The organism is Gracilibacillus massiliensis (assembly GCF_001458115.1).
GTDB lineage: Bacteria > Bacillota > Bacilli > Bacillales > Amphibacillaceae > Gracilibacillus > Gracilibacillus massiliensis.
Genome location: NZ_CZRP01000012.1, coordinates 115,344 through 230,686, shown reverse-complemented (window position 1 = coordinate 230,686; position 115,343 = coordinate 115,344). Strand labels below are relative to the sequence as shown.

At 35.8% G+C, this 115,343-nt stretch carries 113 protein-coding genes, 2 tRNA genes, 1 pseudogene, 1 riboswitch and 2 other annotated features (2 of these 119 cut by a window edge); of the genes and pseudogenes, 23 read left to right on the top strand and 93 right to left on the bottom strand.

Annotated elements, in window-relative coordinates; translation table 11 throughout:
* From BN3107_RS08730 to BN3107_RS20005, 26 genes are all read right to left on the bottom strand, one after another.
* A protein-coding gene (locus BN3107_RS08730; RefSeq protein ID WP_058307249.1) for a site-2 protease family protein crosses the window boundary here: on the bottom strand, nucleotides 1-762 show its 5' portion. 93 nt of this gene lie to the left of the window's left edge; only the first 762 of its 855 coding nucleotides appear in the window; the start codon lies at nucleotides 760-762; its stop codon lies off the left edge, out of view.
* On the bottom strand, nucleotides 749-1,528 hold the full coding sequence (locus BN3107_RS08725) for a M23 family metallopeptidase (RefSeq protein WP_058307248.1): 780 nt from the start codon (nucleotides 1,526-1,528) through the stop codon (nucleotides 749-751). The genes BN3107_RS08730 and BN3107_RS08725 overlap by 14 nt, the downstream gene beginning before the upstream one ends.
* Nucleotides 1,529-2,166: 638 nt before the next feature.
* Complete coding sequence (gene minD, locus BN3107_RS08720) at nucleotides 2,167-2,964, bottom strand: septum site-determining protein MinD (RefSeq protein WP_058307247.1); 798 nt, start codon at nucleotides 2,962-2,964, stop codon at nucleotides 2,167-2,169.
* Entirely contained in the window at nucleotides 2,957-3,640 is a 684-nt protein-coding gene (minC, locus tag BN3107_RS08715) for a septum site-determining protein MinC (protein ID WP_077065084.1), read from the bottom strand. Before minC ends, minD begins: the two co-directional genes overlap by 8 nt.
* A gap of 36 nt (nucleotides 3,641-3,676) precedes the next feature.
* On the bottom strand, nucleotides 3,677-4,216 hold the full coding sequence (mreD, locus tag BN3107_RS08710; protein WP_058307246.1) for a rod shape-determining protein MreD: 540 nt from the start codon (nucleotides 4,214-4,216) through the stop codon (nucleotides 3,677-3,679).
* Nucleotides 4,213-5,091: a rod shape-determining protein MreC gene (mreC, locus tag BN3107_RS08705; RefSeq protein WP_058307245.1), complete on the bottom strand. Its 879-nt coding sequence runs from the start codon at nucleotides 5,089-5,091 to the stop codon at nucleotides 4,213-4,215. Before mreC ends, mreD begins: the two co-directional genes overlap by 4 nt.
* A gap of 21 nt (nucleotides 5,092-5,112) precedes the next feature.
* Nucleotides 5,113-6,144: a rod shape-determining protein gene (locus BN3107_RS08700; protein ID WP_058307244.1), complete on the bottom strand. Its 1,032-nt coding sequence runs from the start codon at nucleotides 6,142-6,144 to the stop codon at nucleotides 5,113-5,115.
* A 312-nt stretch (nucleotides 6,145-6,456) separates the two neighbouring features.
* Nucleotides 6,457-7,125 carry a RadC family protein gene (radC, locus tag BN3107_RS08695; RefSeq protein ID WP_058307942.1) on the bottom strand — a complete coding sequence of 223 codons (669 nt, stop codon included), beginning with the start codon at nucleotides 7,123-7,125 and terminating at the stop codon, nucleotides 6,457-6,459.
* Nucleotides 7,126-7,903: 778 nt separating this feature from the next.
* Nucleotides 7,904-8,791, bottom strand: coding sequence for an SPOR domain-containing protein (locus BN3107_RS08690; protein WP_058307243.1), 888 nt, complete (start codon nucleotides 8,789-8,791; stop codon nucleotides 7,904-7,906).
* Nucleotides 8,792-8,989: 198 nt separating this feature from the next.
* A complete protein-coding gene (pilO, locus tag BN3107_RS08685) occupies nucleotides 8,990-9,559 on the bottom strand; it encodes a type 4a pilus biogenesis protein PilO (RefSeq protein ID WP_058307242.1) in 570 nt (189 codons plus the stop codon).
* Entirely contained in the window at nucleotides 9,549-10,085 is a 537-nt protein-coding gene (locus BN3107_RS08680) for a hypothetical protein (RefSeq protein WP_058307241.1), read from the bottom strand. Before BN3107_RS08680 ends, pilO begins: the two co-directional genes overlap by 11 nt.
* Nucleotides 10,086-10,098: 13 nt before the next feature.
* A complete protein-coding gene (gene pilM, locus BN3107_RS08675; protein ID WP_058307240.1) occupies nucleotides 10,099-11,058 on the bottom strand; it encodes a type IV pilus biogenesis protein PilM in 960 nt (319 codons plus the stop codon).
* A gap of 30 nt (nucleotides 11,059-11,088) precedes the next feature.
* Complete coding sequence (locus BN3107_RS08670) at nucleotides 11,089-11,847, bottom strand: prepilin peptidase (RefSeq protein WP_316245027.1); 759 nt, start codon at nucleotides 11,845-11,847, stop codon at nucleotides 11,089-11,091.
* Between the two features lie 55 nt (nucleotides 11,848-11,902).
* The gene (locus tag BN3107_RS19355; protein WP_077065083.1) at nucleotides 11,903-12,277 is read right to left on the bottom strand and encodes a prepilin-type N-terminal cleavage/methylation domain-containing protein; all 375 of its coding nucleotides are present in this window, start codon (nucleotides 12,275-12,277) and stop codon (nucleotides 11,903-11,905) included.
* A gap of 139 nt (nucleotides 12,278-12,416) precedes the next feature.
* Nucleotides 12,417-13,619, bottom strand: a complete 1,203-nt coding sequence (locus BN3107_RS08660; RefSeq protein WP_058307238.1) for a type II secretion system F family protein — start codon at nucleotides 13,617-13,619, stop codon at nucleotides 12,417-12,419.
* A 16-nt stretch (nucleotides 13,620-13,635) separates the two neighbouring features.
* Nucleotides 13,636-14,676 (bottom strand): type IV pilus twitching motility protein PilT, encoded by a 1,041-nt coding sequence (locus tag BN3107_RS08655; protein WP_058307237.1) that lies wholly within the window; start codon nucleotides 14,674-14,676, stop codon nucleotides 13,636-13,638.
* Between the two features lie 15 nt (nucleotides 14,677-14,691).
* Nucleotides 14,692-16,323, bottom strand: coding sequence for a GspE/PulE family protein (locus BN3107_RS08650; protein WP_058307236.1), 1,632 nt, complete (start codon nucleotides 16,321-16,323; stop codon nucleotides 14,692-14,694).
* A gap of 15 nt (nucleotides 16,324-16,338) precedes the next feature.
* Nucleotides 16,339-17,859: a pilus assembly PilX N-terminal domain-containing protein gene (locus BN3107_RS08645; protein WP_058307235.1), complete on the bottom strand. Its 1,521-nt coding sequence runs from the start codon at nucleotides 17,857-17,859 to the stop codon at nucleotides 16,339-16,341.
* 9 nt (nucleotides 17,860-17,868) lie between these two features.
* Nucleotides 17,869-18,288: a PilW family protein gene (locus BN3107_RS08640; RefSeq protein WP_058307234.1), complete on the bottom strand. Its 420-nt coding sequence runs from the start codon at nucleotides 18,286-18,288 to the stop codon at nucleotides 17,869-17,871.
* Nucleotides 18,289-18,306: 18 nt separating this feature from the next.
* A complete protein-coding gene (locus tag BN3107_RS08635; protein ID WP_058307233.1) occupies nucleotides 18,307-18,744 on the bottom strand; it encodes a type IV pilus modification PilV family protein in 438 nt (145 codons plus the stop codon).
* Nucleotides 18,745-18,815: 71 nt separating this feature from the next.
* Nucleotides 18,816-20,075 (bottom strand): bifunctional folylpolyglutamate synthase/dihydrofolate synthase, encoded by a 1,260-nt coding sequence (locus tag BN3107_RS08630; RefSeq protein WP_058307232.1) that lies wholly within the window; start codon nucleotides 20,073-20,075, stop codon nucleotides 18,816-18,818.
* 95 nt (nucleotides 20,076-20,170) lie between these two features.
* On the bottom strand, nucleotides 20,171-22,822 hold the full coding sequence (locus BN3107_RS08625) for a valine--tRNA ligase (protein ID WP_058307231.1): 2,652 nt from the start codon (nucleotides 22,820-22,822) through the stop codon (nucleotides 20,171-20,173).
* A 399-nt stretch (nucleotides 22,823-23,221) separates the two neighbouring features.
* Nucleotides 23,222-23,455, bottom strand: a binding site (T-box leader).
* 59 nt (nucleotides 23,456-23,514) lie between these two features.
* Complete coding sequence (locus tag BN3107_RS08620; RefSeq protein WP_058307230.1) at nucleotides 23,515-24,294, bottom strand: ABC transporter permease; 780 nt, start codon at nucleotides 24,292-24,294, stop codon at nucleotides 23,515-23,517.
* The gene (locus BN3107_RS08615) at nucleotides 24,287-24,928 is read right to left on the bottom strand and encodes an ABC transporter ATP-binding protein (protein WP_058307229.1); all 642 of its coding nucleotides are present in this window, start codon (nucleotides 24,926-24,928) and stop codon (nucleotides 24,287-24,289) included. Before BN3107_RS08615 ends, BN3107_RS08620 begins: the two co-directional genes overlap by 8 nt.
* Nucleotides 24,929-25,176: 248 nt before the next feature.
* Nucleotides 25,177-26,391 carry an NAD(P)/FAD-dependent oxidoreductase gene (locus BN3107_RS08610; RefSeq protein WP_058307228.1) on the bottom strand — a complete coding sequence of 405 codons (1,215 nt, stop codon included), beginning with the start codon at nucleotides 26,389-26,391 and terminating at the stop codon, nucleotides 25,177-25,179.
* Between the two features lie 187 nt (nucleotides 26,392-26,578).
* Nucleotides 26,579-26,707 carry an anti-repressor SinI family protein gene (locus tag BN3107_RS20005; protein WP_187371013.1) on the bottom strand — a complete coding sequence of 43 codons (129 nt, stop codon included), beginning with the start codon at nucleotides 26,705-26,707 and terminating at the stop codon, nucleotides 26,579-26,581.
* Between the two features lie 35 nt (nucleotides 26,708-26,742).
* Nucleotides 26,743-26,829, bottom strand: a riboswitch (cyclic di-GMP riboswitch).
* 281 nt (nucleotides 26,830-27,110) lie between these two features.
* On the opposite strand from BN3107_RS20005, the gene BN3107_RS08605 reads away from it, so the two are divergent.
* Nucleotides 27,111-27,299, top strand: coding sequence for a hypothetical protein (locus tag BN3107_RS08605; protein WP_058307227.1), 189 nt, complete (start codon nucleotides 27,111-27,113; stop codon nucleotides 27,297-27,299).
* A 1-nt stretch (nucleotide 27,300) separates the two neighbouring features.
* Here the strand turns inward: BN3107_RS08605 and BN3107_RS08600 are convergent, their stop codons facing one another.
* The 8 genes from BN3107_RS08600 to hemA form a co-directional block, all read right to left on the bottom strand.
* Nucleotides 27,301-28,317: a protein kinase family protein gene (locus tag BN3107_RS08600; RefSeq protein ID WP_058307226.1), complete on the bottom strand. Its 1,017-nt coding sequence runs from the start codon at nucleotides 28,315-28,317 to the stop codon at nucleotides 27,301-27,303.
* A gap of 557 nt (nucleotides 28,318-28,874) precedes the next feature.
* Nucleotides 28,875-29,810: a LysM peptidoglycan-binding domain-containing protein gene (locus tag BN3107_RS08595; RefSeq protein WP_058307225.1), complete on the bottom strand. Its 936-nt coding sequence runs from the start codon at nucleotides 29,808-29,810 to the stop codon at nucleotides 28,875-28,877.
* A gap of 191 nt (nucleotides 29,811-30,001) precedes the next feature.
* The gene (gene hemL, locus BN3107_RS08590) at nucleotides 30,002-31,291 is read right to left on the bottom strand and encodes a glutamate-1-semialdehyde 2,1-aminomutase (RefSeq protein WP_058307224.1); all 1,290 of its coding nucleotides are present in this window, start codon (nucleotides 31,289-31,291) and stop codon (nucleotides 30,002-30,004) included.
* Nucleotides 31,292-31,305: 14 nt separating this feature from the next.
* A complete protein-coding gene (gene hemB, locus BN3107_RS08585) occupies nucleotides 31,306-32,286 on the bottom strand; it encodes a porphobilinogen synthase (protein ID WP_077065082.1) in 981 nt (326 codons plus the stop codon).
* A 6-nt stretch (nucleotides 32,287-32,292) separates the two neighbouring features.
* Nucleotides 32,293-33,054, bottom strand: coding sequence for a uroporphyrinogen-III synthase (locus BN3107_RS08580; RefSeq protein WP_058307223.1), 762 nt, complete (start codon nucleotides 33,052-33,054; stop codon nucleotides 32,293-32,295).
* Nucleotides 33,051-33,983, bottom strand: a complete 933-nt coding sequence (hemC, locus tag BN3107_RS08575) for a hydroxymethylbilane synthase (protein WP_058307222.1) — start codon at nucleotides 33,981-33,983, stop codon at nucleotides 33,051-33,053. The genes BN3107_RS08580 and hemC overlap by 4 nt, the downstream gene beginning before the upstream one ends.
* 24 nt (nucleotides 33,984-34,007) lie before the next feature.
* Nucleotides 34,008-34,826, bottom strand: coding sequence for a cytochrome C assembly family protein (locus BN3107_RS08570; protein ID WP_058307221.1), 819 nt, complete (start codon nucleotides 34,824-34,826; stop codon nucleotides 34,008-34,010).
* An 18-nt stretch (nucleotides 34,827-34,844) separates the two neighbouring features.
* Complete coding sequence (gene hemA, locus BN3107_RS08565) at nucleotides 34,845-36,212, bottom strand: glutamyl-tRNA reductase (protein WP_058307220.1); 1,368 nt, start codon at nucleotides 36,210-36,212, stop codon at nucleotides 34,845-34,847.
* A gap of 220 nt (nucleotides 36,213-36,432) precedes the next feature.
* On the opposite strand from hemA, the gene BN3107_RS08560 reads away from it, so the two are divergent.
* Both BN3107_RS08560 and BN3107_RS08555 read left to right on the top strand, forming a co-directional pair.
* A complete protein-coding gene (locus tag BN3107_RS08560; protein WP_316245026.1) occupies nucleotides 36,433-36,921 on the top strand; it encodes a LiaI-LiaF-like domain-containing protein in 489 nt (162 codons plus the stop codon).
* A gap of 72 nt (nucleotides 36,922-36,993) precedes the next feature.
* Entirely contained in the window at nucleotides 36,994-37,245 is a 252-nt protein-coding gene (locus BN3107_RS08555) for an EamA family transporter (protein ID WP_058307218.1), read from the top strand.
* Nucleotides 37,246-37,548: 303 nt separating this feature from the next.
* Here the strand turns inward: BN3107_RS08555 and yihA are convergent, their stop codons facing one another.
* The 7 genes from yihA to pulA form a co-directional block, all read right to left on the bottom strand.
* Complete coding sequence (gene yihA / locus BN3107_RS08550) at nucleotides 37,549-38,133, bottom strand: ribosome biogenesis GTP-binding protein YihA/YsxC (RefSeq protein ID WP_058307217.1); 585 nt, start codon at nucleotides 38,131-38,133, stop codon at nucleotides 37,549-37,551.
* Nucleotides 38,120-40,453, bottom strand: coding sequence for an endopeptidase La (gene lon / locus BN3107_RS08545; RefSeq protein ID WP_058307216.1), 2,334 nt, complete (start codon nucleotides 40,451-40,453; stop codon nucleotides 38,120-38,122). The genes yihA and lon overlap by 14 nt, the downstream gene beginning before the upstream one ends.
* Nucleotides 40,454-40,691: 238 nt before the next feature.
* A complete protein-coding gene (gene clpX, locus BN3107_RS08540; protein ID WP_058307215.1) occupies nucleotides 40,692-41,963 on the bottom strand; it encodes an ATP-dependent protease ATP-binding subunit ClpX in 1,272 nt (423 codons plus the stop codon).
* Nucleotides 41,964-42,300: 337 nt separating this feature from the next.
* Nucleotides 42,301-43,587, bottom strand: coding sequence for a trigger factor (tig, locus tag BN3107_RS08535; RefSeq protein ID WP_058307214.1), 1,287 nt, complete (start codon nucleotides 43,585-43,587; stop codon nucleotides 42,301-42,303).
* A gap of 309 nt (nucleotides 43,588-43,896) precedes the next feature.
* Nucleotides 43,897-44,883 carry a hypothetical protein gene (locus tag BN3107_RS08530; RefSeq protein WP_058307213.1) on the bottom strand — a complete coding sequence of 329 codons (987 nt, stop codon included), beginning with the start codon at nucleotides 44,881-44,883 and terminating at the stop codon, nucleotides 43,897-43,899.
* A gap of 86 nt (nucleotides 44,884-44,969) precedes the next feature.
* Complete coding sequence (locus BN3107_RS08525; protein WP_058307212.1) at nucleotides 44,970-45,920, bottom strand: D-2-hydroxyacid dehydrogenase; 951 nt, start codon at nucleotides 45,918-45,920, stop codon at nucleotides 44,970-44,972.
* Nucleotides 45,921-46,057: 137 nt separating this feature from the next.
* Entirely contained in the window at nucleotides 46,058-48,157 is a 2,100-nt protein-coding gene (gene pulA, locus BN3107_RS08520) for a type I pullulanase (RefSeq protein ID WP_058307211.1), read from the bottom strand.
* Nucleotides 48,158-48,292: 135 nt separating this feature from the next.
* On the opposite strand from pulA, the gene glgB reads away from it, so the two are divergent.
* From glgB to BN3107_RS08495, 5 genes are read left to right on the top strand one after another with little or no spacing between them, the layout of a single operon-like run.
* Entirely contained in the window at nucleotides 48,293-50,197 is a 1,905-nt protein-coding gene (glgB, locus tag BN3107_RS08515) for a 1,4-alpha-glucan branching protein GlgB (RefSeq protein WP_058307210.1), read from the top strand.
* Nucleotides 50,194-51,330, top strand: coding sequence for a glucose-1-phosphate adenylyltransferase (locus BN3107_RS08510; protein ID WP_148434697.1), 1,137 nt, complete (start codon nucleotides 50,194-50,196; stop codon nucleotides 51,328-51,330). The genes glgB and BN3107_RS08510 overlap by 4 nt, the downstream gene beginning before the upstream one ends.
* Nucleotides 51,331-51,345: 15 nt before the next feature.
* On the top strand, nucleotides 51,346-52,449 hold the full coding sequence (glgD, locus tag BN3107_RS08505) for a glucose-1-phosphate adenylyltransferase subunit GlgD (protein WP_058307208.1): 1,104 nt from the start codon (nucleotides 51,346-51,348) through the stop codon (nucleotides 52,447-52,449).
* Between the two features lie 18 nt (nucleotides 52,450-52,467).
* Nucleotides 52,468-53,919 carry a glycogen synthase gene (locus BN3107_RS08500; protein WP_058307207.1) on the top strand — a complete coding sequence of 484 codons (1,452 nt, stop codon included), beginning with the start codon at nucleotides 52,468-52,470 and terminating at the stop codon, nucleotides 53,917-53,919.
* Nucleotides 53,920-53,942: 23 nt separating this feature from the next.
* Entirely contained in the window at nucleotides 53,943-56,318 is a 2,376-nt protein-coding gene (locus BN3107_RS08495) for a glycogen/starch/alpha-glucan phosphorylase (RefSeq protein WP_058307940.1), read from the top strand.
* Between the two features lie 382 nt (nucleotides 56,319-56,700).
* Here BN3107_RS08495 and BN3107_RS08490 read toward each other — a convergent pair whose 3' ends face one another.
* From BN3107_RS08490 to BN3107_RS19800, 11 genes are all read right to left on the bottom strand, one after another.
* Complete coding sequence (locus tag BN3107_RS08490; RefSeq protein ID WP_058307206.1) at nucleotides 56,701-57,390, bottom strand: Ltp family lipoprotein; 690 nt, start codon at nucleotides 57,388-57,390, stop codon at nucleotides 56,701-56,703.
* A gap of 154 nt (nucleotides 57,391-57,544) precedes the next feature.
* Nucleotides 57,545-57,618: transfer RNA gene (locus tag BN3107_RS08485), tRNA-Arg, on the bottom strand.
* Between the two features lies 1 nt (nucleotide 57,619).
* Nucleotides 57,620-57,693: transfer RNA gene (locus BN3107_RS08480), tRNA-Gly, on the bottom strand.
* A 337-nt stretch (nucleotides 57,694-58,030) separates the two neighbouring features.
* The gene (locus BN3107_RS08475) at nucleotides 58,031-58,552 is read right to left on the bottom strand and encodes a metallophosphoesterase (protein ID WP_058307205.1); all 522 of its coding nucleotides are present in this window, start codon (nucleotides 58,550-58,552) and stop codon (nucleotides 58,031-58,033) included.
* A 25-nt stretch (nucleotides 58,553-58,577) separates the two neighbouring features.
* Nucleotides 58,578-59,171 (bottom strand): XTP/dITP diphosphatase, encoded by a 594-nt coding sequence (locus BN3107_RS08470; protein ID WP_058307204.1) that lies wholly within the window; start codon nucleotides 59,169-59,171, stop codon nucleotides 58,578-58,580.
* 24 nt (nucleotides 59,172-59,195) lie between these two features.
* The gene (gene rph / locus BN3107_RS08465) at nucleotides 59,196-59,930 is read right to left on the bottom strand and encodes a ribonuclease PH (RefSeq protein WP_058307203.1); all 735 of its coding nucleotides are present in this window, start codon (nucleotides 59,928-59,930) and stop codon (nucleotides 59,196-59,198) included.
* 113 nt (nucleotides 59,931-60,043) lie between these two features.
* Entirely contained in the window at nucleotides 60,044-61,171 is a 1,128-nt protein-coding gene (locus tag BN3107_RS08460; protein ID WP_058307202.1) for a GerMN domain-containing protein, read from the bottom strand.
* Between the two features lie 96 nt (nucleotides 61,172-61,267).
* Complete coding sequence (gene racE, locus BN3107_RS08455) at nucleotides 61,268-62,092, bottom strand: glutamate racemase (protein WP_058307201.1); 825 nt, start codon at nucleotides 62,090-62,092, stop codon at nucleotides 61,268-61,270.
* A gap of 13 nt (nucleotides 62,093-62,105) precedes the next feature.
* Nucleotides 62,106-62,567 (bottom strand): MarR family winged helix-turn-helix transcriptional regulator, encoded by a 462-nt coding sequence (locus BN3107_RS08450; RefSeq protein ID WP_058307939.1) that lies wholly within the window; start codon nucleotides 62,565-62,567, stop codon nucleotides 62,106-62,108.
* Between the two features lie 106 nt (nucleotides 62,568-62,673).
* Nucleotides 62,674-63,402, bottom strand: coding sequence for a hypothetical protein (locus BN3107_RS08445; protein WP_058307200.1), 729 nt, complete (start codon nucleotides 63,400-63,402; stop codon nucleotides 62,674-62,676).
* Nucleotides 63,399-63,536 carry a hypothetical protein gene (locus BN3107_RS19800; protein WP_156416111.1) on the bottom strand — a complete coding sequence of 46 codons (138 nt, stop codon included), beginning with the start codon at nucleotides 63,534-63,536 and terminating at the stop codon, nucleotides 63,399-63,401. The genes BN3107_RS08445 and BN3107_RS19800 overlap by 4 nt, the downstream gene beginning before the upstream one ends.
* Before the next feature lie 39 nt (nucleotides 63,537-63,575).
* Between BN3107_RS19800 and BN3107_RS08440 the strand changes: the two genes are divergently transcribed.
* Nucleotides 63,576-64,352 carry an alpha/beta fold hydrolase gene (locus BN3107_RS08440; RefSeq protein ID WP_058307199.1) on the top strand — a complete coding sequence of 259 codons (777 nt, stop codon included), beginning with the start codon at nucleotides 63,576-63,578 and terminating at the stop codon, nucleotides 64,350-64,352.
* On the opposite strand, the gene BN3107_RS08435 is transcribed toward BN3107_RS08440, so the two are convergent.
* The 12 genes from BN3107_RS08435 to BN3107_RS08380 form a co-directional block, all read right to left on the bottom strand.
* Nucleotides 64,347-64,541, bottom strand: a complete 195-nt coding sequence (locus BN3107_RS08435) for a hypothetical protein (RefSeq protein ID WP_058307198.1) — start codon at nucleotides 64,539-64,541, stop codon at nucleotides 64,347-64,349. The genes BN3107_RS08440 and BN3107_RS08435 overlap by 6 nt on opposite strands.
* 127 nt (nucleotides 64,542-64,668) lie before the next feature.
* Nucleotides 64,669-65,721 (bottom strand): pseudaminic acid synthase, encoded by a 1,053-nt coding sequence (gene pseI / locus BN3107_RS08430; protein ID WP_187371011.1) that lies wholly within the window; start codon nucleotides 65,719-65,721, stop codon nucleotides 64,669-64,671.
* On the bottom strand, nucleotides 65,696-66,238 hold the full coding sequence (pseH, locus tag BN3107_RS08425) for a UDP-4-amino-4,6-dideoxy-N-acetyl-beta-L-altrosamine N-acetyltransferase (RefSeq protein WP_058307197.1): 543 nt from the start codon (nucleotides 66,236-66,238) through the stop codon (nucleotides 65,696-65,698). Before pseH ends, pseI begins: the two co-directional genes overlap by 26 nt.
* A complete protein-coding gene (pseG, locus tag BN3107_RS08420) occupies nucleotides 66,235-67,302 on the bottom strand; it encodes a UDP-2,4-diacetamido-2,4,6-trideoxy-beta-L-altropyranose hydrolase (RefSeq protein WP_058307196.1) in 1,068 nt (355 codons plus the stop codon). The genes pseH and pseG overlap by 4 nt, the downstream gene beginning before the upstream one ends.
* Before the next feature lie 7 nt (nucleotides 67,303-67,309).
* The gene (locus tag BN3107_RS08415; RefSeq protein ID WP_058307195.1) at nucleotides 67,310-68,035 is read right to left on the bottom strand and encodes a cytidylyltransferase domain-containing protein; all 726 of its coding nucleotides are present in this window, start codon (nucleotides 68,033-68,035) and stop codon (nucleotides 67,310-67,312) included.
* Nucleotides 68,032-69,234: a UDP-4-amino-4,6-dideoxy-N-acetyl-beta-L-altrosamine transaminase gene (gene pseC, locus BN3107_RS08410; RefSeq protein ID WP_058307194.1), complete on the bottom strand. Its 1,203-nt coding sequence runs from the start codon at nucleotides 69,232-69,234 to the stop codon at nucleotides 68,032-68,034. The genes BN3107_RS08415 and pseC overlap by 4 nt, the downstream gene beginning before the upstream one ends.
* A 15-nt stretch (nucleotides 69,235-69,249) precedes the next feature.
* Nucleotides 69,250-70,194: a dTDP-glucose 4,6-dehydratase gene (locus BN3107_RS08405; RefSeq protein ID WP_058307193.1), complete on the bottom strand. Its 945-nt coding sequence runs from the start codon at nucleotides 70,192-70,194 to the stop codon at nucleotides 69,250-69,252.
* Nucleotides 70,191-70,784, bottom strand: a complete 594-nt coding sequence (locus BN3107_RS08400; RefSeq protein WP_058307192.1) for a class I SAM-dependent methyltransferase — start codon at nucleotides 70,782-70,784, stop codon at nucleotides 70,191-70,193. Before BN3107_RS08400 ends, BN3107_RS08405 begins: the two co-directional genes overlap by 4 nt.
* Entirely contained in the window at nucleotides 70,781-72,178 is a 1,398-nt protein-coding gene (locus BN3107_RS08395) for a glycosyltransferase (RefSeq protein ID WP_058307191.1), read from the bottom strand. The genes BN3107_RS08400 and BN3107_RS08395 overlap by 4 nt, the downstream gene beginning before the upstream one ends.
* A 13-nt stretch (nucleotides 72,179-72,191) precedes the next feature.
* Nucleotides 72,192-73,667, bottom strand: a complete 1,476-nt coding sequence (locus tag BN3107_RS08390) for a glycosyltransferase family protein (RefSeq protein ID WP_058307190.1) — start codon at nucleotides 73,665-73,667, stop codon at nucleotides 72,192-72,194.
* A gap of 12 nt (nucleotides 73,668-73,679) precedes the next feature.
* Nucleotides 73,680-74,654, bottom strand: a complete 975-nt coding sequence (locus BN3107_RS08385; protein ID WP_058307189.1) for an SDR family NAD(P)-dependent oxidoreductase — start codon at nucleotides 74,652-74,654, stop codon at nucleotides 73,680-73,682.
* Between the two features lie 167 nt (nucleotides 74,655-74,821).
* Nucleotides 74,822-75,607 carry a BMQ_0737 family morphogenetic spore coat protein gene (locus BN3107_RS08380; RefSeq protein WP_077065081.1) on the bottom strand — a complete coding sequence of 262 codons (786 nt, stop codon included), beginning with the start codon at nucleotides 75,605-75,607 and terminating at the stop codon, nucleotides 74,822-74,824.
* A gap of 150 nt (nucleotides 75,608-75,757) precedes the next feature.
* Between BN3107_RS08380 and BN3107_RS08375 the strand changes: the two genes are divergently transcribed.
* Together BN3107_RS08375 and BN3107_RS20220 are read left to right on the top strand one after the other, a co-directional pair.
* A complete protein-coding gene (locus BN3107_RS08375) occupies nucleotides 75,758-76,153 on the top strand; it encodes a hypothetical protein (protein WP_058307188.1) in 396 nt (131 codons plus the stop codon).
* Nucleotides 76,154-76,252: 99 nt separating this feature from the next.
* Nucleotides 76,253-76,381, top strand: coding sequence for a hypothetical protein (locus BN3107_RS20220; protein WP_262359943.1), 129 nt, complete (start codon nucleotides 76,253-76,255; stop codon nucleotides 76,379-76,381).
* Nucleotides 76,382-76,385: 4 nt separating this feature from the next.
* Here the strand turns inward: BN3107_RS20220 and BN3107_RS08370 are convergent, their stop codons facing one another.
* From BN3107_RS08370 to BN3107_RS08355, 4 genes are all read right to left on the bottom strand, one after another.
* Nucleotides 76,386-77,603 carry a surface carbohydrate biosynthesis protein gene (locus BN3107_RS08370; protein WP_058307187.1) on the bottom strand — a complete coding sequence of 406 codons (1,218 nt, stop codon included), beginning with the start codon at nucleotides 77,601-77,603 and terminating at the stop codon, nucleotides 76,386-76,388.
* Nucleotides 77,596-77,916: a hypothetical protein gene (locus tag BN3107_RS08365; RefSeq protein ID WP_058307186.1), complete on the bottom strand. Its 321-nt coding sequence runs from the start codon at nucleotides 77,914-77,916 to the stop codon at nucleotides 77,596-77,598. The genes BN3107_RS08370 and BN3107_RS08365 overlap by 8 nt, the downstream gene beginning before the upstream one ends.
* A complete protein-coding gene (locus tag BN3107_RS08360) occupies nucleotides 77,903-78,487 on the bottom strand; it encodes a hypothetical protein (protein ID WP_058307185.1) in 585 nt (194 codons plus the stop codon). Before BN3107_RS08360 ends, BN3107_RS08365 begins: the two co-directional genes overlap by 14 nt.
* A gap of 79 nt (nucleotides 78,488-78,566) precedes the next feature.
* Complete coding sequence (locus tag BN3107_RS08355; RefSeq protein WP_058307184.1) at nucleotides 78,567-79,241, bottom strand: BMQ_0737 family morphogenetic spore coat protein; 675 nt, start codon at nucleotides 79,239-79,241, stop codon at nucleotides 78,567-78,569.
* Nucleotides 79,242-79,495: 254 nt separating this feature from the next.
* Between BN3107_RS08355 and BN3107_RS08350 the strand changes: the two genes are divergently transcribed.
* Genes BN3107_RS08350 through BN3107_RS08340 form a run of 3 tightly spaced genes read left to right on the top strand, consistent with a single transcriptional unit; the run spans nucleotide 79,496 to nucleotide 81,565 of the window.
* On the top strand, nucleotides 79,496-80,443 hold the full coding sequence (locus BN3107_RS08350; protein WP_058307183.1) for a coiled-coil domain-containing protein: 948 nt from the start codon (nucleotides 79,496-79,498) through the stop codon (nucleotides 80,441-80,443).
* The gene (locus tag BN3107_RS08345; protein ID WP_058307182.1) at nucleotides 80,431-80,838 is read left to right on the top strand and encodes a Mov34/MPN/PAD-1 family protein; all 408 of its coding nucleotides are present in this window, start codon (nucleotides 80,431-80,433) and stop codon (nucleotides 80,836-80,838) included. Before BN3107_RS08350 ends, BN3107_RS08345 begins: the two co-directional genes overlap by 13 nt.
* Before the next feature lie 13 nt (nucleotides 80,839-80,851).
* Nucleotides 80,852-81,565 (top strand): sulfotransferase family 2 domain-containing protein, encoded by a 714-nt coding sequence (locus BN3107_RS08340; RefSeq protein WP_058307181.1) that lies wholly within the window; start codon nucleotides 80,852-80,854, stop codon nucleotides 81,563-81,565.
* Nucleotides 81,566-81,597: 32 nt separating this feature from the next.
* Here BN3107_RS08340 and BN3107_RS08335 read toward each other — a convergent pair whose 3' ends face one another.
* From BN3107_RS08335 to BN3107_RS08310, 6 genes are all read right to left on the bottom strand, one after another.
* Nucleotides 81,598-82,530: an acetamidase/formamidase family protein gene (locus BN3107_RS08335; RefSeq protein WP_058307180.1), complete on the bottom strand. Its 933-nt coding sequence runs from the start codon at nucleotides 82,528-82,530 to the stop codon at nucleotides 81,598-81,600.
* A 76-nt stretch (nucleotides 82,531-82,606) separates the two neighbouring features.
* On the bottom strand, nucleotides 82,607-82,906 hold the full coding sequence (locus BN3107_RS08330) for a TIGR04104 family putative zinc finger protein (protein WP_058307179.1): 300 nt from the start codon (nucleotides 82,904-82,906) through the stop codon (nucleotides 82,607-82,609).
* 350 nt (nucleotides 82,907-83,256) lie between these two features.
* Entirely contained in the window at nucleotides 83,257-83,706 is a 450-nt protein-coding gene (locus tag BN3107_RS08320; RefSeq protein WP_058307177.1) for a hypothetical protein, read from the bottom strand.
* A 309-nt stretch (nucleotides 83,707-84,015) separates the two neighbouring features.
* A complete protein-coding gene (locus BN3107_RS20000; RefSeq protein ID WP_187371010.1) occupies nucleotides 84,016-84,159 on the bottom strand; it encodes a hypothetical protein in 144 nt (47 codons plus the stop codon).
* A 23-nt stretch (nucleotides 84,160-84,182) separates the two neighbouring features.
* Entirely contained in the window at nucleotides 84,183-84,875 is a 693-nt protein-coding gene (locus tag BN3107_RS08315) for an aspartate/glutamate racemase family protein (protein WP_058307176.1), read from the bottom strand.
* A 214-nt stretch (nucleotides 84,876-85,089) separates the two neighbouring features.
* Nucleotides 85,090-85,425, bottom strand: coding sequence for a hypothetical protein (locus BN3107_RS08310; protein ID WP_058307175.1), 336 nt, complete (start codon nucleotides 85,423-85,425; stop codon nucleotides 85,090-85,092).
* 335 nt (nucleotides 85,426-85,760) lie between these two features.
* Between BN3107_RS08310 and BN3107_RS08305 the strand changes: the two genes are divergently transcribed.
* Nucleotides 85,761-86,837 (top strand): C45 family autoproteolytic acyltransferase/hydolase, encoded by a 1,077-nt coding sequence (locus BN3107_RS08305; protein WP_058307174.1) that lies wholly within the window; start codon nucleotides 85,761-85,763, stop codon nucleotides 86,835-86,837.
* Nucleotides 86,838-86,856: 19 nt separating this feature from the next.
* Here BN3107_RS08305 and BN3107_RS08300 read toward each other — a convergent pair whose 3' ends face one another.
* The gene (locus BN3107_RS08300) at nucleotides 86,857-87,675 is read right to left on the bottom strand and encodes an STAS domain-containing protein (RefSeq protein ID WP_058307173.1); all 819 of its coding nucleotides are present in this window, start codon (nucleotides 87,673-87,675) and stop codon (nucleotides 86,857-86,859) included.
* A 279-nt stretch (nucleotides 87,676-87,954) separates the two neighbouring features.
* Here BN3107_RS08300 and BN3107_RS08295 point away from each other — a divergent pair, with 279 nt between their 5' ends.
* Genes BN3107_RS08295 through BN3107_RS08285 form a run of 3 tightly spaced genes read left to right on the top strand, consistent with a single transcriptional unit; the run spans nucleotide 87,955 to nucleotide 89,928 of the window.
* Nucleotides 87,955-88,722, top strand: coding sequence for a DUF1295 domain-containing protein (locus tag BN3107_RS08295; RefSeq protein WP_058307172.1), 768 nt, complete (start codon nucleotides 87,955-87,957; stop codon nucleotides 88,720-88,722).
* Nucleotides 88,709-89,110, top strand: a complete 402-nt coding sequence (locus BN3107_RS08290; protein WP_058307171.1) for a DUF2177 family protein — start codon at nucleotides 88,709-88,711, stop codon at nucleotides 89,108-89,110. Before BN3107_RS08295 ends, BN3107_RS08290 begins: the two co-directional genes overlap by 14 nt.
* The gene (locus BN3107_RS08285) at nucleotides 89,107-89,928 is read left to right on the top strand and encodes a DegV family protein (RefSeq protein WP_058307170.1); all 822 of its coding nucleotides are present in this window, start codon (nucleotides 89,107-89,109) and stop codon (nucleotides 89,926-89,928) included. The genes BN3107_RS08290 and BN3107_RS08285 overlap by 4 nt, the downstream gene beginning before the upstream one ends.
* A 496-nt stretch (nucleotides 89,929-90,424) precedes the next feature.
* Here the strand turns inward: BN3107_RS08285 and BN3107_RS08280 are convergent, their stop codons facing one another.
* The 5 genes and pseudogenes from BN3107_RS08280 to BN3107_RS08260 all read right to left on the bottom strand — a co-directional run bounded on the left by BN3107_RS08280 (nucleotide 90,425) and on the right by BN3107_RS08260 (nucleotide 94,766).
* Nucleotides 90,425-91,372 (bottom strand): HEPN domain-containing protein, encoded by a 948-nt coding sequence (locus tag BN3107_RS08280; protein ID WP_058307169.1) that lies wholly within the window; start codon nucleotides 91,370-91,372, stop codon nucleotides 90,425-90,427.
* 1 nt (nucleotide 91,373) lies between these two features.
* The gene (locus BN3107_RS08275) at nucleotides 91,374-92,591 is read right to left on the bottom strand and encodes a DUF262 domain-containing protein (protein ID WP_058307168.1); all 1,218 of its coding nucleotides are present in this window, start codon (nucleotides 92,589-92,591) and stop codon (nucleotides 91,374-91,376) included.
* A gap of 268 nt (nucleotides 92,592-92,859) precedes the next feature.
* Nucleotides 92,860-93,377, bottom strand: a pseudogene (locus tag BN3107_RS08270) (recombinase family protein).
* 150 nt (nucleotides 93,378-93,527) lie between these two features.
* On the bottom strand, nucleotides 93,528-94,361 hold the full coding sequence (locus BN3107_RS08265; protein WP_058307167.1) for a nuclease-related domain-containing protein: 834 nt from the start codon (nucleotides 94,359-94,361) through the stop codon (nucleotides 93,528-93,530).
* A 180-nt stretch (nucleotides 94,362-94,541) separates the two neighbouring features.
* Nucleotides 94,542-94,766 carry a helix-turn-helix domain-containing protein gene (locus BN3107_RS08260; protein ID WP_054859055.1) on the bottom strand — a complete coding sequence of 75 codons (225 nt, stop codon included), beginning with the start codon at nucleotides 94,764-94,766 and terminating at the stop codon, nucleotides 94,542-94,544.
* Nucleotides 94,767-94,968: 202 nt separating this feature from the next.
* Between BN3107_RS08260 and BN3107_RS08255 the strand changes: the two genes are divergently transcribed.
* The gene (locus BN3107_RS08255) at nucleotides 94,969-95,379 is read left to right on the top strand and encodes an RDD family protein (RefSeq protein WP_058307166.1); all 411 of its coding nucleotides are present in this window, start codon (nucleotides 94,969-94,971) and stop codon (nucleotides 95,377-95,379) included.
* 192 nt (nucleotides 95,380-95,571) lie between these two features.
* On the opposite strand, the gene sdhB is transcribed toward BN3107_RS08255, so the two are convergent.
* Genes sdhB through BN3107_RS08240 form a run of 3 tightly spaced genes read right to left on the bottom strand, consistent with a single transcriptional unit; the run spans nucleotide 95,572 to nucleotide 98,742 of the window.
* Nucleotides 95,572-96,333, bottom strand: coding sequence for a succinate dehydrogenase iron-sulfur subunit (sdhB, locus tag BN3107_RS08250; protein WP_058307165.1), 762 nt, complete (start codon nucleotides 96,331-96,333; stop codon nucleotides 95,572-95,574).
* A gap of 16 nt (nucleotides 96,334-96,349) precedes the next feature.
* Complete coding sequence (gene sdhA, locus BN3107_RS08245; RefSeq protein WP_058307164.1) at nucleotides 96,350-98,101, bottom strand: succinate dehydrogenase flavoprotein subunit; 1,752 nt, start codon at nucleotides 98,099-98,101, stop codon at nucleotides 96,350-96,352.
* 32 nt (nucleotides 98,102-98,133) lie between these two features.
* A complete protein-coding gene (locus BN3107_RS08240) occupies nucleotides 98,134-98,742 on the bottom strand; it encodes a succinate dehydrogenase cytochrome b558 subunit (protein WP_058307163.1) in 609 nt (202 codons plus the stop codon).
* A gap of 355 nt (nucleotides 98,743-99,097) precedes the next feature.
* On the opposite strand from BN3107_RS08240, the gene BN3107_RS08235 reads away from it, so the two are divergent.
* Nucleotides 99,098-99,523, top strand: coding sequence for a DUF2507 domain-containing protein (locus tag BN3107_RS08235; protein ID WP_058307162.1), 426 nt, complete (start codon nucleotides 99,098-99,100; stop codon nucleotides 99,521-99,523).
* Between the two features lie 28 nt (nucleotides 99,524-99,551).
* Here the strand turns inward: BN3107_RS08235 and uvrC are convergent, their stop codons facing one another.
* The 7 genes from uvrC to zapA all read right to left on the bottom strand — a co-directional run bounded on the left by uvrC (nucleotide 99,552) and on the right by zapA (nucleotide 107,725).
* The gene (uvrC, locus tag BN3107_RS08230; protein WP_058307161.1) at nucleotides 99,552-101,330 is read right to left on the bottom strand and encodes an excinuclease ABC subunit UvrC; all 1,779 of its coding nucleotides are present in this window, start codon (nucleotides 101,328-101,330) and stop codon (nucleotides 99,552-99,554) included.
* A gap of 475 nt (nucleotides 101,331-101,805) precedes the next feature.
* Nucleotides 101,806-102,120, bottom strand: a complete 315-nt coding sequence (trxA, locus tag BN3107_RS08225; protein ID WP_058307160.1) for a thioredoxin — start codon at nucleotides 102,118-102,120, stop codon at nucleotides 101,806-101,808.
* Between the two features lie 200 nt (nucleotides 102,121-102,320).
* Entirely contained in the window at nucleotides 102,321-102,728 is a 408-nt protein-coding gene (locus BN3107_RS08220; RefSeq protein ID WP_058307159.1) for a DUF350 domain-containing protein, read from the bottom strand.
* Nucleotides 102,729-102,743: 15 nt separating this feature from the next.
* On the bottom strand, nucleotides 102,744-105,092 hold the full coding sequence (locus BN3107_RS08215) for an endonuclease MutS2 (protein ID WP_058307158.1): 2,349 nt from the start codon (nucleotides 105,090-105,092) through the stop codon (nucleotides 102,744-102,746).
* Nucleotides 105,093-105,119: 27 nt separating this feature from the next.
* Nucleotides 105,120-106,835, bottom strand: coding sequence for a DNA polymerase/3'-5' exonuclease PolX (gene polX, locus BN3107_RS08210; protein ID WP_058307157.1), 1,716 nt, complete (start codon nucleotides 106,833-106,835; stop codon nucleotides 105,120-105,122).
* A gap of 73 nt (nucleotides 106,836-106,908) precedes the next feature.
* Nucleotides 106,909-107,457: a CvpA family protein gene (locus tag BN3107_RS08205; protein WP_058307156.1), complete on the bottom strand. Its 549-nt coding sequence runs from the start codon at nucleotides 107,455-107,457 to the stop codon at nucleotides 106,909-106,911.
* 7 nt (nucleotides 107,458-107,464) lie between these two features.
* The gene (gene zapA / locus BN3107_RS08200; protein WP_058307155.1) at nucleotides 107,465-107,725 is read right to left on the bottom strand and encodes a cell division protein ZapA; all 261 of its coding nucleotides are present in this window, start codon (nucleotides 107,723-107,725) and stop codon (nucleotides 107,465-107,467) included.
* Nucleotides 107,726-107,853: 128 nt separating this feature from the next.
* On the opposite strand from zapA, the gene rnhC reads away from it, so the two are divergent.
* Nucleotides 107,854-108,789, top strand: coding sequence for a ribonuclease HIII (gene rnhC, locus BN3107_RS08195; RefSeq protein ID WP_058307154.1), 936 nt, complete (start codon nucleotides 107,854-107,856; stop codon nucleotides 108,787-108,789).
* Between the two features lie 692 nt (nucleotides 108,790-109,481).
* Here the strand turns inward: rnhC and pheT are convergent.
* From pheT to BN3107_RS08175, 3 genes are all read right to left on the bottom strand, one after another.
* Nucleotides 109,482-111,908: a phenylalanine--tRNA ligase subunit beta gene (gene pheT / locus BN3107_RS08190; protein WP_058307153.1), complete on the bottom strand. Its 2,427-nt coding sequence runs from the start codon at nucleotides 111,906-111,908 to the stop codon at nucleotides 109,482-109,484.
* A 15-nt stretch (nucleotides 111,909-111,923) separates the two neighbouring features.
* A complete protein-coding gene (gene pheS / locus BN3107_RS08185; RefSeq protein WP_058307152.1) occupies nucleotides 111,924-112,958 on the bottom strand; it encodes a phenylalanine--tRNA ligase subunit alpha in 1,035 nt (344 codons plus the stop codon).
* Nucleotides 112,959-113,009: 51 nt separating this feature from the next.
* Nucleotides 113,010-113,250 (bottom strand) — a binding site (T-box leader).
* A 56-nt stretch (nucleotides 113,251-113,306) separates the two neighbouring features.
* Entirely contained in the window at nucleotides 113,307-114,047 is a 741-nt protein-coding gene (locus BN3107_RS08175) for a TrmH family RNA methyltransferase (protein WP_058307150.1), read from the bottom strand.
* 417 nt (nucleotides 114,048-114,464) lie between these two features.
* On the opposite strand from BN3107_RS08175, the gene sspI reads away from it, so the two are divergent.
* Both sspI and BN3107_RS08165 read left to right on the top strand, forming a co-directional pair.
* Nucleotides 114,465-114,677, top strand: coding sequence for a small acid-soluble spore protein SspI (sspI, locus tag BN3107_RS08170; RefSeq protein ID WP_058307149.1), 213 nt, complete (start codon nucleotides 114,465-114,467; stop codon nucleotides 114,675-114,677).
* 103 nt (nucleotides 114,678-114,780) lie between these two features.
* Nucleotides 114,781-115,343, top strand: the 5' portion of a protein-coding gene (locus BN3107_RS08165) for a lytic transglycosylase domain-containing protein (protein WP_077065079.1). Its footprint extends 70 nt past the window's final position; 563 of the gene's 633 nt are visible here — the first part of the coding sequence; it begins with the start codon at nucleotides 114,781-114,783; its stop codon lies beyond the right edge, outside the window.

Here is a 115,343-nt window from a genome sequence, read left to right as displayed (position 1 = left end):
CCCGTTTTTGTCATACATTTTAATTTCATGAAAGGTATCCCTTTTAAACAAACGGAACAAATCAATTAAACGAATATCTGTTGATACTTCTAATATTTTCACTTTTGGAAAATAAGTCACCTCACTATAACGATTCCATAAAAAGCGCCACCATTTATAATATCGTTGTTTCCATTCTAATCGATTTTCCAAAATAAAAAAAATCATAAGTAAACAAAAACTTAAAGAAAACCAATCTAACAAATAAACGCCTATACTCACACCTACAATACTAACCATAGATATCGAAATCATCCATTGATGAGATATCTGGTAAGAAAAAAAAGAATCCAAGCATAGCTGGACAAGCTTTCCACCGTCAAGAGGCCATATCGGTAGCAGATTTCCAATAAGTATAAACGTATTGTAGTGATAGGCTAAGGTTATCGTTGAATCAGGTAATAGGTTCGTCTGTTCCATTCCATATAGTATAATAAAGATAAAAATATGTTGCATAGGCCCTGCAATGGTAACAAGCCATTCTTCTTTTAGCGGTCTTGTTCCGTATTCATCGGTTTCCATAACCCCTCCAAAAACCCACAAAAAAATGCGCCGAATTCGCCAATTAAAAAACCGCGCACAACTATAATGCCCCATTTCATGTATGAGAACGATAATAAAGATAACCAGTAATTCAACTAACATTCCTGTCGCAATCGAAAGAAAGATAAAGAAAAATAAAATAGGGTGAATATGAATCGGTGGTAATCTAAGGTTGTTCATCAACTTGTATCACCTGAATTGGATCTAAGAATTCATTATTTTTTTCGATTGCAAAATACATTGCGACTTCTGTTTCTTCCGGTTGATAGCTTCCGATTTGCTGATTGGCCCGTATCGATTGATAAGAGTGGACATTGACATCCGTTAAGTTGCCATAAATGGACTTACTTTGATCAGGGTGCTGCACTACCACAGTTTTTCCTGTTTCTCGATCGTTACCGGCAAATAGTACCGTTCCTGCATCGACAGCAATAACCTCTGTTTCATCATTAGAAGAGATCATTATACCTTCCCCGTTTTCTTGGAAGGTCTGACTTATTTGACCTGACACGGGTAGCGCTGTTGGCTGATGATCTTCTCTTCCTCCCAGATCTGCTTCAAGTGCGAACGGTGCACCAAACCTTGCTTGATACCACTGATTCACGGTAGCAAAAGGAAATTCTTCGGTCATTGCATAGGTTGTCCAATTCTTTGGTTGCTCAAGTAACTTGTGATCTGTTGACATGGAAACCATTGTAATAAAAAATATAATGGCAGCAATCACACTTTTCACTAAAAAAGGTCGTAAGTAGGCAGATTCATCCTTCCCTCCTTGATATTGACTCATAGTAGGCGAGAATCCATGACGCTCTTCGTCTTCCATCGAATTTTGGTTAAAAAAAGACGTGTTTTTCATTTGTGATAATCGAGTAGCAGAAATTTTCTTTTTCGATAGCTTCCGTCTTGAAATATTTTGGCGAATTTGTGAAAGATTATTCTTTTTCATCAGCATCCATTCCTTTACCAACGTTTGTACAAGTATATGTGGACAACTATAGTAATATGAATAGATGCAACGATTTAACAAAAAACACATTAAAACTAAACTGTAAAGTACCTGATAGGATTATTGGCAAAAGTATTGAGATGAGTGCTAATCCAACGCTACGGAAAAACACTCCCTTTCCGGGGGCACGGCTGAAGCTAACTTGGTAAAGAAAAACATTTTACCAAGTGGATCTTCAGCTCGTGCTGTTCCCCCAGGAGTGTCGCATTTTTCCTCTGCTTTGTTAGATGTCTGTTCAAGTACGAGGAAAATTGCAGTAATATCAACATTCTAGCTGTTTCTTAATTTGTAGAACACTATTGAAGCGTAGTCCATTTACGTAGACTCCGCACGTGTTAAGCGTCTTCCGAAGACCCCACAGGCAGTGATTTTCTGCCGAGGAGGCTGAGGTGACGCCCGGCGGCATAGAAAACACTACGAAAGCTTTGCTTGAGTAGATGTTGCACTTGTGCCCTTGGGTGAAAGCGAAGTAAATGGACGGAGCTTTTGCCTTGCACTCATCATACTTTCAAAATTGTCACTACTCTGCAGTTTGTGTCTAATATAAATAAAACTGGGCTTTGGTTGCCCAGTTTTGGTTATTTCTGTATGCCGAATGCTTTTTTGACTTTATCGATAAATGTTTCTTTCTTTTCTAAAGATAATAATGGAACAGACTCGCCTAGAATTCTTCTTGCGATATTTCGATATGCAATCGATGCTCTTGTATTTGGTTGGAAGGCGACCGGCTCCCCATGATTGGATGCTTTAATTACATCATCATCATCCGCAACAATACCCAATAAATCTATCGACAATACTTGAACAATTTCATCTACATCAAGCATATCGCCGTTTTTCACCATATGGTTTCGAATGCGATTCACCACTAAGTGAGGTGGTTCGATATCCTCTTGTTCCAGTAATCCAATAATTCGATCCGCATCTCGTACACTTGATTTTTCTGGTGTAGTGACGACAATTGCTTTATCAGCACCAGCAACTGCATTTTTATAACCTTGCTCTATCCCTGCTGGACAATCTATTAATATGTAATCGTAATCTGGTTTTAATTCGTCTATTATTTCTACCATACCTTCGGGTGTTAGTGCTGACTTATCACTCGTTTGTGCAGCTGGAAGTAAATATAAACAATCAAAACGCTTGTCTTTAATTAAGGCTTGTGAAATTTTACATCGCTTCTCTAAAACGTCCACAATATCATATATAATACGATTCTCTAAACCCATTATAACGTCTAAATTTCTCAAACCAATATCTGTGTCAATTAAACATACCTTCTTGTCTAGTAATGCTAATGAAGTTCCTAGATTTGCAGTAGTAGTCGTTTTACCGACACCACCTTTGCCTGAAGTAATAACTATTGCTTCACCCATTCATAATTCTCCTTTCAAAAGCATTTAATTCTGGACGAGATTTTACTAAAGAACTGATTCGATCCATTATAATTTGTTCACCATCTTTTTCAATAAAACCACATTCCATTGGGACTCCTTCTTTATCTGAATCTGGAGATCTACTAATAATTTCTGCTATTCTTAGTTGACTTGGAGCCATATAAGAAGCAGCAATGACAGCTTCTCTGTTTCCTTTAGCCCCAGCATGTGCAATTCCTCTTAAATTACCCAAAACGAATATGTTTCCAGTTGCAATGATTTTTCCTCCTGGATTGACGTCACCGATTAACAATACATCACCGTTAACTTCAAGTACTTGTCCAGAACGAACCATTTTATTATGTAATTTTACATCTGTTTCTTCTTTCCAATTCAATGCTTCTTCCTTAAGAAGAACATTCGAAACAATTTGATCTACAACTAGTTTATTATGTTTACGTATAATGTCACGTAATGATTGCTCTTGCTCATGGGTAATGTAACGATTACCGAGTTTAATTTTCACTGTGATTAGTGGTTCATCAACTGCCATGTGTTTGGTAGAAAGAATTTCATCTAATTCCATTAGAAGATCTTCCCACGAGCAGTTATCATTCATAAAAAGGGTCAGACCGTCTCTTGTTCCCTTGATTGTAATCCATTTATTTGTTGCCACAACTTTTCAACCCCTTAAAACGATCACTACCGATAATCAATCTGCCCGTTCAAATCTAATGAACGACCATTTCTGTAATCTTTTTGCAAATCCGATATATATAATTAAACCAGCGATTAAATTCCATATACCAGTTGGAATCAATCTATTTTGCCAATAAGCTTCCCAACTTAATTGGTGTATTTGTATAATATTATATAGGAAAAAGATCAAAATGTCTGTAGTTACTATCCCAAATATTGTGATAAGTATCGCTATTATAAAATTGGATTGTAGCACTTTCATAAAGACCCTAATCACATACAATACCAATGTATACGCAAATACATAAACACCAATCACATCTGTATAGACGATATCTACTATAAAAGAAAAGATGATGGAGAAAGCAATTGCGTAAAAAGTAGTTGTTTTTTCAAAATAAATAGTGACATAAATTAAAAACAAAAACATAAAATGTGAGACAATCATCCAATCATCAGCGAATAAAGTCATATTCAATAAGGATAATGTACCTTCCAATATAACGAAAACAAAACAAATAATAGCAATTAGAAAGGGGATCATGTTTTTCATGATTCGCCCTCCTCTTCTTGCTCATCAAGGGTTGTCATGTTTCGATCAATTACAATCACATGATTTAATTGTTCTAAATCTGCTGAAGGTTTTACATAAGCAATACTAGTTAATTCATAGCGATCCGCTTCTACTTCTACAATTTCACCAATTTCAAGTCCTTTAGGAAATACACCACCTAATCCGGAAGAAAAAACATACTGACCTTCCGCTAAATTTTGGTTGTTATCATTTAATTCTAATAACAAATTATCGGTTTCCTCTTCATAACCCACTATAAATCCAGCAATATCCGTTTCTGCGTCTTCCACATCTACATTTACAGAAATTCTGTTAGACCGGTCAAAACCATTTAGTAACAAAACAGTTGACGTAAATGGAGAACTATTTTGCACCTTACCTATCATACCTTTACCGGTAATCACAGCCATATTAGGTTCTACACCATTTTGTGTACCTTTATTAATGGTAATTTGTTTAAACCATTGATCTTTACTTTTAGCTATAACAGATGCCTGTATTGAATTAAAACTTTGTAAAAAATCAGAATCGGTTTTCTCTAAAGTTTCCTTAAGTTCATTCATTTCCTTTGTTAATTCTTGGTTTTCATATTCTAATTGACGCATCTCTTCTAAACTAGATTTGAGCTTTTGGTTTTCCCGATACACATTTCTTATCTCTTTAACATTATTAGCAAAAGTTGTTGTGAAAGTTATTGGTTTGTTTACAACTTCTTGTATCCACCCGACTGTGTCATGAATAAAATCTTCCATTATCGTTAAATTCGATCTTTCTCTTAACGAAAAACCAATTAATCCTACAATAATAATTAAGGAAATTAAAAATATAAACAAACGCTTTTTTTTATAAAACATGATAACACCTTCTTAATCCGATTAGCGTTGCACCCCAACATTTGGTTGGGACCGGAAATGTTCAATATACTCGAGAGATTGTCCTGTTCCTATAGCTACACTGTCTAAAGGTTCATCTGCAACAAAAACTGGCATTTTTGTTGCATCACTTATTACTGTATCTAATTCTTTTAAAAGTGCTCCACCACCAGAAAGTACAATACCTCGATCCATAATGTCAGCAGCTAGTTCTGGCGGCGTACGTTCAAGTGTAACTTTGACAGCTTCTATTATCGAATCTACAGTATCTTTTAAAGCGGAAGCAACTTCAGACGCTGAAATACTGATCGTTTTCGGCAGTCCTGTAAGTAAATCACGCCCGCGGATATCCATTTCCACTTTTTCTGAAGAAGGCTTTGCTGAAGCTATGTCCATTTTGATAGATTCTGCTGAACGTTCACCAATCATTAAGTTATAGGTTCTTTTCACATATTGAATGATTGCCTCATCCATATCATCACCGGCAGTACGAATAGACTCACTCGTAACAATCCCGCCAAGTGAAATAACTGCTACTTCGGTTGTTCCTCCTCCAATATCAACAATCATGCTTCCTGTTGGTTCCCAAACAGGTAATCCTGCTCCAATCGCTGCTGCAAAAGGTTCAGCTATTGGAAAAGCATCTTTCGCTCCAGCAGCTTTGGTCGCATCTATCACTGCTCTTTCTTCTACCATTGTAATTCCAGATGGAACACATACCATTACATTTGGTTTTTTAGCAAAACTTGAACGATTCTTTTGTGCTAATTTTATATAATACTTCATCATAGAAGCAGTTGTATCATAATCTGCTATAACTCCATCCTTCATTGGACGAATTACCGAAATATTTCCTGGTGTTCGACCAATCATATTTCTAGCGTCGCCACCTACTGCTTCGATTGCTCCTGTTGAATTATTGATAGCAACAACGGAAGGTTCACGTACAACAACTCCTTTTCCTTTAATAAATACCAACGTGTTTGCTGTACCTAAATCAATTCCTAAATCTTGCGAAAAACTAAATAATCCCAATCTTTTTCTTCCTCTCACCCATAATTATACAAATAGTTACTACCGTATTTTATGCTTTTATTTTGTTTCTATCAAGAATTTTATATGTATTCATTAGAAAAACTCGGCATTCGCCTCGTCTTTTAGCAAGTGCCGAAGTTTTTATTATACTTTGTACATTCAAAAATTACCCTTCCTCGAACTACTTCATTGCTAAAATGTTATGCTTTCCTAACGTACAATAATAAGCGCCACTATACAAGCAATCTTGTATATGGCGCTATTAAAGCTTGTTGCTTCTATTATACTTAACTTTGTAAAAAATAGATAGGGCTATAAGTACCCTTTTTCTTTTAATGAGATAAATTTATGATCTCCTATAATCAAATGATCCAGTAGTTCAATTCCAATCATTTTACCACTTTCTAACAAACGCTTTGTGACATGGATGTCTTCTTGGGATGGGGAGGGGTCTCCGCTAGGGTGATTATGGGCACATATTATCGAGGCTGCTGACCTTCTAACGGCTTCGCGAAATACTTCACGAGGGTGGACAATGGAGGCATTTAAGCTGCCTATGAAAATGGTTTGGCGGTGTAACACCTGATTCTTGGTATTCAAAAAAAGAACGACAAAATGTTCTTGTTTTAAACTGCACAGCTCTTCCATTACATATTCTGCTCCATCTTCGGGGCTTCTGATGACGTATTTTTCTTTTTCCTTATATTGTTGAATTCTTTTTCCAAATTCAACTGCTGCCAATATATTTACACCTTTGGCCTGACCGATTCCCTTTATTTCAGTCAATTCTTCAATTGTTACCTCTCTTAGCATGCGCAATCCTTCAAAGTGACGTAGTACTTTTTCAGCTAATTGATGAACATTTTCCCGCGGTGTCCCTGATCCTAAAAGTATAGCTAATAATTCTTGATTAGAGAGAGAGCTTGGGCCATACTCCAATAACCTCTCTCTTGGTCGGTCTTCTTTTGGAACATCTTTCATTTTGATCGTGGCAACATCCAACTTTTTCAGCCTCCTTCAATTATACTATTTCATTGTAATGAGTAGGCCTATCTTCGGCAAACCACGAAATATAGATTATCTAACATAATAAATGGCACATTATCTTTTTTTAACATGAGAAAAAACATATACTTTCATATGTATAATTCATAATAATACGAAATTATAAAGTGAGACTTCAATCGTCTACCGAATAACTATCATTCTTCACTCAAAACGAAATTTGCTATTAATCTAGAAGTACAAACGAAGGTAAGTGCGACGTATCCTTAAGGTAATTATGAGATTATATAACTGCGAAACAACCACTCCGGCTTGTCCGCTTCCCTTTCCGCGGGAGTAGAAGCGGACGCCTGCGCTTTTCTAAGCTCTACAACTAAAGCAAGAGGATGCATTTTTGCTTTAAATCACTATCTTTTGTGGTAATTTTTTGTAGAAATAAATACCAATCTTAGCGCATTTGCAAAAATTGTTGAATCTCATTGAGCGTAGGCGGCCACTCCAACTCCTATGGGACTCGTTTTTCCTGAAGATCCACTTTTCCATGCGGTTTTTGCTTGGAAAAGTTAGCTGAAGAAAAAACCCCATGGAAAGGGGAGTGGCCAAGCCGAAGCGGTTAATACGCACATATATCATTTCAAAATTACTACATATCTAATTGCACAACTTTCCTTCTTTTATGCATAAAAATATTTATTAGTGTTCCTTTCTTGATTTCTTTGCATATTCTAGATTGGTATTACGAACGGTTACACGATTATAAATTTTCATATTTAGATAATATTGATAATAGTTGAACTTGAATCGCTTGCTCGTCTTCTAAGTCTTTTAAAACCTCGATATCATTTACCATTGCTTTTGACGAATCTGTTAGCTCTTCAGGTATAGCATCCAACCACTTTCCCTCTTCAACTAATTCTGTAGTATTTGAAAGTTGTTCTTCTATCTTTATCTCTATAGTTTGTAGCCATTCTATCTCTTGTTCTGAAACATTTATTTCATTTGAGTTTGTTTGCCATTCTTTACCTGCATAGAACTCGTTTTCAGTTGAGAAATTCGTACTCGCAAATTGTTTCGATCCTTCATGTGTTGAGTGAAGACCCACAAATACATGAAAGCTACCATCACGATGCCATACCATCCCTTTAATTCCATCGGCACTTAACTCTTGAACTAGTTCTTCTGCTCCACCTTCTGTAGAAAAGACTCCTGCCTGAGTTACAAAAAAATTAAACGCACGACCTTGATAACTTTCTGTATCAGAATTGGCCGGCTTACTCTCTTCATCTTCTCCTTCAGATGACGCTGTTACCGCTTGATTATTTGTAGAATTCGAATCAAATGCCACCTCTTCTGGATCCATATCAACGAAGATTTTTAACATCAAAAAACCTAAGAAAGAACCGATTAAGATGGCTGTTAAAGCTGACAAAATCAATGATTTATATCTAGTCCAAAACGTTTGTTTTTTCGGAGAATAAAATGGATCCGAACCCGGGGTATAATTACGTTTAAATGTTTGATCCTCATCCATTACAGGATGGTGGTTTTCTCTAATATATTCTTCCAAACTTGTCGCATTAGCTTTTTCTTTTTCAGACGATGGTTGATTCAGTTGGATCGATATTTGCTTTTTATTATTCACGAAAAATCCCTCGTTTCAAATCCTTTTCTATCACCCTATCATATCTAATCTGAAATGTAAGACGACTTTTGTCATCTCTACTAAAAAAGCTTTCATCAAAAAAAGACATAAAGTTTCACTAACAATCAAAGGCTATTATACGCTCAATTCAGCTGTTATAAAGTAAGGTTTTATTTCATTTCAAAAAAAAGCACACCGTCATGGCATGCTGTCACTAGTAACATTCGAATGTAATAAGTCCAAACCAGGAGTATAGAAGGCATCAAAATGAAGTAGAAACTTTACTTCTTTTTCATCTTTGAGCATATCTATTTTTATTTCATGAGATTCTATTAATCGTTTATCCGCTTCTATGTTTGTAACAAATTGTTGAAAGTGATCATAAGTTGGTGCAGTACCTTCTAATTGGTAGGATAGCTGCTCAAACACACCACTTTCTTCATTTGGCGGTTGTTCTTCCACTAATACTCTGTCTATATTTATACCACTTTCTTTCTTTGCCCTGTCAATTAACCTAATCATACTTTCATTGTTTTTCTCAATAGGTAATGCATTTAAGGATTCTTCAGAAATGGTTGAAATTGTTTGTTGCCACGATTGGCTCTTCTCAATATAGTTGATTTGCATATCCAGTTCCTTTTTAAGATTACCATTTTCTTCTTCAAGAGGGTCTAACACATATAATTTTGCTATGAAATAGAATCCAACTATACATACGAGAATAAAGACAAACCAAAATAATGTGGAGCGATTCCATTTAAATACCATCCTGCTCCACCTCTTTCCATTTCTCTTCATCAAATATTATCCGGTACGTCGCTTGATAATCATTTTCGTCCTGTCGTTCTATATAATCTAGGTGAACATCTATTATATACGCTTCAAATAGCAATGCCTCATTATAAGAAGCTACATCAGCAAATCTTTCTGTTACAATGGTTACTTCCAACAATTGATCTCTTACATAATGCAAATTTTGCACACCACTATTACTTGGGAGGAGTCCTCTTAATTGATCAATTAACTCTATTTGATTAGATATACGTTCTTCTATGTCTGCAGTTGCGCTTTGGTGCTGTTGAGCCTGTTCTGCTATTTTTTTAATTTGTAAAGAATTTACTTGAGCTTTACTATTTGTTTCTATTTGTTGTTCCATAGTAACTATTTCACGATTCGTGGTTAAATACGGAACGGTAACAAACCATGCCACAATAATAAACGCTATAGCGGCTACTAACACGATAAAGTAAGGGACTAGATTAATTGGTTTATGTTCAATAAAGTTTATTTGCATGTGATCACCCTAATTATTTTGAATTACCTCTAATAACAAGACCAGCAAGATCGCTATATTTAGCAGGAAGAAAATCTGGAAAATAGTCTTTTACATCTTTCACTTCCATATCGGTTTGTTCTTTTAATAATTGAATAGCTTTATCTTGAAATGGGAAATCTCCTGCCACAACCGTTTTTTCAATACCCTTTTCCCCATTTCGGACGGAATATCTGTAAAAATCAATAAATCTTTCTATCGTCAATAGATTTGAATCAATTAATTCTTGCAAATCCTGATCCGAACCGCTCCATTGTAATTCTTCGACCTCAAAACTCCATGACCACATTCGGTTTTCCGTCGGAGCAGTAACATTCCTGGAAAACACTAATAAGCCCTTTTCGAATGCTGCTAATACTAGGTTTTCTTTCCCCCATTGCACTACTAAGGTGTCTTGCTCTGGATTAATGTCTGACTCAAAATGCTCGTACATTCGCCAAATTGATAGTGAAGAAACATCGGCAACAACCGGATGTAAGGAAATAGCTTCCATGATTTTAATAAACTGTTCCAGTAAGTCTCTAGGATAAGCGATAACGAGCAGTTCATTAGAAGTTTCTGATTTTCTAATCGTTTTAAAGTCAATTCTGGGATTTTTAAATGGAAGACGTAGCTTATCGTCTGCTTCTCTTAATAAAAAAGTTTTTACTTCGTCCTCTTTTAAACCCGCTGGGACTTGGTGGTGTCTAATGGACACAAAACCATCAGAAACACAAAAAGATACGTTAGCCCTTTTCCACTTTTTTTGTTTTACAACTCGCTCTAACTGATATTTGAAACCATTTTTATCAACTAGTTTTCCATCCTCAATCAAGCCGTCTTTTATTAAAATTTCACCATAATCGATCACATCTTCTAATCGATTTCTTTTTGAAACCATATAACGTATGTATCGATCATAGATAACTAAATGCACGTGTTTTTTTGCAAACAAGATGTCACCTTCTTTCAGGTACGGTCGCTTCTACCAAAATAAGTTTATATATGCTTGAACCATGTTTTCTCCAAAATAAAAAGTAGTTAGAGCACCTAGCATAATTGCAGGTCCAAATGGTACTTCTTTTTTTTTCTTAAATCCATTTTTAAATAGTACAATAGTACTTAACAATAAACCATACAACGTAGCAATAAAAAAGCAAAGCAGGATATAAGGAAATCCAAGTACAATACCTAATAATCCTAATAATTTCATGTCTCCAGCACCCATGCCCCCTTTACTCAGCAAAATAATAAGGGCTAGTAAGCCAAAGCCTATTGCGCTTCCGATTATACTAGACCACCATGGTTCAAGTGGATGAATGATGCGGAGTAAAACAAAAACAGGTAAAAAAAACAGTAATATTTTATTTGGAATAAGCATATAGCTGTAATCTGTCACTATGATAATAGCCAACAAACTAACGAGAAAAAGAGCAAGAATGAAGTCAATACTTAAGCCTAACATAAGATAACTAAGCATAAAGCCAAGCCCTGTAATTAGCTCCACTATCGGATAAAGAAGAGAAATTTTTTGCTGACAATGCCTGCATTTTCCTTGCTGTAATAAGAATGAAAAGACTGGTATTAATTCGAACCAATGCAATGTTTGCTGACATGAGGCACAAGCAGATCGTGATGAGGATAAAAATGTATTCTGCGGGATTCTTAAACCAACTACATTAAAAAAGGATCCAAAAATCAAGCCAAAAACAAATATAAACAAAGCTATTAACATATCCATCATCAGTTAACTCCTATTTTTTAAAAGACCCCTTACTAAAAGGGATCTTTTTTATTTATTAATTATGAGTAAATTCAAATGAGCCATCTGTATAATTTAGTGTACCATCTGGTAAAGTATCCGATTCTAAATAATCATTGGTTCTTAATTCTTCTACAGTAATGTTTGGCGTACTTTCATCACCACCATCAAATACCCAAGACGCTTCGTTAGTACCTTCAGTATCTGCTTGTGCTGCAACGTGGGCTAACCTTGCAGCATTTTCCACTAATTCTGCTTCTGCTTCTTCCGCTCCTGTTTCTGCTCTTTCTATAATATTACCAATTGCAGGAATAGCAATCGCCACGATGATACCTAAAATAACGATAACAGCTAACAGTTCAACCAATGTAAAACCTTTTTCTTTTTTTAATTCTCTCCAAATCTTTCTCATAATTGATCTTCCTTTCGTATTTATTGTTTTAATTACGTTAATTTCTATTGGTGTCTTTTAAACAACAAACTCATACAACTAGAGACTATTATACTATAATATTTGACATAACACACTATATTATTGTGACTTTAGTAATTTATAATAATTCAAATATTGTAAACATAGGTATAACTATTGCCAGTACAATTGCACCTACTACTATCGCTAGTATTATAATCAATAATGGTTCGATTAGAGCCTTTAATTTATCCGAAGCTTCATCTAAATCTTTTTCATAAAAATCTGCTATTTTATGAAGCATTTTATCTAACGATCCTGTTCGTTCTCCTACCGCGATCATTTGAACCACCATCGGAGGAATAACCGAATGTGGTTTCATCGCTTCTGCCATTGACTGTCCTCTTTCTAAAGCATCACGACTCAGGTTGAGTACTTGAGCGATTAATCGATTATCGACAATATTTTCGGTAATTTTTACAGATTGAAGTATCGGTACCGAACTGTTTAATAAGGTGCTCAATGTTTGAGTCATTCTCGTTAACTGTGATTTCTGAATAAAAGAGCCAATTATCGGTATTCGTAATTTAAAAGCATCGATTTTGTATGCAGTTTTCTCAGATTTAACTAAAAAGCTAGCTACAAGTACTAAGAAAAGAATAAATGCTAACAGTAACCACCAAGTATTCTGAATAAATGTACTCAGCTTTAAAATAAACACGGTATAAATAGGCAATGTCTCTCCAAAGGAGGCAAACAGATCGGTGAAAATTGGAACAATATAAACTAGTAAAAATATTGTAATCATAATTGCAAAAACACTTACCATTAGTGGATAGGCTAAGGCCGTTTTAATTTTTTGTTTTAAGGCATACTGCTTTTCGTAATAATTTGCCATATTATCTAGTATCTCATCCAAATTACCGCTTATTTCTCCAGCATGAACCATACGTGTTAACAATTCAGGAAAATACTTACGATGTTCTCGCATTGCATCAGACAAACTCTGCCCCTCTTGAAGATTTTCTTTTATTTTATCCAAAACAAACGCAAATGCTTTATTAGATGTTTGTTTCGCCAAAATGTCAACCGATTCATTAATAGGTATACCTGCTTCGATCAAAGTTGAAAATTGCCTTAGGAAAATTACAAAATCACGAAGTTTAATAGGTTTACCAATCGCGATATCTTTATAAAGAAAAGAATCTAATGCCTTTATTTCAAAAACTGTAACACCTTGTTGTTCTAAATGACGAACTGCTTCCATTTCTGTTTCTGCCTTAAGTTTACCTTTTTTTAACTTCCCTTGCAGACTACGGCCTTTATATCGATAGTACAGCATACAAACACCTCAATTTTTAATGAAAATCCACTTGTGAAATATACGATTTTACAACATCCCTTGATAATAAACCTTGTGATACTAAGCGTTTTATGTCCTGTTCAAAACTATGCATGCCACCCTCACGTGAAGTTTGAACAATATTGGGGATTTGGTGCATTTTTTCATTGCGAATTAAGTTTTGAATCGCTGAATTATTAATCAATACTTCAGTAGCCGCTATACGTCTTTTATTATCCACCGTTGGAAATAGTCTTTGTGAAATAACTGCTTGAAGAACACTAGCTAATTGAATACGAATCTGTTGTTTTTGGGTAGGTGGAAATACATCTATCATTCTATTTACCGACGAGGTAACATCCGTTGTATGTAAGGTACCTAGCACTAAATGACCTGTCTCAGCAGCTGTTATTGCAATCGAAATCGTCTCTAAGTCACGCATTTCCCCTACTAAAATAACATCAGGATCTTGTCGTAAACACGCTCTTAAACCACTTTTGAAATTTTTAGCATCAAAGCCTATTTCCCTCTGATCAATAATAGACTGATTATGAGAATGTAAATATTCAATCGGATCCTCGAGCGTTATAATATGTCGTTTCATCGATTGATTCATGTGATTAACTAACGCAGCTAATGTGCTGGTCTTGCCACTTCCGGTTGGACCAGTTACCAGTATCAACCCATTCTCTTTTTCGACTAACTTTTTCAGAGAAGTTGGTAACTCTAAACTATCAATCGTCGGCACTTCTCTAGGAATTGTTCTAAAAGCAATAGAAATACAGCCTCGTTGAAAGTAGACATTCACCCTAAAGCGTGATACACCACTAATACTATACGATAGATCGATTTCTTTATCATGATGAAATTTATCCCATAATTCTTCTGTTAATATCTCTCTTGCAATTGTTTCTGTATCTTCAGGCTTCATAATAAAGTCATGGTAACTTTGAAGCATTCCATTTATTCGATATATCGGTTTAGAACCAACCGTTACATGTAAATCAGATGCATGACGTTCATGAGCACCAATCAAAAGTTCTTCTAATAATGTCATAGCTACCTCCCTAATCTAATCTTCTGCAACCACTCTTAATACTTCCTCAAGTGTTGTTTTTCCTTTTTTAACCTTTTCCAGACCATCATCCAGTAAAAACAGCATGCCGTTATCCCTAGCATGATCTTTAATGGTTGTCATCGTTTGTTGGTTCATCATCAATTGACGGATCTTGTCATCAATCACTAATAATTCATGAATCGCCATACGACCTTTGTATCCTGTACCACGACAAGTATTACAACCTTTTCCTTCCGTAACATTTTCTATTTGAATCCGGCGTTTACGGAATATCTCTTTTTCCATGGCTGTTACAGGTCTTTTGGTTTTACAATCGGGACAAATAACTTTCACGAGACGTTGAGCCATAATTGCTGCCAAAGACGACACTACTAAATAGGGTTCAATATCCATATCAAACAAACGTGGAATTGCTGCAATTGAACTGTTTGTATGTAAGGTACTAAAAACTAAGTGTCCTGTAAGAGCAGACCGAATTGCAATTTCAGCCGTTTCTTTATCTCGAATCTCTCCGACCATAATAATATTTGGATCTTGTCTTAAAATAGATCGTAAACCTGTGGCAAATGTTAAACCAACCGCACTATTTACTTGCACTTGATTGACACCATCAATCTGGTATTCGACTGGATCTTCAACAGTAATAATATTAACATCATCTTTGTTTAATTCGTTGATGGATGCGTATAATGTAGTCGTTTTTCCAGATCCTGTTGGTCCTGTCAATAGAATAAGACCTGATGGTTTTTTTAATACATTCTGATAGTTTTTCTGGTTATTCGATAAAAAGTCTAGTTCTGATAAATGTTTAAAAGCATTGGAAAGATCGAGAATTCGGATAACAATTTTTTCTCCGAATACCGTTGGTAGAATCGATACACGTAAATCGATCGGACGCTCATCTATTAATGTTCGAACCCTGCCATCCTGTGGTAATCTGGACTCTGTAATATTTAAATTTGCTAGTATTTTTGTTCTAGCAGTAACAGCGTTTTGCAATGACTTTTTTAACGTTTTTTCTGTTCTAAGCACACCATCAACCCGGTATCGAATATTTATTTGATGTTCATTAGGATCAATGTGGATATCACTTGCTTTCAGAGTAACACCCGTTTGCAAAATTTGATCGAGGATCCGGATCGCAGGTGCATCTTCTTCTACGGTTAGATTCGGATCTCCAGGAGCATCATTTTGGTCATAGTATTTATTAATCGCTTGTAAAATATCGTCTCTTGATGCGATAACAGGTTTTACCTTAAAGCCTGTCGCCAACTCTAAATCATCAATTGCGTAATAATCCATGGGATCGTTCATTGCAATCGTTAATTGATTTTCTTCCTGGTGAATTGGAATTAATATATGATCACGCGCAAAATCCTTTGAAACGAAATCTAACACATATTCTTGGATTGGATATCGATACAATGAAACAGAAGTTATTCCCAGTTGTTCTTCTAATACATTTAATAACTGTTGTTCTGTAATATAACTTTGTTCGAGTAAAGCGTCCCCTAATTTTTGCCCTGCTTTCTTATTATCTAAGACGTATAGAATTTCTTGTTCGGTAATGACGTTCGCTTTTTTTAGTAAATCACCTAATTTTTGCTTTTTGAATGGAATGGCCACAGTAACACCTTCTTTCTATTTGTTCTTTTCTAATGTTTGTTCTTTTAAAAAGGCATCATTTGGTATTTCATTATTAGAAGATCCATCTGAAATTGGAAGGTCATCTGTACTTATCTCTTGAAAACTAAAGTACGTACCACCTGATAAATTCAGCGTATCTGAAATGACAGTGCCATTTAGCTTTGCTCCAGCTGTTCCATATAAATCGGCAAATGGAGCAAGTATAAATGTTTCATTATAAGTTCCACCACTCAATTCTACTCGGTTACCACCTGAAATAATAGAACCATCAAACCCACCACTAGCAGTCAACGTGACATCGGCATCTTCAGCAAATAGATGTCCATTTACTTTTTGTGAACCAGCTAATGAAAATTGCTTATTGTTTCCAGCAAGAAATAAATCTAATTTATTTACACTTCCATCTCGATTAATCGTACTACCAGAACCAAACGTGATAGCACCATTAATATAAATCGATAACGAACCATCGCCAATTAGATGAATATGTCCATTATTCATATTTAAATTTTCTACAGTGATTTCTCGGTCCTCTCCATTGGTATCAATATACAAATCACGATTACCAGTAAGTGTGATATCACGAAATGATCTGTTACGATCTAGCTGCAATGTATAACCGTTTGCTTGATAATTAGTAATGTTTACGTTTCCGTTATCCACGACAGGGTGAGAATTATACTGATCACCAACAGTTTCATCCTCAGGAACTGTATAAGTAGGTATCGAAGGATAATTGTCAAATATCTTTTGAATAGCATCGGCATCTAGTAGATCATCTTTTTTCACAAAAGGAGGTATCTCTTTATCGTAGTTTGCTGCTTTATTAAGTATTGCTTCATCACCCGCTAACGGTATGTATAATGCATCTCCATCTAAAGTTGCCCCGCCACTAATCTCAACGGCCCCTGGTGCAACACATGCTGTACCATAATTCCCTTCTAATAAGGCACCTCCAACAAATCTCGCTTGTGGCACATTACAATTCGTTGAACTAAATAATCCAGTATATGCAACCAGATTATCTGGAAGATTTATAGAGGTTCCTTGTTGCCACTTCACAAAAAGGTTAGTTGTAACAGTTCGGTTACTATTATTGACCGAGCCTATTGATTCAATACGATAGGACCTTGGATTAGCGTCAGACGTTTTGTACACGGAAACAATTGCTTTTGGGGTTGCTTGATATTGCTCTGAAAAAACATTGTCGATTACATAGTCTTCTTTTATTATCTCTTCTTCCAACTGTTGAAAAAAGGTCGCCTCATTATTAGCGGTACGATACAGCGATTCAACCGCTGTTTGTATTTCCATTGCTGTGATGTTAGTACCTGCTTCAGCAATATAGTAACTGGATTGAAACGTACGGTCTTTCGTCGTTTGCGATAAATGGCCAGCAGAAACAGTTAAGATGGTGATGCCAAGTAAGGATAAAATGACTAGTACCATCATCACCATCACTAATGCAATACCCTTTTGATTCATGTAATAATCACGATAATTATGATTCTGCAAACCATTCACCTACTTTCTCAAGGAAAATTTCGTCTGTATGGTTGTTTGTTCTTGCAGTGACGCTTGATCACTTGTCATATCTATTACTACTTGGTCATCCACTATTGTTACACGAAATGACGCAATATCGTCTGCTATGACGGTATCGTTTTTCATCAACAGATTGGATGAATAGTAATATTGATCCATGTCTATATGTAAAACATTACCTTGGACCGATATTTTGTCACTTGGTGTTGTACGAATAGCTCTGGACATAGAAGATAAGGCATTTCTTACATCTGATTGTTGTTCAACTTGTTCTGACTGATTCACAAACTGTTTTTGAGCATATAGATGAATCGATCCTACTAAGACAATAATGAGACTAAGTAGTGTGATCGCCGTTAAAAGTTCTACAAGTGTCATACCTTTTTGATTGCGAAGCATCCAACTCACCCTTTTCCTCTATTGCCATTGATAAACCGATTCTATTTTTGCTAATAAAGAGCTACTACCTCGTTCATCTGTCACAGTAACGGTCACTCTCCAAAGTGACGGTTGTTGATCATTATGTAAAAAATGAATATCTACTGAATAGTCATCGTTTTTTTGTCGTAATTGGTAGAAATCGTCACCACTGTTTGTTAAATGATATGCGTTACTTTCCATATTTGAAATCGTTTCGGTTATTGTCGTTTCTGTACTATATTGATAGATATCTTCTATCTCTGTCTGTGCAATATAATTACCATCTAATATATTTTCAGATAAAATATTTGACTTAGATGCATGTGTAAATAGGGCTAAAAAACCAAAGGAGATAAGTGAAAGGATGACAACAGAAGCTAAAATTTCAATTAATGTAAAGCCACTATTGTTTGTGAAATGATCTTTTTTAATCAATTATCTCCCTCTTTTCCTATGATATATTATTTTTTATTATACTCGTTTCATTTTCAATGAACAATACATTCTTATAACGAACCACTAATATTTGCTTTTATATAATCGACAAAATGGAGTGATCCGGTAATAATAACCATGTCTTTTGATTCACAATTAGAAAGAATCTCATTAATAGCTTGTAATGGATTTTTTTTATAATTAATATGATCGTTTATTAATTCCGAGGTTAATGCTCGTTGGTGTGGAAAGGTTGTGACTGTAATTTGATCTGTTAATTTTGATATAATTCCCAACATTTCGCTAATTTCTTTATCTCGAAAAGCGCTAAACAGCACTTTTATTTCCCCTGCGACTTTTTCATTCTTTAAAGTATCTATTAATTTCGTAACACTTTGTACGTTATGAGCGCCGTCGATAATTACCTTCGGATGCTTAGAAATCATTTCAATTCGATTAGGTACCTTTGTGCTCCATAATCCTGTTTTAATAGCTTTTTCTGTAATTTGAAACCCTTTCTTTTTTAATAATTCAATAGCTTGAATCGCTAACATAGCATTGTGAATCTGGTGATCTCCTAGCATGGATAATTTAACCTGATACGCTTGATCTTGACTATGCCATGTAAAAGTCTGTGATGCATGAATGGTAGACCAGAAATCAGTATTATAGCAGAAGATAGGTGCGTTTCGTCGATTTGCTTCATCTTTTACGACTTTGATGGAAATAGCATCTAAATCACCTATAATAACTGGCACTTGCTCTTTTATGATTCCCGCCTTGTGGGAGGCGATTTGTTCTAACGAATTACCCAGAAATTTGAAGTGATCCATGCCGATCGTAGTAATAATCGTTACTAATGGATCTACACGATTAGTCACATCTTCTCTTCCACCCATAGCTGCTTCTATGATAGCGACATCAATACTATCCTTAAAATATACAAGTGTAATTACCATTAAAATTTCATATTCAGATGGGGAGAAGCCAAGGTCATCCATCTCTTCAATAATCGGCAAAACTTCATTTAATATAGCTAAAAATTCTTCTAGAGTAATCGAGTGATTGTTAATTGCCATATGATTAAAGACAGTTGGCAAACCTGGTGATTGGAAGGTACCAACTCGATAATCACTTTCAATTAAGATTTCTTTTAAATATGCAAGAGTTGAACCTTTACCATTTGTACCAGCAATATGGATAGTGGGGATTGACTTCTGTGGATGACCTACTCTTTGTAATAAATAATCAAGTCGCTCTAAGCCAGGTTTAATTCCTAATTGGCGTCTGTCTTCCATAAACTTATTTAATTCTGCTTCTGATCGTAACATCTTTCACCCATCCTTCATTAAAAAACGCTTTAAAGAGCTAATCCCCGTTTCTCAATGTATGAAAACGGGGACTCCTCTGTACAGTCTAGTTATTTTTAATTTTGTAATTCATTTATTCGTGCTTGGACTTTCTCACGTTTGTCCATATAGTCTTTTTGTTTTTCTTTCTCAGCATCTACTACATTTGCCGGTGCTTTACTTATAAAACCTTGATTAGAAAGTTTTTTATCCACACGTTCAACTTCTTTATTAAGCTTAGCTAATTCACCCTGTAAACGAGTTAATTCTTTCTCTACATCAATTAAGCCCTCGAGTGGTAAAAAGATCTCTGCCCCGGTTACTACTGCTGACATTGCTTTATCAGGTACATTAAAACTCGTATCAATCGTTAATTGATTTGGATTACAGAAACGATCTATATAAACACGATTTTCTTCCAGTTGTATTTTTACTTCTTCATTACTTGCTAGCACCATAATTGGAATTTCTTTAGACGTAGGTGTGTCTACTTCAGCGCGAATGTTACGTACAGATCGAATAATCGCAACAAGTTGCTTCATCACTTCTGATGCTTCGTTATCGGATAATTTGTCATTAACAGTTGGCCATGATGCTCTAACGATAGAGTCACCTTTGTGTGGTAGCTGCTGCCAAATCTCTTCGGTGACAAACGGCATAAATGGATGAAGCATTCGCATAATATTATCTAATACATATGCCAATATAGACCGAGTTGTTAATTTAGCATCCTCATCTTCTCCATATAGTGGTAATTTAGCCATTTCAATATACCAATCACAGAAGTCATCCCAAATAAAATTGTATAAGTAACGACCCGCTTCACCAAAGTCATATTTATCGACATGACGGGTTACTTGTTCAATCGTCTCATTCATGCGAGTTAAAATCCACTGATCTGCTACTGATTTTTTACCCGTTAAATCAATTTCTTCATATTTTAAACCATCCATGTTCATAAGGGCAAAACGGGATGCGTTCCAAATTTTATTGACGAAATTCCAAGTTGATTCTACTTTTTCCCACTGGAAACGTAAATCTTGACCTGGACTAGACCCAGTGGATAAGAAATAACGTAAAGAGTCAGCACCATACTTCTCAATTACTTCCATTGGATCTACACCATTCCCAAGTGATTTACTCATTTTACGTCCTTCTGCATCACGTACTAAACCATGAATCAATACATCTTTAAATGGACGTTCATCATTAAATTGTTTCGATTGAAAAATCATACGAGCTACCCAGAAGAAGATGATATCATAGCCTGTTACTAATACATTGGTCGGGAAGAAATGTTTAAAATCTTCATCTTCTGTATTTGGCCAATTTAAGGTTGAAAATGGCCATAATGCGGAGGAAAACCATGTATCAAGAACATCCTGATCTTGTTCCCAATTTTCGATGTCTTTTGGTGCCTCTTTTCCTACATACATTTCGCCTGTTTCTTTATGGTACCAAGCTGGGATTCGGTGCCCCCACCACAGTTGACGAGAGATACACCAATCACGAATATTTTCCATCCAGCGTAAATATGTTTTTTCGAAACGATCAGGAACAAAATGAACTTTTTCATTATCATCCCCTTGCTGTAATTCTACAGCTGCATCTGCTAATGGCTGCATATCAACAAACCATTGTGTCGATAAATATGGTTCGACTACTGCTCCACTTCGCTCCGAATGACCAACAGAATGCATGTGATCTTCTATTTTGAAAAGAATGCCTTCACTTTGAAGATCTTTAACAATTTGCTTACGACAATCAAAACGGTCCATATCTTTATATTTACCAGCATTGTCGTTCATTGTACCATCTTCATTCATCACCAGTACCCGTTCTAAGTTATGACGGTTACCAATTTCAAAATCATTTGGGTCATGTGCTGGTGTAATTTTAACAGCACCTGAACCAAACTCCATATCTACGTAATCATCTGCAACGATTTCTATTTCACGACCAACGATTGGTAGTTTTACTTTTTTACCAATTAAATTTTTGTAGCGATCGTCCTCAGGATGAACTGCCACAGCCGTATCTCCTAGCATTGTCTCTGGTCGAGTTGTTGCTACTTCAATGTGCCCTGACCCGTCAGCTAATGGATATTTCATGTGATAGAAATGACCTTGAACATCTTTGTATATAACTTCGATATCCGATAAAGCTGTCTTAGTTGCCGGATCCCAGTTGATGATGTACTCACCACGATAAATAAGACCTTTTTCATATAATTTCACAAATACTTCTTTTACAGCATCTGACAAACCCTCGTCTAATGTAAATCGTTCACGAGAATAATCGAGTCCTAAACCTAGTTTCGACCACTGTTCACGAATAAACCCAGCATATTCTTCTTTCCAATCCCATGCTTTTTCGAGGAACTTTTCGCGACCTAGATCATATCGTGAAATGCCTTCTTCGCGAAGTTTTCCTTCTACTTTTGCTTGGGTTGCAATACCTGCATGATCCATACCTGGGAGGTAAAGCACATCATAGCCTTGCATTCTTTTGATCCTTGTGACAATATCTTGTAACGTAGTATCCCATGCATGACCAATGTGAAGTTTTCCGGTCACGTTCGGTGGTGGAATTACGATCGTGAACGGTTCCTTATCTTTGTTTTGTTCTGCTTCAAAAAACTTTCCGTTTACCCAATAATCATAACGACCTTTTTCTACTGCGGTCGGATCATATTTAGGTGGTAAATTCACTTCATTATTTTCAGACATCTATATTTCCTCCTTCTTGTATCACCAATAAAACAATTTTTTAACAACTAAAGTAAAAGTAAACATAAATTGCTGCGAAGTATTGATACTTTTGTAAGTTTGTTTAACGTGGATAAGTTACTTCTGATCTTCTTCGCGGGAATTAGTCTTCTCTTCGCGGGAAAAGTTCTGCTGTAGACGGGAATTATACTGCTCTTCACGGGAATTATCGTTTATTCCTGTGAAGAAGCAAACAATTCCCGTCTACAGAAAGGTATTTCCCGTGAAGAGATTGACAATTCCCGTTAACAGCACTTGAATTCCCGTAAAGAGACTCTACAATCTGGTACTTCGCAGTTTAGTTTTTTTGCTTTTTAGGTGTTGTGTGTGATGCAATATAAAAACCCTTTTCGGCCTTGTATAAAGGACGAAAAGGGTTTGATTCCGCGGTACCACCTTTGTTTATAAGTATCGCTACTTATACACTTGATTAAATAAAGATAACGGGTTCACCGGCTATTGCCTACTTTTTTGTTCAGCAAAGCTGCATCAGAGACTACATTCCTTCATCTTTTTTCGAGAAAATCTTTCAGCCTACAGGATTTTCCTCTCTAACGAACAGTGTGAAGTACTCCTTCTCATCATCGCATTTTAAAATTTGTCATTCATTATATGTTATTTTATCTAAATAGTAAGGATCAAGTCAAGTTTAATTATAACTTTAATTGAGCGTATTTATTAAAAAAGGTCTTATATCCTAAATATAAAAATAAAATGACAGACAAAGAAACACTTCCCGTAATACCCAACATAATCGCTATTTGGTATTTTATCGCATCAAGAGGACCCGCGCCTGATAAAATCACACCTGTCATCATTCCCGGTAAGAACACGATACCCATCCCTACCATACTATTGATTGTGGGCAAGATAGCGGAATCAAATGCATGATTGACGATTCCTTGTGACGCTTTATTTGGTGTAGCTCCTAACATTAGAGCTGCTTCCACTTCCTTCTTTCTTGAGGTAAAACCTTCCACTAGGGCACTCACCCCTAATGTGATACCAGTCATGGAATTACCTATCAACATTCCAGCAATAGGTATAAAATAGCGTGGGTCATACCAAGGTGAGAATTGTACTACAACAAAATCAAAATAAATAAAAGCGAATAATGTACCTGATACCATTGCAAAGGCAATGATTTTCTTTAAGTCTTTACTCAACCTTTGCTTTGTCCTCTTGAATATATTATAAACTGCAAATGTTTCCATTATTACTAGTACGATTAAGGAATAAATCATTTTTTCATTTTCAAAAATGTACATTAACACGTAGCCGACTAGCACAAGTTGTATCGTCATCCTTAATGTTGCAATCACAATTTCTTTTTCTCTCGGAATTTTTCGCCAACGTACAATCGCTAACAGAATAACAATAAAAATGTATGCTGATACAAGCTGCCAAATTGTAATTTCTAACATTTCATTCATGATAGCCACCCGCCTTTGATAAAATCTCATCCATATAAATGATTCGATCGCTGTATCTTTCAGCAATTTCTTTTGAATGGGTCACCATGATCACTGTTTTTCCTTTTCTTTTTATCATTTCGGTAAAATAATCCATTACCGCTTTTTCTGTATCTTCATCTAGTGCAGAAGTTGGTTCATCCATTAAATATACAGTTGCGTTCATTAACAATACACGACCAAATGCCAGCCTCTGTTGCTCTCCACCTGATAAATTACCTGCATCATCATTTAAGTCCTTGTTTAAATGCAATTCTTTCAGTAATGTTTTCAATTCCTGATCTGCTGCTTCCTCTTTACCTGAAAAACGTAATCCTGCCAAGAAATTATCACGAACTGTTCCTTCGAATACTACAGGATCTTGACCTAACATAACCACTTCTTTTCTCAACTCGACAGGATCCAAAGCAGTAATTTTTTCTTTTTTAAAAAGTACTTCTCCATCATCAGGTGTTAACATACCATTAAACATTTTAAGTAAGGTAGACTTACCACTACCACTTTCACCAAATAGGCAATAAATCCTGGCTGAATCAAGTTCCAGTTCATTTATATCAAGAATATCTTTATATTTTAAATGTTTTATTTGAAACATAACGAACCTCCTATCTTGTTATCCTTAGTATGTCAGTTATGTAATGAATTAGTACGATGCCGCCTTCAATACCTGTATCTCTCCATTAAAAAAGCAGATACATTAAGAAGTACCTGCTTTTTTTCTTATCGAAAATCTCGTTTATCTTCCATTTTTCTTGAGACTAATACGTAGGCAACTGTTGCAGCTACGGTTAAAAATGTATAAAATAATGTATTTTTCATGCCACTTCCTCCTCATATTTTGTATTAAAATGGACGGAATTTTCCTTTTCTTAATACTAATTTTGGTCCACCTAATAAAAATAGATATCGATCATCGATTACATTTTTCATTACTTTAGCCTGCATACCATAGATCTTATTTCCATCAAAAACTGTACCCATGGCATCACTACCTCCTAATGAAGCGACGGTACCTTTATCATCAAACTGAAACTCTTTTAATGTACCACCGTAGATCATCGTTTTTACGTTATGAGCACAAACATCTGCTTCTTGAATGGCGATTTGAGCTGTTGGTGGGTAAGGTTTACCTGTTTCATTATTCATTACCCAAGCGCAATCACCTAATATAAATACTTCATCATGACCTGGTGCTCGTAACGTTGCATCAACATTCACTTTGCCTTTTGTTAATTCGAACCCAGCTTCACCTACAAGGCGATTTGCCTGTACTCCACCGGTCCATACGATGGTACCTGCTTTAATTTCTTCTTGTTCCTCCCCGACCACAACTGCATCTGATTTTACTTCTTTAATCATTGTACCAAGCTTAAATTCGATACCTCTAGCTTCAAGAGATTCTTTCGCATATGCAAGTAATTCATCATCAAAACCTGGCAGAATAGTGTCCATTGCTTCAACATCGATTATTCTGACATCCTGACGAGGAATATCATATTTTTTACAAAGTTGTGGAATCCTCTCTGCTAATTCACCTAAAAATTCGATCCCGGTAAATCCTGCACCACCAACAATAATCGTGAGCATGCTTGGATCTGGATTTTTTTCATTTCGATAACGAGCAAATTGATATTCGATATGGTCGCGAATCATCCGACTTTTATCCACGCTTTGAATAGAGAAAGCATGCTTGTCCATTCCTGGAATTCCAAAGGTTGCTTTTTCAAAACCTAAACCAATCACTAAATAATCGTAACTTAATTCACCATTTTCCAATTGCACTGTTTTTTCTTCTTTGTTAATTTTCACAACGGTATCATGCACAAATTGGACACGCTTTGTATTAATTACATCTGAAATCATAATCCGAGAACGGTTGACATCAATGGTACCAGCTGCCACTTCATGGAGCCATGTTGTCTGATAATGATAGTTATGTTTATTAACTAATGTAATTTCTACTTCTTCTGCTGGTAATTGTTGTGTTAATCTTTTCACGGACATCATACCAGCGTAACCAGCACCAAGCACAACAACTTTCAATTTACTTCCTGACATCGAATCCTTCCCTTCCTTGTTATTTAAACGACAAACCAGGTTAGGTTTTGTCATTGCAAGCAATTATATGTATAAATTTACATATTCAAGTACAGTATATCAAACCTAAAAAAGAGCGTCTAACAACTTATACCCATTTAAGCAAAATAAAAAACCCTATACGAATACAGGGTTTTAGAAAATATTGCTATTTTACACACTCTTTTAATTTATTTTTGTCCAAATAAGCTCTTACTTCATCAGCTGAATAGCCTTTTTCTTTTGCCTTTGCCATTAAATAAATCCATTCGTAATCCACGTTTTGTTTTGTTTTCATAAACGTAATCCCCTCCTAAAATACAAATCTGTATTTCAGGCAGCTCAGCCATCCGAAAACTATGTAAATACGGACCTGTAACTTTGCGTCCCCATTTCTCAATAGGTTTGCCTTTTTCTGATCATGCAAGTCTACTTTTATAATTGATGAATAATTACGACTTCATGACTTCCTAACTACTACCCCTATTTGTAATCTGAAGCATAGATCACCTCCATTTATGAAGAACCCATTTCCGGAATTTTAAGTTACCATTCTATATATATTCGTCATCGATCTAAAAATTCCTTCAAAAATTTCATATTTTATAAAAAAAATCACAAAAAATATTGTGTACGATTCCAGTTTTGTTGCATAGGTTAAGATATAACCCTATTTAATTTATCGTGAATGAGGTGATTGTTTGGGACGTTATTATCGTTATCGATTGCCACCTTGGGCTCGTGAATGGATTTTAATTTGTGAACGATGCATTCTACCTATTGTAATTTTCCAGTGTATTCGAACACTTTTTCTACCTACTACATTTGATGTTTTATTACTTGGAATTTTAATTGGTATCTTAATTGCCTTTCAATTGGAATGGTTTTAGTCTAAGTCGTTTCTTCGACCTGTTCTCTTTTAAGAGTTTGCATAATATATTCTTGTAATTCAAAGCTAAATAATAATATACGATACTGTTTTTCTAATTCAATTGAGTCTTTCATCAAATTTCTACTTCTCTCAGGTTGCGAACATTTTCTTACAGATTGTAACCAATTGGCTGGCGAGAGCATTTGCAATACAAGTAATGACTTCTCATAATCTGAGAGATCAATATATCGACAATAAACGGAGAAAGATTCTTTTATTTTACCAAGATCACAGTCATGAAATTGAAATAGATGTTGAAAATAGGTTACTAAATCGAAAGTTGGGGAAGTCATTATCGAAGATTCCCAGCTTAAAAAATACGTATTAGTAGTCGTTATGACATAATGTGAATTCATTAAATTGCCATGACAGAGCGTGTATTTCATTTGATCTGTCTCTTCTAATTCTTCTAAATATACTTCTTGCCATCGTTCTAGCTGATTAAATAATTGTTCAAAATCACGATAATACATGCAAATTTGTAGTTCTGTTGGCGACATAAACCGTTTAGCCTCAAAATAACGGACATAGGTTAACATTTGTTCTCTGTAGCTAGACAGTTCCTGCTGAAATTGTTGTTCTAAATTACTTTTATTTTGTCTTAATGAAGTTATCTGGTGATGATTCATTGTCGAAGCATGTAGTTGCCCCATTGCATGAATAACTGTTGCATATTCATCTATCGGTTGTTCCTGGTAACGTCGTTCGATCCAGGGCATGAGATAATAGATATCTGATTGATCTTGATAAAATGGTTGTTTTTTATTTGTAAGAAATAGTGGTACAAACCCATTAATTTGCCTATGCTGAATAAATTGGTGGATTGCTAACCAACGTCCTAGGTCATTAGGTTCTAATCTAGACCTTTTTAGCGCAAATTGTTGGGAATTCGCCTTTATTCTATATACTCGTTCCGTAATTTGTTCAATTTCCTCTGGCTGTATCTGATAAGCCGTTAAGACTTTAGACCACTCCACACATCACCACTCCCAACTATAAAATCAAACTATTAGTAATCATAATTCTTATAAGACACAAACTGCGAACTAGTGACAATTTTGAATGTTTGATGAGTGCGAGCAAAAGCTCCGTCCATTTACTTCGCTTTCCGCGGGCGTCACCTCAGCCTCCTCGGCAGAAAATCACTGCCTGCGGGGTCTTCGGAAGACGCTGTTCCCGCTGGAGTCTACGTAAATGGACTACGCTTCAATAGTGTTCTGCAAATTTAGAAACAGCTAGAATGTTGATATCACAGCATATTTCATCATACTTGAACAGAGTTCTATACAAAGCGGAGGAAAAATGCGACACTCCTGGGGGAACAGCACGAGCTGAAGATCCACTTGGTAAAGTGGTTTTCTTTGCCAAGTTAGCTTCAGCCGTGCCCCCGGAAAGGGAGTGTTTTTCCGTAGCGCTGGATTAGCATTCAACAAAATACTTTTGCCAATAATTCAACGACAATTACTTCGCAGTTTAGTTTTTATATGAATTATTTAAAAAACCCCTTGGCTAAGGGACCAAGGGGTTTTTGATGCTAATCTTCCACACTTACTGGAATATAGATCAGTTGTCCAGCACTAACATCTTCTTCTTCTAAATTATTGGTTCGCATTATGTTACGGGGGGATACTTGGTACCGTTCTGCAATCGATTGTATTTGATCATCAGGTTGTACAATATACAATTTGAGACGCGTATAACTAGAAGTCTCTTCCTCTGCAAAAATATTTAATAAATAAGAGGTCTCATTTAAACGCTCTTCTCTCGCTTTTACGTTTAATTTTTCTTCAGACTTCTCCAATTCTTCATTTTCTTCCTCTAATTCACTCTCTAACTCTTCCTCTGCTTCTCTAACTAATTCTTCCGGTTGAGCAACTTCTTCTATCACTTCTTCACGCTTTGATTGAATCGGAACAACCTTTTCTTGTTCTTCCTCTATCTCTTCCGGTTCTTCCACATTAAAGTGAAACTCATTTGAATCTTCTTTTTCTTCATCCAATCGATTCTCTTCTAATGATGGAAGTGTGTTGTCTAATTCTTCAACCTCTATTTCGTTATCACGAATACCATGTACCGCTAATGTTGCTTCGATTACCATCTCATCGCTCATGTCCAAAGAATAATCAAAATGTTCTACTTCAATTGACACCTCGTCTAGTGATGCTATTCTCTCCATCGGAATAGAAACATCAATCAAGAACTTATGAAAAAATTCGTTTACTTCATCTGATAAGGATTCAACCCTTTCAACGTATGTGGCTTCTGTTTGCCTTTGCTCTGTATCATCAGATGGTTCGTTATTTTTGATATATTCCCCTTTAAGCTCCATTACTCCCCTGATCGATAACGTATTTCCGATCTCCTCCATTGAAATAACTGGTTCTAAACCGATTCCTAGCATTTCTTTAATTTGCTGTTCCCTATCAAAAGCTATCGCTTCATGAATATTAAATGTAAAGACTTCTTGCAAAGCACTTCCCCCTTCCTTTTGCTTAGCTAAGGCGTACTAGCATCTCAATAAACTATATGAATGGAAGAAGGAAATTATGAGTTTTTTGCATTATTATATTCGTTGTGGAGTAAAAATCGCATAAAAAAATACTCTCCTTTTTTGACAGTAGACAGATTTTCTCAGTCTTCAAAAGGAGAGTATAAACAATTTTATTTCGTTAATTTTGCGAATGCTTTATTTACAGCAGCAATCGTATTTTCAATATCCTCATCTGTATGAGAAGTTGAGAGGAACAGTCCTTCAAATTGAGAAGGTGGTAAAAATACTCCTTCTTCAGCCATACTACGATAATAACTAGCAAATGCGTCTGTATCTGATTTAGCTGCTGTTTCATAATTAATAACTGGTTCGTCAGCAAAGAATACACCGACCATGGAACCGGCCCGATTGATTTGCAGTGGGACATTATATTTTTCTGCAGCTTGTTGGTACCCTTCAACTAGACGATCAACTTTTTGGTTAATGGCTTGATAAGAAGCTCCATCCAACGCTTTTAAAGTTTCTAATCCTGCCGTCATAGCCAGTGGGTTTCCTGAAAGGGTACCTGCTTGATAAATATCGCCTACCGGTGCAATTCGTTCCATTATTTCACGTTTTCCTCCATAGGCCCCTACTGGTAGTCCACCCCCGATTACTTTCCCTAAACAAGTTAAGTCGGGTGTCACATCAAAATGGCCTTGTGCACAATGATAACCAACACGGAACCCTGTCATAACCTCGTCAAATATTAATAGAGATTGATACTCTGTTGTAATTTCACGTAGGCTTGGCAAAAATTCTGGGCTAGGCGGTACTACCCCCATGTTACCTGAGACAGGCTCGACAATTACAGCTGCGATATCCTCACCAAATTGATCAAAGGCATAACGAACACTTTCTAAGTCATTGTAAGGGACCGTAATGGTATGTTGAGCGACACTTTCAGGTACACCAGGACTATCTGGAAGTCCTAAGGTTGCAACACCAGAACCTGCTTTAATTAACAGTGAATCACCATGTCCATGATAGTTCCCCTCAAATTTAAGGATTTTATTTTTGCCTGTAAAACCACGAGCAAGACGCAGGGCACTCATCGTTGCTTCGGTACCTGAATTGACCATACGAACCATTTCGATAGACGGTACACGATCAATCACAAGCTCTGCTAATTGATTTTCTAGTAGTGTTGGTGCACCAAAGCTTGTTCCCTTTTCTGCCACATCTTTTAATTTTGAGACGACACGCTGATCTGCATGCCCCAAAATTAACGGTCCCCAACTTAGTACGTAATCAATATATTCATTACCATCAATGTCATAAATTTTGGATCCTTTTCCATGATCCATATAGATAGGATCCATGCCAACTGATTTAAATGCTCTAACCGGTGAATTGACACCACCCGGCATTAGATCAACGGATTCTTTATAAGCGTCTACAGATCTTTGATTTTTAAGCATAAAACGATTCCTCCTTAATTATCTTGTAACCATTTTGCGACATCTTTTGCGAAATAAGTAATAATTATGTCAGCACCCGCACGTTTCATCGCAATAAACTTTTCTAACACAATTGCTTTTTCATCCACCCATCCATTAAGACTTGCTGCTTTCACCATCGAATATTCACCACTCACATTATAGGCTACCACAGGTACTGGATGTTGATTTTTCACGTCTCTTATAATATCCATATAGGACAATGCTGGTTTTACAATTAAGAAATCTGCACCTTCTTCGATATCAGATGCGGCTTCACGTAATGCTTCTAAACGGTTTGCTGGGTCCATTTGATAGGTTTTACGATCTCCGAATTGCGGAGTAGAATCGGCAGCATCTCGAAACGGACCATAAAAGGCAGAAGCATATTTAACGGCATAAGACATAATTGGAATATTTTCAAATCCCGCTTCGTCCAATCCTTTACGAATCTCTGATACAAATCCATCCATCATATTAGAAGGAGCAATAATATCTGCACCTGCTTCCGCTTGTGTAACAGCTGTCTTTACATGAAGTGGTAACGATTTATCGTTATCAACATCTTGATGTTCAATCACACCACAATGTCCGTGAGAGGTATACTCACATAAACAGGTATCGGCAATAATTAATAATTGATCAGTTTTATTTTTAATATGACGAATCGCTTGCTGAACGATGCCATTTGGATCATAAGCGCCTGAACCTACTTCATCTTTCTCTTTAGGAACACCAAATAAAAGCAGTGAAGGTATGCCTAATGAAACTAATTCATCTATCTCGTCATCTAAATAATCCAATGAAATTTGAAATACACCAGGCATAGAACTTACTTCATTTTTTATGTTTTCACCTTCTACAATAAATAATGGATAGACTAAATCGTCTACTGTTAAGTCCGTCTCTCTCACAAATCGTCTCATCGTCTGGGAAGTTCTTAGCCTGCGATGCCGACTAAATTCTGAATTTTTCAATCTGAATCACCTTTTCTTAATATAGTTTATATAGCATTGCACCATATCTTCAATCGTATAGTTATCTGGGGAAATTATATCATTAAACATCGCTTTTTCTAAAGCGGTAGCTGTTGTCTGTCCAATCGCAACAGCAACAACTTCTTCTTTGATCCGTTCAAATTGTTGAGATGTTAAAAATTGTTGAAATGCTTGTACGGTTGACGGACTAGTAAAAAAAACAGCATCTACTTTTGATACCGTTTGCTGTAATAGTGGTTGCATCTCTTTATTTTTTATTGTACGATAAATCACAATTTTTTCAAAAGATATCTCTGCTTCCTTGAGTAACTGAGGAATTTCAGGCCTAGACTTTGAACCAACAATAAGTGCTATTTTTTGTTTCCCGTATGTATGTAAAAATTCCTTCACCATTATGTCGCCACTATATATGGTAGGTTGAAAATCAATGGTATAGCCATGTTTTTCTAACATCCAAGTTGTTTTTTCTCCAACTGCGGCAATTTTTTGAGTTACCGCTACTCCTAATTCTTTAACATATTGGTCAAAGAAACGAACCGCATTAGCACTTGTGAAAAATAACCAATCAGATTTTTCATTCAATCGCAAAAATTGATGGCGATTTTTTTTATTGATAATGGCTTCAAATCGAAGTAAAGGTACACGAATACACTTTGCACCTTCTGCTTCTAATAAATGAACTAAAGGAAGCGCTTGGGTCGCTTCCCTAGTTACCATTAAATGTTGACCTGCGAGAGGTTGGTTCATTCTTGGTTCTCCTCAATCGCTTCATCTACTAATTGTTGAGCGTCTCTTTCCTGAAGTTTCTCAGCAGCAACTTTCCCTACCTCCTCAGGCTCGCTCCCTTTAACCACTTCTTTTAAAACGGTCTTCCCATCACTACTTGATACAAGTGCGGTTAAAACCACTTCTTCACCATCTAAGTAAGCATAACCTCCGATAGGAACAGAGCAACCACCATTCAATAAATGTAAAAAGGTTCTTTCCGCTGTTACTGTTTTTTCAGTATATGCATCATTGATTTTTTCTAATAGTTCCAAGAGTTCTCGATCATCTTGACGACATTCAATCGCCAATGCACCTTGCCCAACAGCTGGTACACAAACATCCGGCTCTAGAAATTGAGTGACAATCTCTTCCTTCCACTTCATACGTTTTAATCCAGCAGCAGCGAGGATAATTGCATCAAAATTTTCTTCTTTTAACTTACGCATTCTTGTTTCAATATTACCACGAATCCATTGAATCTTAAGGTCTGGTCGTTCGGCTAAGATTTGAGAACCTCTACGCAGACTACTAGTACCCACAATAGCACCGCTCGGTAAATCTTCTAAACGCACATGATCATTGGAGATAAAAGCATCACGGTGATCTTCTCTTTCCGGAATAGCACCAATCACAAGACCTTCAGGCATAACAGCAGGCATATCTTTCATACTATGTACAGCAAAATCAATTTCTTTGTCATACATCGCCTTTTCGATTTCTTTTACAAATAAACCTTTTCCACCTACTTTAGATAATGTAACATTTAAGATCTGATCACCCTTCGTGACAATTTTTTTAATCTCAAATTCGTATTTATCTCCAGCTTGTTTTTTTAATTGTTCAATCACCCATTCTGATTGAGTAATCGCTAAGTTACTTCTTCTTGATCCTACAACAATTTTACGCACTGTTGTTGCCTCCTTCTAGTCGTATTACATATGAAAATTAGATAAAGAATTAAATAAGAAAAAATTAATCAACAATATTAAAAAAGCAACTATATTCCATGTTAAGATCAACTTTCCTCGATATTGTTGACGTATTCGCATAAACAAATAAAACGCATATACACCGAACACAAAAATTGAACCAATTGTTTTACTATCTCCCCAATAAAACTCGGTCCCTGTCATATAAGCCCAAACAACGCCTAAAATGATCGATAATAACAGCATAGGCTCTGCAAGGGCAATCAATTGAAAGGCCCGTTTTTCCAATCCTTCTAAGTCTTGGAATCTTCTCAACCATTTATACCCTTTTTTCTTCTTTAATAATTGATATTGCATAAAGTACAAACAGGCAAATATAAAAGAAATCGTAAACAATCCATACGAGACTAACGCCAGTACGATATGAGCGAAAAGCATTTCATTTAACATAACTGGAATTTGCGTAGAGTCGCTGATTTTAATCGATTGCAACGTATGAATGATCATCACAAAGAATCCAAATACACTGATAAAAAACATAAAGAATTCTTGGCGAAAAAAAAGATGGACCAATAAAGAAAACGTGATGATAATCCACGTATAGGTATAGAGCCCATCATTAAATGTTTGAATTGGCAAACTAGCAGATTGCCATATTTCCGTTAATAAAAAAATGGTTTGAATAACCCAAACCATTGCAAGCAACCAGAAAGCGATTCGGTTCGCTTTCTGGTTATGGTAAAGAAAATCTATAAAATAAAAAATAACGGTTAAACCATAGAGTAATAACATACCCTCGTGTAAAATTCTTTCTTCTAGCATAAAGGGAAAACCACCCAATTAATGTGTTGACACATTTTGTAGTTTTTGTAAGACTTTCTCTTTGGTTTGTTCCAATGTAATCACTTTATTGCTACCAGTCTTTTGTGATTCTTCCTCGACTCGATCTTCAATATTAAAGATTTGCGTGAACAATTGTAATGCTTGATCCGCATCTTTCTGTCCAGCAAGTTCTTTCGCTTGAAGAATCGGTTGTTTTAACATTTGGTTAACAATACTTTTGGTATGCTTGTTTAATACTTTCCGTTCACGTTCTGTTAAGTTAGGCATTTTGCGTTCAATACTTTTCATTGTTTCTTGCTGAATCGATAAAGCTTGTTCACGAAGTGCTGTAATTACAGGCACCACACCTAAAGTTTGTATCCACTCATTAAAAGCTACTATCTCTGCTTCGATCCATAATTCAATTTCTTCAGCTGCTTCTTTTCGCAATTCAAGGTTTGCATCGACCACATCTTGCAAATCATCTATATCATATAAGAAAACATTATCTAAACTGTCTAATGCGGGGTCAAGATCACGAGGTACTGCGATATCCACTAAAAATAATGGTCGTCCTTTACGCTTTTTCTCCACACGCTGATATAGTTCTTTAGTAATAATATAGTCGTTCGCACCTGTAGAACTAATGACAATATCTGCTTCCATTAACGTTTCTTCTAATGCTTCTGTAGATCTAGCACTACCCTGAAATTGAGTAGCTAATTGTTCCGCTTTTTCCAACGTACGATTAACTACCGTTACTTTTTCAGCACCGGAACCATAAAGGTTCTTGGCAGCTAATTCTCCCATTTTGCCGGCACCAATAATCACGATATGCTTTTCACGTAATTCTGCAAAGATTTTTTTGGCTAATTCCACTGCTGCATAACTTACAGATACGGCATTTTCCCCGATCATTGTTTCGCGCTGGCTCTTTTTACCAATCGTTATCGCTTGTTTAAATAATTCGTTAAAAATGGTACCAGTTAGTTTATGTTGTTGTGCTGTCAAGAAAGTTTGTTTTACTTGGCCAAGAATTTGCGTTTCTCCCATTACCATTGACTCCAATCCACAGCTTAAACGAAAAAGATGTTCTACCGCTGCTTCATTTTCATAAATGATAATGTGAGGTACAAATGCTTCTTTATCTATTCCGAACCAATCTGCTAAAAATTGCTTAATAAAGTACCTGCCTGTGTGAAGTTGATCGACGACCGCGTAAATTTCCGTACGATTACAAGTGGAAATAATGACATTCTCTAAGATACTTTTTCTACTATTGAGTTCTGTCATTGCCTCCATTAATGTATCGTCTTGGAATGCGAGCATTTCACGAACTTCAACAGGCGCTGTTTTATAATTTATACCTGCTGCTAAAATATGCACAATATCTACCCCCAAAAAAAGCAAAAAGCCTAACACATATATTTATTATTATAACACGTTTTAAAAATTAAATAGTGATGATTTTATGAACAGTTATCAAATCATCTATGGTAAAATGAAAATTGATCGTTTTTTCATAATTAGTTCTATTGTACTTTATCATAATCATTATGAATTATCAAGAAAATAAGTCTCAATTAATAATTATTTTAATCTAGGAGTGTTTATTTTGAAGAAAAATGGTCTTGTCGCCTTTTTATTAATTGGAATTGGCTTATTCTTTTTACTTAGAGAATTACGATTACCAATTCTAACTGATTTTTATTCTTGGCCCACCTTGTTGATATTGATTGGCGCTGCATTTCTTATATATTCTTTCTCTTCTAAAGATTTTAAGAACGTTTTCCCTGGTGTACTTTTACTTGGATTAGGCATCCATTTCCATGGATTAGCGCATTATTCCTTTTGGATTGACCATTGGGGCATGTATACCTTAATCGTTGCGATCGCCTTTTTAACCCGCGCTGTCAAAACGAAAAAAGGAACTATACCTGGTATTATTTTATTAATCATTTCTATTTTTGCCATCTTTGTCGAGAATCAGCCTGTTTGGTTTAGTTGGATTAATCAATTGATGTATTGGATTGAACGATTTTGGCCAGTGCTTTTAATTGGTTTAGGGATCTACCTACTCTTAAAAAAGAAATGAACTAAGCTATCATAGCATTACTTTCTAAATACAGAAACCTTTGAAAATAGAGAGAGAAAAGAAGGTGAAAGTATGAAGAACTATCTTGCTTACTTATTTACAGTTATCGGTGCAAGCTTTTGGGGACTGACTGGTTTGTTTGTAGAGGCTTTTTATGCTCAAGGGTTTTCGGCATGGGAAATCGTTGCAATACGATTATCTGCTTCATCCATCATTTTAGTCAGTACACTGCTGTTCCTTGCACCAAAACAATTAATTATTAAACTGAAACATATTCCGCACTTTTTCGGTTTAGGCGTATTAGGTATCGTCTTTTTTAATTAACTGCGACGTACTGATAATTCTATAAGTTCGTTTAACGGGGATAAGTTACTTTTTTGGATCTTCTTCACGGGAATTAGTCTTCTCTTCGCGGGAAAAGTGCTGCGGTAGACGGGAATTATACTGCTCTTCACGGGAATTATCGCTCATTCCCGTGAAGAAGCAAACAATTCCCGTTAACAGCACTTGAATTCCCGTGAAGAGACCATACAATCTGATGCTTTACAGTTTAATTTTCATCCTAACTTTTTGTCGACTAACAAATATAGGGTACCAACCAAAAGAGAAGGTTGATACCCTATATTTTTATTTTATATAGTTACCTAAGTAACGCCATACTTCTTCTTTTCCTTCACTCGTCTCTGCTGAGAATGGGATGACTGCGTCGTCTGGGTCCATTTCCAGTGTGTTAATTACTCGTTTTAAATGGGTGTCTTTTTTATTTTTTGGTATTTTGTCTAATTTGGTTGCGATAACCAAAACAGGAATCTCAAAATGCTTTAAAAAATCATACATCATACGATCATCTTCTGTTGGTTTATGACGTATGTCTACGATTAAAACTGTCAGTCGCAAAGTATCACGGAGTGAGAAATACTCTTCCATCATCTTGCCCCATTTTTCCCGCTCTTTTTTTGACACCTTTGCATAACCATAACCGGGCACATCGACAAAATAGAAAGCATCATTAATTGTATAAAAATTCAATGTTTGCGTTTTTCCAGGTTTAGAAGACGTACGAGCTAAGTTTTTTCGATTAATCAGCTTATTGATAAATGAAGATTTTCCAACATTTGAACGTCCTGCTAAAGCAATTTCAGGCCATCTATTATTTGGGTACTGTTTTTCAGAAACTGCACTTATGACTATCTCTGCTTTATTGACTTTCATGGTTCTCCTCCAACAATGCATACTCTAATACAGTATCTAAATGATCAACTGGAATAAACGTTAAACCTTCGCGTACACTCTCTGGAATATCTTCTAAATCTTTTTGATTATCAGCTGGAATTATAATTGTTGTAATACCTGCTCGGTGTGCACTTAATGACTTTTCCTTTAAACCACCAATCGGCAATACTCTTCCTCTTAAGGTAATTTCACCTGTCATTCCAACTTCTTTCCTTACAGCACGACCTGTTAATGCCGATACTAGAGCGGTTGCCATCGTAATACCTGCTGATGGACCATCTTTTGGTGTGGCACCTTCTGGAACATGGATATGAATATCATATTTTTCATTGAAATTAGGATCAATTTTAAATTTGTCTGCTCTTGAACGAATATAACTAAAAGCTGCTTGAGCAGACTCTTTCATGACATCTCCTAATTTACCTGTTAATGTTAATTTTCCTTTGCCCTTCGATAAACTTACTTCGATTGATAAAATATCTCCACCTGCTGCTGTATAAGCTAAGCCTGTTGCAGCACCTATTTGATGTTCTGCTTCCATGATGCCATAGCGAAATTTAGGTTTGCCTAAAATTGTTTCTAATTGTTTTTCTGTTACGACTACGCGCTGTTTCTCTTTTGAAACAATAATTTTAGCTGCTTTTCTGCAGATCGATGCTAATTGACGCTCTAAACCACGTACACCTGCTTCTCTCGTATAGACTCGAATCAATTTCAATAAAGCCTCATCACGAAGTTGTAAGTGACCTTTTTTAAGTCCATTTTCTTTCAATTGTTTCGGTAGTAAGTGTTGTTTCGCAATGTGTAGTTTTTCAAGTTCTGTATAACCTGCTATAGATATGACTTCCATACGATCTAACAGCGGTCTTGGTATTGATGCTAGATTATTAGCTGTAGCAATAAACATGACTTTAGATAGATCATACGTTTCTTCTAAATAATGATCACTAAATGAATTATTCTGCTCAGGATCCAACACTTCTAACATTGCAGATGATGGATCTCCTCTAAAATCATTAGACATTTTATCAATTTCATCTAATAAAAAAACTGGATTAACCGTTTCTGCTTTCTTCATCCCTTGTACAATTCGGCCTGGTAATGCACCAATATACGTTCGTCGGTGGCCTCGAATTTCAGCTTCATCTCGAACACCGCCTAATGAAATTCGCACAAAATTTCTATTGATTGCCCTTGCAACGGATTTAGCTAAAGAGGTTTTCCCAACCCCTGGAGGTCCAACCAGACAAAGAATCGGTCCTTTTAACGAATTGGTTAATTGTTGAACAGCAAGATATTCTAAAACACGTTCTTTTACTTTATCTAAACCATAATGGTCTTCATCTAAAATATCTTCCGCATGATTAATATCTAAATTGTCTTCCGTTTCTTCCGTCCATGGTAAAGCAAGTACCCAATCAATATAATTTCGGATCACAGAACTTTCAGCAGAGCTCTGTGGAACACGTTCATATCGATTAAGTTCTTTTTCTACAAGCTCTACAATACGGTCCGGGAATTCTTTTTCTTGCAATTTTTCACGTAAGGCAGCTAGCTCTCCTGTCTTTCCATCTTTGTCACCTAACTCTTTTTGGATGGCTTTCATTTGTTCACGCAAATAATACTCTTTTTGTGTTTCTTCCATTGATTTTTTTACACGCTGGCCAATTTTTCTTTCTAATTCTAACACTTCTTTTTCGTTTGAAATGATATCCAATAATTTCTTAAGACGTTTTGAAACATTTTTCGTTTCCAAAATCTCTTGCTTATCAGACATTTTTAGTGTGATATGAGAAGCTACTACATCAGCAAACCGACTTGGCTCTTCAATATCGGTTACACTTGCTAAAGTCTCTTTACTAACTTTTTTAGAGATTTTAGTATAATGTTCGAATTGTTCTAATAACGTACGCATCAATGCATCCTCTTCTGCTTTCTTCTGATGCACGTCAGCTATTTTTTCAATCTCAACAAAGAATTGCTTTTCTTCGTTAATAAATTGCTTAATCTCAGCACGGTACAAACCTTCTACTAAGACTCTCATTGTTCCATTAGGTAATTTTAGCATCTGATTTACTTTTGCCACTGCACCAATTATATGTATGTCATCGGTATTAGGCTCATCAACAGCACTTTCTTTTTGTGCTGCTAGAAAGATCGTTTGATCATTCATCATTGCCTTTTCTAGCGCTTCAATTGATTTTTCTCGTCCTACGTCCAAGTGAATCACCATGCCAGGAAAGACGATTAGACCGCGCAAAGGTAATAATGGTATATGTATAAATTTTGATTCTGTCATATGGCACCTCCGTCAAAGCTACTAGTTCTATGATTTAAAAATAATTCCCTAGTACCATTGTTGTTATGTTAAATCCCATTGTTATAAGTTTAAAGAAGTTTTGTTTTTTTGTAAATCAAAAGTATTTAAGTACGTGCTCCTAGTTTTACCGATTACTTGTTAAACATACAAAATCCCTTGTTAGTTAACAAGGGATTTTACGTATTATCACGATGTAATTAAAACTTGTAGTCTCACTTTAAGCACTTTCTTTTGGTGATTGAAGATCGATAACTGTGCCGTCTTCATGAACGAGTTTTGGTCGGCCATTTTCTTCTGTTACCGTTTCTTTGGTAATGATACATTTCTCAATATCATCCCTTGATGGTAATTCAAACATTACATCTAACATAATGCCTTCTAAAATGGACCTTAAACCACGTGCCCCTGTTTTTCGTTCAATCGCTTTTTTGGCTACTTCTTCTAAAGCACCTTCTTCAAACTCTAATTCCACATCATCGATTTCAAACAGTTTGTTATATTGTTTTACTAAGGCATTCTTTGGTTTCGTTAAGATTTCAACTAATGCTTCTTCATCTAAAGGCTCTAAACTACCGATTACCGGTAAACGCCCGATAAATTCTGGAATTAGTCCATATCGCAATAGATCTTCAGGTAGAACTTTGGAAAGTAATGCGGCTTTGTCTAATTCCTGATTATCTGCATCAGCACCAAAACCAATTACTTTTTTACCTAAGCGACGTTTAACGATTTGTTCAATACCATCAAATGCTCCACCACAAATAAATAAAATATTCGTTGTATCAATTTGAATAAATTCTTGATGCGGATGCTTTCTTCCACCTTGTGGTGGCACACTTGCAGTTGTACCCTCAAGAATTTTTAATAAAGCTTGTTGTACACCTTCACCAGACACATCTCTTGTGATAGATGGATTTTCTGACTTACGTGCCACTTTATCAATTTCATCGATGTAGATAATACCTTTTTCTGCTTTTTCCACATCATAATCGGCTGATTGAATTAACTTTAATAAGATATTTTCCACATCTTCCCCAACATAACCCGCTTCTGTTAAAGAGGTAGCATCTGCTATTGCAAACGGTACATTTAAAATACGAGCAAGCGTTTGAGCTAGTAATGTCTTACCACTACCTGTTGGTCCAATCATTGCGATATTACTCTTCGCTAATTCAACCTCATCCTTCGATTTTGGCGAATTAATACGTTTGTAATGATTATATACGGCAACAGATAAATTTTTCTTTGCCTTTTGTTGTCCTATCACATAATCATCTAAAATTTCACAGATTTCTTGTGGTTTTGGAATATCTTTGTATTCTACTTCTTCTTCTGTTCCTAACTCTTCTTCCACAATTTCTGTGCAAAGTTCAATACATTCATCACATATATAAACACCTGGTCCTGCTACTAATTTACGAACCTGGTCTTGGCTTTTTCCACAGAATGAACATTTCAATTGACCTTTTTCTTCATTAAATTTGTACATGACATTCACCCCTTGTTCAAAAAGTATTTCATATGATCGAAAAACATTTTGTTTGTCTTTAGCCAATCATATCAAATTGTTTCAAAATAAAAAAGTAATACACTTTTTTCGTTATCGTTTTAGAAGCGTATCAGTCTTTTACTTTGATTACAAATATTTTGCGTTGTGTAAAGTAGAGTTACTATATATCTATGTTAGTCTAACCAAATGTATATCCTTCTATTGCATTGAATTTATGATTATGTATAAATCGGGATTGTTAAGCTAGGTAGGATAATTGCGATTATGTTAGAGAAAACAAGGCACGGTCGAGCGTACCTTGTTTTCCTATACAACATTATTTTGTTTTGCTGTTATCTACAAGGACATCAATAGCTTTTTTGAATTTCAAATCTTCTTGAAGCGCTGCAGTGTTTCCACCTAGTGCTTGTTTGATTTGATCTATTTCCATGTTGTACATAGATGCCATTGATTCTAATTCTTTTTCAACATCTTCATCTGTTACTTCTACATTCTCAGCTTGAGCAATTGCTTCTAATGTCAAGTTTGTTTTCACACGTTTACCAGCATCTTCTTTCATTTGCTGTTTAAGCGCATCTTCATCTTGACCGGAGAATTGGAAGTACATGTCTAATGTCATACCTTGCATTTGAAGCTTTTGTTCAAATTCTTGAAGCATACGATCTAGTTCAGATTGTACCATAGCTTCTGGGATTTCCACTTCTGCATTATCTGACGCTTGTTGGATTAATTCTTCACGCTTGCTTGCATCTGCTTCATTTTCTTTTTGTTCTTGCAGACGTTTTTTTGTTTTTTCTTTTAATTCATCTAAAGTCTCTACTTCTTCATCAACATCTTTAGCAAACTCATCATCCAATTCTGGAAGTTCTTTTGCTTTGATTTCATGAATTTTCACTTTAAATGTCGCTTCTTTACCAGCTAGGTTTTCAGCATGATACTCTTCAGGGAAAGTTACGTCAACTTCACTTTCTTCCCCAGCTTTTTTACCAATTAATTGCTCTTCAAAACCAGGAATGAAAGAACCTGAGCCAATTTCTAATGAATGATTATCTGCTTGACCGCCTTCAAAAGCCTCTCCATCTACAAAACCTTCGAAGTCGATAACTGCTGTGTCACCATTCTCAATTTCGCCTTCTTCTTTCACAACTAATTCTGCTTGTTGTTCTTGTTGTTTTTTGATTTCTTCTTCTACATCTTCATCTGTTACTTCTGTAGATTGTTCTTCTACTTCTAGCCCTTTGTATTCGCCTAGTTTCACTTCAGGCTTAACTGTAACTTTTGCTGTGAAGATAAGATCTTTTCCTTTTTCGATTTGCTCAATATCAACTTCTGGTTGATCTACTGGCTCAATTCCAGTCTCTTCTACCGCGGCAGTATATTCACCAGGCAGAATGATGTCAACTGCATCTTGATATAATGATTCTACACCAAAACGCTTTTCAAACATTCCTCTTGGCATTTTTCCTTTACGGAAACCAGGTACTTGAACTTCTTTTACGACTTTTTTAAAGGCCTGGTCTAAAGCACTATTAAATTTGTCAGCTTCAACTTCAATTGTTAATACGCCAACATTACCTTCTTGCTTTTCCCATTTTGCTGTCATTCTATATTCCCTCCAACATAATAACTTGTATATTTGACGTTCATTCAATATACCATCTTATAATAGACCGAACGCAAATTGCAACCATCTTATTATAACATAATTGCTTTTGCTTTCAATAATAAAGTGAGACTTCAATCAGTGGGAGCTTTTCCTCCACTGATTTTTAGCGAAACTTATCAGGAAGTTATCGTCCGTTTATCCTCCACTTAGTATTTTTGTTATCACTAGAAACTTGAGGTGGGGGTATTACGGACGGTTAGCACCGTGATAATAACGTATGTAGGTAAATTTTCTATGTATATATGATTACACATCTAAAATAGTGCCATATAAAGTTTCCGAGACTTCAATCATTTTTAAGTAATGTTCTTTCATCAAAGATGTTTTTCTATCATCATATTCTTCCGTAAAGTGAAAGCTTTTGCTCACATAATACTGTAGTGATTCAGCTAATAGTTCATAGTTTTCTTTTTGAGGTAGAAAAGGAGTGTATACATATGCAAAACGTTCGAGTATAAATTGAATCATCTGATATTTTGTAGGGTCTTGTTGCTGCAAATCCTCCAAATAATTTGTAACACCTGTAAAAAAAGAGGTAGGTAAAACGGAATCGAGTTCATTAAAATGGATCGTATCTGTTAGATCAAATTTTTCAATATGTATCGAAGCAGAAGGATTTAATTTCTCATAATACTCTAAAATTGCTGTTTTAACCACAGGATGAATCTCAGAGTCTTGTAACATTTCTCTAAATAACTTTTTGTCATTTTTAGTTTCTAATTGCAGTAACCGCTTTATCATATACCATTGCTTTCGATCATTTTTCTCCCTAATCGCTTCTTCTAATTGTTTTTCTACTTCTATGTATGACTGTTTATCTTCCTGTTGTTGTAATTCGGTACTCAGTTGATACATATGTCGTAATTGTTCATTAATGTGATCCGGTATCAGTTCTTCATCTAAGGCATCTTCAATTAGATACATGACTTCTTTGTATTTGCTTGATTGAAATAATAAGGTTGAATATATATGTACATAATAGGCAAAGTATTGGTCTTTCTTATCAATTAACTCTTCACAAAGATCTTCCGCTTCTTCTTGCATATTTAATTCCATCATACAAATTAATTTACCAGTCATCACCTCATGAGAATGTACCCCATTTTCAGTTAATTGTAAAAAATACTGATACGCTTGGTCAAATTGATTCTCTTGCATCGCCTTTTTAGCCTGTTCTTCCAGATTATCCTTCCATTTCGGAAAAATAATAACATTCTCCCGTTCCTCTTCCATATTTTCACCTACCTTTAGTTGTAGTAGTCTTATTATAAAATTTATTAGTGAAAGACTCAAGAAATAGTATGATAAGTATTTGTCAGTTAATACCCCTTTTTATAATCGACTACATTAATATTTGGTTTCTTTGATTTAAGATATTCTTTGAAATTCGGAATAAAAATATCCTCTAACACGCGCTGATCATATTGCTCGGTTGCACCTGCAGAGTGCGGAGTGACAATAACATTTTCCATCTTCCAAAGCGGGCTATCATCTGGTAACGGTTCTGTTGCAAAAACATCTAATCCTGCACCGGCAATTTTATTATCCTGTAGTGCTTCTATTAAATTCTGTTCTCTTACAATCGCTCCACGACCGATATTAATGAAGAATGCACTTTTTTTCATTTGATTGAATTGCGATGCAGCAAACATTTCCCTGGTTTGATTAGTTAATGGTAGGGTAACCACCACGTAATCACACTGTGGAAGTACCTGTGATAGTTGGTCTTGTGTATACATATGATCCACGTAAGCAGTTTCTTTTCCAGAGTGACGCACACCTAATACTTTCATTCCAAATGCTTTAGCTATTTTCGCGGTTTCCTGGCCAATTTCTCCAACACCGATAATGCCAATTGTTTTTTGATGCATCTCTAATTTTAAATTGGCATTATCCCATTGTTTTTGTTGTTGTTGGCGCACATATGTATGAATTTTTCTTGTTAAACTTAACATTAGAGCAAATATTGTTTCAGAAATAGGAAAGGCATGTACTCCATTGGCACTTGTTAGAAAAACATCTTTTTGTTCTAATTGTTCTAATGGGAGACCATTTACTCCTGCACTCCACACTTGAATCCAACGCAAATTGGTATTTTCTTGCAATAGTATATCCTTTGATTTTTTATTCCAATGAAGAACAACTTCTGCAGTTTTCAAATCATCGAGATTTTCGTTATTCACAATTCGCCAATTTGGTGCTATTTCTTTTAATTGATGAAGATACTTTTCATCCAGATCCACGTTGACAACTAATGTTTTTTGAGTCATAAGTCCTCCCATTATTCTTGGCAAGCAAATGCCCTACTTTAGAACATTGTATCATTTATCATAACAAATTTGGAACAGAATTCACTAGCGACCAAATAATAGTGGATAAAAGAGAACGGTAACACTTCACTATTTTTTCATGTGTTACGCCTTTTCTTCCAAATCGCTAATTCATATGCTTCTACTTCTCCTTTTCCTTGCCATGAACAACATATCGGTGAGTTCGAACTCGAGTAATTACTACTTATTTTTTCCCATCTACCAGTTGCAGGTAATCTAATATTCATTTTGTTTGAACTGGGATTAACAAAAACAACAAAGTCTTCTTTTTTACCGAAAAGCATATAGCCAAACACAGGTTGAGGTGTCTTAATAACATGGAAGCGTTCTTGTATCTTTTTAGCTGAATCTAACCGAAAGACATTATATTGTTTCCTCAGTGATATAAGCTGTTGAACCCATTTAATATTTTCGTTTTCCTCTACTCTTTTTTTCCAGTCTAATTGGTTAATAGCATCGCCTGATATATAACTGTTCTCATCACCATATTTAGTTCGAAAAAATTCTTGACCAGCATGAATGAATGGTATGCCTTGACTTAAAATCGTTAAGCCTGTTGCTAATTGGTGCATTCGCTTACGATCTTCCTCGGCTGCTTCAGGATTTGTTTTAAGTAACCAATCTGCCAATGTATGATTATCGTGACATTCTACATAGTTAATCGACTGAAGTGGACGAGAAAACAATCGATTTCCAAATCTTAAATCGGAAGAACCCGAAACTATTTGCGGAAGATCTTCTAGATAGTGACCATCACCATTTACAAATCCCTTATTTATCAAATCATAGCCTTTGACCACGTCTCGAAATCTATCATTAAATTGACTAATCCCTACTATTTGATCAGATTGCGCAATGGTTGCTTTTATAGTTGGTGGTAGAGGTGTATTTAAATCCCACCCTTCTCCTAACAAAAAGATAGGTCTAGCTTCTAGTTGACATCTTCTGTAAATAACCTGCATTGTATCAATATCAATTAGCCCCATTAAATCAAAGCGAAAACCATCTACTAAATATTCTCGAAGCCAATAATCGACGGTATCCAATATCAGTTTCCGAACCATTTTTCGCTCGGTTGCTAAATCATTTCCCGTACCACTGCCATTACTTAAATCACCGTTTTCATGATAGCGAAAATAATATCCTGGCACTAATTTTTCAAGAACAGAATTTTCATGATCAAAGACATGGTTAAATACCACATCTAAAATTACGGAAATTCCTTCTTTATGAAAACTATTTATCATTTGCTTACATTCTTTCACTCGACAGCTTGGATTATTGACATCGGTCGCATAACTTCCTTCTGGAACCATAAAATATAACGGATCATACCCCCAATTGTAACTCTTTTCAGGTTGTAGCTCATCGACACGGGCAAAGTCTTGAATAGGTAAAAGCTGAACATGCGTACAACCCAACTCACTTACATAGTGCAATGCCGTTGAATAACCGTCGGTAGTGCTTGTGTTCTTCTCTGTTAATCCTAGAAATTTCCCTTTTTGTTGGACACCGCTTTCTTGACAACTCGTAGCATCACGCACATGTAATTCATAGATAATTGCATCTTTTTTATAAACTTTAGGGTAAATAGTAGTTCTGAAGTTTTTTGGGTCTGTCGATTCTAAATCCACTACAACACATTCTTCGCTATTGGCTGTCATGCTTTTAGCATAGGGATCGTTTACCAATCGCTCTTCCCCATTGATTTTAACTGCGAATTGATACGTACAATCCTTTATATCCCCGGTCACTTTGTTATACCAGACACCATTTTCTTTCCTCTTCATCATTAGTCGTTGTTTGTTTAGAATCAGCATTACATTGGTCGCGGTAGGTGCCCATACAGAGAAAGTAGTTGCTTCTTTTGAATAGCTGTTTCCAAGTAGTTCATTACTAGCATCATATGTTTGATCAAACCAGACACTTCGAACAACCTCCCTTGGATAAATAGAATAACAATTTTCTCCCCATCTTAAAAAAGCATCCTCTCCAATTGGGAGGTTGCAATCCAGGAAAATATTTATTTTTTGTTTCGATAGATATTCAATTGCTCTAATTGTCACTTCATCTTTACCAACAGTTATTTCTGGAACGTGATTCCTACAATCATCAAAAAGATTTTCTTCTATCGTTATCCTGTCTTTTTCATCCAACCATGCAACTAACCTCTCCATAAATAAAGCACCTCAGATCCTTTTTAAAAGATACCTAGATGTAAGATATTCTCATGTCTCTAAGTAATATAACAATTTTTCCTATCATATAGTAATAACAGTTAGAATATGCTGTTGAAGTTGAAAGGAGTTTAAATGACACAATACCTAAGTGATCTAGATATTTACCTTTACCACCAAGGAACACATTATCACAGCTATCAGTTCCTCGGTTGTCACACCAGAAAAACGGGCTATCAATTTACGGTATGGGCCCCTAATGCTGCTCGTGTCGAAATAGCTGGTGACTTTAACAATTGGACCGGTAAACATCACCAATTAGAACGAGTCAACCAAAATGGGTTATGGAGTGGCTATTTTTCTAATATCCCTGCAAATACAGCTTACAAATATCGAATTACACCGAAAAATGGACCAGCATTTCTAAAAGCTGATCCCTATGCAGTTCAGGCAGAACTTCGGCCACGTACAGCATCTTTGACACCTTCTTATGATCAGTATATGTGGAACGATCAGAAATGGGAATCAAATAAAAAGAATTACAATCCTTACGAATCTCCAATCTTGATCTACGAGCTACATCTTGGTTCCTGGAAAACAAAGGAAGATGGAAGCTACTTTTCTTACAGGGAATTAGCCGATGAGTTAATTCCGTATGTAAAAAAATTAAACGTAACACACATAGAATTATTACCGATTGCAGAGCATCCATTGGACATATCCTGGGGGTACCAAATTACCGGCTATTATGCAGCAACTAGCCGATATGGTACTACAACTGATTTCAAATTTTTTATCGACCAATGTCATCAACATCATATTGGGGTGATCATGGACTGGGTTCCAGGTCATTTTTGCAAAGATGAACAAGGTTTACGGCAATTTGATGGTGAACCATTATATGAATATAGTGATCCAAAAAAAGCTGAGAAACGTTCTTGGGGTACATTAACGTTTGACTTTGGGCGACCTGAAGTTCAAAGTTTTTTGATATCTAATGCGATCTACTGGATGGAAGAGTATCATATTGATGGACTTAGAGTTGACGCTGTTGCAAGTATGACGTACTTGAATTTTGATAGAGATGATAACGAAGAACAATTAAAAAATGGATTAGGTGGCGACCAAAATTTAGAAGCAATTGCTTTTTTGAAAAAACTGAATGAAGTCGTATTTGACATTCACCCTCATGCCTTAATGATGGCGGAAGATAGTTCAGATCTTCCTCAAATAAGTCATCCTACATCAATTGGCGGACTTGGCTTTAATTTCAAGTGGAATATGGGTTGGATGAACGATTTACTTACGTATATGGAATATGATCCCGTCTATCGAAAATGGCATCACAACTTACTGACTTTCTCAATGATGTATAACTATAGTGAGAATTTTGTTCTTCCACTGTCACATGATGAAGTTGTTCATGGGAAAAAGTCACTTTTAAATAAAATGCCCGGAGATCAATGGCAACAATTTGCTAACTTAAGATTACTATTTGGCTACATGATCATGCACCCTGGCAAAAAACTTATCTTCATGGGTGGTGAGTTTGGTCAATATATTGAATGGCGAGATCAACATCAACTAGATTGGCTTTTATTCGACTATCCATTGCATGACTCGTTATTTCAATATACGAGAGCCCTTTTTCAATTTTACCTTGATCAACCCGCTTTATACGAATTAGATCATAATCCAGATGGATTTCAATGGATAGATGCAGATAACAAGGATCAAAGCATTTTAGTCTTCCTTCGTAAAAACATTGATGCTAAAGAAGATTTACTTATAATCTGTAATTTCACACCAAAAGTATATCACGAGTACAAAATTGGAGTGCCTTATGTAGGAACATATAAGGAAATTTTCAACTCTGATGCAACTTGTTTTGGAGGATCTGATCAACAAAATTCTACTTTGCATGAAACCATTTCACAAGAATGGCATCATCAAAAACAACATATTAAAGTAACGATTCCACCATTAGCTGTATCCGTTTTTAAGCAAGAACAAAATCTAGAAAAGGAGGGATTGCAATGAAGAAAGAATGTGTAACCATGCTTCTTGCTGGAGGCGTAGGCAAACGTCTCGGCTTGCTTACCAAAAATCTCGCAAAACCTGCTGTACCTTTTGGCGGGAGATACCGTATTATTGATTTCACTTTAAGTAACTGTTTAAATTCAGGAATGTACACAGTTGGTGTCTTAACACAATATTCACCCCTTGATCTCCACAAACACATTGGTGTCGGAAAACCTTGGGACCTTGATCGGATGGAGGATGGTCTCACGATATTATCGCCCTTTACCGTCAATGATGGCGGTAGTTGGTATCTTGGGACTGCTGATTCCATTACCAAAAATATTCATTTCATTGAACGGTATGATCCCGAATATCTGATGGTTTTATCGGGGGATCATATTTATCATATGGACTATGATAAATTGCTCAAATACCACAAGGAAAAAAATGCAGATGTGACCATTTCTGCTCTTGAAGTACCGTGGGAAGATACTTCACGTTTCGGCATTTTAAATACATCCGATGACCTTAAAATCAACCAATTCGAAGAAAAGCCAACCAATCCTAAAAATAACCTAGCATCGATGGGGATTTATATCTTTAATTGGAAAATCTTAAAAAGTTATTTAGAAGCTGACACAAGAGATTCGGAGTCCAATCATGATTTTGGCCAGGACATTCTACCTGCTATGATCATGGATAATCTCTCTCTTTACGCCTATCGTTTTGAAGGTTATTGGAAAGATGTTGGAACGATTCAAAGTTATTGGGAGGCGCACATGGATCTTTTGGAAGAAAATTTGTCGTTTTCCTCTCCTAATAACAATTGGAGAATCTATTCCCACGACTCAAATTTTGCGCCACAACTTATCAATAAGCAGGCTACTATTCGACATTCCTTAGTGAACAACGGCTGTGTTGTCTCAGGGTCTTTGGACCATTCGGTATTATTTGAAAATGTTCAAGTAGCTAAAAACTCGGTAATTAAACAATCTATCCTTCTGCCTGGTGCACGAATCGGGGAAAATGTCGTTTTAGAAAGAGTGATTGTCCAAGAGAATGTAACGATTCCAAGCAATACTCGAATTATCGCTAAATCTAGTTCCGACCCTATTGTTCTATCGAATGAAAATCTCGAATCTATTTCGTAAGGAGGTGATCGAAAAATGGAAACCATGATGGGACTCATTAACTTGGAACATGAGCACGACTTTTTAAATGAATTAACTTATTTTAGGTGTGGGGCAGCTACACCTTTTGCCGGCAGATATCGTTTAATTGATTTTACTCTCTCTAATATGACAAAGTCCAATATAAGTGAGATAGCGATTTTCACAAAAAACAAATACCGCTCGTTAATGGATCATTTAGGTTCTGGAGCGGATTGGGAATTGAACAAACGCCACGGCGGATTATTTATTCTACCACCTCAATGGCATGATCCGAACGATGTATCGAAAGGAGATTTACGACATTTCTGCAACAATTGGGATTACTTTGAACGAAGCAAGTCGAATTATGTACTGATTAGTGGCAGTCAATTTATTTCCAATATGAATTACCAGGAACTGTTTGAGGCTCACCTTGAAACGGAAGCAGATATCACGTTACTTACCACTGAATATGCACACTTACCAGAACATGATGCATGCCTAAAAGTAGAAGTGGATGAGCAAGGAAAAGTCAAAGCGATTACAAATGACACGAAAAATCCTCATGTTTTTTCTGGCATTTATGTCATACGTAAATCCTTATTGTACGCCTTAATGGAAGAATGTATTGCAAATTACAAAAGTAATTTTTTTCTTGATGGCATCACCGCAAACCTTAGCCGACTTAACATCCACACCTACTCCTATCAAGGATATAGTGCAGTGGTAAACTCTATCGATAGTTATTATCAACAAAATTTGGCCTTACTAGAACCAGAAAATTATCAACAACTTTTCTCTGAAGGGGGCCGTGTTTACACAAAAATCGGAAATCAAGCACCTACCAAATATAACGGTTCTGCTGACGTATCCAAATCCTTAATTGCTACAGGTGGTGTTATTAACGGTGAAGTTGAAAATAGCATTTTATTCCGCGGAGTAAAGGTCGGTAAACGCGTAAAAATTAAAAATTCGATCATTCTTCAGCATTGCAGAATTGAAGATGGAGCACATTTAGAAAATGTCATTTTAGATAAGGATGTTACGATTACCGAAGATCAGCTGTTAAAGGGAGCGAAGGAACAACCATTTATTATCGCAAAAAATAGAACCGTTTAAAGGAGTGATCAGGTATTAATGGGGAATAAAATCTTATTTGTTGCTTCCGAATGTACTCCTTTTGTTAAAACCGGAGGACTTGCAGATGTGATTGGTTCATTGCCGCAAGCATTAACGAAAACCAAAAAATATGATGTTTCCGTAATTCTCCCTTTTTATAAGGATATGATAGATAATTGGATGGATCAGATCGAAAAAATCACTTCATTTACTGTAGAAGTAGGTTGGCGTAAGCATAACACTACATTGTTTCGCTTGATTTATCGAGATATTACCTATTACTTTATTGGAAATGACTATTATTTTTCAAGAAATGGTATTTATGGCTATGATGATGATGGCGAGCGATTCGTCTTTTTTTGTCAAGCTGTCGTCGATACGATAACCGAACTGGATTTAGAAATTGACATTTTGCATGCCCATGATTGGCAGGCTGGTTTAGCAGCTGCATTTGCAAAAATTGCACTTCCTACTCTGGATTTAAAAACCGTCTTCACGATCCATAATATTAAGTATCAGGGGATTATGCAAAAAGACGCCTACCAGGATTTATTTAACACACCACCAGAACATATTGGAGGGATGGAATGGAACGGCCTGCTTAATTGCATGAAAGCGGGAATATTTCATGCGGATAAAGTAACCACGGTCAGTCCAACCTATGCCGAAGAATTAAAGACACCTTTTTTTGCTGAAGGACTACATTCGATGATTACGGATAGGCAGGATGATTTCGTTGGCATCCTTAATGGAATTGATCTCAAAGAGTACAGCCCTTTGTTAGATCCTCACTTACCATCCAATTATCTAAATGCAGGGCCGGGAAAGCAGAAAAACAAAGAAATACTTCAACAAAAACTCGGATTGACTGAAGATCCTGAAATTCCAATGTATGTCATGATTACTCGGCTCGTAGAACAAAAAGGCCTCCACTTAATTCAAGCTATAATAGATGAATTTTTACAAGAAGATGTTCAATTTGTTTTATTAGGTACAGGGGATGACGAATTCCACCGTTTTTTTTATCATGCAGAAGAACGACATAAAGGAAAAATGGTCAGTTATCTTGGATTTGATGAAGCGATAGCAAGGCAACTATATGCCGCTAGCGACTTTTTTGTCATGCCTTCCCAATTTGAACCTTGCGGCTTAGCACAACTGATTGCCCTACAATATCGTTCTGTGCCAATTGTAAGAGAAACAGGCGGTTTAAAAGATACGGTTACTCCTTTTAATGAGTATACACAAAAAGGTAATGGATTCAGTTTTTCCAACTATAATGCCCATGAACTATTACATGTATTAAAATATTCACTTTCTATTTATCATAATGAACAAAAATGGCATTCGTTGATGCGAAATGTGAATGATAGTCACTTTAGTTGGCAGGAATCAGCTTTGCAATACGCGGAGCTCTATCATTCCTTAGCAGAAACTAAATCCACTGTACAAAGGAGTGAACAGAATTGAAGCAATGGTCTGTTGATACACTGATGAAAGCGATCATTCATTCCACCGAAGAGTTAAGCCAGCATCCTTTTAAAGAAGCTTCAAAAGAACAAATTTATAATGGGCTTTGTGAGATTGTAAAATTAGAAATTAATAGACAGTGGGAAAAAACGAATCGAAAGTATAACAAAAAGAATCCAAAGCAAGTTTATTATTTATCAATGGAATTTCTAATTGGTGGTTTACTAAAAAACAATTTGTTAAATCAGAACATGTTGCATATTTGTAATGAGGCTTTGACCAAGCTCGGGTTGATACCTGAAGAAATATATAAACAAGAACGAGATCCAGGCCTTGGAAATGGTGGACTCGGTAGACTAGCAGCCTGCTTTTTGGACTCGATGGCATCATTAAATTACCCTGGTCATGGCTATGGTATTCGTTATCGTTATGGTTTATTTGAACAACGTCTTATCAATGGCTATCAAACAGAACTACCTGATTATTGGCTCGACAGCCCCTATCCTTGGGAAATTAAAAAGAACGATGAAGCGGTAGAACTCGAATTTGGCGGAACAGTTCAAATGGATCGTGACAACAATGGTGATCTCGTATTTCATTACATCAATACAGACAAAGTGCGTGCGGTCCCCTATGATATTCCGATTGTCGGTTATCAGAATCAAGTGATCAACACATTGCGACTATGGAGCGCTGAACCCATTTCGACAATAGACCAAAACGAATCCAATCAATATTTCCATCAACTGGAGCATCATCATTCCATTGATCAAATATCAGGCTTTCTCTACCCAGATGATTCTAGTCAGGAAGGTAAAATACTTCGAATCAAACAGCAGTATTTTCTTGTGGCAGCGAGCTTAAAAAATATTATCTCCCACTTTAAATCAAAAATGAAAAAATCACTAAAACACCTACCTAAAAAAGCAGTCATCCAAATCAATGACACCCACCCAAGTTTAGCCATTCCTGAATTGATGAGATTGTTAATGGATGAAGAAGGTTTTGGTTGGGATGATGCTTGGGAAATAACCACTAACACTTTCGCTTATACCAATCATACGATTATGAGTGAAGCATTAGAAAAGTGGCCTGTAGCCATGATACAAAACCTTTTACCTCGCATCTATATGATTATTGATGAAATAAATGAACGATTTTGTCAGGGGATTTGGTACAATCAACCGCAATTAAGAGATACAATTCCACAATTAGCTGTGATTGCAGACAATCAGGTTCATATGGCTAGGCTTGCTATCATTAGTAGTTTTAGTGTGAATGGTGTCGCTAAGCTACATACGGAAATACTAAAAACGCAAGAGATGAAAGAGTTTCATCAACTGTTCCCGAAACGATTCAACAATAAAACCAATGGGATTAGCCATCGTCGCTGGTTATTAATGGTGAATCCACAACTCTCTGAACTTATCACAGAAACAATCAGCCCAAGTTGGATTCATCGTCCAAGAGAGTTAACACATCTCGTAAGGCATATTAAAGACCAGCCTTTATTAGATCGACTCAACCAGATCAAACGTCAAAACAAAATAGAATTAGCGAAATTCATCCAGCAATCAACAGGTATTTTGGTGGATGATCAATCAATTTTCGATGTCCAAATCAAACGACTGCATGAGTATAAGCGGCAGCTTCTTAATATTTTTCATGTCATTTATTTATACAATGAATTAAAAGATAACCCTTCATTAGATATCACACCTCGCACGTTTATTTTTGCAGCCAAAGCAGCACCCAGTTATTATTTTGCAAAAGAAGTTATCAAATTAATTAACACCGTAGCTGACGTAGTTAATTACGATCCTTCTATTAAAGGAAAACTAAAAGTGGTTTTCCTTGAAAATTATAATGTAAGCTTAGCAGAGAAAATAATTCCTGCAGTAGATTTAAGTGAACAAATATCTACAGCTGGTAAAGAAGCTTCAGGTACAGGAAATATGAAAATGATGATGAATGGCGCCCTTACGATCGGCACTTTAGATGGTGCAAATATTGAAATGAAAGATCTGGTGAATAGATCGAACATTTTTCTATTTGGACTTACTGCAGATCAGGTGCAGGAATTCTATCGTAATGGTGACTACCAAGCGACAGAAATCTATCAAACGGACGAACGTCTCACACAAATCATGCATCAAATCAGGGATGGTTTTTTCGGCCAAGAATTCAACGATATTTATTATCACTTACTATCAAGCAATGACCCTTATTTTATCTTAAAAGACTTTGATGATTATGTAGAAACCCATCAATTTGTCGATCAGACCTATCGAAATAGCAATAAGTGGTTATCCAAAAGTCTTGTAAATATTGCGCATTCTGGTAAGTTCTCTAGTGACCGTACTATTAGGGAATATGCGACTTCGATTTGGAAGTTATGAATTTATGAAGTACGAATGTGAACAATATTTTAAGGTGGCAGTTGTGAAGAATTACTGATGAGAAGACTAATCGTTGATATTTTGGACTTATAAACATAATGTAATCTTGGTGAGTACACCTATCACCGGTTTTTGGTTTCTTCACGGGAATAGTGCTTCTGTAGACGGGAAATAGGCTTCGCTTAACGGGAATTATCCTCTTTTCCCGTCAAGCATAGTATAATTCCTGTCAATTCCCGTGAGGAGTGAGTGAATTCCCGTTAAGCATTTTAAATACTACATCAGAGAAATATTATCAACGTGAATCATACTTTCATAATTCTCATGTTAACACTAAGGTCTTTACACATATAAAAAATTTTTATTCCTAGGCTCTTACGTATTATTCTAAATTTTCAACTGCATAATCTGCTTGTTCTTGTGTAAATTGATCTCCATAATCTGATGTTAATTGATCTCTAATTGCCTCTTTAGACATATCCATTGTTTCTTGGTAATTTTTTGCTGATTGTAAGGCATTTTCATTCCAGTCTGCTTCGATATTATCGATTGCGTATTGCGCCTCTTCATCTGTGAATTGTTCTCCATGTTCCGATGTTAATTGATCGTATATACTTGCTTTTGACATATGCATCGTCTCACTATAATTTTCTGCTGATTTTAGCGCATTCTCGTTCCAATCTGCTTCGATATTATCGATTGCGTATTGAGCTGCATCTTCAGGGAATTGATCACCCATTTCGGCTGTCAACTGATCATAAATCCCTGCTTTTGACATATGCATCATATCTGAATAGCTCTCTGCAGAATTTAAGGCAGATCTGTATTCAGTAGGAACATCATCTTCAACTGGTTCACTTTCTTCAGCAGGTTCTTCCTCATCGTCAAATGGTTCTTCAGTAGCTTGCTCTTGATCCTCTTCTGTATTTTCTATATTTGTATCTTCTACTTGGGCATTTTTCTCTTCTGCAGCTTCTTCTTCTCCCATGTTTCCAACAATACCAATAAATAAAACAACAGCAATTAACCAAAACCACCAACGTTTAAAGATAGACTTTTTTTCTTTAGCCAAAATTAATACCTCCTATTGAATTCAACAATTCAGTCGACCTATTCATAGTAAAAGTTTTTTTCACTTTATTATTATCATGCAAAGTAGAAATTCTATACGAGGAGCAAGCAAATAAAAAACCTCACAACGATTATCGTTGCAAGGCTTTGGCTAACGTCCCAGGCAGGATTCGAACCTGCGACCCACAGCTTAGAAGGCTGTTGCTCTATCCTGCTGAGCTACTGGGACATGGAGCGGGTGAAGGGAATCGAACCCTCGACATCAGCTTGGAAGGCTGAGGTTTTACCACTAAACTACACCCGCATTATATATGAGATGAATCATTCCGTACTCTTTAACGCAATACATGTTCCTGCATCTAAGAGTTATTTCAAAGAAGCATAATGCTTCGGAACAACTCGATGGCTACTCGGTGGATGTATTGCTCGTGGCTGAGGTTTTACCACTAAACTACACCCGCGTTTTTTATGTATTTTTTCTTATATCTCGTTAACGGACAAGTACCATTATATAAATTCTAATCGCTTCTGTCAACAGAAAATGCAAAATTTATAATGAACTATTAAACCTTAGACAAATACAAGCTTCTTTTTTAAAAGGACTTACTAAAAGTCAGCAGAAATAAATTCTGCTGACTAAATTAGCTTAATGAAGTTTGATAAGCAAGACTGGAAATTTCCTGACCAGCTTTCGTATAAAAATGGACAGAAATTTCTTTCAATTGCTCATCAGCTGTTACTATTGCATAAGATCCTGGATGTGCACTTCTCGGTTGACGAATACTTCCAGGATTAATAAATAACTTATCTTTAACCTTCTCCGCTCCAGCTACATGCGAATGACCAAAACAGATAATGTTAGCCCCTAATTCTTCTGCGCGATAGGAAGCAGGCATTAACGTTGCTTTTGTTTGATGCAAATGTCCATGGATAACTAAAAAATGTAGCTTACCTACCGCAAAATCAACTTCTTCAGGAAATCGAAAATCCATATCCATATTTCCTTGCACTTTCTCGAATCCAGCTAAAGGTTCACTATCAAATTCAAGTTCTGAATCGCCACAATGAATCATGGCATCCACATCAGCTTGATGTCTTTCTTTAATTTCTGTCACTTCCTGGCTCCAGCCGTGACTATCACTAAGTATTAATATTTTAGGCATTGCTTCCACCCCTTGCGTATGACTTCTATAACTGCTTTACCCAATTTTCTATCTTATCTAACGCGACTTTTCGGTGACTTATTTGATTTTTTTCCTCCGGAGTCAGTTCAGCCATTGTTCGGCTGCTACCGACAGGATAAAAAATCGGATCATAACCAAAACCGTGTTCACCAATAGCTTGATCTCCAATCGTTCCTTCGCACTCACCACGTTTAAAGATCGTCTGTTGACCAGGTTGTGCGATAGCTAATACACAAACAAAACGACCTGTTCGTTGCTCGTGAGGAACATCTTTTAACTCAGATAACACTTTTTCAAGATTAGCTAGATCATCTTTTTCTTCTCCAGCATACCGAGCGGAATAAACCCCTGGTGCACCATTAAGTGCGTCAATTTCAATCCCTGAATCATCTGCAATGACTGGGATATTGAACATACGACATACTGCCTCCGCTTTGATTGCTGCATTTTCTTCAAACGTATTGCCTGTCTCTTCAATATCTTTTACCGGTTCATCCAGATCTAACAGCGAATAAACTTTGATACCAAATGGTTCGAATAAACCGATAAAATCCTGCATTTTCCCTTTATTTTTTGTAGCAATAATTAACTCTTTCATTTAAAGTAACTCCCCTAGGATCGTTCAAAATTTGTCTTGATAAGGTGAAATTGCTTCTTTTTGGATTTCAAAGATTTCTTTCATGCCTTTCTCAGCTAAAGCTAACATTTTCGTTAGCTGTTCGGTCGTAAATGTTGCTTCTTCACCAGTACCTTGAAGTTCGACAAATTCGCCTTTACCAGTCATAACAACATTCATATCTACGTGTGCTTTTGCATCCTCAGAATATTCCAAATCTAATATCTCTGTTTCATCCGGTAAGACACCAACAGAAATGGCTGCTAAGTAATCTGTGATAGGTAATGTTTTTATTTTTTTTTCTTTTAATAGTTTACCTAGTGCATGAACAACTGCTACAAAGGCCCCTGTAATGGAAGCAGTTCTCGTGCCACCATCTGCTTGAATAACATCACAATCGACCCATACGGTTCTTTCACCGATTGCATCAAGGTCAACCACTGCACGTAATGATCGGCCAATCAATCGTTGTATTTCCATTGTTCGTCCAGATACTTTACCTTTTGACGATTCACGAATATTTCTCGTTTCTGTTGCACGAGGCAACATCGAATATTCTGCAGTAATCCAACCTTTTCCTGATCCTCTCATAAAAGGTGGAACCCGATCTTCAACACTGGCATTACAAATTACTTTCGTGTCACCAACCGTAATTAATACAGAACCTTCAGCATGTTTTGTGAAATTTGTTTGGATATCAATTTTTCTTAATTGATCAATTTCTCTCCCTGTTTCTCGCATCGTACTTCCTCCTAACATTCTGTTCTATCTTAACATATTTTCTCAGTAGATGCCGATCTCATACATGTTAAATAAGAAAAACACCCCATACTTAGTATGAGGCGTTAAAAAGATTAAATACTTTCTGTCGGTGTAACCATTTCTCTTGAGACAGGTTCTGTATATGGTTGTCCACTTTCACTTATGACTTCTTGATGATTTTCAACATTTACCTCAACGGCTTCAACATCTTCTTGTTCTGTTAAGGTTAATACGATCGATTGCATTACTTCGTCTGCTATCATGCTTTTAGCACTGTTCGTTAAAATATTTTCATTAAAAGTTAAAGATAGTACTCCATCATTAAATTCTGGTGATGCCGCTAGCTGGGAACCAGTATTAATAAAATGCTGAAGCGGTAAATCAAATGCAGGACCTTCCATCAATGCTTGTACCACCGCTTGATGCTGATTATTATCTTCCATCATTACATGCTGTGTGATTGGAACAAAATAAACCATCTCATCACCTTGCATTGGAAAGTAAAGCGTGGTAGCTTTACTTTCCATTAGGTCAATACCTTGAGCTTGGTGAACGTTAATACCATTTGCGCGAGAATATCCTTCTGAAATAGGTGTTCCATTTACAGGCATTTCATTTTGTTCTTCACCATTTATCCATAACTTCACACGTTGAACATTCTCGAACTCTGTTAACGTATGTGTCATCGATTCTAATATTTTCTGTTCGTCTTCTGCTTGATAGGTTTTGAAATCATCGGAGACATTGACAACTAAGGTTCCGTCTGCTTCTAAATTCAAATCAATAATTTCTGTTCCAGCTGGTAATACAGCCTGAAAACCACTAGGTAGCATCGAAGTAACTGGCCCATCTTGTACTAAGTATTCAAGTACTTGTTTGGCAACCTCTTTTGATTCTGGTGAAGGTAGTTGGACTTGTTGTGGAACAACTAAACCATTTTGATCTAATAAGTATAAGGTTCTGGTGACACTATCTGTTGAACTTACAGAATCTTGCTCTTCACTTTCTTCGCCTTCTTCACTTTCCTCTTCAGCTTGATCTTCATCTGTTTCCTCTGATTCTTCTGGAATGTTTTCTAAATCATCGGTTAGCTCTGCATCTTCTGGCGGTGCATCTATTTGATCTAATGTCTGTTCCCCCTCAAAAACACCACAACCAACTAGCAATAGTAAACATAGTAATACAATTCCTACATATTTTTTGGCTAAATCGATTTTCATCACCGATACCTCCTACGATGGTTTGTACTATTATGTATACGAGCTATTTAACAAAATAGACCAAAAAAAAAAGAACTAAAGAGAATGTCATTCCTCTCAAGTTCTTCCCAGGCTTTTGACTGTATTTAATTCAATTTTATCGACTGCGTCTACTTTTTGTTCTAACCATCGTGAGGCAATCTCGTGAAAGACCTTTACATCACCAGTTGTATAAAAATGATGCTGGGCTTTGGTTGTACCTCGATAAAGCTTCTTATGATAACCTAATATTGTACTCACTTCTCTAGCCGTCTCTTCGCCAGAGGAAATCACAGTAACCGTAGTCCCAATTACTTCTTGAATTAAGTGCCTAATCATTGGGTAATGTGTACATCCTAATATCAGTGTATCCATTTTAGAAAACTGCTTTAATGGTTGTAATGTTTCTCTGACAACTTGATAGGCCTCTTCCCCACTAACAATTCCTTTTTCAACTAATGGAACGAATCGGGGACAAGGTAAATCTCTTACTTCAATATTAGTATTAATTTGTTTTAATGCATTAACATAGGCTTTACTACTAATCGTACCTTCTGTACCCAGAACCCCAATTTCACCTGTTCTCGAATTGGTTATAGCGGCTCTAGCACCTGGTTGAATCACACCGACAACTGGAATGGATAAGTCTTCACGCAATTGCTCTAATGTAAATGCCGTTGCTGTATTACATGCGACCACTAACATTTTTATATCTTTTGCTAAAAGGAAATCAACCATTTCCCAAGTATATTGAATGACTTCCTCTTTTGGTCGCGGTCCATATGGACATCGTTTTGTATCTCCTAAGTAAATAATGGATTCCTTCGGTAATTGCCGTACTAATTCACTAGCTACCGTTAGTCCTCCTACTCCTGAATCAATTACTCCTATTGGTTGCCTCACATTCATCGCCTCTTTACAATTTTACATTTTCTTTTGCTTGTTTCATTTCATGGTGCATTAGATGTAATAATCTCGATAACTCAGACATGTCTTCCTCTTTAACATTCGTTAGAACTTCACCCAAATATTGCTGTCGTTTCTTAATTACTTCACGAATGATGACTTTACCTTTTTCTAACAAATGAATGCGCACGACACGTCGATCTTTTGTATCTTTCACCCTTTCGACTATATCGTTTTTTTCCATGCGGTCGACTAAATCTGTGGTCGTACTAAAAGCGAGATTAATTTTTTTGGATAACTCTCCTAATGTTAAATCGCCGTCTTCCAGCAAAAATTGTAAGGCAATGAATTGAGGAGTCGTAATAGGATAATTATTAAGGATTTCTCTTCCTTTTTGCTTTATAATTCCTGAAATAAATCGTAATTCTTTTTCAATATCAGCTATTTGCTCTGATTCTTTTGTATTAGCCAAATCAATACGTCCCTTCACAAAAATACATACCTATACTATAACATTTTTTTGTGAAAGATTGTTGTTAGAAGAATAGCAAAGCTTAGTGCACCCGCTTATAACCATGTTATTGTATTTCCCATTCTACAGAAAAACTTCCTTTCGCTTGATGGCCTTTTATGATAATTCGATATTCTCCTGATTTCTCTGCTTTAATACTCGATTGATCGCCATGTGGATGCATACCTACAAAATTCCCAAATTTATTTTTCACATGGTATCCATGCCCACCATCGATTTCTTCTGTATTAACTGAAAAATAAACGACATCTCCTTCTCTTAACTCAAGAGGAATTTCATGTTTTCCATCAAAATAATCAAATGATGCTTGATAAGAATTATGCTGCTTATTCTCCTCCCAATTTTCTTTTTCGGTAAAATCAATTGTTATAGTTATCAAAAAAACAATGGGAATCAAAACAGCAAATAAATATCTAAACCAAGTTTTATTCTTCGCAATAAGTGTAGCCAAAAAATAAATATTTGCTAGCGCTGTCCCAATAATACCTGCAAAAACACCATACCAATCCCAGCTGATAATTGGAAAAAGAATAAAGCCAAAAAGAAAGTATAAAGGAACTCTTACATAGTAAGCAATTCGAGTCAATTTCATTACGATTATGTCTATTAAGATCGAGCAAAAGATACTATAAACAAAAACAATAAACAACAATTGATAATCGGAAAAGGTTTCTGTGTAATCAAAAAGATTTCCATCCGTACCTAAGATAAAGAAAAGTGACAAACAGGAAAGCAAAAAACCTGCGCCTGCTAATTTGGTAAATATATACTTCATACTTTAGCCTCATCAAAACTTTTAGTCGGATTTAATATCAGACTGTTGTTTTCATCCAAGTAAAATACGAATGGTTCACGAAAGTATAAAAATAAGATTATTGCTAAAACTCCTAGTATTACGATGTAACTCAAAATATTTTACCTCCTATACAAATCAAAGGAGCATCAAATATGCCTTATACAAAGGACGATCCGAAAATTTACTATCAAGCTGTTGGAAATGGTACTCCGATTATTTTTATTGCACCACCAGCAATGGGACATCTGACTTTCCACTACCAAACATTATTAGAAAATAATTATCGAATTATAACATTTGATAATAGAGGCGATTGTCGAAGCACTTGTCCTGATCTCTCGATGACCTTTGATGACTTGGTTTATGATGTTAATAGAATTATGGAAGCGAACGATATTCAAAAAGCTGTCATTTGTGGATATTCGAATGGTGGCTTGATAGCACAACAATTCGCGATTACTTTTCCAGAGAAATCGTTAGGACTGATGTTAATCGGCGGTTACTATGCCCCAAAGAACGTCCTTTTACGGATAGAATATCACTTTGGTATTTGGATAGCTAAAAAGAAGGCAATCCCACTGTTAGCGAAAGCACTCTCTTTCAATCACTTTCGCGATAAAAAAATAGCAGTCAAGATGGATTCGGAAATAAAACGAACAAACCCTTACTTATTGATGCAACAATATCAATTAGGATTAGATTTTTCTATTGAAAACACCTTACATTTAATTAAAGTGCCTCTATTACTTATTTATGGTGCGAATGACAAATATGTACACGACTATCAATACTACTTTCGTGATCAACTATCAGAGGTTGACGTAGCATATGTTCACCGTTCAAAGCACCAGGTGCCTACTAAATATTTTCATGAGTGTAATGCTATTATAAAAGAATGGACAACCAGAAAAGGATTATTAGAATTATGAGAAACTAAAAATATCACCTAAAAATTTCCCAATCGCTCTAAATAAAAGAATCAGTAGACGAATTGGCCAAAATAACAGCTCCGGTATCCAAAATAACATATCAAAAAACATATCCCATTTTGTATATTCATACGAACTTTTTTTGTATTTTCGTGTTTTTTTCTTTTTCTCTTCCCATCGTTTGCTCATGCTCTCACTCCTTGATCCATCACCAGTATATTCCATCATTTTCTAACTATTATTATACCAAAATTTGTATAATTTTTGAAGGAACACTCTTCCTGGAATTTCTATTATCGACAAGATAATGCCCTTATCATTCTAATACATTCCAAGTCAGAGCTGTTCCTTTCTTTATATCTTGATTGACCTTTTTCCCTAAAAGGACATCAAAATATTTTGGTGGTAAACCATATCCGGGTCTGATAACTCGAAGATTATCTTTCGTCAGCTGATCTCCTTTTTTAATATCTTCTGTAATATATAAGGAACGACGATACCGTAATGAGTTGTTTTCTTTAGCTGTAGGACCATATTGTATTTTTCCCATTGCTTGCCACGCTTGCATCGACTCCATAACAAGTCTTTTTAATTCTGTTGGTTCTAAAGAAAAGCCAGCATCGACTCCTCCTTCATTTCTCGATAATGTCAAATGCTTTTCAATAACTGTTGCACCGAGAGCGACACTAGCTATTGCAACGCCAGTACCTAAAGTATGGTCAGATAAACCTACTTGACATTGAAATGTATCTTGCATGTTCGGTATCGTGTTGAGGTGACTATACTCTGGTGTAGACGGATAAGTACTTGTGCATTTCAATAAAATGATGTCCTCACTGCCTGCTTTTTTAGCCGTTTGAACCGTTTCATCAATCTCAGCAACAGAGCACATACCCGTTGAGATGATCATCGGTTTCTTCGTACTTGCTACTTTTTTTATCAAAGGTAAATCGGTACATTCAAAAGAGGCAATCTTGTAACAGGGCACATCTAATGTTTCCAAGAAATCAACAGCAGTTGCATCAAAAGGAGAACTAAAGCCAATCATGCCTAGCTCATGGCATCGATTAAAAATAGCTTGATGCCATGCCCAAGGCGTATATGCTTGTTGATAAAGATCATGCAGTGACTGGTTATGCCATGGACTGTCGCCATCTGATACAACAAAATCCACAGACGTTGACGAAATCGTCATCGTGTCTGCAGTATATGTTTGAATTTTCAACGCATCTGCCCCAACTTCTGCCGCTGCCTCAACAATTTCTAAAGCCCGATCTAGAGATTGGTTATGGTTACCAGACATTTCTGCAATAACAAAAGGGGGATAATCCTTTCCAATTTTCTTATGGCCGATTGTAATTTCCTTCATTATAACTCTCCTTTCTATCTTTCCACTCGTCATCAAACAATGCCAAAGCGATCACATCGTATTGTTTATTGTCTTTACTTATATGCCGCTTAAATCTTCCTTCGATTTGAAAACCCAACTTCTGATGAAAATGTAAGCTGGGTAAGTTTGTAGAAATGACTTCCGCACATATTTTTCTGATTCCTAATTCAATCATATGATTAATTGCTAATGTTGCCATCTTGGTCCCTGAACCGGATGGAGCTGCTTCTTCCCCAATATAAAAGCCCCAATAGCAACGATTATGCTGGTCATTTATGTCATAGAATTGAACAAGACCTAACGGTAGATCTACTTTTAAAAAAATAAACACTTCTTTACTGGGATCCTGCTTCACTCTCTGATACCACTTAAAATGTTCTTTCCAGCTAATTTCGTTGTCAGTATACATGTATTCTTTAATTCGCTTACTATTTCGCCATTTTAGAATTTGTGCTAAATCCTGTTCTTCAATCACTCTTAGTTGAAAGCTACTCATTTACACTCTCCCTTCACCATATAGCAGGCAACAGCCTCATCGACTACTCTTGTTCTAAATAATTTTAATCTTCTTTTCATGTGCTTCCATTCCTTTGGATCATTCAAAAAGGATTGTACGGCGATTTTTATTTTGTCTGTTGAAACGTTGCTACTCTCTCCTAAATTCAAAAGAAAACCAATCGAATCTAGGTGGTTTAAAATATCTCGCTGATTGGGTGCTGTCTCTATCGTTAGTGTAGGTAGTTGAAGATAACAACGTTCCCAGGTAGTGGTTCCTCCTGCCCCAATCGCTAAATCTGCTTTTTTCATTAGTAAAGCCATTTGATTAGTATCTGTATGGATACATACGGAAGGATAGTTATTGGCAAGTGCTTGGATCTGTTTAAAATCTGGATGGTTTGTGCTGATAATCGTGTTAATTGTAAAAGGATGATTGGAAAGCTGTATGAGGGCTTTTAAAGTTTTGTATGTATCATTGGTAGGGTCTGTTCCTCCGAATGATACGAATATATTTCTAATATATTGATTTGATTTATCAATTGGTAAGGTCTGTTTAAATTCTTCACGTAGTAACAGATATTTAGGTCCTAACAGTAATGTTGCTTTGTCTGGGACCAAGTCCACATAACGCTTTTCCATGTTTTCTAATAAGTTTTGATCGACTAAAGTATCACAATAATGATTTCGATTCGCTAAATCATCAATTATCATTAGGTGCTGGACATAAGAAGCAACGTTTTTTTCCCATTTCTCATCTAGTCCATAATGATCAACGACTAAATAATCAACAGTAGAATACTGTCGAATTAATTCAAGAGTATTGGATGCATCTAGTTTCCAATTTTTTTGGATACATTTTTTGGGTTGATTTTCTAAATAAGACAACTCTACTAATGAAAAACCTCTTTCCTTAATAAAATGATTGACATTGCCCGGGAAATTATGGCAAATAAAAGTAACTTCTGCTTCTCTCTTCCGCAACTGCTCCGCTAATACTAAACATCTTCTCACATGACCTGTTCCAATTTGATAAGAGCTATCCACACGAAATACAATACGCATCTTTTTATCAATCCTTTTGCTTAACACCTCGGTTTAGTTGATACCACTCTGGATGATGCTCCAATATTTCTAGCACATCATCTACTGAAAAGTATCGATTGTTTGGGTATAATTCTGTCAGTATATGTTCTATTAATTGAAAATCTTCGATCGTGTCAACTGTCCATCGATGACAACTGATATCATGTTGATTACTTACATTTCTTAACAGAAATTTTTCTGAATGTGCCAGAAAATAACTGGTCACATGCTCACGATGACTTGCAGTGGTTGCCAATTGATTTACTTTCATCAATGCACTATTTGAAAATACTTCGATATCAAGTCCTCGTGGATAAGTTCTCGTGATAACATTTGAAAGATAATCAACATCTTGCTCCGAAAGAAAGCATTCAACTAACTGATCAATCAGGATCGGATCCATCAATGGACAATCGGCTGTCAGGCGCACAATCACATCTGCACCCGATTTTCTTGCGGCCTCTACATATCTGGTTAACACATCTTGTTCAGATCCTCGATAGTAGTTTATGTTATGACTGGTGCAAAAATTAACAATTCGATTATCTTTTGATAATGTACTCGTAGCCACTACAAGATCATCTAGTTTAGACGCTCTACTGACCCTCATTAATTGGTAATATAATAATGGTTTTCCCATTACCTTTCGCAACACCTTCCCTGGTAAACGAGAAGAGCCCATCCGTGCTTGAATAATCGCAACAACCTTCATGCTCTCACCTCGTAATACTGTAATACTTTTTTTACTGCCATAATCACATCACTAACATCTTGACTTGTCATCTTAGGAAACAGTGGTAATGTGAGCATCTCTTCATACAATTGTTCCGCATGAGGACATAATCCTTTTTTATAGCCTAACGCCTGATAGTATGGGTGGAAATAGACTGGAATGTAATGAACGTTGACTCCGATATTTTCTTTTTGCAGTGCCTGGTATATCTCCTTTCTTCTCACTGTCAATTTTTCTAAATGAAGTCTAATCACATATAAATGCCAGCTTGATTCCACTCCTTCTAATTGAAAAGGTGGTGTTAGTAGTTCGAAATCGCGGAATCCCTCTGTGTATTTCTGGGCAATAGCAATTCTTTTATTTAAGTAACCGTCTATTTTTTTTGCTTGATTCACACCTAATGCAGCATGTATATCTGACATTCGATAATTAAAGCCTAATGACTGCATTTCGTAATACCATGGTTGATTTTTCTTGTGTAATTTTTCCTGATCTCTAACGATTCCGTGATTCCGAAAGTTCTTAAGTTTCTGAAAGTACTGTTCATTATTGGTTGTAATTACTCCACCCTCACCAGTAGTTATGTGTTTGACCGGATGAAAACTAAACATTGTCATGTCAGCTAAAGAACCTATTTTTTCACCTTCATAAACAGCTCCCAGACCATGTGCGGCATCTGAAATAAAAGGAATCTGATAACGATTTGCAATTTCACGGATCTTCTTGTAATCAACCGGCTGTCCGCTAAAATCAACCGAAATAATCGCTTTTGTCTGATCTGTTATCAAAGCTTCTATTGCTTCTGCTGAAATATTGTACGTTTTAGCGTCAATATCAGCGAAAACCACTTCTCCGCCTTGGTACTTAATCGCATTTGCAGTTGCCGCAAACGTGATTGGTGTCGTAATTACCTGATCGTTTTCTTTAATTCCGGCCGCAAAGCATGCGGCATGAAGAGCTGCTGTTCCACTTGAAAAAGCGATTGCATACCTGCTGCCAACATATGCAGCAATTGATTTTTCAAACGTATCGATCATTGGACCTGTCGTTAAATAATCACTTTGTAATACTTGAACAACTGCTGCGACATCTGATTGATCGAGATCTTGTTTCCCATAAGGTAAATAGCTTTTTCTTATCGGGGTTCCTCCATCAATTGCTAAACGTTTCCGGTCCATTTATCACCACCTCATTTATATAAGATTTGTTGACTGAATCCATTGTTCTGTTTTCTTTATTCCTTCCTCTAAACGAAATGCTGGTTTCCATGCTATCATTTCTTTCGCTTTTTGATAGTTACATAGCAATTTTGGTATTTCACTTTGTGGATGGATATGTGGAATATGTTGGATATGCTTCTTGTCTACTACAATTGTCTCTGCTAAATCATTAATGCTAATGTCTTGACCCAGACCAGCATTAATAATTTCACCATTTGTTCGATCCGAATAACCAGACTCCACTACAAACCGTGCACAATCTTCCACATACAATAAATCGCGTGTTTGCGTTCCATCCCCATAGATCGATAACGGTTTACCAGACAACTTATTTTTCAAGAACACTGCAATGACGCCACCCTCACCCCCTGTTTTTTGAAAAGGACCATACGTATTAAAAGGTCGAAGCACCGTGACAGGAAGTTGATACGCATAAAAATAAGATAATACCATGTTTTCAGCCGCTAATTTGGAGCCTGCGTAAGGACTTGCTGGTTTTACTGGATAACCTTCTGAAATACCTTTACGTTCACTTGCCTTTTCATAGACCATACAAGTACTCATAAAGACCATCTTCACACGATGTTTGCGACATTCTTCAAGTAAATGAAATGTTCCAATTACATCATTAGCGAATGTTGTTTGCGGTTGGTCAATACTATCTTGAACGTTAATACTTGCTGCCAAGTGGTAGCAAATATCAAATTCATTTTCAAAAAGTGAAGCCAAACATGCTTTATCCTTTATATCTCCTAATATAAAATCTTGAAAGTGTTGATTGTCTCGAAGTGTTTCAATATTCTCTAATCGACCGTTTGATAGATCATCGAGCACCCATACATCATGTTTATCTGTTAACAGTTTTGCGACTACCCATCTCCCGATAAAACCGGCTCCACCTGTTACAAGAATTTTCACCTGAACCAACCTCTCTTCTTTTTAAATATTCTTAATGTGTAGTTTGCCAGTTTAAGTTGGCTGCCACTAGATTCCTCAATTTGTTTATATCCTAACGATTCAAAAATGTCACGATAATTTCTCGGAAAAATGCGCCATTTATCTGCTTGCTCTGCTTCAAAAGTAATAAGATAAGATTTAGTAACCCTTGCAATCTCTTGAAATATCCATTCACTATCTGGATGGATATGCTCTAAAACGGCCATGGTAAAAACTAGGTCATAATGATCTGTTGCCAAATGTTTAATGACATTTTCTACAGGGGATTGTATAATATCAGCTTCGTCCGCTAATTTCGGGAAATTTCTTTTTAATTCTTGTACTGCATGATGGCTAAGCTCAATGCCTGTTAATTGGTTAAATCCCTTTTGATGGAGATATTCTAAATTTCTTCCTACATTACAACCGATTTCCATTATATTGTGATGAGATTTAATATATTTTTCGATAAAGGAAAACAAATAAATACTTCGTTCCACTTCCTTGCGATATGTTTCAGGATAGCTATTAGAATCCCAATATTCATGTATTTCTTTTAACGTCTTTTTCATTTCTTTTCTCCTCTCGATAATTCTTCAACTAAATTTAATAAACGGTGTCCTGATGAGCTTTTGTCTGGATAAGCATATGATAAAAATTTCTTTTGTTTTTTTTCTGCAATATCTCGCCACTTGGCATTGATAAAATATAAATGAACTAGTGAGGCGAGTTTCGTTGGATCTTTTTGGACAAAAGGGTCTAACTGATTATAATAACCCGTATAACCTGGTATAGTCGTTTGTAAGACAAAAACTGGCTTGCCAACCAACATTGCTTCTAATACCACTGTTGAGGCATAAGATACCACCGCATCTACATGTGGTAAGACCTGATAAAGTGTTAACTTATTGGTAGATTGAATATAGGGGAATTTTTTTTGTAAGAGATGCATTTTATCATTGGGAAAATCACGTAATATAATATTAATATCCAGCAAATTCTTGATTTGCTTAATCAACAATTGCCACTTCTTTGCGTATCGATTACCTCTCACAATAAGTAGTAAGGTTTTCTTTCGTTTATCTAATTTTAGTCGATTGAAAAATTGATTTTTTGTTATCGTCGATTTTACTAGTGCTTGATCAAATCGAGGATGACCAATGATTCGGATTGATTCTGGCGGAGCTCCATTTGCTACATACCAATCTTTTTCAAATTGTCCATATACGGCATCAATAGTTGCCAGCTTCGGTAAAAAGCCAAATTCATTACCGAGAATCCCGTGTTGCATACATATAGTGGGAATTCCTTTTTTAGCAGCAACAAATGCCATTGCTCTGCCAAAATGATTCGGACTAGAAATGATAACCGTAGACAACGAGACCTTTTTTAATAACTCTTCTAACATGTTTATTTGATTAATTACAAATTTCACCTTGTGTTTTAACATATGTTGAACGGACGAGTCCTGATATAGATAATGGTTTGGAAACCGTGTTATAATCTTGTCTACTTGTTTTTGTATTTTTATTATTGCTTGCTTTGTATTTGTTCCGAAATCTTGAAGGTAGATTCGATCCTTTGTTGGTTTATCTTTTGGGTATTTATAGGTTTTAATTGTTAACAAATTTGTTCTTTTAAAATAATTTTTAATAGTGGAAGTTGGTATCCGAATTAGTGGATCATCTAATATAGCAATAGGAGCTTTTCGTGACAAAAAGGGTACTTTAATGGTGTCTAAGTAATTGCTAAAAACGTGCTGTACTTGCTTTCGGTTAGTGACACGATGAATGATTTGTTTCGATAACTCTGGCTGGGATATTTCGTTCCAGAGCGAACCGTGATGTCGAATAATACTTGGGAAATGAACAAGGTAGGATAATCGATACCCATGGTAAATGACTTCTTTAAAATCTTCGATGAAATCAAGATATAAGGACCAATAATTTTTCGTATAGGTATTCATTTTCTCCTCCCTTCTAATTCGTAAGACGTTTAATTAATAGTTTTAACCGATCAAACGACCTTTTTTTACTTGGATATGCATAACGTAAAAACTGTGAAATTTTTTGTTTTGCAAAATTTCTATATGAGGATTTTGTTAAATAAGAGATTAATTGTTCTGCTAATACGAGTGGATCTTGTTGTGTAAGTGGTGTTAACTTCTGAAAATAACCTGTTTTCCCTTTAAAATTTTTATCTAAAATGAATACCACTCGACCTGATATCATCGCTTCTAATCCAACAGTCGAGGAGTATGTTACCACGGCATCTACGTGAGGAAAAATAGCGTAAAGTGTAAAACCTTTTATGGCATAGACATTAGTAAACTCCTTTGTCAGTGGATGTGGTTCAGAACTAGGATAATTTTTAATGATAATGTTACATTTTTGTTTGTTATTCAGTACTTGGATAAATTTACGCCAATGATTGATATCCTCGTCTCCCCGCACAGCTATCAAAATTGTTTTTCTATCTTTTCTAATACTTAGTTTTCTATAAAATGTTAGTTTATCGACCTTGTACGGACTGTGGCTCTGATCAAACCGGGGGTGACCTACAATTTCTATCGAATTAGCTGTTGCTCCAAGCTTTTGGTACCAATCTTTTTCAAATTGTCCATAAACCGCATCCACAGTAGCTATTTTTGGAATATAGCCTAATTCACTTGATATAATACCATGTTGCATACAAATAGTTGGGATTCCTTGTGCAGAACCAACTACCGCTAGAATACGATTTATAAAACTGTGTGTAGTTGATACTACGAAACAGGAGATATTTACTTTTTTGAGTAGTTGGTTGGTTATTTCTATATAAGTAATCACAGAAGCGATAGTATGATGTAACCATTTTTGAAAGGCAGGATTCTGATAAAGGTGGTGCCCTTTTTGTTGAGATACTATAATTCTTGCTTGTTGTTGTACTTGTTTAATTTGCTTTTCAACATCTAAATGAAAATCACCTAAATAATAGATAGAACTATGCTTAACAGACGTGGGATTATTTCTCCTTTTAATCGTTGCAATAGTATTATTAATAAGCCTTGCCTTATTTTTTTTCTTTTGACTTATCTTTTTGCTTTTTTCAGATGTCCCTGTTGTTAATATTACCGTGTCTTTTGAAGAGAATTGTTGATGGATACTCGCCTTCGGAAAACGCATTAATTTATCCACAGTTATTGCAACTTTTCCATTTTTCTTTATTGAATCTACTCGGTGTTTTTCTGTAAATAGTCGAAACATATCCTGAATATCTTTTGAAGAGGCTACCTCTTTTTTTACATTTTTTATATAGGTTTCGTTTTCTAATTTTTTCAATAAAACCGGATTTCTTAGTACATAACTAGGAAGATGACAGAAATAAACTAATGAAAATCCACGATATGTTAAAGACGCAAAATCTTGAAGAAAATCCATGTATAACGACCAATAGTTTTTCAAAAAAGTATCCATGTGATCCTCCTTCTAATTCTTCTCAAGTAAGCCTGCATCTTGCAACAATTCGCTTAATTGATGTTTGGTTACTACTTCTTGATCATTCGATTTGTATGTTCTTTGAATCGCTTTTTTGGAATATGAATTGACGTCAGTGGAAGTGGATGGAATGACAAACATATTATCTAACTCCCATGCCTGTTGGGATTCATCGTATGTCATGAGCTCTTCATACATTTTTTCACCAGGCTTTAGCCCAATATTTTCAATGGTTACGGAATATCCTGATTGTTGAATTAATAGATCTGCTAAATCTCCTAAGCGAATAACTGGCATTTTCAAGACAAATACTTCTCCACCTTTGGACTCCTTTAAAGCTTGTAAAGTCAAACTGGTAGCCTGTGTCAAAGTCATCATAAATCTTGTCATTTCAGGGTCTGTAATCGTAATTTTTTGATTAGTTTTGATTTGTTCTTGAAAAAGCGGAATCACAGACCCTCGTGACCCCATCACATTACCAAAACGGACGCTCGCAAATTTGGTAGCACTGGAAGATGGTGCAGCCAGCAACTTTTCAGCAATCAACTTCGTGGCTCCATAAGTATTCGTAGGAGATATCGCCTTGTCTGAGCTAGTAAAAATAACTTTTTTAACCTTACTTTTAATTGCAGCATTTTTAATATTCGAAGCACCTATAATATTTGTTTCGACTGCTTCTAATGGATTCTCTTCACAAGCGTCTACACGTTTCATTGCAGCTAGGTGAAAAACATAATCTACATTCGACATAACTTCTTCTAATCTATTTAAATCACGGATATCACCGATATAAAATTGGATAGCTTTATGGTGATGCAACTTTTCTCGAACCTGGTGTTGTTTATACTCATCCCGACTAAATATTTTTATTTTTTTGGGATTATCCTTTAATAATTCTTTAACCACGCTTGTACCGATTGTCCCGGTACCACCAATAACTAAAATGGTTTTATCTTTAAAAAACACTGTCGCTCCCTCATTCCTATCTATGCAAAATTTCTTGTGATACTTAATATGTATATTGGAAACCCTTTGAATAGTTAACGACCGCTGCCTATCAAATCAACCCATTTTTAAATATGAGTTTACAGATATTGCTTTTTGTGAAATTAAATAGAGCAAGAAGAAGAGGATTACTCCTCTCCTTCTTGCTCTGTTGTTTCTTCTAGCTCATCTGGTTCTACCTTGATTTCCGTTGGTTGAATTAGTTCTGGTTCAACGTGAGACTTTTCTTCGGTTTCTTCTGCTTCCGTTATAACACTATTAGGAAAAATAACCGGGCATTGAGCCGGCATTGATGGTGCCGGGCATGGTGGAAATGGTAAAATATCACGAGGTTGACAGAAATCTGCTACAAGTTCTAATGTAACGTCATACGTTGATTGAATGCTCTGACATAGTCTTACGGATACCGTCACATTTAACTCATCTATCTCTGTACTTGATCCCGTATCACAGTTCACCGCACACACAAAACAATCTAAATCTGTATAGGATACATCAACATCAGTACCATTCGGCGCACACAATATTACTTGTTCACATCTAGTGAAGGTGGCTGAACCGATTTCAATGGTACCTCCTCCTAGTTCAGGAATTAATGGTGCAAAAACAGTAACATCGAAATTTTTGCGAATATTGATAAGTTGTAAGGTAACTTCTTCACCATCTACTACAAATACTTGATCTTCTCGGTCCAATACAACAATTGGATCGATTTCTGTTGGTGTAACGGTACATGTTACAGCGGTTTGATCAATATCATCACACTCTAATTGAGCACCCGTAACCGTATTAATTGGTAATTCTAAACCATCTACAGTTAAATCAAATGTCGTTTCATTAAGGATCCAATCATACACTTTCTCTGTATTAATACAAAGAAGTTCCTGTCCCCCTGTTAGTTTATCTAATCGCATTACGCTTGCACACCTCCATTTAACTATAATTCCTTATTAGCCTATGATGCTAAAAGAAAAACGTTAAAAGCATTCACGATTTTTCACCTTTCACCACGATCCACATAGGCTACTAATAGCCATATGTGTTATAGATGAGGAGATGAGATCATGAGCGAGGAGCAACAAGAACTAGATATTAACCATCTCACGGAGGTGGTATCCGATTTACAACAGGAAATACGATTAATAAAAAATGAAATTGAAAAACTAAAATTGACAACATTAATTGATAAATTGCATCTATTTATTGAAAATACCGAAGAACAATTCGAAAATCTAAACACAGATATCGATAGACAAAAACAAGAATTACAACAACTAAAACAATCATTAACCAAAAGTACGCCTAGACGTCCTTCAGAATATCGCCAATTACAGAATATGCTTCAATCAGCTAGACAAACAGAAACCATTACTAATTCAAAGAATGCTACGAACAACATGCTTCCAACTAGAGTTGAAATAACATCGATCCAATCTAATAATCGCCGCACAAAAAGATAAGGCTAAACACCTCGTTTTCACAAAAAGCCTTCATTCGTCCATACCGATTTGTATCTAAGGACTATACTATTATGAAGACGAATACGAGGAGATGGTATTATGAAAGCGAAGGAAATCATAACGAAAGTAGCACGATCATTTAAACAATCTGATCAACCTATTGTTATTACTTCTGAAATTAAGAAAAAAGCGATTCGAAGAAGTAAAGGTGGCTGTTGTATGAAGTAAATGATCAGGGAATAGCCTGCACTCGATACGCATTTGGAGCTATTTGTTTGATATGACGTTGGAAAGAGTCTTGCTCGATGTCATCGATTTTCTGATAAAAGTGCGTCAATTCATTTTCAAGGAGGGAAAATCTCCTTTTTTGTTTTTGTATACTTATACGTCGGGGAGATATTTTAAGAGGTGGTGATGGTAACGAGATTCTGTTACATAAATGGAGAATACGCTGATACGAGTAACTGTCATTCTCCAGAAAACAATAATGATACAAGCTTTTAGGTGTTCTTTTTAGTTGATTATAATTTGATATATTTAAAATTGCCTGATGAAGAGAAGCAAGCGTTTCTACTTGTAATCCAACTTGATTGGGTAAAGTGTTATCCTTTTCCACAACAGGGATATACGCAATCACTGGTTTATCTAATAAAAAAGCTTCGATGCCAGAAGTACAACCATTATGAATGATGACATTTGCTGCGAGTAACCATTTAATAATCGTACCCTCGTGTACAACATGAACATTTTGATATTGGCTAAAGGCATGTTGATACGATCTGATATTTTCTCCAGGATGAGGCCGGATTACAATATTTTTAGTAGGAAACTCTTTAGCCAACACTTCTATCATCTCTAAAAATGCTTCGTACAACTTTTTAATAGGTTTTACAAAACGATTCTCGTTGACTGCTTTCGCCTTATTATACAAAGAAAATCTAGTATTCACTAAAATAAAATCCTGATACGTTTCTTGAATAGCAGTTGCTTCGTCACGATAAATTTCTCGGTATTTTGCTGTTAATAAATCCAATCTAGGATTACCCACTACCTTGCACTTTGTCGTCATATCAGGATAAGCACTCGAAATAATTTGTTTTTGATGATCTCCCCAGCAATATTCCTGCTCAACGAACTTTAGCATGTCTTTTCGCATTCGATCTCTTGTGTATTTTGCTTTTTCTATTAATAATCCTTCTTCATCTAATTCTACAATGGTTTGTCTATTGGTTTTTGCATTGGTGATCGTCCTTTTTCGAAACCCTTTTGGTCCACCCTTTGTTAAAAAAATACCTCTTGGGAAATGTGATGAAGCTTCTTCTACTGTTGGATGGTCTCCGATGATTACTTGATACCCTTGTTTTATCGCATAATAAGAAAGCAGCAACTTTGCATCTAGTTCGCGCACTTTAACCTCAACCGGAAGATAAAGCCATCTATTACTAGTCATCTGCCTGATTTCCCGTCATTCTGTCTTTTAATAAATCGATGATTCCATCAAATGCTTGACGATTATCTTCCATATATGATTCTAAAACTTCCGATAACTCTTCAAAGCTTTCATTATTCATACCAGTATTGTTATTTTCCTTCTTCATTAATAGATACATGATTAATAAATGTAAAGTATCATTCTCTAAGTAGACGAAACTATTATTTTTATTGGATTGGTCATCTTGCGTGATCCGATCTAAAGAATCTTTCATATATTGTTGTATAAGCTGATTGATTTGCAAAGGCGTATGATCCCTATTTTTTTTCATCTATCTGCGCCTCCTGATCTCGCTCTGTTATGGTACCGTTAAGATTAATTTGATTTAAGGCATGGATGCCATCTGGTAGCTCTTCACCATATGTAAAACCTTGAATCGTTCCGGAATAGCTTGAATTTGGTTCCCATTTTAATTGAAAATTAGAAAATGTTAGTATTTCTCCAGGTTGGATCGACTCTTTTTGGGTAGGCTTTAACCATATTTCTTTTTTGTCGGTTGGTTCATTAATTCGTTCCCACGCATTTGAAACTCGAACCGTTTTTTTAGAGGATGGATATAAGTATTTTCCCGAAAAATTAAAATCGATATTGGAGGTGATTTTGATTCCGATATGTGGATTCTTTAATGGTTGAGTTCCTAAATTTTGAATATGAAAGGATCCGATACCATAATTGACACGATCTGTTTGATGGGAAAGTTGATAAGAGGTTGTAAAATAACAAATTACAATCATTTGTTTGGCTGTCTCGACCGATTGGATTAACTCTTTGATCTCATTTAAATATGCCGCACTTTCATTCTGCCAACCCTTGATCTTTTGCTGTAACTGTTGTTGGTCCATAACTCGTTACACCTCCAACTAATTAGTGTAAAAAAAAGAAAGAGAGGAGTTACCCTCTCTTTATCCCTATGTTGACAGTTTATCCGTTATTCCCGTTATTAGGGAAAACGACAGGGCATTGTGCTGGCATTGTTGGTGCCGGGCATGGTGGGAATGGTAAGATATCTCGTGGTTGACAGAAATCTGCTACAAGTTCTAATGTTACATCAAATGTAGACTGAATGCTTTGGCAAAGACGTACAGTTACCGTTACATCTAATTCATCTACTTCTGTTGTTGTTCCAGCGTCACATGAAGCCGTACATACAAAACAATCTAGATCTGTATACGTGACATCTATGTCTGTTCCATCTGGCGCACAAAGAATGACTTGTTCACAGCGAGTAAATTCAGCTGAACCAACTTCTACGCGACTTCCGCCAAGTTCTGGTACCAAGTTAACAAAAACAGTTACTTCGAAATTTTTGCGGATGTTAACAATTTGTAATGTAACTTCTGCTCCATCCACAACAAACACTTGATTTTCACGACCTAATACGACAATCGGATCGACTTCAGCAGGAGCAACCTCGCATGTTACAGAATCTAAGTCAATATCATCACATTCAAGTTGATCACCGGTTACCGGGTTAATAGGTAAATCTAAATCCGGTAAACTTAGATCAAATGTTGCTTCGTTTAAAATCCAGTCATAAACCTTCTCTGTATTTATACACAGAAGTTCCTGCCCTCCTGTTAAATTATCCATTTGCATCTAGCAAACACCTCCAAATAAGATTACTGTCCATATAGCCTATGACAACACACTAGAAAATGTTTTAGTTAAATAGCGGAAATATCATGATATTTGGGAAGTTAGGTGAATATCATATTAAAGAAAAACATTTAAAAATTGCTACCTTTCCAAAACAAGTGTGCAGTAGAATATATGGAGAAAAAAAGTACATGTGACACGGTTTAATGTTTCATCAATAGTATATTAATGAACCATAAAAAGGGTGAATCATATTGTATCAATATAAGCTCTATAATTATCAAGACATTGAAAAGCTAAATAAGGAACTTGAAGTGTATAAAAAAGTGGTAGAAACAAGAGATGCAGACCATTCTATTTTATATTGGCAAACCAAACAGGAATTAGAAGAGCTTAAACAGAAACTACAGAAGGGCAAAGGGGAAATGAAAGTTATGGAAGAATCTTATCATACTCAATTAAGAGATTATGCAGATAAGGAACAGAAAATATCCTCTCAAATACATTCTATTCATCACTCTATTCAACAATTAAAAAAAGATGTCCAGACAATTAGGGGAGAAGTCAAAGAATTAAGAGTGAACGAGTTGCTCGAAAAGATTAATCAAGTGATTGGAGAAACAAACGTTGACTTAGATGATGTAAAAAAACAAGTGAAGGAGCAAAATCAAGAATTCCAACAAATAAATAAGCAATTACAGGCTAGTTCTCCTCCCAAACAACAAACAAGAAATCGCACGAGTGAATACCGGCAGCTTCAACGTATGCTTAAATCAGCAAAACCGAAAGGACATCGAGCACCACCACCAAGTCAGCAAATAATGACGAATCCGAAGCAGGATACTCGCGAGTCAACTCGACAAATGATAACCATACAAAACGGAAAGAAAACATTTCATAATACACAATATGAATTAAATAAAAACATTATCGTCAAAAAGACAACAACCAAAACGAAGAAACCAGAAGTAGAAAAAGAATATAATCAAGAACCACCTTTAGAGGAAACACCAAAAGTTGAACAAACTGAAATTAGTCCATCTATTGAAAATGAAAAAGTTGAAGTGGAGGAAAAAGTAGCACCCATTACTACAGATGCGAAAACAAAAGAAGATAATATAGCGATGGAACAAGAAGCTGACAACACTACGAATGGATTAAAGAAAACCTGGTTACTGGCAAAGTCCTTATGGAAGAAGTAATCGAAATCTCTAACACGATTTATCAAGAAATCATGGAAGAAGGGAAAAAACAATTACCCTACGAAGCCTGCGGATTGATATCTGGTCACTATAATAAAGCTCAATCATTCTGGCCGTTAGTAAATGAAATCCGATCACGTAACAAGTTTTTTGTATCTAAAAAGATCGTCCAACAAAAAATACAAGATATTCTAAACACAAGGGAACAATTATTAGCCATTTTCCACACCCATCCTACAACCGCTGCTATCCCTTCTTCCTATGATCTAAGAAATCACCCTGACGCTAATATTGATATGGTAATCGTCTCTTATAAATTTGATTCTCCTCAATTAAAGTGGTATAAGATCGACCAATCTGGTTATAAAAACATTTCATGGTTACTACCCTCCTGAAAGGTTGAAGAGCATGATTATTTTCGAGAAAGAAGATATGAAGGAAGAACAACCAATCTGTTTGCTCCATATTCCCAAGACGGGGGGCAAAACGTTATGGAAAATATTAAATGAACAGCCTGAAACCTATTATGTTTGGCATAAAAAAATGTTTAAACGGTTGGTTAACCCTGTAACATTTTTTACTATGCTTAGAGATCCAGTTGATCGTGTGCTATCAACCTATTATTATATTCGAGCTTACGAAGCAGATCCTCTACATCTGCCATTACAAAGCATAACGCTAAGAGAATTTGTCGATTATATTAGCGATGATCAAATTGAAAACATCCGTTATGAGATAGGAGACTTGAGAAGCCTACGATTTCGATCAGTGAACCTTGCTACTCGTTATCTATCCGGTGGTGATCCTAATGCATTAAACAAAGCAAAAATGAATATCAAAAACCATTTTTCATTCGTAGGAATTACCGATATGTACTCTGAATCATTGTTCCTTATGAAAAAACGGTTTAACCTTCATATTCAATCTGTGATTGTTCAGAACAAAACTAAAAATCGGCCATCCTTAGATTCGATTGCTCCAGATACAATTGATAAAATTAAAAAAATAAATCATACCGATATCGCAGTATATGAATGGGCAATAAAACGTTTTTTAAGCAAATTGCGGTCATTGAGTACACAAGAGCAACAAGAATTGAAAGCTTGGTTAACAAACAACTGAATAAATATTCACCAGATTAAATGATGGAATTTCTAGACCTTTTTTCTAATTGCGTGATGAGGTAATAAAGCATGAACACCTTTTACACGATTAACAACCTGGGTAATTCGTAAATCAACCACTAGACTAGCTAGTGTGTATGCTTCAACTCTAGTCATGGCAAACTCCTCTTCCATGAGATCAAGCATTCCATTCAAGGCTATCATACTTGCATGATCTAGACTTTCATCAAATCCAAATGTAACCCAACCTCTTGGTGTATAAGCGCGAGGCATTTGAATTTTTATATTTTCTTTAAGTGTAAATGTTAACTCAGCGATCTCCATCGGACATTCAATCGCTTGTGTACTAACCTCGCCATCACCCTGAAGTGCATGACCATCCCCTACAGAAACCAAACCACCTGAAACAGAGATAGGAAGATATAATGTACTTCCTTCTACTAGCTCTTTACAATCGATGTTTCCTCCACAAAACCTAGGAGGCACGGTCGAATGGATACCGTCTTCAGCTGGTGGCATCCCTATCGAACCCATAAAAGGTGACAGATCAACTTGATGATTTTCATTACTATACCCGATCATATTCTCGCTATCTAGCTGCCAATTTAAATGATAATCATCTTTTTCCGGAATACCTAACAATTCTTTATATGCTTGATTTCCGCCAGCAAAACTAAAACCCCAATTCGCAGTTTTTAATTTATTGATAGTAATAGCTAATACCATACCTGGTTCAGCACCAATAATCTTAATCGGCCCGACAAGTGCGTGTCCACTGTTATTATTCCGAAAAGAGGAAACTTTCCTTTCTCCTGAAGGTTGAAAGGGTTCTAAACCCCATAAAGCATCCAGAGTGTTATATTGTACAGAGTCTCCTGACTGAATTGTTAAGACAGGTTCAAGGGATTTTGAAAATGAACCATGTAGCGTTTGCTTCGTTGGATTGATATAATATTTTGCCATAAACTATTCCTTCTTTTCTATTTGTCATCATTCACATTAAAAAATCATTACTTGATCAAACCCAATTTCAGCTCTACTAAAAAAGTGTTTCTTCATTACTAGTTAACTCCATTAAATTTGGATATAATACTAGCATAATTGTTAATGCTACCAAGAAAAATAAAATGCTAGCATAAATTTGTAATCCAAAAATGCTTGGCAATAACAAGGAAGGGGCTGGAAGGAAATTTAGCATCGATGTTTTTCTCCTTGCCTTTTTCGTTAAATACTGATCTGTTTCACAATAAGGACAGCTCATTCCAGCAACTAATGTAAAAGATTTTTTAATAGATTGCTTAAACGTCCATTGTTGTTGACAATGTTCACATCTTGGCATATTTACTATCCTCTCTTATTTAATTTAAATATTCGATGAAACCGTATAAAATATTCGCAACGAACAATTTATTTACTATTTCTCAAAATTTTAAATATAACCCTATTAATATTCTTTCTAGCCTAATGATTAACTGGAAAAGAAATCGATAATAAAATCAATTAAAAGTGCAACAACTAGTAGAGATAATAATATCAATGGCATTATAACCCTTCTAATTTCTTCTTCACCTTCTACATTCTTCACTTTTTGTCTAGAGTCTATCCAACCCTGTACCAAATAAATAACGGCTAAAATAACAGTAAAATATTTCACTAGACACTACCTTTACTTTTTGATGTTTTATTAGCTTATTTTAGAATGACCTTATCCCCTAATCTAGTTTTCAACTCTCTTTTCAATGTTTCTGAATCCTTTTCCGTCAGCCATTCTGTATGAATCTGCTGTTCCTTGCCATTTACTAATTTAATCAGTAACATGCTACTAATTTCGACCACACGCTCTACCTTCTGGAATGGAATAGTTGTACGTGATAACAAATTCCCTTTATAAATTGATAATTGATCATGATCAATCGTAATATAATCTTTTTCTTGAATTTTAAAATAAAATAGTGATTTATAGACACCAAAGGCAGTAAATAATATAGTCAGTGAGATCACGATTAGATAGTAACTTATGACTGCTTGTGATTGGTTCACCATTGTTATGATGTTAAAAACTATGACTACTGAGATATACAACAACCATAATATAGCTCTTTTTATCCAATTGATATCTTTACTGAATGAAAAACGCAAGTAATCACTCCTATTTCTACTGTAAATATTTATCTTTTCTACATTATTATACAAATATCAAATGAATTCAAGGTAGTGCTGTAATCGTCATTTAAAATGAAACAGTTTCTGCTAGAAAAACTGACACACTTTACTGTAAATTGCGGTCTCTAATACCGAGACTTTTGTTAATCATTATTCTGATTTTATACGGTGAATATAAATAACAGAGAGCCAAAACATACAATGTAATGAATAAAATAATGTATACTTTGGCTCTTCTAGGTATTGGAGTTATTGAACTAAAGAGCGTTAGTTCATCAGTAAAATCTATTTTTTACTGTTTTCTTTCAATTGTTCACTTATTTTTCTTAGCTCCTCCGTCTGTTCAAGGATATTATTATTAACTTTTCTTATTGCATCATATATTCCGAAAATACCTGCAAAAATTAAGACTAGAAATAGTAATACCATGTCGTTCCCTTCTTTCTAAAGCATTATTTTTTTAGAGCAGTATTAACTGCTTCAATGGCATGAATAACTGTGGTATCAAACAATGGAACTTTTGAATCTTCTGGTTTTACTAATAATCCGATTTCTGTACAACCTAAAATGATTCCTTCTGCGCCTTCATCCACTAAATGCTGAATGACCGTTTTATAATAATTTTTAGATGATTGTTCAATTTGGCCTAAACACAACTCTTCATAAATAACTTTATTGACATTGTTTCGTTCTTCATTATCTGGAACTAACACGTTAATTCCATTAGATTTGATTCGAGATTTATAAAAATCTTGCTCCATTGTATATTTAGTCCCAAGTAAGCCAACGGTTTTAATATTGGAACTTTGAATTTGATTCGCTGTTGCATCAGCAATATGTAATACAGGAATCTTTATTCTCGCCTCTATATAATTAACTACTTTATGCATTGTATTTGTACAAATTACTATGAATTCTGCACCTGCTTTTTCTAAAGATGCTGCAACTTCTCCTAAAGCTTTACCCGCACTTTCCCAATCACCTTCAGCTTGATAGCGTTCAATCTCGTCAAAGTCAACGCTATACAGCAGACACTTCGCTGAATGTAAGCCACCTAATTTTTCTTTTACCATTTCGTTAATTATTCGGTAATACTCTGCTGAAGACTCCCAACTCATTCCACCTATAAGCCCAATAGTTTTCATCACTTTTCCCCCTATTTCAATTAACTATTATCGAATTTCACTAATCTTATATTCAATACTTCCAACCATCAACCTATAATTTAACATTTTAAATTTAATCATTTTTTCTACTGAACCAATTAAATAAGCGTATCTGCTTGTGCTAGATACGCACCCATTAGCACAGTAAGCAGTGAACATCTATTAACAGATTGAGATGAAAAAGAAATTGTTATTACTTTTCAATAATATTAATTTTATTTGCTACCATACGTTCATTTATTTCCTCTACCCAAACTCTTATTTGCTGTCTTTCTTCTAGATCATCCACAGTGGTTCCTTTTCCACTTATTTTTGTATCCTCGCTAAAATAGATTTTATATACATTATAGTCTGCTTCTTCATCAGCGTTTATCGGTTCTAAAGCAAAGGTATCTTCTTGTAGCTTTGTTATTACACCTCTATAATCCGACTTTATGAAATTCCAATAAAAAACAACAACAAATAAGACAAGAATTATGCTTAATATGATTATTAAAGCTTTTAGTTCTCCCATAATGTGAGAGTTCATTTTTTCTCTCCCTTTTTGTACGCGTTGTTCCATAAACCAGCCCGTTAGAACAACAAGCACTACTTCGTTAATGTGCATAATTATTATATATACATTTTTCGTATGAAGCGATAATCAAAAGACAAGCAGTGGTTGCATTATCCTTAATACTATCATACACATTCTTCCATAAAAAAGGGAAGTCCTTAACTGGAAAAAGTGTTTTATTTTATCAAGCAAAACATGTGTCTCCTGTTTCAAGCGGTCACAAATACCATATCTTTTATAAGTTGAGTTAGCTTAATATTTATAATTTTTACGTTATAATATACGAGAAGAAATCGAGGTGTTAAAAGATGAAACAAATCTATGCGGATGTGATCCAGTTTCGTGGATCTCATTATGATTTTGGTTACATGCAGGGAGAGGAAATTAAAGATTCCTATCTTGTTCAAAACAGGCATAATCAGTGGAAAGTGAGAACTCCACGTTTTCAAATTATTGTAGAGGAAGCACAAAAACTATTTCAACAGTTTGGATCGTCTATCTGGGAGGAATTTGAAGGATTAAAGGATAGTCTGCAATGGCCAATCGAGCGAGTTTTATTAGAGTTTGGCGGTTATCGAGTCAAGGTACCTCGTTCAGGCTGTTCCATTTTAGTAGGTGAAGATTATTTAGTTCGCAACTATGACTACCATCCCAAAACATATGATGGCCGTTTGGTTAGCTTTCAACCAACAGATCAAGGGTTAGCTACGATTGGAACAAGCCAGCGTGTAACAGGTAGGTGTGATGGTATGAATGAAAAGGGACTTTCGTTAGGGTACACGTTTATTAATCGAAAACGACCTGGTGACGGATTTGTTTGCCATATGGTAGGTCGTTTGGTTTTAGAATTATGTAAAAACACAGACGAAGCAGTTCGTTTACTTAAAGAGATACCACATCGTGGGTCTTTTAGTTATGTTCTGTTTGATAGAAATAAAGATACCGCTACTATTGTAGAAACATCCCCAAGAGGCGTGGAAGTGCGTAAAGATAGTGCTTGTACCAATCACTTTGTGAAAATGGAGAAAGAAAATCGCCATTTCTTAGATGATTCTAATAAAAGATTAGCGACAATGAAATATAATCAGCAAAACACTTTGACTGCTAATGAGGCTTTTCAGTTATTGAATGATAAAGATAAAGGTTTATTCTCAAATCAATATTATAATTGGGCAGGAACGATACATACCGTTGAATATTTTCCCGAGTCATTGAAAGTTTGGTTCGCTTTAGGTGGAGATCAAAATCCGATTACTTTTAACTTTAAAGAATGGCTCGCAAACGTGGACTTTCCCAATGAACGAATCACTGGGAAAGTAGATACCACTATTCCATTCTTAAATATGGAAAAAGCCGATTGGTTTAGAAATAAGAATGAAAATTAATTTTTGGTCTTCATCACACTTAAAAAGCTTCTATTCGATTAAGTGCTTGATGAAGACTGTTGAACGTTCTGACACTACTCATATTTATCCCTAAACTTACCATCGTTTGCACGATATCTGGTCTTATCCCACTTAAGACGGGCTGAATACCGATTAGTTCTAATGACTCAATCACTTTAAAAAGCTGATGGGCAACCATTGTATCGATTGCATTTACACCTGATAAATCAATAACAATACATTCTAAATCTTCTTCACTACCTTGCTTTAATCCGTTCTTCATCAGTTGATCAGCTCGATTCGTATCAATTTCTCCAATGATAGGAATAATCCCAACCGTTTCCGTTACCTTTACCAATGGTATCGATAGCTCATCAACCGCATATCTAGCTTTAGAAATAGTATCGTTGAAGTCTCTCATATAGTTTTTACTCACTAATTTTATGGCTTGATCCACTATATAATTAAAATTAACAATGGTTTTATGATAATCCTCTATTGAAAAATCGGTATCTGAAGCCTCTTGCCTAATAATTTCGCTAATGGTTTCACGATAATTACTGATTTCCTCTAAGGCAATGTCTAGTGGAAGCATTAAATCTAATAACTTATCACTAACTTGAACACTCCAACTTTCTAATGCGTCTATTGGCACATCATTGTTTGAAACAATGGATTCTGCATAGACATCGATCAACTCTTTTCTCCAAGCTATCAAAGTATCTGTTATATTTATAGATTGAAATTTTGGTATAGGTATTTCATTTACGATTTGATCTTTTTGACTTCGAATATTTTCTGCGATCGTTTCAAGATTTTGTTTGTCTTTGATCGGCATGGATCATTCACTTTCCTTTCTTATTATTTTTTCAATATCATGAGATATTTTATTTGATTTATTGATTTATATACCCTTATTTCTGTAAAAAAAACTTTTTCAAAAATGTGTTAACCAAAGTATTCATAAAAATGGTATCAATATTCATTTATAAAATTGCAACATCATTTGATTAATTTACTTTATTGAAAATAAGTTCTTATCACCCATGTTATAAATTGATAGTTTTAGGGTAATGTTCCTATATTAAGATTTACATATAACAAAAGGGGGCAAAAAATGCTAATACTTACTATCATCTTAAGTTTATATTTATTCATGTTTTTAGGTTGGCTCGTTGCCGTAAAGAAAGATAATTTCGGACTGGTTGACTGTTTTTGGGGCATCACATTTATTATTACTTCGATCGCAACACTCATTTATACGGAAAATGTTAATGTCGTTTCCTTATCAGTCGTTATTGCTGTTGCAATATGGGGCATAAGGTTAAGTGGTTATCTACTTGCGAGGAATTGGAACAGTGAAGAAGATTATCGCTATCAAAATATGCGGAAGAAATGGAAGAATCCAAAAGTTACTGCGCTTTATCGCGTCTTTCTTTTACAAGCGACCATTTCCCTTTTCTTCTCCTTAGGAATTATCTTAGGCATTATCTATTCTGATCAGCCATTCTCACTTATTCCATTATATGCCGGAGTTATAGTTTGGATTGTTGGATTTATTTTCGAAAGTGTTGGTGACCATCAATTAAAAGAACATAAACGTAAAAATTCAGGAACAATCATTACAAGTGGCCTATGGAAATATACTAGACACCCTAACTACTTTGGGGAGGCAGCAATGTGGTTTGGTATTTCTCTTATGGCCAGCAGTCATCCAATGGGGATCATATCATTTATTAGCCCGCTCTTGCTTACTTTTTTCTTGTTGAAAATTTCAGGAGTACCATTATTAGAGAAAAAGTTAAAAACGAAAAATGGTTATACAGAATATATGAACAGAACAAATAAATTCATACCAGGACCACCAAAAAATGATGAAAATTAGATTAATTTATGTATTTTTAAGTTATGCCGTATATGTTTGTTTAGATGGAATATGGTTAAGTGTAATGGGACCTCTTCTATATCAAAATATATTAGACGGAATCATCAACATCACCCCTCCCCTCTGGCAAGCACTTGTCTTTTTTTGTCTATATATCATATGCATGCATGTGCTAGTTTTTGATTCGTTAGAATATTCTCCGTTCCGTTTGTTGAAAGCAGCGACTTTAGGTTTCGCTGCTTATGGAACATACGGTATGACCAATTATATGACAATCGAAGAATGGCCTTTATTCATCGTAGCTATTGATACAGCTTGGGGGATGATCGTTACTGTCTGCATATATCTAGTGACCAGCTTAATTTACACCAGGAGGAAAAATGTATGAAGTTAGCATTTGTTTTTGATAGCACGGTATTAATTCCAGAGCAAGTTCCTTTTGACTATTACATTGTTCCATTAAATATTACGTTTCAAGAGAAGCAAGGCGAGAAAACAGTGCCATCCAATCAAAAAAATATCTATCAATCTATTCGTGAAGCAGACCATATACCCAAAACATCTCAACCTTCACCCCAAGCATTTTCTGAACTTCTTTCTGATCTTGCTGAAAAAGGTTATGATACTGTAGTAGCTATTACGATGTCTTCTAAGTTATCAGGGACATATAATAGTGCAAATATCGCCAAAGCTCCAAAAGATTTAAATGTCTACACGCTTGATTCTAAATACGTATCTTTTCCAATTTACGATATGGCATTACGTATTCATCAGTTAGTTTTAGAAGAAGGTAATCCTGTCTCAGATGTCATGGAACAAGCTCAACATTGGCACCAGGATTATAAAAGTATTATTTGTGTGAATTCATTAGAGAATTTACGGAAAAGTGGACGAATGAATAGATTTACTTATCTAATAGGCTCTAAGCTTCAAATTAAACCGATCGTTGAGATTAAAAACGGGGAACTGTCTCTTGTTAAGAAAATACGAACGAGAAACCGAGCGATTGATTATACACTATCTACTATCCCTGACAACACAAAAATTCTATATATCCTTCATTGTGATGACGATGAAGTAGCCCATGAAATTAAAAAAAGATTATTCGAGAATGGAAAAACGCCTGAAGTAATTATTGATAATCTTACACCTATTATTGGTATTCATGGAGGTATTGGCTCATTTGCCTTGGCTTATCGGGAGTAAAATGATCTGTTTTAAAATATCTCACATAAAAAACCAGTTATTCCGTATGTAGAATAACTGGTTTTCATTTAAAGCTTTAACTCGCTCATTCGCAATAACTCAACTACAGCTTACGAACGTTCCTTAACACCCAGCTTCTGCATTGCGTTTGAGATGTATAAAGCTAGCAAACGTTTTTATCCATCAGTCATTAATCCTATAAGATCAGTCTTCAAAGCTAAAAATAATGCTGCCAACCTAACAAAAAGAATGCATACCTTCTGTTACGTTTTATCCAGCTATTGCAACAAGATTCATCACTTGTTCCCAACTCATTTATTAACGGAATAATGATAAGAAAATCTGGATTGACAATGTTAAAGATTTTGTAATATTAAAAATTCTTCAGTACCTCTAGAAATTAGACCTGACCTTCAACAAACCTGTCTGATTGTTGAAGATGTTGTATGTTAACGAAATTAATCAACAGATGAAGATTACACAAATTAAATGTAATCTAGATACCCTCTATTACGTAATATTTATGTTCTTTTTTTATATTTGTCTCATACTCAAAGATTGTCTGAACTTTTATTCCAGCTTTATCGTGTTCACTAACACTAGTAACTTCATTGTCTTCTATTCTAAAAGACTTCGGGATAACTATATCAATAAGAGTATTGTTACTATAAACGAATAACTTCGTATTTTTATCAATTTCAATCTCTGAGTAAATATCAACTAGCAAAATACTACGTTGATGGACAATTTTGCAATCACCTATCATTTTTTTATTTTGATCAAGTGTTTTAACGAATTCAAGGCACACCTCTTTAGATAAATTTTTACCAAGGATCTTGTAATATTTAATCCATTCTAATAAGATGTCAATACTTTGAAAAGTATCTAAATGTGCGTAATGTGAAACTAAATTTCTTTCCTGAATTAACCTTTTTAGAGCCTGAGATGTTTTATTCTCCTTAAGTAAACCATTTTCAAAGGCTAATTCAAAAGAGTAAACAGCATCTTTGAGTTCACTATTATTGTTTAGTTTGTTTTGTATATCAAGATCTACTCTTTTAAACAATCTAGAGAGTTCCTTCATATCCATATTTTTACTTGTGTAAGATAATATATCTTTGTTTAAATCAAAAGAAATCCGTTCTTCATCAATATTTAAAACTGCAGATTCAAATAAAAAACTAGGCAATTCGTGAAGTTTATATCTTTCTACTATGGTGTTATTTTCGTAAAAATCCTGTTTTTTCAAACTGAAATAGATATAAAATATATCCTTGACAAAGGTTTCCCACAAAGCATAACCACGATTAATGATAGCCCCATAAACAATATCCCTATATTCTCTATAATTAGCTTCTCGAGTATCTTTATTAAATAATATATAATCCTCTAATGTTGACAAGTTGCCTTGGAATTCTTGGTATTTAGAAATAAACTTTTGCATCCTATTCTTCCTCTAACACTTGTTCAAATACCATTTTAAACAAACCTTTTCTTCTTATGACATCACTTTTATTATTATTTCTCCCATTAAAATCACGACTGTGACTTTTAAAGAGTTCTTCCATTTTTTTTATGATATCAGCTTTTTTTCTAACTAATATATCAGACTTTTCCTTTTGATTTACATATTCACTTAATACACTCATTATTGGATCATAGACTAATTTTGAAGGACTAGAATACCAAATAAACTCGCCTTTCCTTTTTGTAAATAATAGAAATGATTTATCTTCAAAAATCGCCTCAGTTAATGCTAATGTATTATTAAAAAGTTCTTCGAGTTTATTATGGATTTCATCATTATAGCTTTTATTAGCTTGTTTCAGGTATAAATCTAGTATGTCTTTTACTTTGGTGACCGAAATAGAATCTAGTTGTCGATAAGCAAAAAAGCGCAATACTAATTCGACATCCTCCATTCTTATAAATACCTTTTTATTTCTTTCTTTTTCATCAATTATTTCAAAATCTTCATTAACAACTTCAGATTCCTTAAACGGCTTTATTTTCCACAACTTATGAAAGATAGTATTTTCTCTGGCAATTTTCATACAAAGAGTATTAAATTCACCATCATACAAAGCATTTCTATTCTCCTGATCTGTTAATTTTGTACCACCTGTATTAAGCCTTTCAAAAACATACTTTTTCAATATTTGTTCTTCCTCAATATTTTTAGCTGTTTCATTTAGAATTACAATAGTTGATATATATCTTCTGTCAATTCCTTTTTGTACTTTGTCAGGCAGTTGATCATAACTTTTTCCATTAAGCTCTGGCCAAACCTCTAACCCTGTAAGGGAGAATTTATTATCATAAAACTCATATAATGTAGATAATCTTTGTAATCCATCCATGACTTCATACATAGAAAATTCTATCTCATATAAAAAGACGGGGGGAACTGGAATATTTATTATAAATGATTCGATTAGTCTGGATTTTTGTAAATCACTCCAAACTCTTCTTCTTTGGTATTCAGGATTAAATTTCATATTTTTACTTAGAATTTCCTTTATATTTTGAAGAGGGTATCTTCCTTGTTCCGTTATAATACGCATTTCGCCACGTTGGTATTTTTCGTTTATCTCTTCATCCGTTAAAGTTACACAAGTTTGACCTGCATTCGAAAAGTCCAGTTTTTCATTTTCTAATAGCAATTGAAAACCTCCTAATATATAATAATACATTTATGACAAATATTGAATATTGACATTTCTCCTTACTAATTATTTTACCACGTTTGAGGAAGACTACTCTCATTAAAAATCTATCAAATTTGCACAACAAGTATAATATTATTGATTCCAAATACTATGTTTTTATCTTTGATCACCTAGATGGTGTGAAGTGGTATAGAATATATCAAGGATCGTACATTTCAAGATCACATTAAAGTTTCCAACCAACAATTTTTATAAACAATAATTAATTATAACATAAGAGTTTTTTCTTAACCTGTTTGTATAAATAAGTTTTTTTCAACATAAGCGCATGTTCCATCTGTTTCTTGTTATATTTACGTGGACGACCTTGTCGAAAATCCATACGCTGCTTAGAGATCTGTTTTCGTTCCTTAGTGCGTTCAACAATCATATCCTATCAAACTCTGCGAAAGCACTCATAACATTAAAAATAAACCTTCCAGTTGGTGTATCTTCAACTAACCCCATATTTAAAACATGCGTCTTTACACCCTTTTCAAACAACTGTTTAATGATATTGATACCATCTACAGTAGATATTGTAAAACGAATCAATTTTGTTACAACTAATGTATCACCTTTATCTATGACCTGGAGTAATTTATTAATAGCCGGACGATTCTTTTTTGTTCCAGTGAATTTATCTTTAAATATTTACTCACAATCTTCTTGCTGCAACTGTTGGATCTGTCCTTCTAAATCTTGATGAACAGCAGACACTCTTGCATATCCATACTTCAATTTTTTCACCTCATTTATGACACTAAGTTTTGATACCTTTTAAAATACTGATCTATCAACCTCATTAATATTGGTTCAATACTTGTAAGTTATGACACTATACATACTTAAACAAAAGACGCTTGAATTTTTCCAAACGCCAATCAATTATCAAATACGTTTCTGATGATCATAACAATATATTTCACCTTTGAATTTTCGGTTAGATGAACAATATGCTTTCACTTTTGCCGATACAGGCTTATGGCAAATTTTGCACTTCGCTCCTTCCTCCCTCGATTCATTGTTCTGTTTCTTTAATGAATCAACATGCTGCTTTCTGATAGTTGGATCCGTAATATTTGCTTTTTCTATTTGAGCATAAACCTGTTGGATTTCACTATCTGTTAAAAACGGCTCTTTATATTGATGCTTGTTAACAGATACTTTTCTGGCAATGTAATCTGATAATTCAACGTCATACACTAATAATTCGTTGGAAGCAATCTTTCTTAACTCTGTATCATTTAGTTTGAAGGTACATCGTTTTGTAAAAGATACCATAGAAATAAAAAAAGGACGATATTTTTCATCTATGAATGCTTTCAATGCTTGAATATGACCGTAGTTTTGTTGAAATGGATTCATCATTTTAAATTTACCATTTACTGACCATACTTTTCTGTCTTTCCCACCATAAACCGTTCCTTGATAATTTTTCGTTTCTATTACAAAAATTCCATATGGCGAGATAACAATATGGTCAATTTGAGAATAACCGGTTTTACCTTTTGCATTCATAACCATTACATCTTCTAAATGCACATACTCTTTCGGAAGTTGATCTAATTGGATATTAATTTTGTATTCACCGATTTCCCCTTTTCGTTTTGCTACATGTTCACTATCTTTCTTATTATGAGATGTAGTTTTTTTCTTCGTTTGCTTGTTTATTTTTTGAGGTTCATCTTTTTTATTACTAAATAATTTTGACAAAAAACCCATAGGAATCTCCCAATCTTGTTGATTTTTACCATGATTTTATCACTTAATAACATTAATTACTAGTATTTATTGCCTAATTCAATTTTAGTATTGCGATTACTCGCTAATATTTACTTTTTCGAATATATGAGCCCACACAGAAAAACCAGTTATCCTTTTTAGAGAATAACTGGTTTTCATTTAAAGCTCTAACTCGCCCATTCGCAACAACTCCACTACAGCTTGCGAGCGCCCCTTAACACCCAACTTCTGCATTGCGTTTGAGATATGATTCCTCACTGTTTTTTGCGAGATAAATAATTCCTGGGCGATTTCCTTGGTTGTTTTATCCTGAACTAATAGCTCAAATACTTCTCTTTCCCGTTTCGTTAATAATTGCTTCGGCTTGTAGTCATTATCTTTCAAATGTGAACCCCTCCTTGCTAACTTTAGGGCGTTGAAAATAAGAGGGTAATTACTTAGTCAATCTTATAATATGTAAACTGAAGTTAAGGTGTGCTCTACAAACGTCTAAATCAAACACATTTTCGATCATTTATTTGAGGTTGTGATTTTTGCTATGCTTATTTATGTTATTATGGTATAAAAAGGAAGGAAGTATGAGTTAATGAACGTGATTACGGATAGTCCAGTGGGGTTGCCTAATAGAGTCTTCGCAGTAATAATCGATTCTGTATTTTTATTGATAATAACATTTCCAGTGCTCTTGCTATTTGATTTTCATCTATTAATTGTTTTTTCTGTTCTTTCACTTCTATATAATACGTTGACTCCTTATTTTTGGAATGGTTATACAATTGGGAAAAGACTTGTTGGAATAAGGATTGCCATGATTTCTGGAGAAAAATTATCTTTATTAACAATGTTTATTCGTGAACCTTTCTCATCTATTCTCTACAATGCAACGATTGGTATATTAACTATTGTTAGCGCTGTCTTTATTGCCCAAAGAGATGACCATCGAGCCATTCATGATCTTATAGCTTCTACATACGTTACTTATGATCCACCTCAATAAGATAAAGGTTGATTAAATTGCAAGACATCAATCCAATCTCATTTTATAAATTACAATCAACAGATTAGATTTTATCGGAAAGATAGAGAAGTTTACTATCAACTTTCCCGTTTTACTGGCAACCTACTTCACATTACTTTTATAAGCAAAAACCCTTCTCCGCTTTACGCGTGAGAAGGGTTTTGTAATAAATTAATATGCGTTGTCGCTTCCGAAGAAGTTTTTGAATGATTGGATGTTGGTATCACGATTTAGTGCTGCAATTGAAGTTGTTAAAGGAATTCCTTTAGGACAAACTTGCACACAATTTTGTGAGTTACCGCATCCAGAGATGCCGCCATCTTCCATTAATCCTTCTAAGCGCTCACTCTTATTCATTTCACCTGTTGGGTGGGCATTGAATAAGCGAACTTGCGATAATGGAGCAGGTCCAATAAAGTCTGACTTACTGTTAACATTTGGACAAGCTTCTAAGCAAACACCACATGTCATACATTTTGATAGTTCATATGCCCATTGACGCTTTTTCTCTGGCATTCTTGGTCCAGGTCCTAAGTCATGCGTACCATCGATTGGTATCCATGCTTTCACCTTTTTCAAGGAGTCAAACATACGACTACGATCTACTACTAAGTCACGCACAACTGGAAAAGTTGACATTGGCGCAACTCGTATCGGTTGTTCTAATTTATCAACAAGTGTTGAACACGCTTGTCTCGGTTCTCCGTTGATGACCATTGAACATGCACCACAAACTTCTTCAAGACAGTTAGATTCCCATTGAACTGGTGCAACATTTTTCCCCTCTGCGTTGATTGGATTTTGCTGTGTTTCCATTAACGCAGAAATGATGTTCATGTTCTTACGGTATTTTACCTTGAATGTCTCCTCATAGGGAGGAGAATCAGGGCTATCTTGGCGGGTTACTATCATTGTCAATGTTTCTTGTGCCATCTCTCGCTACCCCCTTCTATTTTTTCTTACTATAGTCACGTTTTCTTGGTTCAATTAGTGACACATCGACATCTTCGTATTCAAACTTAGGTGATTGAGTTGCTTTGTCAAAAGATGCTTTTGTTGTTTTTAGCCATTCTTCATCATTACGATCAGGAAATTCTGGTTTGTAATGAGCACCACGGCTTTCATTACGATTATAAGCTCCCTGTGTAATAACCCGAGCTAAATGTAACATATTTTTCAATTGACGCGTAAACATAACACCTGAGTTATTCCAACGAGATGTATCATCCATGTTGATGTTTTCCCAACGTTTAATTAGTTCTTGTATCTTTTCATCTGTTTTAAGTAACTTCTCATTATCACGCACAACGGTAACGTTATCTGTCATCCATTCGCCTAATTCTTTATGGATTTGATAAGCATTCTCTTCGCCGCGCATGTTTAATAGTTCTTCGAATTTTGCTTCTTCTTCTTTTAAGTGTGTTTCAAAGACATCATCTGCTACATCTTCAGCTGTTTTCTCTAATCCATTCATGTATTTAATGGCATTCGGTCCAGCAACCATACCACCATAAATGGATGATAGTAATGAGTTAGCACCAAGTCGGTTTGCACCGTGCTGTGTATAATCACACTCACCAGCAGCAAAAATACCAGGGATGTTTGTCATTTGATCATAATCTACCCATAGACCACCCATAGAGTAATGAACGGCTGGGAAGATCTTCATCGGAACTTTACGCGGGTCTTCCCCAACAAATTTCTCGTAAATTTCGATGATTCCACCTAGCTTTACATCCAACTCTTTTGGATCTTTATGAGAAAGATCAAGGTATACCATGTTTTCGCCATTAATACCAAGTTTTTGATTAACACAAACGTCAAAGATTTCACGTGTCGCAATGTCACGTGGTACTAAGTTACCGTATGCTGGGTACTTCTCTTCTAGGAAGTACCATGGCTCCCCATCTTTATAGGTCCAGACACGTCCACCTTCACCACGAGCAGATTCACTCATAAGACGAAGTTTATCATCTCCTGGGATGGCCGTTGGGTGGATTTGGATGAATTCACCATTTGCGTAAACTCCACCTTGTAAGTAAAGTGCTGCTGCTGCAGAACCTGTATTAATAACGGAGTTTGTTGATTTACCAAAGATAATTCCTGGTCCACCAGATGCTAAAATCGTTGCATCTGCTTTAAATGCTTTTAATTCATGTGATTTTACATTCTGACCAATTACACCTCTGCCAACTCCATCATCATCAATGATAGCTGAAACAAATTCCCAGCCTTCATATTTTGTTACTAATCCTTGCACTTCATAACGACGAACTTGCTCGTCTAGTGCATATAATAATTGTTGCCCTGTTGTAGCACCTGCATATGCTGTACGGTGATGTTGTGTCCCACCAAATCGACGGAAGTCAAGTAAACCTTCAGGCGTACGGTTAAACATTACTCCCATACGATCGAGCATATGTATAATTCCTGGCGCAGCGTCACACATTGCTTTTACAGGTGGTTGATTCGCTAAGAAATCGCCACCATATACAGAATCATCAAAGTGTTCCCAAGGAGAATCTCCTTCCCCTTTTGTATTTACTGCACCATTAATTCCACCTTGTGCACAAACAGAGTGAGATCGTTTTACAGGTACAATTGATAATAAATCAACATGTGTTCCTGCTTCTGCTGCTTTAATAGTGGCCATAAGACCTGCAAGACCACCACCAACAATAACTATATTGTGATCACTCATTTATACTCACTCCCTTTACATACTTACTACTTTTAAACGAACGCGAACAATGCGCGTACACCGATATATGTTACTGCTAGAAAAACGATTAATGTTGCATATGTAGCTATTTTTTGTGAGCGTGGTGTTACTGTAACACCCCAGCTTACTAAAAAGCTCCATAGACCATTGGCAAAATGGAAGGTTGTCGAAACAACACCCAGTACATAGAACCAGAACATGACTGGATTCGCTAAAATATTTTCCATTAAGCTATAATCCAACTCTTCTGTACCCATTCCAATTTGAACCCGTGTTTCCCAAACATGCCATACAATAAATACAAGTGTGATAATTCCTGTAATTCGTTGCAAGAAGAACATCCAATTACGGAAGTAGCCATAACGTTTTGTATTGTTTTTTGCAACAAAAACAATATACACCCCTAAGACTGCATGGAATAGAATTGGAAGAAAAATAATAAAGATCTCTAGCAAAATACGGAATGGTAAATCGTGCATAAACTGTGCCGCTTTGTTGAAGCTTTCCGCTCCATAAACAGCAAAATGGTTCACTACCAAGTGCTGAATTAAAAAGATTCCTATCGGCACAACCCCCAATAGTGAATGTAATCTGCGATAAAAGAATTCCCTATTCTCCACCTTTTGTGTACCCCCCTCTAGTTCTTGTCATATTGTCAACATACGACTCCAAGTTATTCGCTTTCTTTGTGAAGCGCTTTACATCTCGTAACAAAAAATTTTCTTTCGTTTCATCCTTCTCACGAGAAGTCCCATCCAAAGATTTCGTATATTGGTACCACAACTATTGTACTTCTATCAGCAAAAAGCGTCAAGAAAACGAATACTATTTCTTAGAATTAATTCACTCTACCTTTTGAAAAAAATATGGGGATAACGTTACTTTTGAACGATTGCAGAATTCATCGAAAAAAGCGATAATGGAAATAAGTAATTATTTGCTTAAGTGATTGCGGTAAGAGAGGGGATCAATCTAGTGACAAATAAAAAGACAAACATTGCTACAGTTCTAGCAAACTTACAAACAACAAGCAGTGGGTACGATTTAATCCGTTACATCGGTTTACCAGATATGCTCGGACAGGAATCTGATCAAATATTGTATGTAATGGGTAAAAATCTCGCTAGGCAAGCAGAATGTATGACAATAGAAGAGATTCAAGAATTCTTTCAACATGTAGGTTGGGGAGAATTGATACTTTCTCAAGAAAAAAGACGTGGCTATCTCTTTGAATTAAGTGGAGATATTATAAAAGCAAGATTACAAACATTAAAAGAAATAGATTTTCATTTAGAATCGGGTTTCTTAGCAGAGACAATCTATCAAATATCGGATAAAGCCTGCGAATCTGTCGCCGAAATTAATAAAGATCATATTATTTTTCATGTTTTACATAACTAAAGCCCTTTTTCCATATTGGAAAAGGGCTTTAATGCTCCTCTAATAATTGATGCAAAATTTTCTCTGCCACCGGTCTCGGTATCCCGAGTTTTGTAATATCTTCGACTGATGCCTTTTCAATTTCCTTTACAGATTTAAAGTGTGTTAACAGCAACTTTTTTCGTTGTTCCCCAACACCATCTATTTCATCTAATTTAGAATGAAAAGCACTCTTTCCTCGCAGTTGACGATGAAATGTGATCGCAAAACGGTGTACTTCATCCTGAATACGTTGGATAAAATAAAATTCTTGTGATCGCCTGTCTAAATCAACCACACTAGGTGGATCGCCATATAATAATTCACTTGTACGGTGTTTATCATCTTTTGCCAGCCCACACAAGGGAATATCGAGTCCTAATTCATTTTCTAATACTTCAATAGCTGCTGACATTTGTCCTTTTGAGCCGTCAATTAAAATTAAATCTGGTAATGGGGCATCTTCTTTTAAGACTCTAGTATATCTTCGTCTAATTACTTCACGCATTGTGTCGTAATCATCCGGCCCTTCGACATTTTTAATTTTATATTTTCGATAATCTTTTTTTGCAGGCCTACCATCAACAAAAACAACCATAGCAGACACTGGATCCGTACCTTGAATATTCGAGTTATCGAATGCTTCAATCCGATGAGGTGTTTCAATATGAAGCTTCTCCCCTAAACGTTCCACTGCACGTATCGTTCTTTCTTCGTTTCGTTCAATTAGACTGAATTTTTCTTGCAGTGCAATCTCAGCATTTTTCTTTGCCAATTCCACTAATTCCTTCTTGCGACCCCGCATTGGGATATGAACATCTATGCCTAACAATTCTTTTAATAACTCGATCTCTGTCGGAATCGGTACAAGAATTTGTTTCGGTTTCGGATGATGATGATGCAAATAAAAACTACCTATGAAACTCAAGAATGTATCTTCCGCCTCATCGAAAAAAGGAAATAACGAGACATCACGTTCAATTAATTTACCCTGACGAATAAAAAATACTTGGACACACATCCAACCCTTATCAATACTATAGTTGAAGATATCTCGATCCACTTCGTCTGTCATCGTCATCTTCTGTTGTTCCATGACCGATTCAATGTGTTGAATTAAATCACGAAATTCTTTTGCACGTTCGAAATTGAGTTCTTCCGATGCATGTAACATTTTTTCTTTTAGACCTTTTTTTATCTTGCCATGTCCACCATTTAAGAAGCTTGTGATTTCTTGAGTAATTTGTCGGTATTCTTCTTTTGAAGGTGGTTTTTCAGCGCAAGCTAAGCATTGGTGCATATGATAATAAAGGCAATGACGTCCCCGTGGATTATTACATTTGCGCAAAGGATATAATCGATCCAACAATTTCTTTGTTTCTCTCGCTGCAATCACGTTTGGGTATGGACCAAAGTATTTCCCTTTGTCCTTTTTCACTTTGCGTGTAATGATTAATCGTGGATGACGCTCATTCGTGATTTTTAGAAATGGATACGACTTATCATCTTTTAGCAGCACATTGTATTTTGGATCGTACTTTTTAATTAAATTCATCTCTAAAATAAGTGCTTCAATCTCTGAACTGGTAACAATATATTCAAAATCTCTGATTTCTCGAACGAGACGCTGCGTTTTTTGATCGTTAGCTCCTATAAAGTAGGACCGTACCCGATTACGAAGAAGTTTTGACTTACCAACGTAGATAACTGTTCCATGCTTATCCTTCATCAAATAACAACCAGGTTGAGTTGGTAATACCGCTAGTTTCTCTTTAATGATGTCACTCATATCCTTCACCTCCCCCGTTTTTCGTACAAAGCGCTTCTACTTTTCTTCTGTTTTTGGGTGATATACTCATTAATCGGACAAAATGGCTCTACTTTTGCTCCTACTTTGGGTGATATATCCTTTTATCGGACAAAAACACTCTGCTTTTGCTTCCGTTTTGGGCGATATACTCTTTTATCGGACAAAACAGCTCTACTTTCGCTTTCGTTTTGGGCGATATAACCATTTATCGGACAAAACGGCTCTACTTTGGGCGATATATGCTTTTATCGGACAAAACGACTCTACTTTTGCTTCCGTTTTGGGTGATATACTCATTTATCGGACAAAACCACTCTACTTTCGCTTCCGCTTTGGGCGATATATCCATCATTCTCACAACTTTGTTCGTCAATGTATGTATCCACATTATTAATTTACCGAAAACAATCCCTTATTACAACTGTTGCTGTAATAAGGGATTGTTGATTTTTCATTATGCATGTTTGTTGATTAATTCAACAAGTGCTTCTTTTGGTTGGTAGCCAACTACTTGGTCCACTACTTCGCCATCTTTGAAAAGTAGTAATGTTGGAATACTCATTACACCATATTTCCCAGCTGTTTCCTGGTTTTCATCAACATCTAATTTCACGATTTTTACTTGATCGCTCATTTCACCATCTATTTCTTCTAGGACTGGTGCAATCATTTTACATGGTCCACACCAAGTAGCCCAAAAGTCTGCTAATACTATACCTTCACTAGTTTCATTACTAAAAGTACTATCGTTAGCTGCTACAATTGCCATTTGCAATTCCTCCTTCATTATTACGATTTCTACATCAGTATAACATTTACAAAAAAATCATCCTAATCTTTTGCTTATAGGGATATCTTCTGAATTGTTACACTATTTTATACCGATAAGATATAGTAAACACCAACTGCTAAAAAGATAATCGCAATTACTAATAAAACATAGGCTAAAGTTTTCAAAATGCCACTCCTCTACTGGATACTAGAGCCGATTACATAAGACAAACCTACGGAAATCATTAATGAAATTAAGCCAACTGCACGGTTATCTCTCTCAATTTCTTGATCGATTTTGTATGTTGGCGTTAGAAATTCAAAAATGAAATAACCAAATAATAATAAAAGGAAGCCATAACCGCCCCAAACGATACTTTCTAGAATAGTATCATTATGTTCAATAGAATAGCGGATGATGTTGGCAATCCCAAATATTTTACCACCAGTAGCCATTGCGACACTTAAGTTTCCTCGCTTGATTTCTTCCCAATTCTTATAAGATGTAACTAATTCAAAAATCACTAAGAAAAGAACTAAACAAAGAATTGCAACACTATAACGAGCAGCCGTTTCTATAAATACATTTCCCCAGAAGTCTGACATTATTATCGCCTCCTTTTATTTCAGTTCCAGCACTGTAACACCTAGACCACCTTCACCCATGTCGCCATCACGCGCTGTATTTATTTTAGAGTGCTTTCTAGCAAAGTCTTTGACCCCTTTACGCAAAGCACCGGTACCTTTTCCGTGTATAATCGACACTTTGTTATAACCTGCCAGTAACGCATCGTCGATATACTTTTCCAACTGCTGCAAGGCATCTTCAAAACGTTCGCCACGCAAATCGAGTTCAGGCTTGACATGATAATTAGAACCTCTCACCGTTGCTAATGGTTTTTCCATTTTTGGTTCGTCTCGTCTCACAAATAATAAATCTTTTCGTTTCGCCTTCATCTTCATAATCCCAATTTGTACTTGGAACTCATTTTTTCCTGTTTGTTCGATGATGGTTCCTTTTTGATCAAGCGTTAATAGTTTGATCTCGTCTCCTGGTTTTAAGGTTTTTGCCTTATCTTCGTCAAAAACGGGCTCTTGTTTCTTTTGTTTTTTTGTTAATTCAGGTCGTGCTTCGTTCAGAAGTTTTTTCGCTTCGATCCATTCATGTTCTTTTAGCTCGGCTTCTGATTGCATATTTCGTAATTCTGCAACAATCGTTTCCGCTTCTTCTCGCGCTTTTGTTACAGCTTTTTCTGCTTTTTCTTCCGCCTTTTTATATAGAGCTTCTCGTTCTTTTTCAAACTGCTGCCATTGTTTCTCTACATCTCTTTTTAATTGCTCAGCTTCTTCTAAAATATCGTGCGCACTTTGATAATCTGATTCTGCATTTCGCCTTGAATCTTCAAGAGATGCAATCATATTTTCAACACTTTTTGAATCTGTTCCAATATGACTTTTAGCTTCTTCGATGACTTTTTCATTTAATCCTAATCGCTTGGAAATCTCAAATGCATTACTGCGTCCGGGAACACCAATTAAAAGTCGATAGGTTGGCCTTAATGTCTGAATATTAAACTCAACAGAAGCATTGATTACCCCTTCACGATTATAACCATACGCTTTTAATTCAGGATAGTGAGTGGTAGCAATCACTCGTGCCTTTTTTTCTACCACATGATCTAAAATCGACATTGCTAATGCGGCACCTTCTTGTGGATCGGTTCCTGCCCCAAGCTCATCAAATAACAGTAAGGACTTATCGTCAAAGCTATCTAATATGTCAACAATATTTGTCATATGAGAAGAAAAGGTACTTAAGCTTTGTTCAATCGACTGCTCGTCGCCAATGTCTGCATATACATTCGAAAATACAGCCAATTCACAGCCATCTAATGCAGGCACTTGCAAACCTGATTGTGCCATTAGCGTACAAAGTCCTACCATTTTTAATGTAACGGTCTTACCACCTGTATTTGGTCCTGTAATGACAATAGCTGTGAAGTCTGTACCTAATTCCACATCATTGGCCACTACTTCATCTGCTGCAATCAATGGATGTCGTGCCTGTTTCATCTTTATGATACCATCATCATTCATGGTTGGTCGACTTGCTTTCATGTCGTGACTAAGTTTCGCTCGTGCAAAAATAAAATCAATTTCCGCTAATGCTTCGACATTTTGCATCAGATAACCCTCATCTTCTGCAATACGAATCGTTAGTTCTTTTAGAATTCTTTCAATTTCGCGTTTCTCTTCTACTCGCGCTTCTTGTAATTGGTTATTTAATTCAACAACGGATTGTGGTTCCATAAACAATGTTTGACCAGAAGCTGATTGATCATGAACAATTCCACCAATCGCCGACCGGTATTCTTGTTTTACCGGTAACACATATCGGTCGTTTCGAATCGTGATAATGGCATCTGATAACATCTTCGCTTTTGTTTTGGTAAAGTTATCTAATCGGTCACGTACTTTATTTTCATTTGTTCGTATTTTTGAACGTAATCCTCTCAGTTTATCCGATGCACCGTCCATCATATGCCCATGATCATCAATGCAACTCTTAATTTCTCGTTCCAACTCATTTAAAGGGACAATTTCGACTGCTAGTCCTTGAATGATCGGTAACTCGATATCTTCTAATTTATCGATAAAAAGTTTTAGTTGCTTCCCGCCATAGATCGTGCTTGCGACATCTAGACATTCATGTGTCGTTAGGATACCGCCTATTACCGCTCTTTTTATGCTTGGCTTAATATCTGTAATTCCACCTAAGGGGACATTACCTTTTAAACGGATGACGTGAAAAGCTTCATCTGTTTCGTCCTGCCAAGTTGTCACCTGTTCAATTTCTGTTGACGGTTTAAGTTGGCGTGCTTTTTCAATACCAAGAGAGGAAGCAGCTTTAGCGACGAGTTGTTCCGTTATTTTGTGGAATTCTAATACACTCAAAATGCGTTGATTCATACAACAGACCTCCTATCTTGAGCCCACTTATTTTCTACTGAGAAATTTAATTAATTTATCTTTGTTCCATGTATTTACTACGGTATCTTTGCGCAATTTACCGCGACGACCGGTTCCAACACCTGTTGTCATGTCTTCAAGCATTTGATAATTATGAGCGTCCGTGTTAATTGCTAAATGAACACCTTTTTCCTGCGCAAGTTCTACCCATTTTGACGAAAGATCGAGTCGGTTTGGGTTCGCATTTAACTCTAAGATCGTATTCGTTTCCTTCGCCTTATCGATGAGCCATTCTACATCTATAGCGTATCCGTCCCTTCTACCCAATAGTCTACCCGTTGGATGGGCAATCATATGAACATAAGGATTTTCTAAGGCATTTTTCAAACGCTCGTGTATTTTCTCTTGAGGTTGTTGGAAACTAGAATGAATCGAAGCGATCACGAAATCCATCTCTTGTAAAAAGTCGTCCTCAAAATCCAAACGTCCATCAGGTAAAATATCCATTTCGATTCCTGCAAAAATATGAATATCTGGATGTTTTTCTTGTACCTTCTTGATCTCTTCCCGTTGCAATCGTAAACGTTCTTCATTTAAACCATTTGCAACTTTAAGAAATTTAGAATGATCCGTAATAGCAATAAACGCATAACCCTTTTCTTTTGCTCGAACGACCATTTCTTCTAATGACTGTGCTCCATCACTCCATGTTGTGTGCATATGCAGATCACCTTGTATGGAGTCCTCGTCAACTAAATCAAAACTTTCTTTCGCAAGCTCTATTTCGTCTTTACCTTCTCGAACCTCAGGTGGGATAAAATGCAGTCCAAAACTTTGATAGAAAGCTTCTTCAGATTCGAAAGTTTCAACTTCACCTGTCTCAACATCTTCTACACCGTATTCACTAATCTTTTTACCTTGCGATTTAGCTAATTGTCGCATTAAAACATTATGGTCTTTGGAACCAGTAAAATGATGTAACGTTGTGGAGAATTCTTTATCTGTGACTAAACGAAAATCGACACTGATCTCATAACGACCTTCTACAACGATCGATACCTTGGTATCCCCTGCTGCTATAGTATCGATTCGATCCTCAAATTGAAGTAGTTTATCTCTAACAATTGCTGGTTCGTTTGTGGAAATAATAAAATCTAAATCTTTCACTGTCTCACGATAACGCCGCATACTGCCAGCTATTGAAAACCGTTGAATCTGATTGATTGTATAAAGAAATGTTTCGATTTTTTCTACAACTGAAACTACCATAGGTACGGGTAGACGTTCTGGACGATTTCCTACACTATTGAGAGCCTCTAATATTTTTTCTTCCGTCTTTTTTCCAAATCCTTTAAGTGCTTGGATTTTACCATTCTCACATGCTTCTTTTAATGTGGTTTCATCGACAACATCTAATTCATGATATAATTTTGCTAACTTTTTACCGCCCAGACCTTGTAAATTCAATAAGGGAATCAAACCCTCTGGTACTTCTTTTTCTAACTGTGCTAAGGTGTCGGATTCACCTTTTTCGATGTATTCCGTAATCACACTTGCTGTCCCTTTGCCAACACCCTGTAACTTAGTAAAATCATCTATTTCAGATAACGAGCGATCGTCTCGTTCTAATGCTTGAGCAGCTTTGCGATAAGCAGATATTTTAAATGGATTTTCGCCTTTTAGTTCAAGATATGTGGCAATCTTATCTAATAATTTTATGACATCCTTCTTATTAACAGACATCGTAATCCCTCACTTCTTCATCATATTTACATGTGAAATACCCTTGCTGAAACAAACGCAAGGGTATGGTTTACTAATCACTGAAAGGGTCATTCTCAAACCAATAGGTTGCTAATTTGTCTGATAAGACAGGTGTTTCTTCAATGATAAAGTTAGCGATACTTGAACCATTTATCAGATCTTGTACATAGGAGACAGGGGCAAGCGCTAAAATATATAATGCAACAAATAGTAAAAGGTATACTTCTACAAATCCTAAAATCGCACCAAGCCAACTATTCACGATTCGTAAGAAAGGTAAATCTGCTACAAAGTCAAGCATCGTTGCTACAATTTGTAAAATGATTTTCGTAACGAAAAATAATGCACCAAAGGCAATCGCATTGTAGTATGCAGCTTCTAGTGGTAATGATTCTAAGAACACTGCCCACGACGCATCTGACATTAATTCTGGATACGGAATCCATAATTCTAACTTCGATGCGATATCATCGTAATAGAGTGCCGCTACAATAAAAGCGACAATAAATCCAGTAAGATGTAGGACTTGCAGAATAAAACCTCTTCTAAGACCTACAAAGATTCCTATAATAAGTAAAAAAATAAGTATAATGTTCACCATGACAACGTTATTCCTCTTTCTCCTCAAGTAGTTTTTGTAACACTTCAAAGTCCTCTTTTAACTTTATGTAATCATTCATTGTATTCACTGCAGTTAATACTGCAAGATTTGTTGTATCCAATGATTTATTTACAGCATGAATTTCTTTCATCTTTTCATCCACTAAATTTGCAACATGGCGGATTTGATTCGATTTTTCATTCCCGACAATGGTGTATGATCTTCCATATATATCAACGGTAGTCCGAGACTTTTCTGATTGGGACACCATGATACCCCCTTTTAGACAAATACCTTAAAATTAATATTAACATGAAGCACCCAATTAGAAAACTATTCTGATAGAATCAATCTCTGTTATACTTAATAACAGTATTCAGGAAGGGATGAACACTATTGTCAAATATCGTTTTACAATTCTCAAAAAAGGATTTATCAAAAATTAAAAACTATTATGAAGATTATATAATCAAAGTTCCACCAAACAGTCTTTTTTTGGCTAAAGTTAATACGGTTACTGTTGTTGCCTATAAATCAGGAAAGGTTATGTTTCAAGGTGGTCAAGCTCAAACAGAAGCTGAAAAGTGGCAAAACCTTGCCTCCGGAAACACATCCACTAAATCATCGGTAAATGACCATAGTTATCAACCACACGAAAGTCTTTTTCAAAAAGCGCATATTGGAACAGACGAAGCAGGAACGGGAGATTACTTCGGACCAATTACGGTTAGCGCTGTCTTTGTGTCTGAAGAAAAGTTACCGGTATTAAAAGCAATGGGCATTACCGATTCCAAAACATTAACAGATGATCGTATAGCTAAGCTTGCTAAAGAGATTGTTCAGGAGAAAATTCCCTATACGTTGTTAACGTTAGATAACCTAAAATATAATAAACTCCAGAAAAAAGGGTGGAACCAAGGTAAAATGAAAGCAATGCTTCATCAACACGCGATTCAAAAACTGCTGGTTAAAATAGCTGACAGTCCTACCCATGGTATCTTAATTGATCAATTTTGTCAGCCATCTTCTTATATTAAGCATATACGTGAAGAAGGCATTCAATTAGAAAAAGATACTTTTTTTATGACGAAAGCAGAAAGTTATTCCACTTCGGTTGCAGCAGCCTCGATTATTGCTAGAGCCAAATTCGTCAAGGAAATGGATCAATTATCGCTTGACTATGGAGTAACAATCCCAAAAGGTGCTTCTAGCAAAGTCGATGAAACCGCAGCATACATCATTAAAAAGCACGGATTGGATGCATTAAACTCGATAGCCAAAACACACTTCGCCAATACCGACAAAGCAATGAGATATGTCAAGAAGCGATAGTTATTTACAACCTCAAATAATTGAGTCGGCTAGTACACAAATATTTTTCTTCACTACAAACACAAACGGCGTAACCTGTAATGTTACGCAAATAAGGAAGATGCGACATAACCTGGTAACATCTTTGACATAATGTTTGTAGAAGTATCCGCTTCGGCTTGCCCACTTCGCTTTCCATGGGGTTTTACCTTCAGCTAACTTTTCCATGCAAAAACCGCATGGAAAAGTGGATCTTCAGGCAAACAATCCCATAGGAGTCGAAGTGGACGCCTACGCTAATTAATACTTTACAACGATTGCAAATGCTAGCATTTTGGCTAATGAAAATCTTTTGTTTCAATCAAAAAAACCATCGAAAAGTACTCTAAAGCATCGTGAATAAGTCATAATAATCATTCTTACTTAAGTTGTTGAACATTAATAAGCGCAGGCGTCCGCTTCCACTCCTGCGGCATGTTTTTATCCGAAGATCCACTTTTTAAGCGTACTTTGCTTAAAAAGTTAGCTGAGGAGAAAAACCCGCGGAAAGGGAAGCGGACAAGCCGGAGCGGTTACAAACCTCATATAAATTCTCATAATTACCTCAAGGTTATGTCGCACTTTCCTTCTAATATGCATGAAAATCCAAACGAATGAGTCTGATCGTTTGGATTTTCTAATTATAAAATTCTTTTGTCAAAGCCTCTTGTTGTTTATCCTCGTAATTCTGCTTGGTGTTGATCTGCTACTGCAGCAAGTATCGCTTGATAAGATGCTTCCACTTCTTCATCAGTTAATGTACGAGCAGGATCCTGATAGAACAAACTAAACGCAATTGATTTCTTACCTTCTGTTAAATGTTCACCTTGATAAACGTCAAATACTTGAATATCTTTGACAAGTTTGCCACCAGCTTCTGCAATGGTTGCTTGTAACGCCCCAGCCTGAACCGTTTCATCTACGACAAGTGCGATATCTCTTGTAACACTTGGATAACGTGGAACCGCTGCAAAACTTGGTTGATTTTCATGAACTTCTAGAATGTAATCAAAGTCGATATCAAAAACAAAAGTATCTTTTAGATCATATTCTTTTTGTACTTGCGGATGAATTTGTCCAGCAAATCCGATAGCACGATCCCCGATATATAAACTAGCGGTTCTTCCTGGATGCATACCATCTACCTTAGCTTGTGTAAAAGTAACTTCTACATTTAGCGAGTCAAATAATGCTTCAAGGATTCCTTTTACTACAAAAAAGTCGACCGATTTTTTCTCTTGTTGCCAAGGGTGAGTAAGCCATTCACCTGTTAAAGCACCAGCTAAACGGAGTTTTTCCACTGGTTGTTGGGATACTTTTTCTTCTTTTGAAATAAAAATACTACCTAATTCATAATAGGCGACATTTGACTGTTTACGAGCCAGATTATAGGCAACAGATGCTAACATCTCAGGTAAAATGCTTAAGCGTAAGGTACTGTGCTCCTCACTCATTGGCATTGCTAATGATACGGTAGAAACCAGATCACTAGCAACTTCCGGACTAAGTAACTGAGTAGCGCGATCTTTTGTTGTTAACGAATAGGTTACGGTTTCCGATAGACCGGCACCTTCCAAGAAACGTTTAACATGACGTTTTAGCTCTTGTTGTTTGGTTAAACCACCTGCTTGAGAACCACCGCTTGGTAAAGTAAAAGGTAAATTGTCATAGCCATAAATACGGGCAATTTCTTCCACCATATCTTCAAAAATAACGATATCCTGGCGTCTGGTTGGTGCATAAACAGTGAACGTTTCGCCATCTTGCTCAAAATTAAAATGTAACTTACGTAGAATGTCTGCAATTTGATCATTTGATATATCTGTTCCTAAACGATCATTTATAGTAGACGTCCAGATCGTTACGGTTTTTTCGGTATAATCAAGCTGATCAAATTCTGCAACTCCAGCTAATATCGTTGCATCTGCATATTTTTCTAGTAGTTGACAGGCTTTTTCGCCAGCTTTACGAACACGATTAGGATCGACACCTTTTTCAAAACGGTTACTTGCTTCACTTCGTAAATCAAATGCTTTCGAAGCTTTACGAACCGTTTGCCCATCAAAATACGCAGCTTCCAATAACACAGTCGAAGTTTTATCTGAAACTTCTGTTTCTGTTCCACCCATTACACCAGCTAGAGCGACTGGCTCTTTGCCGTTTGTAATCACTAGATGTTCACTAGATAATGTACGTTCCTGTTCATCCAATGTCACGATTGTTTCGCCGTCATTTGCCATTCTCACGACAACTTCATTTGATCCAAATTTATCATAATCAAATGCGTGTAAAGGTTGACCGTATTCCAATAAGACATAATTCGTTATATCTACTACATTGTTGATTGGACGAATCCCAGCTGCCATTAAGAAATTACGCATCCATAGTGGAGATGCACCAACTTTCACATCTTTCACTAAAAAAGCACCATAATACGGATTTTGTTCTGAAGCCTCTACTTTGACTGCGACATGATCTCCCGTTTTTTCCTCTGCCGCATGATAATTCGTATGTGGTAAACGAATCGGCACATCTAAAATTGCTGCCACTTCGTACGCTACACCTAACATACTTAATGCATCTGATCGGTTTGGCGTTAATCCAAGCTCGATAATAATATCATCTAGGTTTAATAACTCCGTCACATCTGCACCTGTCTCTGCATCCTCAGAAAATACAAAAATACCACTGGCAAATTCTTTTGGTACAAACTTTTCTTCAACACCTAATTCTTGTAAGGAGCAAATCATACCATTTGACTCGACACCACGTAATTTTGCTTTTTTAATTTTGAAATTGCCTGGTAAAACAGCACCTGGTTTGGCTACAGCTACTTTTTGGCCTTGTGCAATATTTGGCGCACCACAAATAATTTGTAATGTTTCCTCCCCAACGTTTACCTGGCATAAATTTAATTTATCTGCATTTGGATGTTTTTCACATGACTCAACATATCCAACTACAACATTATTTACTCCATTTGCAAAACGTTCTAAACCTTCTACTTCTATCCCGGACTTGGTAATACGTTCTGCCAAATCTTCAGGCGATAGTTGATCGATATCTACATAATTTTTTAACCAATTTAATGATACAAACATGCTTCAGCCTCCTCCTTATGCTTGATGGTATTGTTTTAAGAATCGAATATCGTTTGTATAGAAATGACGAATATCGTCGACGCCATATTTCAACATCGCAATTCGTTCTGGACCCATACCGAATGCGAAGCCACTATATTCTTTCGGATCATACCCAGCCATCTCTAACACGCGGGGGTGTACCATGCCAGCACCTAAGATTTCAATCCATCCTGTTTTTTTACATACGCTACATCCTTTGCCATTACACACTTTACAAGAAATATCCATTTCAACCGATGGCTCTGTAAAAGGGAAAAAGCTAGGACGCAAACGAATTTCACGATCTTCACCAAACATTTGCTTGGCGAAACGATCTAATACACCTTTTAAATCACTCATACGCACATGCTTATCAACGTATAGCCCTTCGATTTGTGTAAATTGGTGCGAGTGTGTCGCGTCATCTGTATCACGACGATATACCTTACCAGGGCAAATCATTTTAACAGGGCGTTCCCCTTTAATCATGTTCATCGTTCTTGCTTGTACGGGTGAAGTATGTGTACGTAATAGAATGTCATCTGTAATATAAAATGAGTCCTGCATATCACGTGCTGGATGACCTTTTGGCAGGTTCAAAGCCTCAAAATTATAGTAGTCCGTTTCTACCTCTGGTCCTTCCCGCACTTCGAATCCCATTCCGATAAATAAGTCTTCGATTTCTTCGACGATGCTAGTTAGAAGGTGTGGACCTCCTGTAGGTACCGGTCTCCCTGGCAGTGTCACATCAATCGTTTCTTCAGCTAATTGTTTTTCTAGTTCTGCAGCTTCAATTCCAGCCTTTTTACTATCAATCGCTTCGGCAACCTGACCGCGAACTTTGTTGGCTAGTTCACCAATAACAGGACGTTCTTCCTTGGATAACTTACCCATACCTTTTAACACTTCTGTAATTGGTCCTTTTTTTCCTAAATAAGCCACTCTGACATCTTGTAGTTCTTTTAATGAAGATGCATCTTCAACCTTTTGTAATGCTTCTTTTTCTAATGCTTGTAGTTGATCTTTCATTTAGCAAACCTCCTTTATAAAATAAGAAAATAAAAAAGCCCCATCCCTAAAAAAAGGGACGAGACTGTATGTATCGCGGTACCACCCTTGTTGAAATAGCTTGTAGCTATATCCACTCAAGATATAAGATAACGGTATAAACCGGAACACCTTTACTTGCATCGCGCAAGGTCCTAGTGTCGGCTCCAGAGTGAAATTTCCATATGTGATCGTTAGAAGCATTTCCAGTCTATGATGCTTCTTCCCTTTGAACGATTTTCCACGCATGTACTAACTCTTTCAACGCCTTTATAAATGTTTTTACTTCATATAGTATAAGCAAGCTCATACAATGATGCAAGTCCTAATTTATTTTTTTACCACTTCGTACATTAAAATAGCAGCGGCAATACTAACATTTAATGATTCAGCTTGCCCATAAATCGGGATCATCACATTTTGATCCGCTTTTTTCATAAGCTTTGGATCGACTCCTGAACCTTCATTACCAACAATAATGGCTATTTTGTCAGGAACCTCTAGTTCGTGATAGTAGCTAGCATTTTCTAATCCCGTTGACCATATGGTAATACCTACCTGTTGCAGGCGTTCCATTTCTTCTACTATATCTGCTTCATAGACATTTAAATGAAAAAGTGAGCCTTGTGTCGATCGAATCACTTTATCATTAAACAAGTCGACCGTTCCATGACCCAGGATTATCGTATCAAATCCCGTTGCATCTGCTGTGCGTATCATTGTACCTAAATTGCCTGGATCTTGAACTCGATCTACTATTAAAGCACGATTCACTTCTTTTTCATCATTATTTTTTTTGTTTACTACTGCTACAATTCCTTGCGGTGTCTTCGTTTCTGAAATAGCTGCCATTACATTATCAGTTACCTCAAATAAGGGATAGTGCAACCATTCTTTTGGACATTCAATACCTTCTTGATAAATGATTTCGGCAATTTGCCAGTTGCTTTTATGTGCTTCTTCAATAAGATGAAAACCTTCTATAATAAATTGATTTTGCAAATCTCTTTCTTTCTTCTTTTTTAATTTTCTCCAAATTTTAACCTTTTCATTCTTCACGGAAGTTATCATGCATCTCATTCCTCTATTTTGATATCCTCTATCATACATACTTTCACACATTGCGGTCAAACTAAAATGAAAGACCCATACAAAAAATTCACATTTAAACTATACTGCGAAGTAAGAGTTGTATAGTCCCTTCACGGGAATTCATGTGCTGTTAACGGGAATTGTCAATCTCTTCACGGGAAATACCTTTCTGTAGACGGGAATTGTTTGCTTCTTCACGGGAATAAACGATAATTCCCGTGAAGAGCAGTGTAATTCCCGTCTACACCAGCACTTTTCCCGTGAAGAAGATAAGAAATAACTTATCCGCGTTAACACTTACAAAATTATCATTACTTCACAGTTTGTGACTGCGGTGTAAGTTTTGTTTATTTTTTGTATTGGGTTCAAGTAAAATTCTTTAGATGGGGTGATGAAATGGATTTGAATTTGCGTAAGGCAATTATGTCTAATGTCTCAGGTAACTCTGCAAATGATTTAGAAGCAACAATTGTAGATGCTATTCAAAGTGGGGAAGAGAAAATGCTGCCAGGTTTAGGTGTATTATTTGAATTGTATTGGCAACAAGCAGATGAAACAGAAAAATCAGAAGTATTAGAATCCTTAGAACAAGCAGTAAATAAGCAATGACAAGGAGGTGGTCGAGATGATTTTTCGACCACCTTATTGCTTTTTCTTATAATAAAATGTATATTTATAGTAGATATATTTCACCAAAAGGGAGAGCGTTAGATTGAACGTACAATCGATGTATCATCTTATGCAAATGCAGGCGATGTCAACACTTACTGGTTCTGATAATTCATCCACTAGTCAATCTGATTTTAGCCAGCTATTTCAACAATTAATTGGCGATATGCCACAATCAAATACATATACAAATCAAATACCAGCAGCATCTTTTCTAAATAACACCGATCTAGCACAATCGATTAGATCGCAATTAGGTGCAAATGCTATAAACAATATTTCATCAGAATCCACTGCTAATGCTGACGTAACATATATCATCCAGCAAGCTGCGAGTAGATTTAACATAGATGAAAAGTTGATTAGTGCTGTTGTCGAAACAGAATCCAATTACAACCCAAATGCAGTAAGTCATGCAGGTGCGCAGGGTTTAATGCAACTTATGCCTAATACTGCGCAAGGTTTAGGCGTTCAGAATCCATTTGATCCCCTAGAAAACGTTTTGGGTGGTACGAAATACCTGCAGCAAATGCTTGATCGTTACGATGGGAATAAAAGTTTGGCTTTAGCTGCATACAATGCTGGCCCTGGTAATGTTGATAAGTA

What these genes read in the sequence shown, in the direction of transcription:
- BN3107_RS08725 (WP_058307248.1), bottom strand. Translation starts at nt 1,528, where the DNA reads ATGAAAAAGAATAATCTTTCACAAATTCGCCAAAATATTTCAAGACGG.
- minD (WP_058307247.1), bottom strand. Translation starts at nt 2,964, where the DNA reads ATGGGTGAAGCAATAGTTATTACTTCAGGCAAAGGTGGTGTCGGTAAA.
- mreD (WP_058307246.1), bottom strand. Translation starts at nt 4,216, where the DNA reads ATGAAAAACATGATCCCCTTTCTAATTGCTATTATTTGTTTTGTTTTC.
- mreC (WP_058307245.1), bottom strand. Translation starts at nt 5,091, where the DNA reads ATGTTTTATAAAAAAAAGCGTTTGTTTATATTTTTAATTTCCTTAATT.
- radC (WP_058307942.1), bottom strand. Translation starts at nt 7,125, where the DNA reads ATGAAAGATGTTCCAAAAGAAGACCGACCAAGAGAGAGGTTATTGGAG.
- pilO (WP_058307242.1), bottom strand. Translation starts at nt 9,559, where the DNA reads ATGGTATTTAAATGGAATCGCTCCACATTATTTTGGTTTGTCTTTATT.
- BN3107_RS08680 (WP_058307241.1), bottom strand. Translation starts at nt 10,085, where the DNA reads ATGCAAATAAACTTTATTGAACATAAACCAATTAATCTAGTCCCTTAC.
- BN3107_RS08670 (WP_316245027.1), bottom strand. Translation starts at nt 11,847, where the DNA reads ATGATGGATATGTTAATAGCTTTGTTTATATTTGTTTTTGGCTTGATT.
- BN3107_RS19355 (WP_077065083.1), bottom strand. Translation starts at nt 12,277, where the DNA reads ATGAGAAAGATTTGGAGAGAATTAAAAAAAGAAAAAGGTTTTACATTG.
- BN3107_RS08660 (WP_058307238.1), bottom strand. Translation starts at nt 13,619, where the DNA reads ATGCTGTACTATCGATATAAAGGCCGTAGTCTGCAAGGGAAGTTAAAA.
- BN3107_RS08655 (WP_058307237.1), bottom strand. Translation starts at nt 14,676, where the DNA reads ATGACATTATTAGAAGAACTTTTGATTGGTGCTCATGAACGTCATGCA.
- BN3107_RS08640 (WP_058307234.1), bottom strand. Translation starts at nt 18,288, where the DNA reads ATGCTTCGCAATCAAAAAGGTATGACACTTGTAGAACTTTTAACGGCG.
- BN3107_RS08630 (WP_058307232.1), bottom strand. Translation starts at nt 20,075, where the DNA reads ATGTTACGATCAGAAGCAGAATTAAATAAGTTTATGGAAGACAGACGC.
- BN3107_RS08625 (WP_058307231.1), bottom strand. Translation starts at nt 22,822, where the DNA reads ATGTCTGAAAATAATGAAGTGAATTTACCACCTAAATATGATCCGACC.
- BN3107_RS08620 (WP_058307230.1), bottom strand. Translation starts at nt 24,294, where the DNA reads ATGAATGAAATGTTAGAAATTACAATTTGGCAGCTTGTATCAGCATAC.
- BN3107_RS08615 (WP_058307229.1), bottom strand. Translation starts at nt 24,928, where the DNA reads ATGTTTCAAATAAAACATTTAAAATATAAAGATATTCTTGATATAAAT.
- BN3107_RS08610 (WP_058307228.1), bottom strand. Translation starts at nt 26,391, where the DNA reads ATGTCAGGAAGTAAATTGAAAGTTGTTGTGCTTGGTGCTGGTTACGCT.
- BN3107_RS20005 (WP_187371013.1), bottom strand. Translation starts at nt 26,707, where the DNA reads ATGAAAACAAAACAAAACGTGGATTACGAATGGATTTATTTAATGGCA.
- hemL (WP_058307224.1), bottom strand. Translation starts at nt 31,291, where the DNA reads ATGCTTAAAAATCAAAGATCTGTAGACGCTTATAAAGAATCCGTTGAT.
- BN3107_RS08580 (WP_058307223.1), bottom strand. Translation starts at nt 33,054, where the DNA reads ATGAACCAACCTCTCGCAGGTCAACATTTAATGGTAACTAGGGAAGCG.
- BN3107_RS08570 (WP_058307221.1), bottom strand. Translation starts at nt 34,826, where the DNA reads ATGCTAGAAGAAAGAATTTTACACGAGGGTATGTTATTACTCTATGGT.
- BN3107_RS08555 (WP_058307218.1), top strand. Translation starts at nt 36,994, where the DNA reads ATGAAGAACTATCTTGCTTACTTATTTACAGTTATCGGTGCAAGCTTT.
- yihA (WP_058307217.1), bottom strand. Translation starts at nt 38,133, where the DNA reads ATGAAAGTCAATAAAGCAGAGATAGTCATAAGTGCAGTTTCTGAAAAA.
- lon (WP_058307216.1), bottom strand. Translation starts at nt 40,453, where the DNA reads ATGACAGAATCAAAATTTATACATATACCATTATTACCTTTGCGCGGT.
- clpX (WP_058307215.1), bottom strand. Translation starts at nt 41,963, where the DNA reads ATGTACAAATTTAATGAAGAAAAAGGTCAATTGAAATGTTCATTCTGT.
- tig (WP_058307214.1), bottom strand. Translation starts at nt 43,587, where the DNA reads ATGACAGCAAAATGGGAAAAGCAAGAAGGTAATGTTGGCGTATTAACA.
- BN3107_RS08530 (WP_058307213.1), bottom strand. Translation starts at nt 44,883, where the DNA reads ATGGAAGAGGAACGGGAGAATGTTATTATTTTTCCGAAATGGAAGGAT.
- BN3107_RS08525 (WP_058307212.1), bottom strand. Translation starts at nt 45,920, where the DNA reads ATGACTCAAAAAACATTAGTTGTCAACGTGGATCTGGATGAAAAGTAT.
- pulA (WP_058307211.1), bottom strand. Translation starts at nt 48,157, where the DNA reads ATGGAGAGGTTAGTTGCATGGTTGGATGAAAAAGACAGGATAACGATA.
- glgB (WP_058307210.1), top strand. Translation starts at nt 48,293, where the DNA reads ATGACACAATACCTAAGTGATCTAGATATTTACCTTTACCACCAAGGA.
- BN3107_RS08510 (WP_148434697.1), top strand. Translation starts at nt 50,194, where the DNA reads ATGAAGAAAGAATGTGTAACCATGCTTCTTGCTGGAGGCGTAGGCAAA.
- glgD (WP_058307208.1), top strand. Translation starts at nt 51,346, where the DNA reads ATGGAAACCATGATGGGACTCATTAACTTGGAACATGAGCACGACTTT.
- BN3107_RS08500 (WP_058307207.1), top strand. Translation starts at nt 52,468, where the DNA reads ATGGGGAATAAAATCTTATTTGTTGCTTCCGAATGTACTCCTTTTGTT.
- BN3107_RS08495 (WP_058307940.1), top strand. Translation starts at nt 53,943, where the DNA reads ATGAAAGCGATCATTCATTCCACCGAAGAGTTAAGCCAGCATCCTTTT.
- BN3107_RS08475 (WP_058307205.1), bottom strand. Translation starts at nt 58,552, where the DNA reads ATGCCTAAAATATTAATACTTAGTGATAGTCACGGCTGGAGCCAGGAA.
- BN3107_RS08470 (WP_058307204.1), bottom strand. Translation starts at nt 59,171, where the DNA reads ATGAAAGAGTTAATTATTGCTACAAAAAATAAAGGGAAAATGCAGGAT.
- rph (WP_058307203.1), bottom strand. Translation starts at nt 59,930, where the DNA reads ATGCGAGAAACAGGGAGAGAAATTGATCAATTAAGAAAAATTGATATC.
- BN3107_RS08460 (WP_058307202.1), bottom strand. Translation starts at nt 61,171, where the DNA reads ATGAAAATCGATTTAGCCAAAAAATATGTAGGAATTGTATTACTATGT.
- BN3107_RS08445 (WP_058307200.1), bottom strand. Translation starts at nt 63,402, where the DNA reads ATGAAGTATATATTTACCAAATTAGCAGGCGCAGGTTTTTTGCTTTCC.
- BN3107_RS08440 (WP_058307199.1), top strand. Translation starts at nt 63,576, where the DNA reads ATGCCTTATACAAAGGACGATCCGAAAATTTACTATCAAGCTGTTGGA.
- BN3107_RS08435 (WP_058307198.1), bottom strand. Translation starts at nt 64,541, where the DNA reads ATGAGCAAACGATGGGAAGAGAAAAAGAAAAAAACACGAAAATACAAA.
- pseI (WP_187371011.1), bottom strand. Translation starts at nt 65,721, where the DNA reads ATGAAGGAAATTACAATCGGCCATAAGAAAATTGGAAAGGATTATCCC.
- pseH (WP_058307197.1), bottom strand. Translation starts at nt 66,238, where the DNA reads ATGAGTAGCTTTCAACTAAGAGTGATTGAAGAACAGGATTTAGCACAA.
- pseG (WP_058307196.1), bottom strand. Translation starts at nt 67,302, where the DNA reads ATGCGTATTGTATTTCGTGTGGATAGCTCTTATCAAATTGGAACAGGT.
- BN3107_RS08415 (WP_058307195.1), bottom strand. Translation starts at nt 68,035, where the DNA reads ATGAAGGTTGTTGCGATTATTCAAGCACGGATGGGCTCTTCTCGTTTA.
- pseC (WP_058307194.1), bottom strand. Translation starts at nt 69,234, where the DNA reads ATGGACCGGAAACGTTTAGCAATTGATGGAGGAACCCCGATAAGAAAA.
- BN3107_RS08400 (WP_058307192.1), bottom strand. Translation starts at nt 70,784, where the DNA reads ATGAAAAAGACGTTAAAAGAAATACATGAATATTGGGATTCTAATAGC.
- BN3107_RS08395 (WP_058307191.1), bottom strand. Translation starts at nt 72,178, where the DNA reads ATGAATACCTATACGAAAAATTATTGGTCCTTATATCTTGATTTCATC.
- BN3107_RS08390 (WP_058307190.1), bottom strand. Translation starts at nt 73,667, where the DNA reads ATGGATACTTTTTTGAAAAACTATTGGTCGTTATACATGGATTTTCTT.
- BN3107_RS08380 (WP_077065081.1), bottom strand. Translation starts at nt 75,607, where the DNA reads ATGCGATTAGATAAACTAACAGGGGGACAGGAACTTCTTTGTATTAAT.
- BN3107_RS08375 (WP_058307188.1), top strand. Translation starts at nt 75,758, where the DNA reads ATGAGCGAGGAGCAACAAGAACTAGATATTAACCATCTCACGGAGGTG.
- BN3107_RS20220 (WP_262359943.1), top strand. Translation starts at nt 76,253, where the DNA reads ATGAAAGCGAAGGAAATCATAACGAAAGTAGCACGATCATTTAAACAA.
- BN3107_RS08370 (WP_058307187.1), bottom strand. Translation starts at nt 77,603, where the DNA reads ATGACTAGTAATAGATGGCTTTATCTTCCGGTTGAGGTTAAAGTGCGC.
- BN3107_RS08365 (WP_058307186.1), bottom strand. Translation starts at nt 77,916, where the DNA reads ATGAAAAAAAATAGGGATCATACGCCTTTGCAAATCAATCAGCTTATA.
- BN3107_RS08360 (WP_058307185.1), bottom strand. Translation starts at nt 78,487, where the DNA reads ATGGACCAACAACAGTTACAGCAAAAGATCAAGGGTTGGCAGAATGAA.
- BN3107_RS08355 (WP_058307184.1), bottom strand. Translation starts at nt 79,241, where the DNA reads ATGCAAATGGATAATTTAACAGGAGGGCAGGAACTTCTGTGTATAAAT.
- BN3107_RS08345 (WP_058307182.1), top strand. Translation starts at nt 80,431, where the DNA reads ATGGAAGAAGTAATCGAAATCTCTAACACGATTTATCAAGAAATCATG.
- BN3107_RS08340 (WP_058307181.1), top strand. Translation starts at nt 80,852, where the DNA reads ATGATTATTTTCGAGAAAGAAGATATGAAGGAAGAACAACCAATCTGT.
- BN3107_RS08335 (WP_058307180.1), bottom strand. Translation starts at nt 82,530, where the DNA reads ATGGCAAAATATTATATCAATCCAACGAAGCAAACGCTACATGGTTCA.
- BN3107_RS08330 (WP_058307179.1), bottom strand. Translation starts at nt 82,906, where the DNA reads ATGCCAAGATGTGAACATTGTCAACAACAATGGACGTTTAAGCAATCT.
- BN3107_RS20000 (WP_187371010.1), bottom strand. Translation starts at nt 84,159, where the DNA reads ATGGTATTACTATTTCTAGTCTTAATTTTTGCAGGTATTTTCGGAATA.
- BN3107_RS08315 (WP_058307176.1), bottom strand. Translation starts at nt 84,875, where the DNA reads ATGAAAACTATTGGGCTTATAGGTGGAATGAGTTGGGAGTCTTCAGCA.
- BN3107_RS08310 (WP_058307175.1), bottom strand. Translation starts at nt 85,425, where the DNA reads ATGAACTCTCACATTATGGGAGAACTAAAAGCTTTAATAATCATATTA.
- BN3107_RS08305 (WP_058307174.1), top strand. Translation starts at nt 85,761, where the DNA reads ATGAAACAAATCTATGCGGATGTGATCCAGTTTCGTGGATCTCATTAT.
- BN3107_RS08300 (WP_058307173.1), bottom strand. Translation starts at nt 87,675, where the DNA reads ATGCCGATCAAAGACAAACAAAATCTTGAAACGATCGCAGAAAATATT.
- BN3107_RS08295 (WP_058307172.1), top strand. Translation starts at nt 87,955, where the DNA reads ATGCTAATACTTACTATCATCTTAAGTTTATATTTATTCATGTTTTTA.
- BN3107_RS08290 (WP_058307171.1), top strand. Translation starts at nt 88,709, where the DNA reads ATGATGAAAATTAGATTAATTTATGTATTTTTAAGTTATGCCGTATAT.
- BN3107_RS08285 (WP_058307170.1), top strand. Translation starts at nt 89,107, where the DNA reads ATGAAGTTAGCATTTGTTTTTGATAGCACGGTATTAATTCCAGAGCAA.
- BN3107_RS08280 (WP_058307169.1), bottom strand. Translation starts at nt 91,372, where the DNA reads ATGCAAAAGTTTATTTCTAAATACCAAGAATTCCAAGGCAACTTGTCA.
- BN3107_RS08265 (WP_058307167.1), bottom strand. Translation starts at nt 94,361, where the DNA reads ATGGGTTTTTTGTCAAAATTATTTAGTAATAAAAAAGATGAACCTCAA.
- BN3107_RS08255 (WP_058307166.1), top strand. Translation starts at nt 94,969, where the DNA reads ATGAACGTGATTACGGATAGTCCAGTGGGGTTGCCTAATAGAGTCTTC.
- sdhB (WP_058307165.1), bottom strand. Translation starts at nt 96,333, where the DNA reads ATGGCACAAGAAACATTGACAATGATAGTAACCCGCCAAGATAGCCCT.
- sdhA (WP_058307164.1), bottom strand. Translation starts at nt 98,101, where the DNA reads ATGAGTGATCACAATATAGTTATTGTTGGTGGTGGTCTTGCAGGTCTT.
- uvrC (WP_058307161.1), bottom strand. Translation starts at nt 101,330, where the DNA reads ATGAGTGACATCATTAAAGAGAAACTAGCGGTATTACCAACTCAACCT.
- trxA (WP_058307160.1), bottom strand. Translation starts at nt 102,120, where the DNA reads ATGGCAATTGTAGCAGCTAACGATAGTACTTTTAGTAATGAAACTAGT.
- BN3107_RS08220 (WP_058307159.1), bottom strand. Translation starts at nt 102,728, where the DNA reads ATGTCAGACTTCTGGGGAAATGTATTTATAGAAACGGCTGCTCGTTAT.
- BN3107_RS08215 (WP_058307158.1), bottom strand. Translation starts at nt 105,092, where the DNA reads ATGAATCAACGCATTTTGAGTGTATTAGAATTCCACAAAATAACGGAA.
- polX (WP_058307157.1), bottom strand. Translation starts at nt 106,835, where the DNA reads ATGTCTGTTAATAAGAAGGATGTCATAAAATTATTAGATAAGATTGCC.
- BN3107_RS08205 (WP_058307156.1), bottom strand. Translation starts at nt 107,457, where the DNA reads ATGGTGAACATTATACTTATTTTTTTACTTATTATAGGAATCTTTGTA.
- pheT (WP_058307153.1), bottom strand. Translation starts at nt 111,908, where the DNA reads ATGTTTGTATCATTAAATTGGTTAAAAAATTATGTAGATATCGATCAA.
- pheS (WP_058307152.1), bottom strand. Translation starts at nt 112,958, where the DNA reads ATGAAAGATCAACTACAAGCATTAGAAAAAGAAGCATTACAAAAGGTT.
- BN3107_RS08175 (WP_058307150.1), bottom strand. Translation starts at nt 114,047, where the DNA reads ATGATAACTTCCGTGAAGAATGAAAAGGTTAAAATTTGGAGAAAATTA.
- sspI (WP_058307149.1), top strand. Translation starts at nt 114,465, where the DNA reads ATGGATTTGAATTTGCGTAAGGCAATTATGTCTAATGTCTCAGGTAAC.